Genomic DNA, 113,979 nt, shown 5'->3' with positions numbered 1-113,979 from the left:
CGCAACCCTGGGCGAGGCGCTATCGGCACCAGTCCGCTGAGGACTGCTCAGCGATAAATTTTCCAGGCGTCTCGGTTGCCGTGTAGTGGGCTCTTAAAAGGAATCGAACTATCGGCCCGATCTTGAACCGAAAAATCTCATGCACAATCGTGAGATTGGATTCTATTGCAGGAAATGCCGAAAGCGGCTCAGGGAGAAGGCGAAAAGAGTCCCGCCGATCAAGAACATTGCGACAAGCTGAGGCCAGACCATGTCCAGTCCCGCGCCGCGGAACAGAACGGCCTGCGCCAGGATCACGAAATGCGTGTTGGGCGCCGCCAACATGATGAACTGGATGGCATCGGGCATGCTTTCGCGCGGGGTGACGCCGCCCGACAGCAGTTGCAGCGGCATCAGCACCATCATCAGCAGGAGCCCGAACTGCGGCATCGAGCCGGCCACGGTGGCAAGGAAGATGCCAAGGCACGTCATTGCGAAGATATCGAGCGCCGCGCCGGCAAGGAACAGGGTAAGCGAGCCGTTGACGGGCACGGCGAGCAGGCCCTCCACGACGAAGACGAGACTGAAGGCGGCAGCGGCCAGCACGACGATGCCCATCGACCAGACCTTGCTCACCATGATCTCGAAGGCCGTCACCGGCATCACCAAAAGATGCTCGATCGTGCCATGCTCGCGCTCGCGGATGAGCGCGGCGCCGGTCAGCACGATCGACAGCATGGTGATCGACGTGATGACATCGCTGATCGCACCGAACCATCCCTTGTCCAGCTCCGGGTTGAAGCGGGCGCGCAGGTCGAGGGAGACTGGCAGCACGGTTTGCGCGCGGTGGCCGGCGAGGAATTCGTCCACCTCACCCGATACGATCGCCTGGACATAGCCGCCGCCGGTAAAAGCCTGCGACATGCGCGTCGCGTCGATGTTGAGCTGGAGGGTCGGGGCCCGGCCCGCGAGAAGGTCGCGCTGGAAGCCCGACGGGATGTCGAGCGCGAAGGTGTCGAGGCCGGCATCCATGCGGCTGTCCATCTCCTGCTGCGAGATGAGCGACGGCGCGAGGAAATAGGGCGGGTAGAAGGCGCTGGCGATGCGCGCCGACAGGGCCGAGCGGTCCTCGTCGACGATGGCGATCGGCGCCCGGTTGAGCGTTTCCGGCATCGCCTTCGAGGCGGTGTAGATCGCCAGCGTGAAGGCGTGGACGATCAGGAGGAGAAGCACCGGATCGCGGCCGAGGCCGCGCAGTTCCTTCATGCCGAGATGGAGGATGTTCGCTGCCCGCATCAACGTGCCCGCTTTCTGAGGAAGAGTACGCCAAGGCCGACCAGGACCGGTATGGCGATGAGCAGCGGCGTGAAGGCGCTAGCGAGGTCCGCAAGGCCGAGTGCCTTGGAGAAGGTGCCGCGCGCGATGGTGATGAAATGGGTCGTCGGATAGATCCGGCCGATGAAGGCGCCGAACCCCTGAAGCGACGTCACCGGATCGATGAGGCCGGAATATTGCGAGGCGGGCAGCATGGTGACGAGCGCGGTCGCGAAGATCGCCGCGATCTGGCTGTTCAGGAAGGTGGAAAGAACGAGCCCCATCGCCGTCGCCACGATGACATAGAGGAAGGCCGCTGCCGACAGGGTGGCGAAGCTGCCGGTGAAGGGCACGTCGAAGACGAAGACGGCGAAGGCCGTCATCAGGACGAAATTCATCATCGCCACGGCCACGTAGGGGATTTGCTTGCCGATCAGGAATTCCAGCCGCGTCACCGGAGTGACATAGAAATTGACAATCGAGCCCAGTTCCTTCTCGCGCACCACGCTCAACACCGCCAGCATGGACGGGATCATCAACAGCAGCATGGGAATGACCGCAGGCACCATGGCGTCAAGACTGCGCACATCGGGATTGTAGCGGTAGCGGACCTCAAGCTGGAAATCGCCCCCCGCGGCATCCTTGCCGTAGGTCTCGCGCGCCTTCTGCGCAAGCCAGGCCATGTGCATGCCTTCGACATAGCCGCGCACGGTCTCCGCCCGCATGGGCATCGCGCCGTCGATCCAGGCGCCGACGGCGACGGGGCGGCCGCGCGCCAGGTCACGTCCGAAGCCCGGCGGGATTTCCAGCGCAAGGCTGATCTCGCCGCTTTCCATGCGCCGGTCCATGTCGGCATGGCCAGCGAGCGGCCGCCTTTCCGTGAAGAAGCGCGAGCCCGAGAGCTGGAGGCCGTAATCCCGGCTGATGGCGGTGTCGTCCTGGTCGAGCACGGCAAAGGAAAGGTTCTCGACATCCATGTTGATGCCGTAGCCGATCACCACCATCAGGATCAGGCTGCCGATGATGGCCAGCGTCGCGCGGATCGGGTCGCGCAGCAATTCGAGCGTTTCGCGCCGCGTATAGGCGAACATCCGCCGGAGGTCGAAAAAGCGGCGCTGGGGACGCGGGCTTTCCTCCTGCGGCGGCGGTGCTTCCGGCACGGACGCGGTGGCCCCTTCGGCCGACGCGGCCTCTTCCAGATAGTCGACGAAGGCGGCTTCCAGCGTATCGGCGTTGCGGCCGGCGACGATGGCCGCCGGCGTGTCGCTGACGAGGACCTTGCCGGCATGCATCAGCGAAATGCGGTCGCAGCGCTCGGCCTCGTTCATGAAATGGGTCGACACGAAGATGGTGACGCCCCGGCGCCGCGACAGGTCGACGAGAATGCGCCAGAAGCCGTCGCGCGCCACCGGATCAACGCCGGAGGTCGGCTCGTCGAGGATCAGGATATCGGGCGCATGGATCGTCGCGACGGCCAGCGACAGCCGCTGGCGGATGCCGAGCGGCAGGGCGCCGGGCAGCGCGTCCATGTGGCCGGCCAGCGCGAACTGCCGGGCCTCCTCCTCGACCCGTGCCGCGATATCGGCGGCGGGCATGCCGAAGAGGCGCGCGTGCAGCTCCAGATTCTGGCGGACCGTGAGTTCCGAATAGAGGGAGAAACCCTGCGACATATAGCCGACACGCCGCCGCACCGCGATGTCGCGCGGATCGATCTTGCGGCCGAACAGGCTTGCCCTCCCGCCGCTCGCCTCCAGGAGGCCGGTCAGTATCTTCATCGTGGTCGTCTTGCCGCAGCCGTTCGAGCCGACGAAACCGAAGATCTCGCCGCGCGCGATACGGAAGCTCACGTCGTCCACGGCCGTGAAATCGCCGAAACGCCGGCTCAGATGTTCCGCCTCGATGGCGATCTCCCCGTCCATATCGGCGGGGCGCGGCGGAATGACGACCTGATGGTGCTCCGCGCGCTTTTCGGCGGGCAGCAGGGCGATGAAGGCGGCGTCGAGGTCGGAGGTATCCGTATGGCGCAGAAGCTCGTCCGGCGTGCCGGAGGCGAGGATCCGCCCGCCGTCCATCGCCACCAGCCAGTCGAAGCGTGCGGCCTCCTCCATATAGGCCGTGGCGACGATCACGCTCATGCCCTCGCGGCGGACGCGGATCCGTTCGATCAACTGCCAGAACTGTCGGCGGGCCAGCGGATCGACGCCGGTCGTCGGCTCGTCGAGGATCAGGAGGTCCGGATCATGGATCAGCGCGCAGCAAAGGCCGAGTTTCTGCTTCATGCCGCCCGAAAGCTTGGCTACGGGCCGATCGGCGAAAGGCGCAAGCCCGGTGCTATCGAGAAGCTCGGCGATACGCCGCTCCCGCTCCTGCCGCCCGTGGCCGAAAAGCCGGCCGAAGAAATCGATATTGTCGAAGACGGAGAGGGTCGGATAGAGGTTGCGCCCGAGGCCCTGCGGCATGTAGGCGATGCGCGGATAGACGGCGTGCCGGTGCGCGGACCGCGCCATGTCGCCGCCAAGCACCTCGATATGCCCCTCCTGCATTGTCCGCGCCCCGGCGATCAGCGACAGCAGGCTGGACTTGCCGACGCCGTCGGGGCCGATGAGCCCCACCATGCAGCCGGCCGGCATGTCGAGCGTGACGGCATCGAGCGCCTGCGTCCTGCCATAGGAAAGCCCGACATTTTTCAGCCGGGCCACCCGGCGCGGCGCGGTTGCCTGCGGGGTCATTGCAAGAGGGTTCCCTTGAGGGCGGCGGGCCATTCCGCCTTCGGGTCGAGCCGGATATAGGCGACGCCGGGAAGGCCCGTCTTCACCTGCTGGATATATTTGCGCAGGAGCTCCGGCGCGATCTTCGCCTTGATCCGGAACATCAGCTTCTGGCGCTCCTCCTCGGTCTCGACCGTCTTCGGGGTGAACTGCGCCACGTCGGCGACGAAGGTCGCCCGGGCGGGGATGACATATTGGGGCGCGGCGTCGAGAACGAGCCGGACCTCCGTGCCGATGGCGACACGGCCGGCATCGGCCGTGGGCAGGAAGAACGTCATGGAGACGTCGCCGAGATCGACGAGGTTGAGCACCCGGCCACCGCTGCCGAGCACCTCGCCCGGCTGGGCGACGCGATACTGCACGCGCCCGTCGCGCGGCGCCCGCAGCGTCCCGTCGTCGATTTCCGTGTCGATGGCCTCGATGGCGGCGCGCGCCGCGTCGACGGCGGCCTCCGCATCCACGACCATCGCCCGCGCCGCGTTGATCGCCGCCTCGCTCGCCGCAAGCTGCGCCCTTGCGGCGGCGACAGCGGCGGCGGCGCTGCGCTCGGCCGCGCGGCCATTGTCGAGGATTTGCTGCGAGATCGTGTTGCTGGCGGCAAGCTGTTCCGAGCGCGCCAGCGTGCGCTGCGCAACATCGTGCTCGGCCTCGCACTGCGTCACCACGGCGGCGGCCGCCGTCTTCTCGGCCTCCCGCTGGGCGATCAGCGTCCCGGCGGTGTCCACGCCGATGGAGGCGCGCTGCAACTGCGCCTCCGCCTGCCGGCGACGAGCCGAAAGTTCCGCCGTATCCATGCGGGCCAGCACATCGCCCGCCTTCACGAAGTCGCCTTCATCAACGAGGATATCCTTGATCCGCCCCGGCGATTTCGCCGAGACATCGATCTCGACGGCCTCGATGCGCCCGTTGCCGCTCGCCAGCCCGTCCGGCAGCGCGCCGTTTCCGGCCTGCCGCCAGGCATAGAACCCGCCGACCGCAAGGGCCGCGAGCAGGAGAAGGGCGAGCCAGAGCCGGTTGCCGGCCATCATGACGGCATTCCTTCCCTGGCAAGCGGGCCGATGCAGGCCCCCTGATGCTCGTTGCCTGTTTCCGGTGATACGATCACGGCCGTTGCTCCGTCTTGAAAGTCTTCAGAATGAAAATCAGAACCCGGCCGCGACGACCTTGATCCGCGTCAATGCGGCAAGACGGCGGCCGGCGTTTTCTGGGATGCCTGCCGGATCGAGCCGATCAGGCGAAGCAAGGCCCGGCGCGGCAGCGCGCCGACGAGCGACTTTTCGGCGGGAAACACCGCCGCCCCTCCGCCCCGCCGTTCTGGGCGCGCGAAAAAGACCGGGGTGACGGCAATGAGGACGATTATTCAACGCAAAGGAGATCAATCATGGCCGAAGCTGCCACCAAAATGCCCGTCACGAAGACGACCGCCCCTGCCAAGCGCGACGAGCGCCGTCCGCTGGAAAGCCTGCGGCGTGAGATCGACCAGCTTTTCGAGAGCTTCCATCCCTTCGACTGGCGCCTGCCGTCGAGCGTCTTCGGCTTCGAATTGCCGCGCATGTCCCGCGATGAATGGCAGGTGCTGCCCGCCATGGACCTCGTGGAGAAGACCGACGCCTACGAGATCACGGCCGAGCTTCCCGGCATCGACGAGAAGAACGTGGAGATCAAGCTCTCCAATCATACGCTGACGATCAAGGGCGAAAAGCAGGAGGCAAAAGAAGAAAAGCAGAAGGACTACTATCTCTCCGAGCGCCGCTACGGCTCGTTCCAGCGCAGTTTCCAGCTTCCCGACGGGGTGGACGCCGACAAGATCGACGCCGCCTTCGCCAAGGGCGTGCTGACCGTCAAGCTGCCCAAGACCGCCGAGGCGAAGCAGGCGGAAAAGACCATCGCAGTCAAGGCTGCATAATCATTGCGACCATCACCGGTGCGCCGGCCGGCGCACCGGGATTTTCCAGGGAGACCCGCATGAGCGGCACATCGATCACCAATTTCACCCAGGCCGCGCAACAGGCGCAGCAATGGGTCAACGAACTCGCCGAGGATCTCGGCTGGACGCAGCCGCGGGCCTATCACCTGCTGCGGTGCGTGCTGCACGCCCTGCGTGACTGGCTTTCGACGGAAGAGATGACGGACCTCTCCTCGCAACTGCCCGTTCTGGTGCGGGGCATCTATTTCGAGAACTGGAAACCCCTCGATACGCCCGTATGGGAGCGCAAGAAAGAGGATTTCATCGCCCGCGTCGAGGACGCCTTTTCCGGCGACATGCTCAACGACCCGGACGAGGCCGTGCGTGCCGTTTTCCGCCTGCTCGACAGGCACATTTCCCATGGCGAGATCGTGCAGGTCAGGAACTCGATGAAGAAACCGCTGCGCGATCTCTGGCCGGCGGCATGATCTTGCTTTCGGAAGCCCGCCGAAGCGGCGGAAAATCGTCGGGCGTGATCGTCTCGCGCTCGATAAGCAGGCGGGCGCCCGCCCGGAGATCTTCAATGCGGGCGTGCAGCAGATCCCGCGCCGCGGTGGCCGCCTCATCCAGCATGCCGCGCACGGCAAGATCGACTTCCCGCGCCGTCGCCTCGGCATAGTCCCTCGGCTGCAGCCGCGCGCCGTCGCCCAGCCATTGCTGCTTCTCTTCTTCCAATACCGCCGGGCCGAGCGTGGAACTCATGCCGAAACGGGTGACGCTCTGACGCGCGACATCGGTCGCCTTGGACAGATCGTCGGCCGCTCCCGTCGATATCTCCTCGTAGATGACCTCTTCCGCCGCGCGACCGGCCAGCAGCACGACCATCCGTTCCTTCAGTTCGCTGGCGGTGATGAGGAAGCGGTCGTCGGTGGGCCGTTGCAGCGTATAGCCGAGCGCACCGATCGAGCGGGGAATGATCGAGACCTTGTGGACGGGATCGGTCTTCGAAAGCGAGGCGGCGGCGAGCGCATGGCCCATCTCGTGATAGGCGACACGTTCGCGCTCCTCGGGCCGGAGCAGCCGGCCGCGCCGCTCGGCGCCGGCGACGATGCGCTCCACCGCCTCGGTGAAATCGGCCATGGTCACCTCGTCCGCGTCGCGGCGGGTGGCGAAGATCGCCGCCTCGTTGACGAGATTGGCAAGATCAGCGCCGGTAAAACCGGGAGTAATCCCCGCGATGTCTCCGACATTCAACCCCGGCGCGGTCCTGACCTGCTTCATGTGAACCTTAAGGATCGCCTCGCGCCCCTTGCGATCCGGCCGGTCGAGCACGACCTGACGGTCGAAGCGGCCAGCACGCGTCAATGCCGGATCGAGAATTTCCGGCCGGTTCGTCGCCGCCAGCAGGACGATGCCGACGCGCGGATCGAAGCCGTCGAGCTCGGAGAGCAACTGGTTGAGCGTCTGCTCCTTTTCGTCGCCGCCGCCATAACCGCTAAAAGGGGTGCGCGCCCGACCGAGCGCATCAAGTTCGTCGATAAAGATGATGCACGGGGCCGCCTTGCGCGCCTGTTCGAAGAGGTCGCGCACCCGCGCCGCCCCGACGCCGACGAACATCTCAACGAATTCCGAACCGGAGATCGAGAAGAACGGCACACCGGCTTCGCCCGCGACCGCGCGGGCCATCAGCGTCTTGCCGGTACCGGGCGGGCCGACGAGCAGGATGCCCTTGGGAATGCGCGCCCCGAGGCGGCCGTATTTGTCCTTGTCCTTCAGGAAGGACACGATCTCCATCAGCTCCAGCTTCGCCTCGTCGACCCCCGCGACGTCCTCGAAGCTCACGCCGGTCTCGCGCTCGACATAGACCTTCGCCTTGGACTTGCCGATATTGATGAGCCCGCCCATGCCCTGCCGCTCGGCGAAACCGCGAAAGAGGAACATCCACACGCCGAAGAAGAGCAGCACCGGCAGGACCCAGGACAGGATCGTGGTGAGCCAGTTGCTGTCGCTACCGCCCGTCACCTTGACGCCCGCCTTCTCGAAGGCCGCCGCCGCGTCCGGATCGACGCGGGTGGACAGGAAGAGGCTCTTGCCGTCCACCGGCGTCTTGAAGTGGCCCTGGACGCTGGTTTCCGTGATGGTGACCGACGCCACCTTGCCCTCGCCCACCATCTGCATCAGTTCGGTATGGGAAAGCTGGGCGACGTCTCGCCAGGCAAGCCATGTCTGGAATGCGCCGAGCAGAAATAGCGCCAGAAGGAAGTAACCGACATTGAGCGTGTGTTTCCGGTCCATATCGCGCCGCTCCTGTTCGAATATGCCTGTCTTACTTCCTTTCATGTCCGGGCGGCTGTATCCTTGACGCCGGTCAAATCTCTCCTCCCGATGGCGCCCGGGCTGGCGTCCCGTTAGGAAAACCATGCCGGCGCGCGATCTACCCGGATTGCAGGGACGCTTCCTGCAGGCAATCTTTTCTCGCCGCTTCGAGGGAGGCGTCGGGTATGGGTTGGCGCTGGTGTTGGTGGCATCGGTTTTCGCTTTTCGCTGGCTGCTTCAGGGCGTATTCGGGAATACCGCGACATTCATCCTTTTCATTCCGGTTATCCTCGTCGCTGCCATCGCCGGCGGCATGGGGCCTGGCCTTTTAGCACTGGCCCTTTCGCTCGCCAGCGCGACCTATGTCGCCGGCCCCAACGGAACAATCTGGCTTCAGGTCACAGTCTTCGCGCTCGTCGGGCTGGCGATCACGTGGATGGGCGAGATGCTGCACCACGCGCGCAGGGCCATAGACAGAACCGAAAGCGCGCTCAGGGCGCGGGAGGCGCATCTCCGCTCGATCCTCGACACCGTGCCCGACGCGACGGTCGTCATCGACGAACAGGCGCGCATCACCTCTTTCAGCGCCGCCGCCGTGCGGCAGTTCGGCTATACCGAGGCTGAGGTGCTCGGCCGAAACGTCGATATCCTCATGCCGGAACCCTATCATCGCGAGCACGACGGATATATCGAGCGCTACGTCAGAACGGGCGAGAAGCGCATCATCGGGGTGGACCGCGTGGTCGTGGGCCTTCGTCGGGACGGCTCGACCTTTCCAATGAAGCTCGCGGTCGGGGAGGTGCAATCTTCGAATGGCCGTTTCTTCACGGGCTTCATTCGCGACCTGACCGAACGCGAGGAGTCCGAGGCGCGGCTGCAGGAAATCCAGAACGAACTGGCGCGGCTCGCGCGGCTCAACGAACTGGGAGAAATGGCCTCCACGCTGGCGCATGAACTCAACCAGCCGCTGGCGGCCATCGCAAACTATTCCCAGGGCTGTGTCAGGCTGCTGGACGGCATGACGGAGGAACCCGTCGCCCAGATGCGGGAGGCGCTGGAAGAGACCGCAAAGCAATCATTGCGAGCCGGCGAAATCATCCGCCACCTTCGCGAGTTCGTCACGCGTGGCGAAACGGAAAAAGCGCCGCACGACATGCGCAAACTGATCGAGGAAGCCGGTGCGCTCGCCCTTGTCGGGTCAAGGGAACTCGGCATCCGATCGGTTTTCGCCTTTTCGCCTAATACCAAAGCGGTTCTTGTCGACCGCGTCCAGATTCAGCAGGTTCTCATCAATCTGATGCGCAACGCCATGGAAGCCATGCGCGATAGCGGGCGACGCGAACTGGTCGTGCGCACCCTGACGGACGGAGCCGATCAGGTCGTCGTGGAAGTCGCCGATACAGGGCCAGGCATTTCCGACGAGATCGCTTCCCGGCTGTTCCAGCCTTTCGTCACCAGCAAGGCGAGCGGCATGGGTATAGGGCTGTCCATATCCAAGCGTATCGTGGAGGCCCATCGGGGCGAGATATCGGCGCGGCGCAACGAGAGCGGCGGAACGACGTTCCGGTTCTCCTTGCCGGTTGCCGGACAGGGGGCGGACTATGAAACCTGATAGCTATGTCGTGCATATTGTCGACGACGAAGAGCCGGTGCGCAAATCGCTGGCCTTTCTTCTCACCATGTCGGGTTTCACAGTGCGCGTGCACGAATCCGCCACCCATTTCCTCGCCGTCGCGCCGACACTCGCCCATGCCTGTCTGGTGACCGACCTGCGGATGCCGGATATGAGCGGCGTCGAGCTGCTGGAGAAACTCGGCGCAATCAAAGCCCTCCCCCCGGCAATCGTGATCACCGGGCACGGCGACGTGCCGATGGCAGTGTCGGCCATGAAGGCCGGCGCGATCGATTTCATCGAAAAGCCGTTTGAGGACGGAACCCTGATCGACGCGATCACGCGGGCTGCCAGCCGATTGGAAGACACAGTCGAGGTTTCCGGCGATACCGGGGCGTTGCGGACACGCCTGAGCAGCCTTTCGGATCGAGAGCGCGAGGTCCTCTCCGCCGTCGTCTCCGGCCTGCCCAACAAGACGATCGCCTACGATCTCGACATCAGCCCGCGCACGGTAGAGGTCCACCGCGCCAACATCATGTCGAAGATGCAAGCAAAAAGCCTTGCCGAACTCGTCCGAATGGCTATCGCCCTCAAGGTCGCCAGCACCCGTCGTTGAGGCCGCCGCCAACGGCGCGGGCAGACTGCTAAGCATTTTCCCCTACGGACATGACCGAATTTCGTTTCGCAGGATTTGCGCGATGATCTCCCATCGACTTCAGGGAGAAAATCATGACCGTTCATGAAGATATTCTGACATCGTTTCATCGCAGGGCCGCCTTCGATCCGGGGATGGCCGGTCGTCGACCGGCAAGCGACGCGCCGACATTCTTTCCCGCCGGCGCGGAAATCTATGCGCAGGGCGAAAAGTGCGGCAGCCTCTATACCGTGGAGTTCGGCGCCGTGCGGGTCTATCGGCTGCTGGCGGATGGACGACGCCAGATTTCCGCCTTTCACCTCGCCGGGGAGATGTTCGGGTTCGAGACCGACGCCAACCACCATTTCTTTGCCGAAGCAACATGCGCAACGGGCATAAGAATGCAGCGCACCACGCCGCTCCATGGTGATCATGCCGGCGCACTGCTTCCCATGGCCCTGCAAAGCCTCGTTCGGGCGCAGGAGCATCTGCTCGTGCTCGGCCGGCAGAACGCGACGGAACGCGTCGCCGCCTTCCTTCTCGACATGTCGGAGCGCCAGGGCGGCCTGCGGCTGATCGAGCTGCAAATGGCTCGCGCCGATATCGGCGACTATCTCGGCCTCAGCATCGAAACCGTTTCCCGCGTGTTTTCAAGGCTCCGCCAGAAAGGCGTCATCCGGCTGCCGAACCTTCGCGGCGTGGAGATCGTCAAAAGGCAGGCACTGCACGATCTCGCTGCCTGATGCACAGTGACCTGAGGCAGGTCGTTGATTCCGCCGACCCGACAGTAGGGCGCGGCCCAACAGGGAGAACCACAATGATCCTACCCAATGGCGCGACAGTGGCGGTCGTCGACGGCCACAGATTGCTTCTCTTCAAGAACATGGCCCACGAGCCCGGCATCGAACTCCTCGCCCTGCCCACGCCCCGGCTGCCGGAAGGACATGGCGGCTCCGGCGCACACCACAGGAACAGCATCGCCAACCCGGACAAGATGCGCCTCCTCGAAGACGATTTCGCCGCCACGGCCTGCGCCGCGCTTAACCGGGCGGCTGTCGCCTGCGAGATCACCACGCTGCTCATCATCGCGGACGCGCGAACCCTCGGCGAAATGCGTCGGCACTTTCATCGGAGTCTGAAGGAACGGCTGCTTGGCGAAATCGTCAAGGACATGACCGGACGCTCCAAAACGGAGATCGAGGCTGCTATTCGAACGGCCTGAGCGCCTTCGCATCCGGCTCCTCGTAGACATCGCTCAATGTGGCAACCGGTTTCCACCGCTCCCTACAATCAGGATATCGAACTGGCAGTCGTCGACCGCGACGGAACGCACACGCTGATCTTTCCCTGCCGGCGCACGCTGGTCGGGTGGGTGAAATCGGGCACGCGTGAGCGTGTCGATGTGTCCCCCACCCATTGGCGGCCTTGGGGCGATGGCGAGAAGCCCGCCAGCGACAGCTAGGTGACGTTCGAAAAATGCCGATTTTGACGCCGGTCAACGCATGCAGGCCTTTCCCGTCGGAGAATGAACAGGCTCAGGGCGGGAATGGTGCCCGCCGGAAGAACGAGGTGAAAGTCATGAATGACAGCACATTGAGACAGGACATCCTGGACGAACTCGACTTCGAACCCAGCATCGACGCGGCCGATATCGGCGTGGCGGTGGAGAACGGCATCATCACGCTGACCGGGCATGTCCCGACCTACAGCCAGAAACTCAAGATCGAGGACGTCGTGGGACGGGTCAAGGGCGTCAAGGGCATCGCCCAGGAGATCGAAGTACGGCCATTCGGAACCAACCGCACGGCCGATGACGAAATCGCCAAGCGCGCCATCAATTCGATCGCCTGGAACACATCGGTCCCCGACAACGCCGTGCAGGTGAAGGTCCAGAAGGGCTGGATCACGCTGAGCGGCAAGGTCGACTGGCAATATCAGCGGATCGCGGCCGCCAATGCGGTGCGTGACCTCGCCGGCGTCATCGGCGTGACGAACCAGGTCGAGATCAAGCACCACGTCTCGGCGCTCGACGTGAAGAAGCGGATCGAAGATGCGCTGAAACGCAATGCGGAGGTCGAAGCGCAGGCAATCAAAGTCGCCGTTCTCGATGGCGGCAAGGTACGCCTGGACGGCCGGGTCCATGCGTGGTCCGAACGCCGTGCCGCCGAACAGGCTGCCTGGGCCGCCGCCGGCGTCCATGCGGTCGAAGACCACATTTCCGTCGGATGATGTGACACGACTGACGACGGCCGACGAGGCGGGAGCAATGCTTCCGCCTCACATTTTTCGCATCTTCTACTGGAGGTCAGCGATGAAGGCGATGATCCTGGAAAGACCGAGAACAAGGCTTGTCCTGGTTGAACATCCCGATCCGATCCCTGGACCGGGCGAAATAAGGCTGACGGTCGAGGCCTGCGCGGTGTGCCGCACGGATCTCCACGTCGTCGACGGCGAGCTGGAACATCCGAAGCTGCCGCTTGTGCCGGGGCATGAGATCGTCGGCATCGTCGAGGCCGTCGGGCCCGGTGTCGATGCCTCTCGGCTCGGCCGGCGCGTCGGCGTGCCCTGGCTCGGGCATACCTGCGGCACCTGCCCCTATTGCCGGTCCGATGCGGAAAACCTTTGCGATGCGCCGCTTTTCACCGGCTACACGCGTGATGGCGGTTTTGCCACCCATGCGGTGGCCGACGCCGGCTTCGCCTTCGATCTCGACCCCGACGCCGATCCGGTTGCGCTGGCCCCCCTCCTGTGCGCGGGGCTAATCGGGTGGCGGGCCTTGACGAAAGCGGGCGAGGGAAAGCGCATCGGGCTCTATGGCTTCGGCGCCGCGGCCCATATCATCGCGCAGGTCTGCGTCTGGCAGGGCCGCGAGGTCTATGCTTTCACCCGGCCTGGCGATACGGATGCGCAGCAATTTGCGCTCGGCCTCGGCGCCGTCTGGGCCGGCGGTTCACAGGAGGTGCCGTCAGTTCCGCTCGATGCTGCACTGATCTTCGCCCCTGTGGGTGAACTCGTGCCGGCGGCGCTACGCGCGGTTCGCAAGGCGGGCCGTGTCGTTTGCGGCGGCATTCACATGAGCGACATCCCGTCCATGCCCTATGCGGTGCTGTGGGAGGAGCGGGAGCTCGTCTCCGTGGCCAACCTGACGCGGCGCGACGCGGAGACATTCTTTCCGGTGGCGCATGCCGCCGGCGTGCGCACGCACACCACGACCTATCCCCTCGCCGCAGCCAACGAAGCTCTTGCCGATCTCAGGGCGGGCCGTCTCAACGGCGCGGCCGTGCTGGTGCCTTGAGACCTTGCCGGTCAGCCGGCGCGCGCACCGAGGGCCCGCATCTTCGTGAGCGATTTTGCGCGCGTCTCGGCGCTTGCGCCATCTACCATGCCGAACAGCGTTTCCCGGACGGGGCTGATGCCCACGAAGTTCAGGATGTTGCGGCGTATACCCGCGACGCCGTGGCCGAGATACCAGAGCCGGTAGAAGAAGGCGGGCATGCCCATGGTCACGATGATCCGCGCGGAACGCCCCTTGAGCAGCGTTCGCGCGAAACCGCCGCCGCCCGCTTCTGAATAGGCGAATGCGACGCCGGGGCGCATCACCTGCTCCAGAAAGGCTTTCAATAAGGCCGGCATCGTACCGAGCCATAGCGGGAAGACGAAGACGATGTGCTCGGCATGCCGGATTGCCTCAACCGCTGCCTCCAGCGTCACCGGCAGGGGGCGCTGCTCGAATTCCTCCATCGAACGCAACGGGGGGAAGTCAAGCGCCGCGACATCGATAAGCTGCACCTCATGTCCCGCGGAACGGGCTCCATCAGCATAGCTGGCGGTGAGCGCCCGGCAAAGCCGTTTCGGTTCCGGGTCGGGATGGCCGATGATGACGAGGATGCGGCGCGGCATGGCGATCTCCTGATGAACCACCATCAAATCCTTTTGCCGCGTCGGTGCCTTGACCCGGGTCAAACGCGGCGCCGTACTTGCCTGCGGTGGCGCTCGCGCGCGAAGAACCAGTGTTTTGCCGTTTCCGAAACCGCCAGATAGGCAAGCGTGATCGCGATCAGACCGCCGACGACCGGCAGCGGTAGAGCAACGAAGCCGAACCAGTCCGCGCCGGGCAGATAGGGGATCGCGATGGCAAACACGGCGACGGCCAGCGTCAGCGAGGAAAGTAAGGCGCTCGGGCGGCTGCGCCAGAAGGCTACATGCGTCCGCACAACGAGAACGATGGCAAGCTGAGTAACCAAGGATTCAACAAACCACCCGGTCTGGAATACCGAGGCCGTCGCCCCAGCGACGAGGAGGAGGAAGGCGAAGGTCACCAAATCGAAAAGCGAGCTGACCAGACCGAAGGTCACCATGAAGCGGCGCACGAAGGCAATGTCCCAGCGTCGCGGCGTGCGGACCTGATCGAGGTCGACATTGTCGGTGGCGATGGCGAGCGACGGCATGTCTGCCAGGAAATTGTTGAGCAGGATCTGCGGTGCGAGCAGCGGCAGGAACGGCAGGGCGAGCGAGGCGAAGGCCATCGAAACCATATTGCCGAAATTCGCGCTGGTGGTGATGGAAATGTATTTCATCGTGTTGGCGAAGGTTTTCCGTCCGTCGTCGATCCCGCGCAGCAGCACGCCGAGGTCGCGCTGGAGCAGGATCATGTCGGCCGCCTCGCGCGCCACGTCCACCGCGCCCTCGACGGAAATGCCGACATCGGCCTCGTGCAGGGCCGGTGCATCGTTGATGCCGTCGCCGAGATAGCCGACGACATGGCCGTGCTTGCGCAGCGCCGCGATAATGCGCTCCTTCTGGTTCGGATCGATCTCCGCGAAGATATCGTTCTGGGAGACGCGGCGCACCAGTGCCTCCTTCGTCAGTCGGCTCACCTCGGTTCCTGTGAGGACGCGGCGGTGCGGCAGCCCCACGGTTTCGGCAAGATGGGCAGCGACATAGCGATTGTCGCCCGTAATGATCTTCACCTTGATGCCACGGGATGCCAGCGCCTTCAGCGTTTCCGCCATGCCCGTCTTGGGTGGATCGAAGAACAGCAGGAAGCCGGCAAGGGCAAGATCGGCCTCGTCCTCCCGGCGATAGCTGTCCTGCCGCGCGAAGCGGCGCACGGCCAGTCCGAGAACGCGATATCCCTTTCCGCTCCAGGCCTGCACCCTCCCATCGATCGCCGCAGCCGCGGCTGCATCGAGCGGCACCGGCGCGCCGTCCTCGGCAAGCACGAAGGAGCAGGCCCCGACCACGGTCTGCACCGCGCCCTTGCAGATCATCAGGTCTTCCGGCTCCTCCGCCCGACGGACGACGACGGAGAGCCGCTTGCGGATGAAATCATAGGGGATCTCGTCTACCTTGGCATAGGCGGCAATGTCGTCCCGCGCGCCCTTTCCGGAGGCGATGGCCTCGTCCAGCGGGTTCGCCATTCCCGTCTGCAATGTGGCGTTCAGCAGCGCCCAAAGCCGCACCTGCGGTGCATCGGTCCCGGCAACGTCCAGGCAGGCGTCGAGATGAATGACACCTTCCGTCAGGGTACCGGTCTTGTCCGTGCACAGAAGGTCCATGCTGCCGAGGTTCTCGATGGCGTCGAGCCGACGCACGATGACGCCGTTCGCGGCCATGGTGCGGGCACCACGCGCCAGCGTCACGCTGATGATCGCCGGCAGCAGTTCGGGCGTCAGCCCCACGGCGAGCGCCAGGGAAAACAGCAGCGAATCCACCGCCGGGCGATGCAGCAGGAGATTGGCGAAGAAGACGAGGATGACGATGACCAGCATAATCTCCGTCATGAGATAGCCGAAGCGGCGAATGCCGCGCGCGAAATCCGTCTCCGGCGCGACATGGGCGATGGTCGCGGCGATGGAGGCGAACTCGGTCGCGCCGCCCGTCTTCACGACCACCATCTTCGCCGTGCCGCTGCGCACGGAGGTGCCGGTGAAGGCCGTGTTCGTCCGTTGGCCGAGGCGGGCTTCGGGCGGGCAGATGCCCGCCGTCTTGATCACCGGGAAGGTCTCGCCGGTCAGCGCCGCCTCACTGACATTGAAGTCGCGCGTCTCCAGGAGAATGCCGTCGGCCGGGATGAGGTTTCCCGCCGAAAGCCGCACGATATCACCCGGCACGATCTCCTCGACGGGAAGCAGGGTTTCCCGCCCGTCGCGCAGCACGAGGGCCTTGCGGGCGATGCGGGCGGTAAGCGCCTGCATGGCGCGGGAGGCGCCATATTCCTGCGAGAAGGAAAGAACGCAGCTCGCCAGCACGATGACGCCGATGATGACCGCCTCGCTGCCCTCACCGACGACACCCGATACGATGGCAGCAAAGATGAGGATAAGGACAAGCGGGCTGCGGAATTGCCGCGCAAAAGCCGCAAGCGCCGAACCACCTTGCCCCGCCCGGATCGTATTGGCCCCGATGCGGTTGAGGCGGTTCCTCGCGGCCTCGCTCGAAAGCCCGCTTGTGCGGGTATCCAGCCGCGCAAGGAGAGCCTCGGCGGAAATGGACCAATAGGCCGGCACCGAATCCACGGCCTGCGACGGCGACGTTTCCGGCTGCATTTTCGTGTCTCCGCCTGCGACCGCTCGTTCCAGATCCGTCAGTTGGACATGAAACGGCTGATCCGGATCTCGTCGAGCAGCGATCGGGTCATACCGCCGAACGCCCACTCCCTGAGGCGGCTGTGCCCATAGGCGCCGGATACGACGAGATCGGCGTCGTGCCGATCGACGAGTTCGATCAGGCTGTCGGTTTCCCGACCGCTTTCAATGGTTTCACTGCGTGCGGTCACCCCATGAGCTGCGAGAAAGGATACCACGTCGCCCAAGCTCTCGCGCGCCCACTGATCGATGGCCGGAGCCACCGTCGCAACCACGACGTCATCGGCAGCCTGCAACAACGGCATGGCGTCGGCGACCGCCCGCCGCGCCTCGCGCGTATCCTTCCACGCAACGACGATCTTCCGGCCGACGCGGTGGTCCGTGTCGTTCCCGACGACCAGGAGAGGCCGGCCCAGCTGCAGCACCGCGCTGCCCGGATCGACCCGGCGCGCCGTGTCTTTCGTCGCCGCGCCGTCGGCAGCCCCGGTGACGACGATGTCGGCGATCCTCGCCGCTTGGGTCAGCGCATAGGTCGGCCTTTCCTGCGCGACGCGCCAGTCGGTCGCGACAGCACCGGCAACCAGCGCCTCAAATTCCTTGCGCAGGTCCTTGAAACGGCGCTCGTCGTCGTCGCGCATCTGCCGCCACACCTGCGCCGCCAGTTCCGCACCTTCCGGCCCCGTGACCGGAAGGTAGGCATCGGCCGCGCAGAAGCCGGTCAGCTTGGCGTTCCACCGTTGAGCCAGCTCGTTTGCCGCCTTCACGATCGGAACGATCGGCCCTTCGATATCCAGATTAACAAGAATGGATTTGTAGCTCACTGGACTGTCCTCCGTCCTGCCTGCCTATTTGTTGAGAAGATAGCCGTTTGGGTGCACGACACCTTGACGCGGGTCAAACGCGGCCGTGCCGATGCCTCACGCATCCACCGGTTCGATCCATGTTCCTCGTAGGCCCGCGACGATCTCCACGGCATCCTCGAGCCGGCCGATCGCGGCCGGCTTACCGGCATCGGCGAACGCGATGCCTGCCTCGACCTTCGGCCGCATCGAGCCCGCGGGAAAATCGCCCGGCGCAAGATCCGATGCCTTCACGATGCCGAGAGGAACGGCGGCATCCGTGCCCCAGCCACGATAAACGGCGTCGACATCGGTCAACATGAGAAGAAAGTCCGCATGAAGCTGGCGCGCGAGGAGTGCGGAAGCAAAATCCTTGTCGATGACGGCCTCTATGCCGATAAGGCTGCCATCTTCCCGTTCCACGACGGGGATGCCCCCGCCGCCGGCGCAAATAACGATGACACCGCGTTCGACGAGCAGGCCGAGCACCTCCGCTTCGAGGATCGCCAAGGGTTTCGGCGAGGCGACGACACGGCGCCATTTGTCATTGTCGGGTGCGATCTGCCAGCCCCGCTCCGCCGCCAGCCGTCGCGCCGTCGTTTCGTCGTAGACGGGGCCAATGGGCTTTGTCGGTGCCCTGAAGGCGCAATCCCGAGGATCGACTCGAACCTGCGTCAGAAGCGTGGCGAACAGCCGATCCTGGACGACATTGCCGAGTTCCTGCTGAAGCACATAACCAATCATCCCGGCACTTTCGGCATCGAGCACGTCGAGGGGAAAAGGCGCATCGGGCGTCGTTGCCGCCTGGAGCGCAAGCAGCCCGACCTGCGGCCCGTTGCCATGGGTAATCACCAGCGCATGGCCCGCAGCGATCAGCTTGGCCAGCACCGCCGCCGCGCGGCGAATGTTGGCGCGCTGGTTCTCTGCCGTCATTGGCTCGCCGCGCCGCAGGAGGGCGTTGCCGCCGAGAGCGACGACGATCCGCATGTCAGCCTCCGATGGTGGCGACGAGGATCGCCTTGATCGTGTGCATGCGGTTCTCCGCCTGGTCAAAGACCACGGATGCGGCGGATTCGAAAACTTCGTCGGTAACTTCCATGCAATCGATGCCGAAGCTGCTGGCGATATCCCGCCCGACCTCCGTCTCGGTATTATGGAAGGCGGGCAGGCAATGCATGAACTTGGCATGCGGCCTTCTCGTGGCCGCCATGAGGTCGCGGGTCACACGATAGGGCGTCAGAAGTTCGATGCGCTCTCGCCAGGCATTTTCATTCTCGCCCATGGAAAGCCAGACGTCCGTATAGACGAAATCAGCCCCGAGCACGGCCGCGTTCACATCCTCGTCCAGCCTGAAGCTGCCGCCGCTCGTTTCGGCCAGGCCGCGAACGTGATCGCAGAACCCATCATCCGGCCAGAGAGAACGGGGCGAGGCGATCCTCATGTCCATGCCGACCTTCGCTGCACCGATCGCCAGCGACGTCGCCACGTTGTCACGCCCCTCACCGACGAAGACGAGTGTCATGTCGGAGAGGTGCTTGTGCGAGAATTCGCGCATGGTCATGAAATCGGCGAGCACCTGGGTCGGGTGCGCCTCGTCGGTCAGCCCGTTATAGACCGGAACCCCGGCATAGGCAGCCAGTTCGTCCGCCTGATGCTGACTGAAGCCTCGGAACTCGATGGCGTCATACATGCGCCCGAGCACGCGCGCCGTGTCCTTCATCGATTCCTTGTGGCCGATGTGGCTGCCGGAAGGGCCAATATAGGTGACATGCGCTCCCTGGTCGTAAGCTGCGACCTCGAAGCCGGAGCGCGTGCGGGTCGAGTCCTTCTCGAAGATCAGGGCGATGTTCTTGCGGACAAGCCGCTGCACCTCCGTTCCCGCCTGCTTCGCCGCCTTGAGTTCGGCGCCGAGACGCAGCAGGTAGCGGATCTCCGCGCCGGAAAAATCGTCCAGCGTCAGCACATTGCGACCATGCAGATTGACGGGCATGTCAGTTCCTCCTTCGTCAGATCGGGTCGCGCGCGATGGGGCAGGTCATGCAATGGCCACCGCCACGCCCTCGGCTGAGCTCGGCGCCCTCCACGGTGATGACCTCTATGCCGGACCGACGCAGCAGCGTGTTGGTGTAGACGTTGCGGTCGTAGCCGATGACCACGCCCGGCTCGACGGCGACGACATTGTTGCCGTCGTCCCATTGCTCGCGCTCCGATTCATAGGCGTCGCCGCCAGTTGAGACGATGCGCAGCGTCTTCAGTCCCATTGCCTCCTTCACCACCTCCACGAAGGGTTTCGTCTCCTCGATGACGTCGACGGCAGCCTCGCCCTCGCCCGGCCGCAGCGAAAAGGTACGCAGCCGCTCGACGACCGGCGGATACATGGTCGCGAGATCCCGATCGCAGAAGGTGAAAACGGTGTCGAGGTGCATGAACGAGCGGTCGCGCGGCATCAGCGCGGCGACGACATGGGTTGCCTCGCCCGCCGAAAACAGGCTGCGCGCCAGCCCGCCGACCGCCTGCGGCGTCGTGCGCTCGCCCATGCCGACCAGCACGACACCCCCGCCGACCGGCATGACGTCGCCGCCTTCCAGGCTCACTCCGGGACCGGGATTGTCCGGCGAGACGAAAGGCAGGCCCGCATCGCGAAAGCGCGGATGGAACCGATAGACCGCTTCGACATTCGCCGCCTCGGGTTTGCGCGCGGCCCAGTACATGGCGTTGACGGATACCGAGCGGTAGATCCAGCAGGAGCTGTCGCGCATGAAGAGCTGGTTCGGCAGCGGCGGCAGCACGAAATCCTGAGGCAACAGCGTCCGGCCGGTGAGACCCGCCGGCTGGAAGGGCAGTTCGGCGCGGGCGATGCCGCCCACCAGCAGCATTGCGAGCCTGTCGGCCGGCACCTCGTCCAGCCAGCCGCGCAGCTCGCCCACCATGTCGTAGCCGACCACCGAGGCATCGACGCGCCGGTCGAGCAGCCAGTCGCGGGCATCCGGCAGCACCATCGTCTCGGCCAGCAGATCGCCGAACAGGTGCACGGTGACGCCGCGCTCGCGAAGGGCGTCGACAAAAACATCATGCTCCTGCCGGGCGCGCTTGACCCATAGCACGTCGTCGAACAGCAGCGCCCTGCAATTGTCCGGGGTGAGGCGGCGAAGGCTGAGGTCGGGCCGGTGCACGATCACCTCGCGCAGCCGACCGACTTCGGAATGAGCGCCAAGAGTGGTCATGACGATTCCTTTCGACGGGTTCACAGGGCGCTGACTGCGCCGGTCCACATGGCGTAGGCGGCATAAATCCCCACCGCGACCAGCGCAGCGGCGAGCACGGCCTCGACCGGATGGAAGACCCGCTCCTCATTTTCCCGCCGTGCCCAGACGAAGAAGACGATGCCCGGCGCATAGAGGATGGCGCACATGAAGAGGTAGGAGAGGCCGGCCGCATAGACGAGCCAGAGACCATAGACCGTTGCGAGAAGGCCGATCAGCATGGGACCGTTCCGGCCCTCGCCCTCGCGATAGCTTTCGCCTGTGATCGCAAGCTTTGCCGCATAGGCACCGGAGAAGATGTAGGGAACGAGGATTGCGGCCGAGGCAATGAAGAACAGCGCCTGATAGGTGCTTTGTGCAAACAGCGTGATGACGAGGAAAACCTGCACGAGCAGGTTGGTAATAAGCAGCGAGGTCGAAGGCACGCCGCGTGCGTTCTCGTGGCCGAAGAACTTCGGCATGGTGCCGTCGCGCCCGGCGACATGCGGAATCTCGGCGGCAAGCAGCGTCCAGCTCAGGAAGGCGCCGATGACGGAGACGACGAGCGCGAGATTGATGATCACCGCACCCCACGGCCCGACAACGGCCTCCAGAACCCCCGCCATGGACGGGTTCTTCAAGGCGGCGAGTTCCGGCTGGTTCAGGATGCCGAGCGAGAGCAGCGAGACGAGCGCATAGAGCGCAAGGCAGGTGAAAAAGCCGAGAACGGTTGCCGTGGCGATATCCTTGCGCCGCTCGGCACGGGCCGAAAAGACGCTGGCGCCCTCGATGCCGATGAACACCCAGAGCGTCACAAGCATCGTGCTCTTCACCTGGTTCATGATCGAGCCGAGCCCGGCATTGCCGAGGCCGGTGAAATCGGCGTTGAAGACATCGACCTTGAAGGCGACCGCGACGAGGCCGGCAAAAAGCACGATGGGCGCGATCTTGGCGACGGTGACGACGAGGTTGACGATCGCCGCCTGCCGCACGCCGGCCATGATAAGGAAATGGATCACCCAGAGAAGGACGGAGGCGCCGAGCACCGCCTGCCAGGTGTTCCCGTCGCCGAAGGCCGGGAAGAAGTAGGAGAGCGCGCTGAAGACAATGACCGCGTAGGAGACGTTGCCGACCCAGGCGCTGATCCAGTAGCCCCAGGCGCTGTTGAAGCCGATGAAAGGCCCGAACCCCGCCTTGGCATAGGCATAGGGGCCGGCGTCGAGTTCAGGCTTTCGCGTCGCCAGCGACTGGTAGACGAAGACCAGCGCCAGCATTCCCACGGCGGTGATCGCCCAGCCGATCATGATGGCGAGCGGTCCGGCCCCGGCCGCCATGTTTTGCGGCAGGCTGAAGACGCCCGAACCCACCATGGAGCCGATGACGAGCGCCGTCAGCGCGCCCAGATGCAGCTTGGTTTGCTTTGCCGCCGGAGCGGAGGTGGTGGAAGCGGAATGAACATCTGCGGCAGTCATGGCTGGTCTCCCGGAGTTCTTAAACATTGAAAAAGACTGCGCGCCATTGCCGCTCTTCGCCTTGACCGGCGTCAAAGCCCATCACGAAAGCAAGGCTCATTCTCTCCTGCGTTCAAAACTTCGAACCCCGCATAGGAGATTGAGATGAAGGCTCTCGTTTACGAAGGTCCGGGACGGAAGTCCCTCATGGAACGGCCGCTGCCCACGATCACGGCGGCGACCGACGCCATCGTCAAGGTGACGCGCACAACGATCTGCGGAACCGACCTGCACATCCTCAAGGGTGACGTGCCGACCTGTACGCCCGGCCGTATCCTCGGTCACGAAGGCGTGGGCATCGTTGAAGGGACGGGCGCCGGCGTGACCCAGTTCGCCAAAGGCGACCGCGTCCTGATCTCGTGCATTTCGTCCTGCGGCAAGTGTGAATATTGCCGGCGCGGCATGTATTCTCATTGCACGACCGGTGGCTGGATTCTCGGCAATACGATCGACGGGACACAGGCCGAATATGTCCGCATCCCTCATGCCGACACCAGCCTCTATCCGATCCCCGACGGCGCGGACGAGGAAGCTCTAGTCATGCTCAGCGACATCCTTCCCACCGGCTTCGAATGCGGCGTGCTGAACGGGAAGGTGCAGCCCGGAAGCACGGTGGCCATCGTCGGCGCCGGCCCGATTGGGCTTGCGGCGCTGCTCACGGCACAGTTCTATTCTCCCGCCGAGATCATCATGATCGACCTCGACGAAAACCGACTTGCCGTAGCCAGCCGCTTCGGTGCGACGCAAACCGTCCGGGCGAGCGGCGGCGACGCGGCACGCCAGCTCCTGGCCTTGACCAGCGGCAAGGGCGTCGATGCCGCGATCGAGGCGGTCGGAATTCCGGTCACCTTCGAGCTCTGCCAGGAGATCGTCGCTCCCGGCGGCGTCATCGCCAATATCGGCGTGCATGGGGTCAAGGCCGACCTGCATCTGGAGAAACTGTGGTCGCAGAACATCGCCATCACCACGCGGCTGGTGGACACGGTCACGACGCCGATGCTGCTGAAAACCGTGCAGTCGGGCAAGATCGACCCGAAGAAGCTGATCACCCATCGGTTCAGCCTCGATCGGATCGGCGAAGCCTACGAGACCTTCTCCCGTGCGGCCGATACGCATGCCCTCAAGGTCATCATAGAAACCGGCAGCGCGCTGACGATCCCGGCCGAGGCGATAGCCAACGACTTACTGGACACCGCTCTCATGACCCATACGGGGCTCATGTTGCATGTGCGCGCGGTCAAGCCGGAGGACGAGTCGCTTCTGGCGGAATTCTTCCGACATGTAACGCCCGAGGACCTACGCTTCCGGTTTCTTGGCGGTGTCCGTGAAGTGAGCCATGACCGCCTGCTTTCCATGACGAAGGTAGACCATGTCACCACGGAGCACTTCCTCGCATTCTCCGGCGGCAGCGACGAGATTACCGCAGCGGCGCTCGTGGCCTGCGACCCGTCGATGACGAAGGCAGAAGTGGCGATCTCCGTGCGCGCCGACGACAAACACAAGGGCGTCGGCTGGGAAATGCTGCGCCATGTCGCCCGCTACGTGCAGGCCCGCGGCGTCAAGACGCTGGAATCGCTGGAAAGCCGGGAAAACCACGAGGCCATCGAACTCGAGCGGCAACAGGGTTTTATCGCTGTCCCCTACCCTGACGATCCGACGCTTATCCTCATCCGTAAGGATCTCCGGTCCACCTGAGCCCCGAGTGTCCCGCTTACAACGCGAATTCCTGGTCGAGGCGCGGTACCACGCTCTCCCAACCCAGCTCGCGCCCTATGCGCACGCGTAAGGCTTCCGATGCCTCGGCCTCCCCATGCACGATGAAGACCTTGCGCGGCGGACGCGGGCAACCCGAAAGCCAACGCATCAATTCATCGGCATCGGCATGGGCCGAGAGCATGTCGAGATGGGCCACCTCCGCATTGACCGGAATCCAGTCACCATGGATCTTCAGTTCTTTCGCGCCGTCCTGAAGCGAGCGGCCTCTCGTCCCGGCGGCCTGGAAGCCGGCGAGCAGGATCGTGTTGCGTGCATCCGGCGCGAAGGCTTTCAGATGATGCAACACACGGCCGCCCGTCGCCATGCCGGAGGCGGAAATGACGATCTTCGGAATAGGGCTCGCGCTGATCGCTTTCGAGGCCTCGACGTCGTCGGTGTAGCGCGCGATGCCGAACACCTTCTTGCAGCTTTCGGGGTCAAGCCGATGATCCCTCGGATGCCGGCCCATGAGCCCGGTCGCATCGATGGCCATGGGGCTGTCGAGGAACACGGGTACGTCCCCGAGAACCCCCGCCTGCTTCAGCTTCCAGAAATAGTAGAGCAATTCCTGCGCGCGCCCGACGGCGAAGGCCGGAACGACGAGCGTCCCGCCACGTTTGATCGTGCGCTCCACAACCGCCCGCAGGGCATCTTCTGGGTCGGTCTTGTCGTGAATGCGGTTGCCGTAGGTGGATTCGATCATGACATAGTCCGCCTCGACCGGTCGGGCCGGGTCCGGCATCAGCGGATCGCCGTAGCGGCCGATATCGCCGGAAAAGACGATCCTCTGCCCACCGCAGGCCATCTCAACCCATGCCGCGCCGAGAATATGGCCCGCACGGTGGAACCGGAACCATGCGCCATCGGAAAGCCGCACGGTCTGATCGAATTCAACGGTCGAGAAGTGCTCCACGGCATTCTGCGCGTCATGGACGGTGTAGAGGGGAAGAGCCGGCTGGTGACGCGACAGCTTGTGCCGGTTGAGGAATTCCGCGTCCTTTTCCTGTAGATGGCCGCTGTCCATGAGGATCAACTCGGCGACATCGCGGGTGGCCGGCGTCGCGTAGATCTTGCCACGGTAGCCCTCGCGCACCAGGCGCGGCAGATATCCGCAATGATCGAGATGCGCATGCGTCAGGATCACCGCGTCGATATTGCGCGGCGAGACTGGCAGGGGTGTCCAGTTGAGGTCTCGCAGGTTCTTCAAGCCCTGAAAGAGGCCGCAATCGATCAGGATGCGGTGTCCCCCGAGAGTGAGCAGATGCTTCGAGCCGGTAACGGTTCCGGCACCGCCGAGCGATTTCAGTGACAGCATGGTTTCCTCCCCTCACGGGCCGCTTTGCCCACGGATTGGCCTATTGCCGCGCATAGGGCCATTTCCAGTCGCGGATCTCGGGCATGTCCTCACCGTGCTCGCGCACATAGGCATGATGTGCGTCGAGCTTCGCCTTCAGCGTGGCGACGAGGTCCAGTTTCCGCTCGGCAAGAGCCTGCAGGCGTTCGATCGCCTCGATGGCGAGGTGATAGCGGTCTAGCCTGTTCATCACCGCCATATCGAAGGGCGTGGTCGTTGTGCCCTCCTCGACGAAGCCCTTGACGTGGAAATTCGGATGGTTGGTGCGTTTGTAGACCAGCCGATGGATAAGATACGGATAGCCGTGATGGGCGAACACGACCGGCCGGTCTCGGGTAAAAATCCGGTCAAAATCCTCGTCCGAAACACCGTGCGGATGATGCTGCGGCGACTGCAATGCCATCAGGTCCACGACGTTGACGACGCGGATGCGCAAGTGCGGCAGCGCCCGCCGCAGGAGATCGACGGCGGCGAGCGTCTCCATGGTCGGCACGTCGCCCGCGCAGGCCATCACGATATCGGGCCCAAGCCCCTCCTCCGTGCCCGCCCAGTCCCAGATGCCAAGTCCGGCCTCGCAATGGGAGGTCGCCTCGTCCATCGTCAGCCATTGCGGAGCCGGCTGCTTGCCGGCCACGATGACGTTGATGCGGTTCCATGTCCGCAGGCAATGGTCGCCGACCCAGAGCAGCGTGTTGGCGTCCGGCGGCAGGTAGACGCGCACGATATCGGCTCCCTTGTTGGCGACGAGGTCGATGAAGCCGGGGTCCTGGTGGGAAAAGCCGTTGTGGTCCTGCCGCCAGACATGGGAGGTGAGCAGGTAATTGAGCGAGGAGACGGGGCTGCGCCAGGGCAGCTCGCGCGCTACCTTCAGCCATTTCGCATGCTGGTTGAACATCGAATCGACGATGTGAATGAAGGCCTCGTAGCAGGAGAAGAAACCATGCCGTCCGGTTAGCAGGTAGCCCTCAAGCCAGCCCTGACATAAATGTTCGCTGAGCACTTCCATGACACGACCTTCCGGCGCGAGATGATCGTCCGTCGGCAGTCTCTCGGCCATCCACACGCGATCCGTCGCCTCGAAGACGCTGGCGAGCCGGTTCGAGGCCGTCTCGTCCGGCCCGAAGACGCGAAAATTGCGGCCGGCCGCGTTCAACCGGATCACGTCGCGCAGATAATCGCCAAGAACCTTCGTCGACTGCGCCTCCAGCGCACCGGGCCGATCCACCGCAACCGCATAGCCAGCGATTTCGGGCGTGAGCAGCTCCCTGTGAAGGACGCCGCCATTGGCGTGCGGACTGGCGCCCATGCGGCGCACGCCTGTCGGCGCCAACGCCCGCAGCTCCGGCTTCAGACGGCCATCCGCATCGAAAAGGTCTTCGGGATCGTAGCTTCGCATCCAGGTTTCGAGGATGTCACGATGCGCGGCGTTCGTACGGCATTCGGAAACGGGCACCTGATGCGAGCGCCAGTGGTTTTCAACGACCTTGCCGTCCACCTCTTTCGGCCCCGTCCAGCCCTTCGGGCTGCGCAGTACGATCATCGGCCATCGCGGCCTGCGGGCGGGATCCTTCTTCGCCGCGGCCCGGATGGCCGCGATGCGGTCGAAGGCGTTGTCGAGCGCGGCCGCCATATCCCGGTGCATGGCCTGCGGCTCATGGCCCTCCACAAAGATCGGATCGTAGCCGTAGCCGGTGAAGAGATGGGCCAGCTCCTCGTCCGGCAGGCGCGCCAGCACGGTCGGATTGGCGATCTTGTAGCCGTTGAGATGGAGGATCGGCAGCACCGTGCCGTCGCTGACGGGGCTGAGGAACTTGTTGGAATGCCAGGCGGCGGCGAGCGGGCCAGTCTCGGCCTCGCCATCCCCCACCACGCAGGCAACGACGAGGTCCGGATTGTCGAAGGCCGCGCCATAGGCATGCACCAGCGCATAGCCGAGTTCGCCGCCCTCATGGATGGAGCCGGGCGTTTCAGGGGCCGCGTGGCTCGGAATGCCGCCCGGGAAGGAGAACTGCCGGAACAGCGCCTTCAGCCCCGCCTCATCCTCGCCGATCTCGGGATAGACCTGCGAATAGGTGCCTTCCAGATAGGTATTGGCCACCATGCCCGGCCCGCCGTGGCCGGGGCCGCAGATATAGAGGACATCGGCGTCGCGCGCCCGGATGATGCGGTTGAGATGGGCATAGATGAAGTTGAGGCCCGGCGTCGTGCCCCAGTGGCCGAGAAGGCGCGGCTTCACATGCTCCGCCTTCAAAGGTTCGCGGAGCAACGGATTGTCCATTAGGTAGATCTGGCCCACCGAAAGATAGTTGGCCGCCCGCCAGTAGCGGTCGATCAGCGCGAGGTCTCCGGTGTCAGGCTCGTTTGCCATATCCTCTCTCCCTGCCGCCTGCTCCACGGCTTCAACGTCTGTAACGGCCTGTTTACTCAGAAAAGCGCAACGCTACTGCGGCAACGCCCCGTCGCGGGTAAGCTGCCGACAGGCTGTGTCGGCAATCGTGTCGACGCCTTGGCGCAGTTCGTGGAGGCTTGCCGCGAGGGATTTTTCGGCAAACTCGGTTTGGCAGACCAGCATGTTCAAGGGATCCTCGCAGTCGGCAAGGTTCTGGAGATGCGCGCACTGATCCTCAAGCAGGCGTGACGTCACGCCCAGCCAATGCCTGTACATCGCCATTCCGATGTTGAAGGGCGCCAAAAGAAGCGGATCGGCGACCCTAGGCGCGAAGCCAGCCGCGATTCGTTCCGCATCTGTCGCATTCTTCGCGGACATGACGAACTCCCGTTTCGATTAGATCGCATTCTAGGTGGTTTCGCGCAATGAAACTTGATCTGCGTCAACGGAGATAAAGACTGCCCTGTGTAGGGTAATATTCGATCCGCTATCCAATCATGAGGTTGTCTTCAGCGGAAACCCCCTTCTGCCGAAGGAGACACCCATGAATGCTCCGGCGAGCGAGATGTTGGCCTCCCGGCGGATGACGGATCTGCCGCCCGTCTCCCGGATGGAGGAACTGGGAAGCGAAGCCTTTCGCGCGATCGATCGCCTGCGGGAAGCGATCGCCGGCCAGTTCAGCGCCGGCATGTCGCCTGCTGCCTTCGCACTTGCCCTTTTCGACTGGTCGGTCCACCTCGCCTCGGCCCCCGGGAAGCGGATGGAACTTGTCGACAAGGCGAACCGCAAGGCGGTCCGCCTGCTCTGCCACCTTGCGGCCGTGGCGGCAACACCAGATGCGTCGCCGTGCATCGAGCCCCTACCCGGCGACTACCGTTTCTCCGACGAACGCTGGAGGAAGCCGCCCTTCAGCATTTGGGCTCAGGCTTTCCTTCTCCAGCAGCAATGGTGGCACAATGCGACGAAGGAGGTGCCGGGTGTCGCGCCGCACCACGAGGACGTGGTGTCCTTCGCCGTCCGCCAGATCCTCGACGTCTTTTCCCCCTCCAACATGCCTTTCGCCAATCCGGAGGTGATGGACAGGACGATCCGCTCCGGCGGCGTGAATTTCCTCGACGGCCTGCGCAACGGGATGGAGGATGCCGGCCGCCTCGCCACCGGGCAGAAGCCGGCCGGAACGGAGGATTTTGTCGTCGGCCGGGACGTCGCCGCGACACCAGGCAAGGTGATCTACCGCAACCATCTGATCGAGCTGATCCAGTACGCCCCGGCAACCGACACCGTGGCGGCCGAACCGGTCCTGATCGTGCCAGCCTGGATCATGAAATACTACATTCTCGACCTCTCGCCGCACAATTCGCTCGTGTGCCACCTGGTCGCTCAGGGCCATACCGTCTTCTGCATCTCCTGGCGCAATCCCACGGCGGCCGACCGCGACCTGACGATGGACGACTACCGCCGGCTTGGCGTGATGGCGGCGCTCGATGCGGTGAATGCCGTTGTTCCCGGCCGAAAGGTCCACGCCGCGGGCTATTGCCTCGGCGGCACGCTCCTGGCGATCGCGGCAGCCGACATGGCGCATCGCGGCGACGACCGGCTGGCAAGCCTGACCTTGCTTGCCGCGCAGACGGACTTCACCGAGCCCGGCGAGCTCGCCCTCTTCATCGACCACAGCCAGGTGCATGTGCTCGAAAGCATGATGTGGAACCGCGGCTATCTTTCGGCCGACCAGATGGCGGGAGCCTTCCAGCTCCTGCGCTCGAACGACCTCGTCTGGTCGCGCATCGTGCATGAGCACATGATCGGCGAGCGCACGCCGATGATCGACCTGATGGCCTGGAACGCCGACTCCACCCGCATGCCCTACCGGATGCACGCCGAATACCTGAAGCGGCTCTATCTCGGCAACGAGCTCGCCGCCGGCCGCTTCATGGTCGAGGGGCGCCCCGCTGCCATCCAGAACATCCGCGTGCCGATGTTCGTGGTCGGTACCGAGCGCGACCATGTCGCGCCGTGGCGGTCGGTCTACAAGATCCACTATCTCAGCAACACCGAACTCACCTTCGTCCTGACCAGCGGCGGCCACAATGCCGGCATCGTCAGCGAGCCCGGCCGCCCGCGCCGGCGCTACCGCATCGCCGTGCGCGCGGCGGACGGACTGTGCGTGGGCGCCGATGAATGGGCCGAGACGGCGGAGGCGCGGCCGGGCTCGTGGTGGGAGGCCTGGACGGGCTGGCTTGCCGCGCATTCGGCGCCGGAACGGGTCGACGCACCATCCATGGGCGCCCGCCGAAAGGGCTGCAGACCCGTCGCCGATGCTCCCGGTACCTATGTTTTCCAGAGGTGAATCGCCGATGGACGGCTTCCTCCGCAACAGGACCTTCGACGAACTCCGGCCCGGCGACACCGCCTTCGCAGGACCGGCCTCTTCGGCCATGTCGTCGCCCATGGCATGTGGACGGCAGCCCTCGTCTCCGCCGTGCTCGGCACGCGCCTGCCCGGCCCCGGCACGATCTATCTCGGCCAGGACCTCCGGTTCCTCGAGCCGGTCGTGCCCGGCGACACCATCACCGCCACCGTCACGGTGACGGAGAAGCGGCCCGAAAAGCGCATCGTCGTGCTCGACACGGTCTGCACCGACCGGAAGGGCGAGGCGGTGCTGAGGGGAACGGCGACGGTGATCGCGCCGGAGCACAGCATCGAATGGCCGCGCACGCCCCTGCCCGACGTGTCGCTGCGCCGTCATGACCGCTACGAGGCTTTCGTGACGCGGGCGCGCGGCCTCCCGCCGATCCGGGCCGCCATCGTGCATCCCTGCTCGGCCGCCGCCATCACCGGCGCGCTGGAGGCGCGCGAGGCCGGCCTGCTGGAGCCGGTGCTCATCGGCCCGGAAGGCAAGATCCGCGCCGCTGCGGACGATGCGCGGGTCCCGCTCGACGGGATCGAGATCGTTCCCGTCGCGCACAGTCATGCCGCGGCCGCCTGCGCCGTGGAGATGGCCGTGGCGGGAAAGGTCGCCGTGCTGGTCAAGGGAAGCCTGCACACGGACGAGCTTCTCTGCGCCGTCGTCGCGCCAGGCTCGGGCCTGCGCACCGAGCGGCGCATCAGCCATGTCTATGCCATGGATATCCCTGCCTACGACAAGCCGCTCATCGTCACCGACGCCGCGATCAATATCCAGCCGACGCTGGAGCACAAGCGCGACATCTGCCAGAACGCGGTGGACCTCCTGCGCCGGCTCGGCATGGAGGAGCCGAAGGTGGCGGTGCTTGCCGCCGTGGAGACCGTGAACCCCAAGATGCCCGCGACACTCGACGCGGCGGCGCTGACCGTCATGGCGGCGCGCGGGCAGATCACCGGGGCGAAGGTCGACGGGCCGCTCGCCTTCGACAACGCGATCAGCGTGGATGCCGCCCGTACCAAGGGCATCGTCTCGCCCGTCGCCGGGCAGGCCGACATCCTGCTCGTGCCGGACCTCGAGGCCGGCAACATGCTGGCAAAGCAGCTCATCTACTTCGCCGGCGCCACGGCGGCCGGCCTCGTGCTGGGCGCGCGGGTGCCCATCGTGCTGACCAGCCGCGCCGATCCGCTCTCGGCCCGCATCGCCTCGGCGGCGCTCGCAAGGATGGTGGCCGCGCCTTTGCCGGCGGAGGGGCTGCCCGCATGACGGAAAGAACGCTCCTCATCTTCAATGCCGGCTCGTCGACCGTGAAGATCGGCGTCTTCACGCTGCGCGCCGAAGGCCCGGTCCGCATCGCCCGCGGCGTGATCGACTTCCGCCACGATCCCCTGACCCTCGCCGTGAGCGCGGAGGATGCGCGGAGCGAGACCGTGCTGGAGGCCCGGCCGGGCGAGGACCTGAACAGCATCCTGTCGGAGGTCTTTGCCATCCTCGGCCGCCGCTTCGATCTCGGGGAGATCGCGGCCGTCGGGCATCGCGTCGTCCACGGCGGTGACCGCTTCGCCGGCCCCGTCCGCCTCGACGGAGAGGCGATCACGACCATCGAAGTACTGACGGTGCTCGCGCCGCTCCACCAGCCGCAGAGCCTGCGACTGATCCGCGCGGTCGGCGGCATGCGGCCGGACCTGCCGCAGGCCGCCTCCTTCGATACCGCCTTCCACCGCACGAACGAGACGCTCGTGCGCCGCTTCGCCATTCCGCGCGCCCTGCATGACCGGGGCATCAAGCGCTACGGCTTCCACGGCCTTTCCTACAAGTACATTGCCGGCGAGCTCGCCCGCCTTGCGCCGGAGACGGCGCGCGGCAAGGTGGCGGTCGCCCATCTCGGCAGCGGCGCTAGCCTTTGCGGCCTTGAAGCCGGCATCAGCCGCGACACCAGCATGGGCTTTTCCACTCTCGACGGCATTCCCATGGCGACGCGCTGCGGCGCGCTCGACCCCGGCGTGCTGCTGCATCTTCTCGGACAGGAGGAACGGCCCCTGCGGGAGGTGGAGGACCTTCTCTACAACAGGTCCGGCCTTCTCGGCGTCTCCGGCATCAGCGCCGACAGCCGCGACCTCATCGAAAGCGATGCGCCGGAAGCGAAGGACGCGATAGACCTCTTCACCTTTCGCATCGCCGGCGAGATCGCCCGGCTTGCCGCAACGCTCGGCGGCCTCGATGCGCTCGTCTTCACCGCCGGGGTCGGCGAGAACCAGCCGGCGGTGCGGGCCGCTGTCTGCAAGCGGCTCGGCTGGCTCGGCCTCGACCTCGATCTCGCCGTCAATGCCGCGAACGCGACCCGCATCAGCACTCCGGCAAGCCGCATCGCCGCCTTCGTCATCGCCACCGACGAGGAACAGGTGATCGCCGAGGAAACCGTCTCGATCCTGGGGGACACCGCCGGGTGAGCCCCGCCGCCATCAACCGCGCTGCCTCGCTGCGCCAACGCGACAAGGAAACGTGCCCATGGCCGAAACGCCCCCTCGCCACCTTCTTCTTGCAACGGACCTCAGCGCACGCTGCGACAGGGCGCAGGACCGCGCGCTCGACCTCGCGCGGGCATGGAAGGCGAAGCTGACGATCGTGCATGCGCTCGACGTCGTGAGCATGACCGCCGCCGCCTCCACCGTCCTCGCCGCCGCCAGGCGGCGCTCGTCCAACCATCTCGATCGCGAGTTCGCGGATGTCGGCGATATCGCCTGGGATGTCGATATCCGCGACGGAGAGCCGGCCGACGTCATCCTCGCCGTCGCGCGCAAAAGGAAGTGCGACATGATCGTCACCGGCATTGCCGGCAATGACGCGTTGGGGCACATGCTGGTCGGCGGCACGACGGCAAGCGTGGTGCGCCAGGCCGGCCTGCCGGTGCTGGTGGTGAAGAAGCGAGCGCGGCAGGCCTATCGCCGCATCGTGGTGGCCAGCGATCTCTCTGAAGCGTCCGTCGACGCGCTCCAAATGGGCGCCCTGCTCTTCCCGCCGTCGTACATCACGCTTTTCCACGCCTTCGACATGCCGTTCCGCAGTTTTCTCGACGACAAGGATGGTTCCGAGCAAGGCCGAGCGAACCTGGCGCGGAAGGGTGCAAAGACCTTCCTCGCAAGCCATCTGCCGGAAGGAGAAGAGGATGTCGGTATCCAGGTGGCCCATGGCGATCCCGCGACCCTTCTGGCGGAATTCGCGATGAGGGAAGACATCGATCTGCTCCTTTCCGGCACTTACGGGCGCACCGGTCTTCTCGGCGCGCTGATCGGCAGCGTCGCCGAGGCGCTTCTCGACGGGGTGGAGTGCGACGTGATGATCGTCCCCGGCAGAGGCGCGCGATCGGATGGATGACGGGCACAACGGAAAAGGAGGCATGATGGCGAAGGAGAAGGGCATGAGCGCAGTCGATATTCAACCCCGCCCGCAGGCCTGGCACGCCCGCACGAAGGAAGAGACCTGCGCGGCGCTGGCGACGGGCCTCGACGGCATCGACCATGACGAGGCCGGGCGCCGCCTCGGCATCCATGGCCCCAACCAGCTGCCGGCCGCCGCCCGCACGCATCCGGTCCTGCGCTTCCTTGCGCAGTTCAACAACGCACTCATCTATTTCCTCCTGTCAGCCGCGCTCGCCGCCATGCTGCTCGGCCATGTCATCGACGGCGTGGTCATCGTTATCGTCGTGGTGGTCAACGCGGTGGTCGGTTTCATCCAGGAGGGCAAGGCCGAGCGGGCGCTCGACGCAATCCGCGACATGATCGCCCCGCACACCGTCGTCGTGCGCGAAGGCGAACGGTACATCGTCGATGCCCGCGAGATCGTTCCCGGCGACATCGTCGTACTGGAGGCGGGCGACAAGGTGCCGGCCGACATCCGCCTCATCAGGGCGCGCGGGCTCACCGCGGACGAGGCGATCCTGACGGGCGAGTCCGTGCCCGCCGAAAAGCGGGAGGAAGCCGTGCCGCCGGAGACCGTGCTGGGCGACCGGCTGCCGATCCTCCATTCCGGCACGCTGGTCACCACCGGCCAGGGGCACGGCGTGGTGGTAGCGACGGGCAGCCGCACCGAGATCGGCCGCATCTCCGACCTCATCGGCAACGTGCAGACGCTGACGACGCCGCTGCTGCGCCAGATCAACGAATTCGGCCGGCTTTTCACCTGGTTCGCCATCGGCATGGCCGCCGTGGTTTTCCTCTTCGCCGTGCTGGCGAGAAGTTATGACTGGGTCGATGCGCTGATGGTGGTGGTGGCGCTCGCCGTCGGCGTGGTGCCGGAGGGGCTGCCCGCTGTTATCACCATCACGCTGGCGATCGGCGTGCGACGGATGGCGGCGCGCAATGCCGTGGTGCGCCGGCTGCCGGCCGTCGAGACGCTCGGCGCCATTTCCGTCATCTGCTCCGACAAGACGGGCACGCTGACGAAGAACGAGATGACCGTGCGCCATGTCGTCACCGCCGCGGGCATGACGGAACTTGCCGGCTCGGGCTATGCGCCGGAAGGCACGCTCGCCGCCGCGGACGGCGGCACCGCGCCGCCGGATCCCGTCCGCGACGAACTGATCCGCGCCGCGCTGCTGTGCAACGACGCCCGCCTCGTCGAACGCGGCGGGCAATGGACGGTTCTCGGCGATCCGATGGAAGGCGCGCTTGTCACGCTCGCCGCGAAGGCCGGACTGCATCCGGAGACCGAGCGCGAAATCTGGGGCCGGCTGGACGAGATTCCGTTTGACGCCCAGCACCGTTTCATGGCGACGCTGCACGACGACCCGGACGGCACGCGCCGCATCTTCGTCAAGGGCGCGCCCGAGCGGGTGCTTGCCATGTGCACCAACCAGGCGGGCGAAGGCGCGACGGGCGCCGTCGACCCCGCCTACTGGCGCCAGCGCATCGACGCCGCCGCCGCCGAGGGCGAGCGCGTGCTCGGTTTTGCGACGGGAAACGTCGGAAGGGATGTCGAGCGGCTGACCTTCGCCATGGTCGAGACCGGCCTCACCTTCCTCGGCGTCGCGGGCTTCATCGATCCGCCGCGCGAGGAGGCGATCGCGGCGGTGGCCGAGTGCCGCTCCGCCGGCATCGCGGTCAAGATGATCACCGGCGATCACAACGGCACGGCCGTCGCCATCGCCCGCAAGCTCGCCATCGCCGACGACCCGAAGGCGCTCGAAGGCAGCGCGCTCGGCGCCATGACGGACGAGGACCTGCGCCGGATCGTCGAGGAGGTCAGCGTCTTTTCCCGCGCCACGCCGGAGCACAAGCTGCGCATCGTGCGGGCGTTGCAGGCGAACGGCCACATCGTTGCCATGACCGGCGACGGCGTCAACGACGCGCCGGCCGTCAAGCAGGCCGATGTCGGCGTCGCCATGGGCCGCAAGGGCACCGAGGCGGCCAAGGAGGCCGCCCAGATGGTGCTGCTCGACGACAATTTCGCCTCCATCGTCGCCGCCGTGCACGAGGGCCGCACGGTCTACGACAATATCCGCAAGGTGATCGGCTGGACGCTGCCCACCAATGGCGGCGAGGTGCTGTGCGTGATCTTCGCGATCCTTCTTGGCCTGACGCTGCCGATGACGCCGGTGCAGATCCTCTGGATCAACATGATCCTCACCGTGACGCTCGGCCTGGTGCTCGCCTTCGAGCCCTCGGAGCCCGGCGTGATGCGCCGCCCGCCGCGCCGGCGCGACGCGCCGATCCTCTCGCGCTTCCTCGTCTGGCGCATCGCCTTCGTCTCCCTTATCTTCATGCTCGGCGTCTTCGGCATCTTCGAATACGCGCTCTACAGGGGCTATGCCGAGGACGGCGCCCGCACCATGGTGGTCAATACACTGGTGGTGATGGAGATCTTCTATCTGTTCAACGTGCGCTACCTGCACCGGACCTCGTTCAGCCTGGTCGGCGCGATGGGCACGCCGGCTGTCCTCACGGCGATCGCCGTCGTCGCCGCCGCGCAGCTTCTCTTCACCTTCGCTCCGTTCATGCACGCTCTCTTCGGCAGTGCTCCGCTTTCCCTTGCTGACGGCTTGCTTATCCTGATTGCCGGCGTGCTGACGATGACCATCCTGGAAATTGAGAAACTGGTCATGAGAAGGGTCACACCGGGGAAATTCGGGTGAGCCGCCCTTCGGTTCACCTCCCTTGCCGTGCGTCAATGAACCGCCGACGAAATAGGAAGAAACTTTCAGCCAAGCGGAAATGGATCGTCGGCCTCCACCCGTCGCCGGCGGCGTCACAAGGGAGGTTTCGTGATGATGATCCGGGAAATGACGCACAACCAATGCACGGCAATGATTGCCGAAAACCGCGTGGCGAGATTGGCCTGCGCGGAAAACGGCAACCCTTATGTCGTCCCGATTTCCTATGCGCATTCGGGGAACCGTCTCTATGCCTTCTCGATGCCTGGAAAGAAACTGGCCATCCTTCATGCCAATCCCCGGGCCTGCCTGCTTATCGAATCTTTCGAGAGCAAGCAGCACTGGAAAAGCGTGGTGATCGACGTCGCCTTTCGCGAGCTGCCGGATACCAATGAATTTCACGAGGAACGGCTGAAAGCCTGGTCGCTTCTTGCGGAGGATTTTGACTGGTGGGAGCCAGGGGCACTCAAGCCCCAGCCGCAATCAACGGTCACTGCATCGCCTCATGTCTTCTTCGAGTTCGAAATCGTCGAGATCAGTGGCCGTGAGGCATCGGCGGAAACAGGATGAGCGGCATCTAGCGGAGCGCCCTCAAGGCATTGAGGATCACCGCGACGTCGATCGCCTCCTGGAGGATCGCACCCTCCACGGGCTCAAGATATCCGCATGCCGCCGCAATCATCGCCGCGATCGACAGCGTAATGCCCGCAGCCACACTCTGAAGGGCGATCCGGCGGCTTCGACGCGCAATTGAGATCGCCTTGGCAAGTGGCGCAAGCTCGTCGACAAGGACCACGACGCCTGCGGCTTCAGAAGACGAGGCCGTGCCGCGGGCGCCCATGGCGACGCCGATATCGGCCGCCGCCAGCGCCGGCGCGTCGTTGACGCCGTCCCCTACCATCATCACCGGGCCGTTTCCGATCTCCTTTCTGACCGCATCGACCTTGGCTTCCGGTGTCAGGTCGCCGAAGACAGCATCCATGCCAAGCGCTTTGCCAACAACATGCGCGATCTCCGTGCGATCGCCAGACGCCAGCACGAGCCTGCGGATGCCTGCCGCCCGAAGATCCGCCAGAACCGACGACGCATCTGCGCGCACCTGGTCCTTGAGAACGATCATGCCCGCGAGCGCTCCATCGATGGCGACGGCCACAGTCATGGAAGCCCGCATCTCGGGCGTGATCAGGTCATGCGGATCCTCGCAGCCAGACGCGCGCTGCACAAAGCCACTCCCGCCGACAACAATCCGTCGTCCCTCGACATAGCCCTCTATGCCAGTGCCAGGCACTTCCCACACACTCTCCGGCTTCGACAGAGACAGGCCCTTTTCGGCCGCCGCACGGATCAGGGCAGCGGCAACGACATGGCCGGAAGCTTGATCCAGGCTAGCGGCTGCCCTTAGCACCGTTTCCGCCGTAAAGGGCGTTGCCGTCCTGATGTCGACCACCGCCGCCTGACCATGGGTGAGCGTGCCGGTCTTGTCGAGAACCGCGGTCTGCGCCCGCCCCAGCATTTCGAGCATGCCGCCGTTCTTTACGAGAACGCCGATGCCCGCCGCCTTCGACATACCGGAAATAATGGCGACCGGGACCGCGAGGATCAGGGGACAGGGTGTTGCGACGACAAGGATGGCGAGCGCACGGATGGGATCCTGCGAAAAATACCAGGCGCCACCCGCGATGATGAGGGTCAGAACCAGGAAGCCCATCGCAAAACGGTCGGCCATGCGGACCATCGGCGCCTTGCTCGCTTGCGCGGCCTCGACCAACCGGACGATCCCAGCATAGGTGCTTTCGGCGGCAGTCCGGCTGGCGACAAGATCGAAGGACGCCCCTACGCAGGTCGAACCGCTCAACGCTTCGGATCCAGGCGGCACCGGCTGCGGCAGCGGCTCTCCCGTCAAGGCCGCCATATCGAGCGCCGCACCTTCGCCGGAAACGATCCCATCTACCGGCAGCACTTCGCCTTGACGGATCAGCAACCGGTCGCCGGGCTGTATCCGGGGAATCGCGATCTCCTCAAGCCCGCCTGCGCCATGGCGCATGGCAAAATGCGAGATGCGCCCCATCAGGGCGGTCATCTCCCGCCGCGCGCGCCCTTCGGCGAAAGATTCGAGGAGCTGGCCGCCCGCATACATCAGGCCGACGACGTTTCCGGCAAGCGGCTCGCCGAACACAATCGCGGCCGACATGGAAAGCGCCGCAACGATATCGAGCCCGACATCTCCCCGGCGCAAGGCGCTGAGAACCTGCAGAAGGAGACTGGCAAGGACGGCCAACGTCGCTGCGCTCCATACAAAATGAGCGTAGCGGGCGACCTGCCACGACAAGGCCAGACCGATCACCAGCCCCCCGGCGGCGATCCCGACCAGGACGATGCTCGACCGTGGCTGCCAGATGCCTTTGTTCGCTTGCAGCACGTTGCCCTCCCTATCGACAGGATGCGAGATGAATAAGCCCGCAAACGGCCGCGCCCACCTTGCGCAAGATCAATTCCGGAAGCGGCGTTTCCTCTAGAATGTGGGTGAACACTGCCGCACCTCGCGCTGACCGGGTCTTTGCCGATGGCTCTTTCAATGGACACACTCATAGCCAGATTGGGTATCGCGCTATCGATCGGCCTTCTGGTCGGGCTTGAACGCGGCTGGCAGGAGCGCGATGCCCCCGAAGGCAGCAGAACCGCCGGTATACGAACCTTCGGGATATCGGGGCTTCTTGGCGGCGTGCTGGCGGCGGTTGCTCGTGCCCTTGGTTATCCGATGGTGTTTCCAATCACTTTTCTGGGCTTCGCCGCCACGCTAGCTGTGTTCAAGCTGCGCGAAGCGCGTTCGGATTCAGACTACAGCGTGACCACTGTTATGGCGGGTCTTGGCGTTTTCGCGCTCGGTGGCCTGGCTGTCGCCGGCGATGCGCAGGCCGCGGCGGCGGGAGGGGCAGCGCTCGCGGCCACGCTTGCAAGCCGCAACGTCCTGCATCGCTTCCTGAAGCGCTTGACCTGGATAGAACTGCGCTCCGCAATGATGCTGGCCGTCATGACGGCGGTGATCCTTCCGATCCTGCCGAACGAAACCATCGATCCCTGGGGAGGGCTCAATCCGTGGAAGGTTTGGTTCTTCACCGTCCTGACCGCAAGTCTTTCGTTCCTCGGCTACATCGCCGTCAGGATCTTCGGAGCGAGCAAGGGCTTCATGCTGAGCGCGATTGCCGGCTCCCTCGTCTCGTCCACCGCAGTCACCATGGTTCTGGCGCGAACCGCAAAACGCTCCGCCGATCCATTTCCGCTTGCCGGCGCTGCGGCGCTCGGTGCGGCGGTGTCTATCCTGCGCGTGATGGGGTTGATCCTGCTGATCGACCCGGCAGCGATCATTCCCGCCGGTCCGGCCGCCGCCGCGGCCGCCGTCGTCTTCGCCGGTTCCGGGTTCGCGCTGTTCTACTGGCCGCAAGACAGACCCTTCGCGGACGTGCCCACCAGCAATCCCTTCGAGATAGGCCCGCTGCTGGTCTTCGCGGCGATTTTCGCGGCGGCCACGATAGCCAGCGCGGTTCTCGTCTCCCATTTCGGCAGCGCCGGACTTTTGGCCACGACCGCGTTGACGGGCATCGTCGACGTGGATGTCGCCGTGCTGGCCGCCCTGCAAGCGGGCCGGGATGTCTTGCCACTCGACGTCATCGGAAAGGCACTCCTTGTCGCCATGGCAACGAATGCCCTGTGCCGCGCCGTCATTGCCATCCTGCTTGGGCCGCCCTCTTTCAGCATGCCGTTTGCCGTCCTCACGGTCGCCGCCGGCGTCACGGCCTTTGCTGTGCACAGCGTTCTTCCCACGCTATGACGAACGCTTTCACCGGCATTTCGGGGGCAGGATGGAGAACGATCAACCGACCGTCATCCGCCGAAGCACATTCGTCTTCCAATAGAATTGGTGCGCCAGCGCCCCGAGGACGTGAAGCCCGACAACCGCCCACAGAACGGCTTTGAGAACGTCGGCATGGAGGTCGCCTGCGACCTCGTATCCGAGATAATAGGCGGCGGCGCCGGTGAGCGGCATCACGAGCAGGAGGAGATAGAGCGTCCATTCGGAAATCTTGGCTACCGACCTGAATATCGCTGGCTCGGCCGCGGGCGCAGCCGGCACGCCCTGGACGTGCCGGAGCATAAGGCGAACGGCGACGAGAACAAGGATCGCGATGCCGGCATAGGCATGAATATTGGCACTTGTAACCTGTTCGGCGCTCGCCGCGCCGGTTTGCTTCATGCTCCTGTTCCAGGCATTCATGCCGTCCGGGAGCAACAGGTTGAAGAAGACGAGCCCCGCTGTGAGCCAGTGCAAGATGCGCTGCGGAAGGGAAAACGAGAGCGATGCGGTCGTAGCCATGGACGTGGTTCGCCTTCTTTCGTGTGATGGCATCCCGAAGGATGCGGTTACTTCGTCACCGTCAGCATGGCGTGCATTCCCGCCTCGTAGTGGCCCTTGATATTGCAGAGCAGGAGATAGGAACCAGGAGCAAGCTTCGCCTTCAGCTCGCCGTCTGTGCCCGGTTTCAGATCCGCCACTTCGCCGAGACTCTTCAATTTTTTCTCGTCCACCCGATGTTTGGAGGCGACGACATCGATCTTTTGATCGGCCGACTTCAGCTTGACCAGAACCATTTCGTGCTCTTCCGTAACCGCATCGTTGTGCACAACAAAGGTCGTCTCTCCTGCCTTTATCGTGGGATGATCGAGCGTGAGCGTCATCGGACCACCGCCTTCGCCACTTTCGATGACCTTGACGGTATTCGCTGCCCATGCAGGCGAGGTGATTGCAACGATAGCAAGTGCGGCGAAGATATTGCGACGGATGTTCATATCGGCTTCCTTTTACTGGAAATGCATCCAGCAATAAGGTGCCATCCTGACAAATGCCTGAATGGTACGGGATCAAGGATACGCCCCGATGCGATATGAGCATTGGGGCGCTCCAGGTCTCACCGCACCATGAAGACAGGCACGTCGCAGGCCTCGAGGATCGAAGCGGTGACGCCCCCGAAAACGCGCTCGCGCAGACGTGAATGGCCATAGGCCCCCATGACGATCAAGTCGCAGCCGAGTTCGAGCGCATGTTGGCGGATCACGTCCTCAGTCGATCTTTGGCCGCTCGCGATCTGCTCAACCACGACCTTTGCACCGTGACGCGACAGGAAGGCCGCCATGTCAGCGCCCGGCTCTCCACCATTCTCGAAGTAAGACGAATCCGGATCGATGACGACGAGGCGAACGGTATCGGCGCCTTTCAGCATCTCGATAGCTGCCTTTGCGGCGCTGGCTGCTTGGGGACGCGAATTCCACGCCAGAAGGACGTTTTTCGGCTTGAGGGTGGCGCGGCCTGTTTTCGGCACCAAGAGCAGAGGCGTACCGGCATTGAACGCCGTCGCCCCGATCGCAGCCTTGCGAAGCTCGGTGTCTGAGCGGACACCTTCACCGGCGACGACCACGTCCGCATACATTGCCCGCGTGCCGATGTTGCTCTCGATAATGAAGCGATCGTCGTAGATATGGTCGACATCGAAAGATACGCCACCTTTCCTGCAGCGTTCATCAGCAATGCGTCGAGCATCGACTACCTCGTCGATCTCCCTTTGGCGCTCGTTCAGCCATGCGGCCGCAGCCGGGTAGTCGGCCCCGAACGGCGTTATCGCCGTTCTCAGCGCAATGACGGAAAGATGCGCGTCGATTTCTGCTGCCAGTGCTACGGCCTTATCGATATCCGCCTCGGTGTTTGTCGTGCCGATGAGTGAAAGTATGGTCCTGAACGACATCTCTGAGCTCCTTCATCAGAATGGTCATGCGATGAAGGAAAGCTTGCTCCCGGCACCTGCATACCGCGATGATCTGCGTCAAAAGAGGAGCCTGAACTGGCCCCGTTTGACCGGTGTCAACGCGCATTGCGCACCCGGAATTAGTCTCATGGTATTCCAACCGTCCGCGGAGGTGAGAGCCGTGAGCTATCGTACCATTCTCCTGAACTTGGACATCGATCGACCAGTCAAGCCGATTGCACATGCTGCGGTCGAGCTGGCATCGCAAGTAGGCGCACGGGTGATTGGTCTGTGCGCTGCCCAGCCCCTCCTCTCTCCGTTCGCCATGCAAGCGACCAGCTTCGCAGCAACGAGCGCCATGCAGCAAATGTACAGGGACCTTGAAGATCGCATGGAGCAGGTTCATCAAGAGTTTCGTGCCGCGGCGGCCGGTAGGGTCGAACTCGAATGGCGTGCGGAGATTAGCGCGCCCACCGAGGCAATTGTTGAAGCTGCCCGCGCCGCCGACCTGATTTTCATGACTGCAGCAGAAGGTGCGCATTCAGGGGATTCATATAGTACCGCTGATCCAGCCGGCGTCACACTGCGCGCCGGCCGTCCTGTGCTGGTAGCGCGCCGCGCCGCAGAACCGATAGCGTCAGGCAAGATCGTGGTCTGCTGGAAGGACACACGCGAGGCGCGGCGTGCCGTGGCCGATGCCATTCCTTTGCTTTCCTTGGCCCAGGACGTGATCGTCGTTTCGGTCAGCTCCGAGCCCGACGCTTCGCTGCGAAAGAGCAATGCGGACGTCGTCTCGTACCTCGCCCGCCACAACGTGAGAGCCAGATCCCATATCTCTAAAAGCGCGGATGAGACGATCGGCCTGCTGCAATTTGTCGATCAGAGCGGTGCGGATCTCATAGTGTCGGGCGCATATGGACATAGTCGCCTCAGAGAGTTGGTATTTGGCGGGATCACCCGCTTTCTTCTCGATGAAAGCAGCCGAAGCCGGTTCATGTCGTGCTAGAAGGTATGGACGGAACCAGCCTGTTGCCGTACCGCTCCCGGCCACATGAAGAAGACCGCCGGGCTCCACGCCTCAACCCGCCGCCATGCGACCCGGTCTGGGTCAAATAGACTGGTCGCCCTCGACAACCCGACAGGCTATTCCGAAGTAACGATGCGGGCGAAATGAGCCGCATCTCCGAGCACATCCGGGGCCGGCGCGCCGTCTCGCCGTTCCGCGAGCCCGGCGGATGAGGGCGCCTCACTGCCGCAGAACAGCTCAAACAGCAATCCCATAACCGCCTCGGCACGGCCATCGGCGATGGAATAGTAGATCTGACGCGATTCCCGGCGTGTCTTGACAAGGCCGGCCTGCCGAAGCTCCGCCAATTGCTGGGACAGCGCCGGCTGCTTGATGCCGAGCGCCTCTTGAATGTCACTGACCGAGCTTTCCTCGCGTGCGATCTGACATAGCAGCATGAGACGATTGGCGTTGCTGAACTGGCGCATGAAATCTGCCGCTTCCGGCGCCTTGGCGATCATCGTTTCCAGCGAAACGCTCGCTGCCCCACTCATGCCCGCTTCTCCCGATAATACCAGGCCTCGCCCGCACGCAGAGCGCCATCGTCCTCGTTGGCAAGGGGTACCTGCTCGAGAAGAGTCTCGCCTGGTCGCCACCCTTCGGGCGTCGAGGCCTCCTCGCGCTCGGCCGTTTGCAGGGCCGCAACGAGGCGCAGAAGCTCATCGACCGAGCGCCCGACATTCATCGGATACCAGACGATCGCGCGCACGATGCCGTCCGGGTCGATGACATAGGTCGCCCTGACGGTCGCGCTGCTTTGTGCGGTCCCGTCGATCATGCCGTAGGCCTGCGCGATCACCATGGCGCTATCCTCGACGAGTGGGAACGTGACCTTCACGCCGAAGCGTCCCTCGATGTCGCGTAGCCAGGCGATGTGGGAATAAAGGCTATCCACGGAAAGGCCGAGCAGAGCGCAGTCGAGCTTCTCGAATTCCGGTGTCGCGCGCGCGAGTGCGATGAATTCGCTGGTGCAAACCGGCGTGAAATCCGCCGGGTGCGAGAAGAACACCAGCCAGCGCCCACGGAAGGCCGACAGCGTAACAGGACCTGCGGTGGACCGCGCGGCGAATCCGGGCGCAGCCTCGTCGATACGCGGTGGGCGGGCTGAGTGGGTGTTCGTTTCCGTCATGATCGCATTCCTGGGTGCAGGCCGGGCGTCCGTGATAACGGCTGTCGGTTTCGATTTCCACAAAATACATACTTGCATAATTACTGTAAATATATATCTATTAATCACCCTCTACGGAGAACCCGAGCCATGCCAAGCACCGTTTCAGATTTCCCCCTCGATCACGCCCGCGCCATGGCCGCAGCGGGCCTTGCAAATCCGACAAAACACCCTGTTGTAAAATCGTTCTTCGATAAGCAGACCTTCACGATCAGCCATGTCGTGCGCGACCCGCAGTCCAATGCCTGCGCCATCATCGACAGCGTGCTCGACTACGATCCGGCCTCGGGCCGCACCACGAGCGCTTCCGCCCAGGCGCTCATCGATTACATAAAATCCGAAAGTCTCGAAGTGCACTGGCTGCTCGAGACCCACGCCCATGCAGATCACCTTTCCGCCGCGCCGCTGCTGCAGGCCGAACTCGGCGGCCAACTTGCCATCGGGCGCGAAATCGTTCGCGTGCAGCAGGTCTTCGGAAAGATCTTCAACGCCGGCACCGAATTCCAGCGGGACGGCAGCCAGTTCGACCAGCTTTTCAACGACGGCGACCGCTTTTCGATCGGCAGTCTGGAGGCGACCGTGCTTCACGTCCCTGGCCACACCCCCGCCTGTCTGGCCTATGTCATCGGTGATGCCGTCTTCCCCGGCGACACGCTGTTCATGCCGGACTACGGTACAGCGCGCTGCGATTTCCCCGGCGGCGACGCACGCCAGCTCTACCGTTCGATCCGGCGCCTCATGAAGCTTCCAGATGAAGCACGCATGTTCCTGTGCCACGACTACAAGGCGCCCGGCCGCGATCACTACGCCTGGGAGACCACCGTCGGCGCAGAACGGACCGGCAATGTCCATGTCCACGAGGGCGTGAGCGAGGACGACTTCTACACGATGCGTACCGAGCGCGACGCGACGCTCGCCATGCCGAAGCTGATCCTACCGTCCGTGCAGGTCAATATGCGCGGCGGCCAGCTTCCGCCCGCCGAAGACAATGGCGTGCAGTATCTCAAGATCCCTCTCAACGTCCTGTGACCTCATGACCGACCTCAACATCCTCTGGCCGCTTTCCGGCGGCCTGCTGATCGGCCTTTCGGCCGGCCTCTATCTGCTGACGACCGGCCGCATCGCTGGGATTTCGGGCCTTGCGGCATCGGCCGCCGGCCTCACGGGCACCGGCATCAGCACACTGGGCCTTGGCTTCCTCGGCGGCATTCTGGCTGGCACGGCACTTGCCTCGACCTTCCTCCGGCAAGCCGAGATCGCCCTCCCCGCGTCGGCGCCGCTGCTCATTGTCGCCGGTCTTCTCGTCGGCTTCGGTACGCGCCTCGGCTCCGGCTGTACGAGCGGTCACGGCGTCTGCGGCCTCGCACGCCTGTCGAAGCGCTCGCTGGTCGCCACATCGGTCTTCATGACCGTCGCCGCCCTCACGGTTTTCGCCGTCCGCCATGTCTTGGGAGGCATCGTCTGATGTTCGCCAGAACCCTTGCTGCGATCCTGAGCGGCCTCCTCTTCGGCGCGGGGCTCGTCATGTCGGACATGATCAATCCCGCCCGCGTCCTCGCTTTCCTTGATGTCACCGGCGATTGGGACCCTTCGCTCGCCTTTGTCATGGGCGGCGCACTGATCCCTTCCTCCTTCGCCTACCTGATCCGGAAGCGGCGAAATGCGCCGGCATTCGACGATCGGTTCTACGTTCCAGAACATGGCCGCGTGGATCGGGCGCTGATCGGCGGCGCGGTGATGTTCGGACTTGGCTGGGGACTGGTCGGCCTTTGCCCCGGCCCCGCCATTGCGGCCCTGACGACGGGGCGCTGGGAGGCTGCCCTGTTCGTCGCAGCCATGCTTGCCGGCATGATCCTCTATCGCTTGACGCTCGGCCGCCCCGCAGCGGTGATCCGATAATCCGCAAAGAAGGTCATCGCCTTGCACACTTTTCGACCACACCGAACCAAGGCCGCCTGAACGCGCGGCGAAAGGTGCGGCATGCTTCTGGAACCCATTCAATACGGCCTCGGCGGGCTGTCTGGCGGACTTGTCGGCTTTACCCTCGGCCTGTTCGGCGGCGGCGGCTCCATTCTCGCCGTGCCCCTTATGGTCTATATGGTCGGCGTTCCCAACCCGCATCTCGCCATCGGCACCAGCGCCTTCGCAGTCGCGGTCAACGCGTTTGCCAACCTTCTCGGGCATGCCCGCTTCGGCAACGTCAAATGGCGCTGCGCGGGTCTCTACAGCCTCGCTGGGATCGCGGGCGCGCTTGTCGGCTCCTCCATCGGCAAGATGATCGATGGGCAGCACCTGCTGATCCTTTTCGCCCTACTGATGCTCGTCGTCGGTGCGCTGATGTTCAAAAGGCGCGGCGCGGAGGGTGACCCAAATGCGCAGTGCTCCCGCGAGAACGCCCCGAAGGTGATCGCTTTCGGCGGACTGACCGGCGCCTTTTCCGGCTTCTTCGGTATCGGCGGCGGCTTCCTCATCGTGCCTGGCCTTATCACCGCGACCGGCATGCCCATCCTCTCCGCCGTCGGCTCCTCGCTCCTCGCTGTCACCGCCTTCGGCCTGACGACTTCCCTCAACTATGCCTATTCAGGCCTGGTTGACTGGGGACTCGCCATCGTCTTTATCGGTGGCGGCGTTGTCGGCGGCTTGCTGGGCGCCTTCGCCGCGCGAAAACTCGCCGCTAGAAAGGGCGCACTCAACACCGTCTTCGCCCTGCTCATCTTCGTCGTCGCAGGATACATGCTCTCGAAAGCCTTCGAGCAACTGGCCATCTGACCGGCGCCGCTTTTCCGCACGTGCGACCAGAAGAGTTTTGACAGGCAATGGCGCAGGACAAAATCCGTCGACGACACGCACTTGAATCAAGGTCCGCGGGCTATGGTCGACAATGGACAGAGCACACGACACCCGGCCTGAAGACACTCAGGGGACCTGGGCCACATTGTCGTCCCTATCCGCTCACCCCATTTTAATATCGGAAAAGCTTCCAGCATTTACTGGAAGCGCAGGAACCACACTTGGTTGACAATTTTAACGAATCCGTTATTCTGGATGTATGGATAATATTGCAGCAATAGCGGCGCTCGGCGCCTTGGCACAGACCACACGACTGGAGACCTTCCGCCTCCTCGTTCGGCGCGAGCCTGATGGCATACCGGCCGGCGAGTTGGCCCGCCTCATCGACGTGCCGCAAAACACCATGTCGGCGCATCTCGCGACGCTTTCGCGGGCAGGCTTGGTTACGAGCGAGCGGCAGAGCCGGTCGATCATCTACCGGGCAGACCTCAATGGCTTGCGCGAGTTGACGCTGTTCCTGCTCAAAGACTGCTGCGGTGGATCGACGGAGCTTTGCGCTCCGCTCATCGCCGAGTTGACACCCTGCTGCACCACAGAGGCGAAGCTGTCATGAGCGCGATCACGTTGGAGCGAATTGAGGGCAACGACGCTGGCCTCAAGGCAGCCTTGACGGAAGCGCATCTGCCAACGGATGACATCGAGGATCAGGGGCGTACCTTCTACAGGGCGCAGTCATCGGATGGCCGGGCTATCGGTTTCCTCGGTGTCGAGCGCTGCGGTGATGACTTTTTCCTCCGTTCGGTTGTCGTGCTTCCCTATTATCGGGGGCAAGGACTGGGCAGCGTTTTGGTCGAGCGGGCGATGGCGGGTCTCGACCATGCCGGCGACGTCTTCCTTGCCACGACGAGTGCAGCACCGTTCTTCACGCGCATCGGATTTTCTGAAATCCAGCGGGACAGCGTTCCCGCAGCCGTGCTGGCGACCCGCCAGCTTTCCTCCATTTGCCCATCGTCAGCGACCATCATGAGGCTTACCCGGCCGCCGACCTAACCACGGACCACGACCATGACCGATAAGACCTACAACGTGCTGTTCCTCTGCACGGGCAATTCCGCTCGTTCTATTCTCGCCGAATCCATTCTCAACAAGGAGGGCGGCGGACGATTTAAAGCCTTCTCCGCCGGCAGCCAGCCGAAGGGCGAAGTCAATCCGCATGCCCTGAAGGAGCTGGAAGCGTTGGGCTATTTATCGACGGGTTTCTCGTCGAAGAGCTGGGACGTATTCGCAGAACCCGGCGCGCCGCAGATGGATTTCATCTTCACCGTCTGCGACAGCGCCGCCGGCGAAGCTTGCCCAGTCTGGATCGGCCATCCGATGACCGCCCATTGGGGCGTCGAGGACCCTGCTGCCGCTGTAGGCTCGGAAGTCGAGATCCAGCGTGCCTTCGCTCAGGCAGCCCGTTTCCTCAAGAATCGGATCGCGGCGTTCGTCAGTCTGCCGCTAACGTCCATCGATCACATGGCGCTCGAAACGAAGCTTCGCCAGATCGGTGCGATGGAAGGTTCGACATCGCCGCAGGGAAAGTCCGCCTGATGTCCACGTTCGAGCGCTATCTGACTATCTGGGTGTTCCTGTGCATTATCGCCGGTATTGCCCTCGGCCATGTCATGCCCGGTCTCTTTCAGATCATCGGCGCGGCCGAGGTCGCCAAGGTGAACATCCCCGTGGCGATCCTGATCTGGCTGATGATCATTCCGATGCTGCTCAAGATCGATTTCCGGTCTCTGGCGCAGGTCGGCACCTATTGGCGCGGCATCGGCGTGACCTTGTTCATCAACTGGGCTGTCAAGCCGTTCTCTATGGCCGTCCTCGGTTGGCTGTTCATCGGCTGGTTGTTCCGCCCCTACCTGCCTGCAGACCAGATCGACTCCTACATCGCCGGCCTGATCATTCTCGCCGCGGCTCCCTGCACGGCTATGGTGTTCGTCTGGAGCAACCTGACACGCGGGGAGCCATTGTTCACGCTGTCACAGGTCGCGTTGAATGATGCCATTATGGTCGTCGCCTTTGCTCCGATCATTGGCCTGCTGCTCGGCCTATCCGCCATCACCGTGCCATGGGATACGCTCGTTCTCTCCGTCGCTCTCTATATCGTCGTGCCCGTCATTATCGCACAGGTCATCCGCCGCCGGCTGACCGCTGAAGGAACGACGCGGGCACTGGATGGCGTGCTGGCAAGGTTGCAGCCTATTTCACTAGTGGCGCTGCTCGCGACGCTGGTTCTGCTCTTCGCTTTTCAGGGAGAACAGATCATCGCGCAGCCCGCCGTCATCGGTCTGCTCGCCGTGCCGATCCTGATCCAAGTCTATCTGAACTCCGGGCTCGCTTATCTGCTCAATCGGATGGCCGGCGAGCGGCACTGCGTTGCCGGCCCGTCAGCCCTGATCGGCGCTAGCAATTTCTTCGAACTTGCGGTCGCCGCCGCCATCAGCCTGTTCGGCTTCCAGTCCGGCGCGGCGCTCGCCACCGTGGTGGGGGTTCTCATCGAAGTGCCGGTCATGCTGTCGGTCGTCTGGATCGTGAACCGCTCGAAGAATTGGTACGAGGCCGCCCCTGCCGTTTCCCGAACTGCCGTCACCGAAAGGCACTGACCATGGACGTTACCATCTACCATAACCCCGCCTGCGGAACGTCCCGCAACACGCTGGGACTGATCCGTGCTGCCAGGATGGATCCCGTCGTCATCGAGTATCTACAGCATCCGCCGACCCGTGAGCAGCTTGAGACGATGATCGCAGATGCCGGCCTGACTGTCCGAGAAGCCATTCGCGAGAAAGGCACGCCCTATGCCGAGCTCGGCCTCGACAACCCGAACCTAACCGATAACCAGTTGCTCGACGCGATGGTCGCGACACCGATCCTGATCAATCGCCCCTTCGTCGTGACACCGCTCGGCACCCGGCTCGCGCGTCCGTCCGAGGTCGCCCTCGACATCCTGCCAGATACCTTCAAGGGGCCGTTCTTCAAGGAGGACGGTGAACCGGTTCTCGATCAGGAAGGAAAGCGCATTGCCTGATACATTCCCAGCATTGCAAGGCGATCACCTGCGCCCGACCGATCTCGGCGCCCTGCGTCCCACAGTCTCGATGCACAGGCCGCGCATCCTGATCCTCTATGGTTCACTGCGCGAGGTATCCTATAGTCGCCTGCTCGCATTCGAGGCCCACCGGCTGCTAGAAAGGCTCGGATGTGAGGTTCGCATGTTTGATCCAAGGGGTCTGCCGCTGCCTGACGAAGCGCCGGTGAGCCATCCGAAGGTGCAAGAATTGCGCGATCTTTCGCAATGGTCGGAGGGGCAGGTCTGGGTGAGCCCCGAACGCCACGGCGCGATGACCGGCATCATGAAATCTCAGATCGACTGGATTCCGCTTTCTGTCGGATCGGTCCGACCGACGCAGGGCAAAACGCTTGCCGTTATGGAGGTCTCGGGCGGCAGCCAGTCCTTCAATGCCGTGAACCAGATGCGCATTCTCGGCCGCTGGATGCGGATGATCACCATCCCGAACCAATCCTCGGTCGCCAAAGCCTATCAGGAGTTCGACGCCGATGGCAGGATGAAGCCCTCGTCCTATTACGACCGGGTGGTGGATGTGTGCGAGGAGCTGGTGAAGTTCACCCTTCTTACGCGCGATGCTTCCGCCTATCTCACTGACCGCTACAGCGAGCGGAAAGAGCAGGCGGCCGAGCTTGATAGGCGCGTATCGCTACATTCAATTTAAGGGGGTCGAGGCAGCGACGAGCGTCCGCTTGGTCGCCGTCGCGACCGCAACAAAGGCTACTATGCCGACAGAGCCGAGGGCTGCGCTCAGGATAAGCGATGCGACTATACCGAATTGCTCCATCGTCGCGGCGAAGGCGAAGGGGGCCGCAGCGCCGGCAGCCAGCCTTGCCGCCGCCATCTTGCCAGTGAGCGCGCCATATCCATCCGAGCCGAACAGGTAGAGCGGCAAGCTGCCCTGTGCGATGCTGTTGATGCCCGATCCGAGGCCGAGGCAGATCGAGAAGGCGACCGCGCCGGGAAGCCAGTTGCCGGACAGCGCCAGAATGACGACGCTCAGCACCATGAAGACCGCGGAGAGAACCGCAAGGCCCGGCAGGGAAAGCCGCGTGCCGAAGATCATGTTGACAAGGCGACTGAGAACCTGTGCCGGGCCGAACAGCGAGCCGATGACGACGGCGGCGCTTCCGAAGCCGAGCGTTCCGAGCATCGGCACCATATGCGCCAGCATCGCGCCAAGGGTGAAGCTGAGCAGCGCGAATGCAGCCGATACGACGATCACCGCACTGCGCCGACGCTCGCGCGGAACAGCCCCGACGACAGGCTCGCGCATCGGCCTTAGTCCGCCGGCCGCAGCCACCTTTCCCTTCCGCATGATCCAGACGTGGAACGGCATGCAAACAACAAGATTGAGCCCGGCATAGACGAGATAGATTTCCCGCCACGAGAGATAGCCGAGCAGCGCCGTGGCAATCGGCCAGAAGATCGTCGAGGCGAAACCGGCGATCAGAGTGAGATAGGTAATGCTCCGCGATGCGGACCGGGGATCGGCCTCGACCAGTGCCGCGAAAGCGGCTTGGTACTGGACCATGCCGGACGATATCTCCAACAGGACGATGGCCAGTGCAAAGATCGCCACCGATGGCGACCAAGCGCAGAGGATCAAGGTCAAGGCGGACAGCACCGAGCCAATCGCCATGACGGTCGATGCGCCGACACCATCCATCTGCCGACCTATGTAGGGTGCCGAGAGACCGCCGACGAAGAGTGACGCGGAGAAGATAGCAAACACCTGTGCGACGGTGATGCCGAGATCCGCCGCCATGCCGGGCGCCAGAATGCTGAAGCTATAGTAGAGGGTGCCGTAGCCGATGATCTGGGTCAGGCCGAGCGCGGCGACGATGCCAACGGGAACGTTTGCATTACGCAACGATGTCGCCCTCGCTCCGGGCAACATCCGTCTTGCAGCAACCATCGGGCCGCTGCACACCCTCGCGGATCATGGGATGGCCAGCGCAGCAGTCCTCCATCAGGAATTTCACGAGGTCGGCCAGCGCATCGTAGCTGGCACTATAGACGATCGAACGGGATTCCCGTCGCTGCGTGATAAGGCCCGATCGCTCAAGCTCTTTAAGATGGAAAGACACATTCGAGGGCGAGACGCCCATGCGCTCGGCAATGAAGCCGGCAGCCAGCCCATCCGGTCCGGCGACGACCAGCGTGCGAACGATGGCGAGACGTGTTTCCTGCGATAGAGCCGCAAACGACGTGAGGGCTTGACGCTCGTCCATATTTCAACAATCCTTGAATTATTGAACAATAGGAGTAGCGCACATGACCACAATCGACAAGGCCTTTTCCTCCGATATCACGCTGGGCCAGCTTCTCGATGGGCTGGCGGCCGTGCCGGAAGCGCCGCTGGTGTTTCTGTACGAAGGGCAGCCAGTGAAGGCAGGCTACCAAGTCACCGAGGTCAAGGCGGGCGCGTTCTCGGCACTCGACTGTGGCGCCAACCCGGAAGCTTGGTCGGAGATGTTCATCCAGCTCTAGGATATCGATGAGGACGGCCGGAGCCATATGCCGGCGGGCAAGTTCTCCGCCATCATCCGCAAGGTTTCTGATCACGTCCGGCTCGATCCGGCGGCCAAGCTCACCTTCGAGGTCAGCGATGGAAACCGGCCGATGGCGCAATATTGCGCATCGTTACCGCGGCTAGCCGACGGCACATTCGAGGTCACGCTGACGGCGCGGCCATCAAGCTGCAAGCCTCGCGATCGGTGGTTGGAAGAGAAAAGTGATGCCACCAGCTCTTGCTGTGGTCCGGCAACGAACAGCTTACGGTGTTGTGCCTGAAGACCAGGAAAGCTCTTGAGGAGATCCGAACCAGCGGCCACTTCGTTCAATGGCATATCCTCAATCACGCAAGAGCACTCTTTCCGCAGAACGTTTCCTCTCCGAGCCCGCTATCTTTACGACGGTCATTCCGGCTTGAATCACTCGCTGATGCCATCGCGCGAATATGATGCCTTCCATTTCTGTGACAACATCCTGCCAACATTGGCCCGGGTCAGGTTCGAACGGATCGTAGAGCCTTGCAACCACGTCGCCGACGTCGACTTTTGCTCCGAGTGGCTTCAGGGGAATGGCCACACCCGTGATCGCGCTTATTGCCGCCTCGACCGCATCCAACGTAGTGACGAAGGCGGTTGCATCCGCGGAAGCTTGGGTGGCGCCCATTGATGCGCCCGACTGAAGGAGGAAATCGCACAACGCCCGACTGTCCGTAGCCGCAAGTTCCGGTGTGACATCGGAAAGTCCGCGTAGCTCTAGCGTGCAGGCGGCCGTTCGGAATCCGGACCGGCCAGCGCCTTCGCCGAGATGTGCGTTGATGGTGTCCCACGCCTCACCATGCACTTCGTCGAACGGACGGTCCGCCGACTTGTTCGCGAGAATGACGACGGGAACATCTAATCTCTGCGCGAGTGGCCGGAATAGCGGCCAGGAAATCTCGGACGTATAGAGATGAAGCAGGGCTTCCATGTCGGCGTGGACATCGACAATCATGTCGGATCCCCAGGCCAATGTCATCAAGCCCGCTTGCAGGCGTTCGACGGGCGTGCCGACACGCGCGAGACTGCCCGCACTGCTTTGCCCCAAGAGGATTGCAATGCGGCACGACAATGATCTCGCCGCAAACCTCACCGGCAGCGTCTGCCGTCTCGAGCAGGCCGACCAGGTCGACGAGTGCCATTGTCGCCGAGACTTCACCGGCATGAAGGGCACCCTGCAGATAGACTTTCGGCCGGGCGCCGGGGGTGCCGAAACGATGAACGACGATCTCCTCTCCCGCCACGTGAAACCGTTCAGCGGTCATGCGACATCACGCCAAGCATGCTGATCGAGATCCGCGCGCCCGAAACCGCCAAACCTTCGACAGGCAGGCCGGTCGACGCCGGACCTGGTTTCGCGTAGTAGCCGTTGCGGACCGACATGTTGTCATGAAGTTCGTCGGCCGAGCTGCCGGCAACGTAATAGGTGGTCGCCTTCCGTACGTCCCGGAAACTCACCCCAGCCGCGGCAAACAACGCCTCGACCGCTTTCATGATGGTTGCTGTCTGCTCGACAAGGCCGCGATTGGGCGAGGCGTCGAGCGCCGTCAGATGGAAATGCCCACCCGCCGCACGCAACGACATCGACAAATGATCCGTGTCGGGGACATTCACCTGTGGCCAACCGCCTGCGACCGCAGCCTTGGCAAATGTTAGTTCCGCCACGATCTCTGCCTCGGCATCGGAGACCCGCACAGCATTTTGTGCCACGCGATCGTCATCCCCAGATAAGACCCTGTCGGGGAGTTCGCAGCCGACCGGAAGAAACCACTGCTCCGCAAGCAGGTTTTCACATGAAAGATCTGCGCGGACGAGTAGCCGTTTCAACCGGGAACCGATGTCCTTGAAAGCAGATCGCGGAGACGAAACAGTCGCCCAGACGAACGGACCTGCATCCGATACCTCCAGCGTCAACCCAGTTTCTCCATCGACAAAGGAGGTGCCTTCCGCCTTCTCATCCGAGGCAAACACGTCGACCTCGATCAGCATCCCATCGTAGTAGAAATGCGGGATGGCCACCGGCACGACCTGAACAGATTGGCCGAATTCACGGCGGAACAAGTCCTTCAGGCGCGCAGCATCGCCCGGCGCGGTCTTTACATAGTAGACGACGAGGCGGCCGATGCCGGAGGTTTGGCCATGCATCTCACCCAGGAAGCGGCGGATAAAGCCTGTCACAGCATCCGCCTGACGCAGGAGATCGCCGGGATGCAGGACGTTCCCCAGGCTGTCTAGCGGGCATTGACCGCATGACCAGAGAGTCGCTCCCTCCCTGACGAACAAGGAGTACGGGTGGTCAATCCGCATTTTCCAGACGGCGTCGAACGGCAGGTAAGCTGTAGCGGTTGAGTTCATGATGGCAACTTTTCAATGGCTGGAGCCGCGGGCGTTGAGGCGGCGCGCCATCACGCTGAGCGGGAAGATGAGAAGAAAGAAGAGGATCGCGACGCCCGTCAGCGGCTCGAGATAGCGGAACGACGCCGAGCCGCTGAGATAGGCGACATAGGCAACCTCCCCCACCCCGATGCCGGCGAGCAGCGTCGTCGCCTTGAGAAGATCGGTGAAGTAGTTGACCACGGCCGGCAGCATCTTGCGCATGGCCTGGGGCGCGATGACGCGGAACCAGATCACCGGTCGCGGGATGGCGAGCGACCGGGCGGCCTCCCATTGCCCCCGGTCGACGGCGAGGATGCCGCCGCGCACGATCTCCGCCATATAGCCGCCACCGATCAGGCCAAGCGCCAGCACCCCGCAGGTCAGACCGGAAAGGTTGGCGCCCAGCAGGATGGGCAGGCAGTAGTAGGCCCAGAAGATCGCGATCATCTCCGGCGTGGCCCGGGCGACGTGCAGAAACCCCAACGCGCCCTTCGACATTGAGCGCCGCGGGGACAGGGTCGCGGCTCCCAGCAGCGTACCCAGGCCCGTCGCAAGCAAAAAGGCAGCGATGGTGACGAGCACCGTCGTGACAAGGCCCTGGAGAAGGGCCGGGAAAGCCGAAACGACGATTTGATAGTCGAACATTACCGGTGCCTCCAACGATTGAGCCGCACTTCCAGCCTGTGGAGACCACCCGCTAACGCGAGCCCGGAGCCGATGTAGATCAGGGCGGCGAGGGAGTAGAAAAGAATAGGATCGGCCGTGTAGTCGCTGATGCGCGACGTTGTGCGCATCAATTCTGGCACGGCCAGGATCGAGAGGATCGCCGTCGCCTTGAGGAGGCTGACCAGCGTGTTGCCGATCGCCGGCATAGTCATGGCGAGCGCCTGCGGGATGATGACCAGCCGCCACCGCTGGCGTGGATTGAGGCCGAGCGCCAGCGCCGCCTCATGCTGCCCCCTCGCCACGGAATTGAAACCGGCGCGGTAGACTTCTGCCATATAGGCAGTCATCACGATCACCAGCGCAATTGCTCCGGTCTGCTGTGCCGTGGTGTTGAACCCCGTTAGTGCGGGCAGGGCAAAATGGAGCCAGAACAACTGCACCAGCAGCGGTGTATTGCGGAAGAACTCCACAAAGGCGACGCTCGGAAGGCGGATGATGGCGGAGGAACTGCCCAGGGCCAAGGCCACAGGCATCCCCAAAACCATCGATCCGATGGCTCCGAGTACAAAGTAGAACAACGTCAGGACAAATCCCTGCGTCAGCGCGGGAATGTACGGAGCGAGCAAATCGAACATCGCGTGCGAGACCACTTACTCGATGCCGTACCACTTCAGTTTCGTCTGTGAGATGAAACCGGTCGTGTTGGTGTATGCGATCCAGGTGTTGAGGAAAGCGTGGAAGTGATAGTCGCCCGGCCGTACCGCATAGGAATAGCCCGTCGCCTCGATGGGCGCATCCGCTCCCAGCACCTTGACCTTGGCGTTCGGGTTGGCCTTCATGAACAAGGCATTCTGCAAGAGGTCACTGAGATGGGCGCTGGCACGACCGGCGGCGACTTCAAGCTGCCCAGCGACAGCGTTGTCCGAGACGATCACCTTTTTTTGCGCTTCGGGCAGAAGACGATCGCTCTGCGCAACCGCGGCCATGCCTGCGATACTGACAGCTGAGTATTTCGGATCGTTCAACTGCTTCCAGTCGGTCACGTCCACATCGGCGCCGACCAGCCAGGTATTGCCGGTGGTCATGTAGCTGTCGGTGAAATCGACCGTGACGGCACGCGCCGGAGTCCGGAACATATCCACCATGGCGATGTCGAACTGCTTCTGGACCAGCGAGGGGATGATCGTCGACCAGGTCGTATCGACAATCTCGAGCTTCACCTCGAGAACCTCGGCGAGGTTTTTCGCCATATCGACGTTGAATCCTTCCCACTCACCGGTGACCGGGTTCTTCTGCTGTGCAGGCACGGAGTCCGCCATGCCGACCTTCAGCACACCTGCCTCCTTGATCTGCGCGACCGTATCGACCGCCTCCTGCGCCTTCGCAGCGGGCGCCAACAGCGTGGTGAGCGTCAGCAGCGTGGAAGCCACCATGATCTTCAGTCTGTTCATGTCCGTCCCCTTTTTTCTCGTGCGGCGTATTCAGCGCGCCGAACAAGAGCTTGCGGTCAAATGCCGATTGGGAGAACGACGAAAAATCTGATAGTCCTTATACGATGAGGTTATAAGAGGCAGCGTCGAAAGACACGAGATTTCCGCGCCATTTGGGATTTGCATGAGCGATCTGAGGAAGACCGTCGGGACACTTGATAACCTTGTGGCATTCGAAGCGGCTGCCCGGCACGGCAATTTCAGCCGCGCGGCGCGCGAATTGCTCGTCGCCCAGCCTGCGGTCAGCCGGCGCATCCAGCAACTCGAACAGGCGCTGGGAACCGACTTGTTCGAACGGCAGGGAACGCGAATCCGGCTCACCGCCGCCGGGCAGCAATTCCAGAACGCAGTCGCGACCGCGTTTCGCAGTATCGAACATGCGGCAAAGGCGCTGCCGCGGGAGGACGACGGCGTCGTCTCGCTCCGCGTCAACGTCGCGGCCGCCTCGCTTTGGCTGATGCCGGCGTTAGGCGCCTTCTATGCACGTTTTCCCGATATTCGCCTGCATCTCGTTTGCATTGATGAACTGCCAGAATTCAGCAACAACGATTTCGATCTCGAAATTCGCTTTGGAACCGGCTCGTGGCCGAATGTCGAGAGCTATCCACTTTTGGAAGAACGGGTTTATCCCGTCGCGTCGAGAGACTTCGTCGCCGCCCACGCTATTCAGGGACCCAATTGCCTCAGCCGTGTGCCCTTACTGCAGCTCGAAAACTATACCAGCCCCCTGATGGACTGGAATACGTGGCTGGAAGCGGGAGGGAGCCCGATCATCCGGAGGCTAACTACCTATGCCATGGTGCTGGAAGCCGCACGTTTCGGGCACGGCGTCGCACTGGGCTGGCACCCCTATGTCCACCAGGCTGTGGAGAAGGGCGACCTGGTAAAACTCCCGATCGACGAGAGGACGAGCAGCTACCGTGAGTTTCTCGTGGCAAAATCCGCCCCGCGGCGACGCTTCTCCGTTGAGCAGACGAAAGACTGGATCATCGAACTTGCTCGGTTGAGCGGGCAGGATACGCGGTAGACCTGCATGCGGGAGCACGATGCTCTCTCAGCATTCACCGAGGCGCCCAGATTTTCACGATTGAGTTCTTCAACCAATGCCCGATCGATACGCTGGCGACTGCCTTTGTAGGCGCCAGCGGATTTGGTTCGCTCGATTCCCTCCCTCTGCCCTCCTTTATGAAGCGGCGCTCCATTTGGGCGACCATGCCAAGGACCGTCAGAAGATGTGCCCCACCTCCCCTCGGGTGGACACATGAGGATCGAGCGCCGTCACGAATGCGCCTCGCTCCTGACACCCATGCACGATGTTCAGGACATTACGTGCGCACCACCTTCGCCTATGCCTTTCAGGGCATGCTGGGCCAGGACGCACTCTGGTGGAGCTTCCGCGCCGGGTCGAGTACGTCGCTGTTCCTGGCCATGGCTTATTATCGGTTGGGCTATCGCATTCCGGCGGATCGTATCTCCCCGGCGAGATTGGCGCGCTCTCGCTGCATGCCAAAGCCGGTGTCGGGCGCCAGGCTGGCGGCCGGCCTATCGGTCATGCGCAGGCTACGCCAGTGGACAGTCGCGAGTAGATTTTGGTGAGCGATTTCCCCGCGTTACCCAGATTGGCTTACACATTCTATAAGGGATTCAAATTTCGCATATTGCTCATGGAAGACGGCCCCGTCCTGCGTTGCTCTGGCACCCAGCCCAACGTCCGACACAGATTCTCGCCGGCCCCTATGGCGTCGCGCTGAGTCAAAAACAGGCCCTCCAGATAGGGCGACGCCCTCCCTGAATTCCACAAGAACGCTTTTCTTTAGAACATCGTAGATAATGTACATGGCGTTCTCATATTTCATCGCAGTCACCTCTTCCAACCGGCTACCCCCACCAAGTGGCGATCCGGTCGAAAGCGTCGTTAACCCGAACTGTAGAGGTTAGCGGCATGAAGCCGATCGGTTTTCCAATGGTTCCGGTCCCCGACGCGGGCTAGTCATTTGGGAATGTCTTCTAGCGATGACGTGTTCCAAGCTCACGAGCTATCGGCAGTGAGAAACATGCATGACGAGATCACCTCCGCCGTTGGTTCAGTCGCGATCCATCTGCACGGACGCATTCGCAAGATATATGCTGGAGACTCACATCGCCGGCGAGGTCGACAAGCACCGATCAGAGTTCGAGAGCTACGCGGAGCGATATTTCTCGCGAGATTCATGAAACCGGGCCGGCGGCCGATGCAACGCTCGATGGAGCCTCGGGTACCGCGTTTTTTGAAGCGCGAAACCCGCGCCCGAGCAAATTGGAGCGCAACATTGTCGAGACGAGCGGCATCACTCGAAGGGTCAGTGCTCCGGACGCCCTGAAGAACGGACGAGGCAGGGATGTAGGAGCCACTACCATGACTTTAATTTACCATGTGTTAACTTATCGGTTTACGTCAATCTGCACTGAAGGTACAATTTATACCTGTAAAAAGGGGAGCTTCATGTATGGCAGTCGTCTCCATAGCATTTGTCGATGATCACCCGGTGCTGCTAGGCGGCTTGGCACATATCTTTTCCGATATGCCGGGCTTCAAGGTGATTGGCACGGGGCGTTGTGCATCCGATGTCGTCGAAGTCTCGGCAACAATGCATCCCGATATACTGCTGCTCGACCTGAACATGCCGGGGGACGTCTTTGCGGCGATCCATCACAGCCGCGAAGTCGCGCCTCAAACCAAGGTCATCGTCTTCACCGCCTCCGCCGGCATCGATCATGCGGTGAAGGCCTTCGAGGCCGGGGCCATCGGCTATGTGCTGAAGGGCAGCACGGACGAAGAATTGATGCAGGCGATCGAAACAGTGCTCGCTGGCGAGACGTTCATCACGCCGAGCTTTGCCAGTAAGGTGATTTCGGCGCTTCGCGCGTCGGCGATGCCCCGGCCGCCGTCGCAGGCAGTCAGGTTGAGCGTGCGCGAAGATCAGATCGTCCGGCTCCTCCTGCTCGGCAGAACAAACAAGGAGATTGCCCACCGTCTCCAAATAAGCGAAAAAACGGTGAAACATTACATGACGCTCCTGATGCAGAAGTTGCATGCCCGCAACCGGGTAGAGGTCGTGCTCGCAGCGCAAGAACTTGGCGGTTTCGCCGCCGAAAAGGCGAGCAGTCAGAAGGGCAACGGTTTCCTCAATTGAAGGTATTCCGAGGCCGTTCACAGCACGGGAACGTTCCTAAAGCCAGCTTTGATCAGAGCCAGCTTGCTGATGGGCAATTCGACATCGACCACCGTACCGCCGGCGTCCGATCGAATGACGAGCGTGCCGCTGAAGGTTTCGACGCGGCTCTGGATGCCGCGGAGGCCAAGCCTGGACCCGTCGCCGGCAGGTGACCTGCACTCCGATGCAAGACCACCGCTATCCGATATCTGCAATCCGATATTTGCGCCTCTCAGTTCAGCGCGAACGCGCTGCCCGGCGCCGCCAGCATGCTTGAACGCGTTACTCAACGATTCCTGGACGATGCGATAGATGCAGATCTTCAAGGCGCCTGTGACATGCTCCGGGAGATCGCCGAACACGACGTCGACCCGGGTGCCAGTCAAATTCTCATGGCGCTCGGCGGCGAGCCTGATGGCCTCTCCTACCCCAAGATCACCGATCTCCGGCAACACCAGCCCCGCCGACAGAACGCGCAGTTCATGGATGACACCGGCCGTCAGTTCCTCGATGACTGCGGCATTGGCGGCATTTTCCCTTGCCGATCCGTCTTTGCGGAGCCTACCGAGCCGAAGCATCAACAGGCTCAGAATCTGTATCGGACCATCGTGGAGGTCGAGGCCTATGCGCCCGATCAGCTCTTCATTGGCCGCATTGGCGTCCAGTCTGGCACGCTCGGCCTGCAAGCGAAGATCCTCGTTCGTTGCCGCCAGCTGTTGCGAATCCCGGAAGCGTGCCTGGAGCTCTGCCCGCTGGGACGATATCAGCCGACTCCCACGGCGCACGATGAGATAGAGCACCGCGAGCATGACCAGGGTGGTGAAGCACACGACAATCCACGTCCGCATCACACTGAGCTCGAGCTGCGCGGCGAGAATCTCGGCATTCTCGTAGATCTCGCCGACGGCGATTACCTCTCCGGTCGTATTGCGATGCAAGGGTGCATAGACTTCGATCGTGGGCAGACCGAGCTGTCGCTCGTGAGCGCTTTCGCCACTCGTCATGTCATCGAACTCGGCGATGATTTCACCGCTTGCTGCCTTGGTGACGTCCGTCGAGGTGTATTTCTGACCGATTAGGTCCTTCGGCTTGTTGACGTAGATCACCGTACCGTCGAGCTGCCAGATTTTGACGGAAATGATGCTTCTTCGGATGGGCTGATCATCGAAAAGCAGGGCATCAAGCGCCTTGTGGCTCCCGGCCGGCAACCGGCCGTCCGGGCCGATATCCTGAATCAGTGGTTCGACAAAGGCATCGAGAAAGGCGGCCCCGGCCGAACCGGATACCGCGAGGATGCTTCGCGTGACCTGCCGGTTGATCCAGGTCCCGAGCACGGCCATCGACAGGCACAAAACCACGGCCGCCGCCGCCAGAAACTGGCCCGACAGGCTCAAGCCCGAAAACCAGCCGTTCCCTCTCTCGTGCTCCTCCATGACAGATGGCATCCGTTCCCGTTTCCCCTCGGCAGGATACACGCGAAGCGGCAAACGCCAATAGCCTTACCACCAGCGATCGGATGGGTCAGCGCTCCCGGAACGCCTTGCTGAACTGATCGACAATCGGCTTGACGAGATAGGACAGAGCGGTTCGTTCGCTGGTCGTGACATAGACTTCCACCGGCATGCCGGGAATGAGCCGGCTCTGGCCAATCTTGGCCAGTTCTCCTTCTTTGATCTCAACATCACCCTTGTAGTAGAGTTGTCCGCTGGCGGCATCGCGCGTGGTAGCGGGCGAGACGTGGGATACCAAGCCGAAAAGCTCTGGGGTCGTGCGCTGGTTCAGCGCAGTAAGGCGCAGCCGTGCCGAACTGCCGGGCTCGACCTGATCGATGGCCGTTGGTTGCAACATGACCTCGACCTTCAGCCGCGCATTCGTGGGAACGATGGTCACCAGAACTTCGGCGGGCGTGATGACGCCGCCGATCGTGTGGATGTTGAGCTCGTTGACCGTGCCGGAAAGCGGCGCGCGTATTTCGGTGCGCGAAAGGCGGTCGGAGATCGCCATTTGCCTGTCCTGGAGCTCGGACAGCTTGGTCTCGACAGCCGTCAGCTCGCGCTGCGCTTCCGTCCGGGCGGTCTCGTCGATGGCGATGATCTGCAGACGTATCTCGTTCACCTTGCTGCGCGCACGGGCAATGGCAGCGTCGATCTCACCCTGCTCGCCCTGGAGCCGAGCGAAATCCCGGTTCGCCGAATAAAGCGGCGCGCGCTCGATCAGTTGCTGGCGGGCAAGCTTTTCGAGCTTTGCTCGCTGCTCCTCCACCAGGGCGATCTCATCGGACTTGGAGCTGCGCTGGGCTTCCAGCCCGACGATCTCCTTCGCGACTTGGACAGTGCCCAACTCGAGCTGCTGCTTGCGGCTTTCCCGGTTGAGGCGATTGCCCTCGAACAGCCGCCTCTCGCCGGAGACAAGCAGGCGTCTTTCCGCATGGCCGAGATCGAGACCGCCGGGAAACTCGATTTCCGCCAGGAGATCGCGCTCTGCCAGAAGGCGGGTCCTGCGGACGGTCAGCTCGAGCAATTGCGCCCTGACGATGGACAGTTCGGCCCGGGTCTGTGCGTCATCGAGGCGAAGCAGGACCTGCCCCTCCTTCACGAGATCGCCCTCGCGCACGGCGATCTCGCTGACGATGCCGCCGTCGCGATGCTGGATGGCCTTGATCTGCTGGTCCACGGCGATCTGGCCCTGCGCGATGACCGCGCCGGACAGTTGCATCGTCGCAGCCCAGCCTCCCGCACCGGCAACCAGCAGGAAGCCGAGGGTGGTGCCGGCCAGAATCCGGGGACCGATGCGAAAGGGATTGCTGGTTTCCTTGCTCATTGAAGCCTCCCGTCAAACATGCTCGATGACGACGAGCATGCGAGCCCCGTCGATCGTCACGGTCGTTTCCCAAATGCCGTCCCGATTGAAGTCCGCCTCGATGATCGTCCGGCTCAGTTCGTCGATCCGGTCGTGGCGATAGCGGATGGCGACATCATCTTCTTCGAAGTCATTGCCGTAGATCGCCTCGAACTGGTCCTCATGCCTGTCGAGGACGCGTTCGAAGATGTCATATTTCGACATGTGGATCCTGTCACCGACGGAGAAATCGAGAATGATGTGATTTGTCGCGACAGGGGGTTCGCCGCCCGCCGCCGACGCGGCCGGAGGCAGGAAGCGGAAGACGTCGTCTCCCTCACCGCCCGCCAGGATATTCGCGTGCTGCGTGCTCGCGGTGATGTGGTCGTCCCCGCGTCCGCCGACGGCGGCCTCAAAGGAAGCGATCGTATCGTCCCCGATTTCGCCGCCGGATGCCCGGCCGCCGTCGAGATCGATGGTCACTCCGGAAACCGTGCGGGAATAGTCGATCGTATCGTGCCCTTCGCCGCCGTCATGGATATCGTCGTCCCCGTCGAGGGCCGCCACGATGCGATCGTCGCCGGCACCGCCGAAATTGCCGTCACGGCCGCGACCGTCGATCAGGAGATCGTCGCCATCGCCGCCGTCGAGACGATCGTCGCCGTCCCCGCCGTCCAGGATGTCGGCGCCGGCGCCGCCGAACAGCATGTCGTCTCCCCCATCCCCGAAGAGGGTGTCGTCACCTGCATCGCCGTAAAGCCGGTCGTCGCCGTCCCCGCCGGAAATGGTGTCGTTGCCGGCACCGCCGAAAACGATGTCGTTGCCATGCCCGGCGAAGACGATATCATCGCCGTCGCCCGCCACGATATGATCGTCGCCCGCCCCGCCGGCGATGACATCGTCGCCGCCCCGGGCATCGATATTGTCGTGCCCATCGCCGCCGGCGATGTCGTCGCCGCAGGAACTGCCGAGGATGATGTCATCACCCCCCGATCCTTCGATGCGGTTTCGCCCGACGTTGAAATAGGCGACCTGCTCGACGAAGAAATCGCCATCCGTGATTTCATAGGTGAGCGTCACGCGCCCTTCGAGTTTCGGCCCGGCCTGAAACAGCCAATGCCCGTTTGCCGCCACCAACGTCCCCTGCGACACTGTCAGGTTCCGTATGGAAAGCGGATCGCCATCCGGATCGTGGGCGTTGCGCAGCAAGTCGGAAAGGGCGATGGCCAGCAAGGCGCATCCCGTGACATCCAGCAGATAGACGGGCCCCGTGACACGCGGCGCCCGGTTGACCCGCTCCGTCTCCCCGTTCTCGCCGGGATCGTCAGTTCCGGGCTCTTCCTGGCCGGCTCCTTCCGGGTTCGGTTCGGGAATGCCCGGCTGGCCTCCTCCTCCCGCAGGCTCGCCCCCCGTGGCGGGCCCCTGGAAAAGCGAGCCGGGGAATGCGTTGTCATTGGCCGCAAGAGAACCGAAGCCAAATGTCTTTGCGCCGACCCATCCCCTAAATTCCATGTCGAACGTGACGCCCTCCGGCCGGGCGAGCCCCTGCAGGAAGCGCTCGTCGTTCGGCAGGTCGCTTTCCTGCGGATAGTGGTCCGGGGACGAAAGCTCGTGATCGACCGGCAGGACCAGATCCTGCAGTGTATCCGAAGACGGCGCTTCGCCTTCCTTTTCCGCCCGTTCGCGATCCTCTCTTCCCTCCTCTGCCGGCCGGGCGCTGCTCTCGAAGAAGGAGCGGAGATAGAGGACCAGGCCCGCCACTATCAGGCCGAGCGTGAAGGGTGTCCTGGATTTCCTATCCGCTCCCTTCAAGACATAGCGCTCGGAAGGATCGGGTTCGACGGAGGTCTGTTTCGTTGCCTTTACATCGATGATCATGTCGAAACCCGCGCAGCAAGGCCGGCGCGCTCCATTCTCGTGTGGCTGGCGGATGCGGCGGCCGGTGCGGGCGGGGTCGCCTGGATGACGGCGCCGAGCACGTCCTCCTTCGGCCCGAAGGCCGTCATCTTGCCGTTCTGCACCACCGCCACCATATCGACCGCGGCTAGCGCGCTCGGGCGATGCGCGATGACGACGACGATGCCGCCACGCCCCTTCACGCCTTCGATGGCGGCGGTCAGGGCCGCCTCGCCCTCGCTGTCGAGGTTGGAATTGGGCTCGTCGAGCACGACGAGGAACGGATCGCCGTAAAGGGCGCGCGCGAGGCCGATGCGCTGGCGCTGGCCGCCGGAGAGCGACACGCCGAGCGGACCCAGTTCCGTCTTGTAGCCTTCGGGCAGGCGCACGATCATGGGATGGACGCCCGCCGCCGCGGCCGCCTTGACGATGGCCCGGGCCTCCGCATCGCCGTCGAGGCGCGATATGTTCTCCTCGATGGTGGCGTCGAGCAGCGAGACCTCCTGCGGCAGGTAGCCGATATAGGAACCCAGCCGGGTGTCTTCCCATTGGGTCAGTTCCGCGTCGTCCAGCCGCACGCTGCCGCGCAGCGTGGGCCATATCCCGCTCAAGGCGCGCGCCAGGGTGGTCTTGCCGCCGCCGCTGGAGCCGATGACGCCGAGGGCCTGCCCGGCCCGGAGCTCGAAACTGACGTCGCTCAGCAGCACCCGGCCCGATCCGGGCGCGGCGACCGTGAGACCTTCGACTTTCAGCGAGCGCTCCGGCGCCGGCAGGTCCATCGGCTCGCTCGCGGACTGCAGCGCCACGACCGTTTCCCTCAGCCGCTGGAAAGCCGCCCTCGCGGCGACGACGCTCTTCCAGTTGCCGATCGCAAGATCGATCGGCGCCAGCGCCCTTGCCGAGGCGACGGAGGCGGCGATGATGGCTCCGGCGGACAGCTGGCCTTGGATGGTCAGGTAAGCGCCCAGCCCCAGCACCGCCGATTGCAGGATCATCCGCACGACGCGCGAAATGGCGCCGAACGTGCCGGTGATGTCATTGGCGCGCGTCTGAAGATGAAGATGATCTTCATTGGCCCGGTTGAACCGTTCGACGGCCCGGCGGGCAAAGCCCATCGCCTTCAGAATATCGGCGTTGCGGGCATTGGAATCGGCGATGGCGTTGCGTGTCACGACGGCAGTGTGGGTGGCGCTCGCCAGTCTCCGCGTCATCAGTTCCGTGACGATGGTCAGGAGCGTCAGCAGCACCGCCCCGCCGAGGGCAAGCGCGCCGAGAAGCGGGTGAAGGATATAGACGAAGGCCAGGAAAAGCGGCATCCACGGCAGATCGAACAGGGCGACCGGCCCCTGGCTTCCGAGAAAGCCGCGAACCGTATCGACGTCGCGCCCGCGCTCGAGCGATTCCGCCGTCGAGAAGCCGAAGCGCGGCATGTCGACGGCGACCCGATGCGCCAGCGGCGCGATCTTCCGGTCGAGACGGGCACCCATCCGCACGAGGATCTGCGAACGCAGGATGTCGAACAGGCCCTGAAAGAAATAGAGACCGACCGCCAGGATCGAGATGGCGAGCAGCGTCGGGATGCTCGCGCTCGTCAGCGCGCGGTCGTAGATCTGGAGCATGTAGAAGGCGCCCGTCAGCGCCAGGATGTTGATGACACCGGACATGGCGAAGAGGAAGAGGCCCACGGCGCGAAAGCCGCCGGTCAGTTTCTCGGCATTCTTCCGCCTGGTTGCGGACATCGGCTCTTTGGAACGCATGACTATCACCCGCTGAACTGGATTTCGCTTGCCGGAGGCGCCCCGGGCGCCTCCGGCCCCAAGCATGCTAGAGATCGAAATCGCCGGCCGTCAGGTTGTGCGAGCCCTTGACCGAGAACTTGAAGTCCGCCGCGTTGCCGCCGGACGTATTGCCCTCGATCACGGTGTAGTCGATGCCGTCCCGGTTCTCGTGGGTGACGAGCAGTTCGCCGCTCGCGCCGGAGAATGCGCCGGAGACCAGCGTGAAGGACTGGTTGCCGGATGCCGTCCAATTGGCGTCCATTGCGCTGAGGTCCAGCCTGTCGCCGGGCTGGAAGCCCATGATCGTGTCGCCATCCGCATCGGCCGCCGACAGGAAGCGGAAGATGTCGTTGCCAGCCCCGCCGTCGATCACGTTCACGGCAGCGCTTGCCGTTATGACATCGTTGCCCGATCCGGTGATGATGTTCTCGATGCCTCGGATCGTGTCGGAGCCGGACTGGGCGCTGACCACGCTGCCACGGCCATTGAAGCCGGTGCCGAGATCGGCCGTGATGTTCGCATTGATGGCGGACATGTCGAGCGTATCGTTGCCGTCGCCGCCATTCATATGGTCGCCGTAGTAGACGTCGTCGCCATCGCCGACCGACGCCACGAAGATATCGTTGCCGTCGCCGCCGAAGACCGTGTCGTTACCGAGGCCCCCGTCGAGCAGGTCGTCGCCGCTTTCGCCGAAGAGACGGTCGTTGCCGGCATCCCCGTAGATCATGTCGCTGCCGCCGCCACCGAGTACGTCGTCGGCGCCGTTGCCGGCAAAGATCATCTCCCGGCCGTTACCACCGACGATGGCCTCGCCGTTCGCCGTGCCGAACAGGACTGCAGACCCATTGTCCCCACCCCCCGTCTCGCCGGCCGGGTCGTCATCGCCGCCGCCGGAAACGGTGTCGTCGGCGCCATCGTCCTCGTCGTCATCATTTTCATTGCCGCCCACCGGCGGAACGACGTTGCCCGGCCCGACCTCTTCGCCGCCGGAGGTGAACTGCGGCAGGCCGCCGCCGCTGAAGAAGGTCAGCGAATATCCATCGCCCACGAGCGTGGTGGAGCCGTTGACGTTCCGGACCATGTCGTAATCGTCCAGGGTCGTGTCGTCGGGCAGTTGCACGACGTCCTGCGGCCGCAGCGTGCCGATGATCGTGTCGTTGCCGCCCTTGGTCTTGAAGACGACACGATGAGCCGACGCGAGCCGCGATATGTCGACCGTATCGTCACCGTCCGAGCCGACGATGGTGATCGTATTCAGCCGCAGGCTGGTCTCCTCGCCCTGCTCGGCGAAATCGCCGATCAGTTCGAAGCGGTCGCCGCCAGCGGTGCCCGAGCCGCCGGCCGGGTGGCCGTTGATGACGATCTCCTCGATCTCGGACAGTTCCGCGATGACCTGCGGGACGCCTTCGACGCCATTCACGACGACCGTGCGGGTCACCACGATCTCGGTGCCGCCGCCGCGCAGCACGAGACCCGGAATGACCGTCTCGGCGTCCTCGGCGGGATAGAAGCGGAAGATTTCGTAGGCGTCGTCGCCGGTGATGACGAAGGTATCACCGGCAATGCCTTCCGAACCGCCGTCGACCACGTCCCAGCCGCCATCCGGCGCCTGCCAGTGGATGATGTCGTCGCCGCTGTCGCCGAAGAGGAAGTCGTCCCCCGTCCCGCCATCGATGACATCGTCGCCCGCGCCGCCGTTGATCGTGTCGCCGCCACCGCCCCCGAGAATGATGTCGGCGCCTGCGGTGCCCTCAAGGGCATCGCCGCTGGCGGTTCCGGCAATGGTCGTTTCGCCGGCAAGGATGAAGTCCGCGCGGTTCACCATATTATTGCCGATTCCCGGAACGCCGTTGAGCGTGATCGAGCCGCCGCCGGCGATATCGATGCGGGTCCTGCTGCCGTCGGACGTGATGGAGACGCGCGCGTCGAAGTCCGCGTCGGTGATGCCGAGGCCGCTCAGGTCGACCTTGTCCTGGCCGCCGCCGGTGGGATTGGCATCGAAGCTCGTGACGACGTCGTCGCCGAAATCCAGCCCGTCGTAGACCAGCCTGCTGAAGCCGGCGCCGAGATTGATCGTATCGTTACCGGCACCGCCATTGACCGCATCGTTGCCGCTGCCGGCATTGATGACGTCGTCGCCGGCGCCGCCATGGAGGAAGTCGTCCCCGTCGCCGCCGAACAGCCGGTCGTTGCCGGCCTCGCCGTACAGGCTGTCATTGCCGGCGCCGCCGGTGATGACGTTGTCGAGTTTGTTGCCGGCCCCCGTGAAGGCACCGCCGCCCGTATAGGTCAGGTTCTCGACATTCGCGTCCAGCATGTAGCTTGCGACCGTCGTCTGGACGGTGTCCGTTCCGCCGTTCTCCAGCTCGACCACCGTATCACCGATGTCATCGACGATGTAGGTATCGCCCCCCGAGCCGCCGACCAGAAGATCAGCGCCGGCGCCGCCGTTGAGCGTATCGGCACCGTTGTTGCCGAACAGCATGTCGTCGCCGGTATTGCCCAGCAGCGTCGTCGACTGGGAACCGCCGAGATCGACCAGGATGGTATCGACATCCGGCGCGGCCTCCAGCGTGGTGCCCGTCCCGGTGTGCAGCGTGTAGCTGCCGCGCATGACCTCATCGCCCTCGTCATCGGCGACGTAAAGCTCATAGCCCTGATAGCTGCCGCCGTCGAAAGTGATCGTCTCGACGGCATTGCCGGGATCGTTGAACTGGCCCGCCACGCGGATCGTCTGGCCGTTGAGCACGATGACGAGATCGCCATTGGCAGCCCGGCTGAAGTTGAAAGCGGAAAGCGCCTCGCCATTCGTCGCCACGCTGATCCGGTCGTTGCCGGAAGTCTCCTCGATGCGGTCCGTGCCGTCGGCAAGGCCCATGACATAGATGTCGTCGCCGGCACCGCCGCGCAAGGTGTCGTTGCCGGCGCCGCCGATCAGCACGTCATTGCCGGAAAGGCCGTTGAGCGTATCGTTGCCCTCGAAACCCATGAGGACATCGTGGATCAGGCCCGTGCCCGCAACGTTACCGTTCAGCGTTTCGCCGGCGGCGGTGCCGGAAATCACGTTCATCGTCAGGTCGGTGAATTCAAGCCGCTCGATATTGCGCACCGTGTCACGGCCGTCGAGAACGGGCCGCTCGGTCACGCCCTCGATGTTTTCGGCAAGCGGATCGGTTTCGTCCGTGGCCGGCGGCGCGTGGTCGACATAGAGGCTGCCGTCCGTGTTCACGCCGAAGGCGTAATGCTCGCGAATGCCCGTATAGACGGCCGTGTCGATATCGCCTGCGGCATTGCCGTCGACGATCTCGCGCACGATCGACAATTGGCCCGGATTCAAGACGCCGGCCAGCATCAGCATGTCCAGAGAGCGCGCGCCGAACTGCGCGGTTGCGCCCGCCCGCAGCACCCCGTTCACCATGTCGGTCTGGAGATAGACCTTCTTCGTCATCCCGTCGGCCGTGTAGACCTGACCGTCCGCGACGATGCGGATGCGCACGTTGAGCCATTTGTCGCCGTCGATGACGTCGTCGCCGGCAAGACCCTTGATGCGGTCGCTACCGCCACCGCCGAGCAGGATATCGGAGGCATCTGCCGTTTCGAGGACGATCGTCTCCGCAACGCCGTCGTTTCCGATCTCGACATGGCGCTTGCGATGGGCGACCAGCATATCCAGCCCGTCGACAAGAGCGACGTTCCGCTCCAAAAGGGCATTCGAATAGGAGTAGAGGGGCGCATCCGGACCGGGAATCGCCGCCGTGCCGGTCGCCTCCACCCTTGTATTGACCGGCACCACGCGGCCCGTCAGCACGTCGTCGAATTTCCAGCCGGAAAGCCCCTCCACCAGATCGAAGCGGTCCCGCAGGATGAAGGCTTCCTGGTTCGCGAAGACGGGAATACCGAGATCGGAATTCGCCGCCATCGGATCGTCCTTGTGGATCGCCCAGTCGAAGCCCGACATGCCGTTGCTGCGCTGGATGCCGACGCCCTGGAACATGATGTCGTCGCCGGCCTCGGCGTCATAGTCCGTATCCCCGCTCTGGCCGTTCAGCACGTCGTTGCCGACGATGGTAGAGTTGAACATCAACTCGGAATTTTCACCGGCCAGCGTATCGAAGCGGCCGCCGCCCTCCAGCCAGTCGTCGCCGGCCTCGCCGAGCAGGAAATCCATTCCGTCGCCGCCGAGGATGAAGTCGTCGCCGACGCCGCCCATGACGGTCTTGCCGTCGGGGCCGGCGATCAGGAAGTCGTTGCCCTCGTTGCCGAAGATCAGCGAAAGCCCGCTACCACCATGGATGACGTCATTGCCTTCCTCGCCATGCAGGAAGTCCATCGCGCCGATGTCGGTTCCCGCATTGGTGATGATGTCGTCGCCCGAGCCGCCGTGGATATGATCCACGCCGTAGCCGCCTTCGAGACGGTCGTTGCCGGCCCCGCCCCAGATCGTGTCGTCACCCTCGCCGGTGATGATGTGATCGTCATTGTCGGTGCCCTGGACAACGACGTGCTCGCCGCCATTGTAACGCAGATATTCGGCAATGCCGTCGCCATCCGCATCACGACGCTCGACCAGAGGAGACAGGGCCTCCAGATAGGGATTGTCCTGGACGGGGTCGCCCTGGCCCGTCATGGCCAGTTGCCTTGCCGCGTCGAGATAGAGAACGCGGTCCGGGCGCGAGAAGAAGTCGCCGGGGATCGCGGTGCCCGTTTCGGCGAGATCGGTCGTGCGCAGGGCCATCTTGGAGAGCGAATTGCCTTCCAGTTCGGAGAGCAGGTTGAGGCCCTGGACGCGCGACAGGTAGTAGAAGCGGTCGCCGTCCTGCAGGTTCTCCATCTGCAGTTCGAAGATGAAGGAGAAGGTGGAGCCGAGCATGCCGCCGAAATCCATCTTCTTTTCGGCAAGCCCGCCCACCCACAGGTCGACATTGGCAAGACCGCCGAGCCCGTCGGCATAGCCGCCCGTACCGGAAAGAAAGGCCGCGCGGTCAGCCGGCGGCAGGATGGTCCGGTTCGCGCCGAGGCTTTCGTCCCAGAACGTCTCAGCCGTGCCGAACACGATCGCCATCGCCGCCGCGCGCTTGCCGTCCACCGTCGTCTCGCCCGCAATCGTCGCATGCGTGCCGTAGGCTGCGATGAAATTGACGATGGAGGCCGGGTTCTTGAGGTTGAGCGCGAAGTCAGTCCAGTTCGCATAGGGGGCCAGCTGGCTATCGCCCTGGGCCATGGCCTGGAACTGGGCCCGCGCCTCGTTAAGGGTCGGCATGCCGGTATCGCGGCCGCGCGCGATGTTGATCGTCGCCAGGTCGAGCGGGATGCCGAGCAACTGGTTGCGCAGGGTATTCGTGACGAACTCGTCGATCTCATTGCCGACCTGGGCGCTCATGCCGCGAATGACCGCACCGGCCGCCTGTGCATGGGTCAGGCTCCCGCCCTCGTCATAGGCGACGGGATTGAGGAACGCATCGAACAGCGACATGGGATTCGTCGACCCGTCGGCAGCAATACGATCGACAGTCTCGTTGAGCATCGAGTGGCCGAAGCGATAGACCACGTTGGCGAACTCGGAGAAGATCGCGGGATTGATGTCGGCATCCGGCTCGAACAGGAAGGCATCGACATCCGGCTGCATCTTGCGGGCGAATTCCTCGAAAACGAGGTGCTGGTATTCCATTTCGGTGACGAAGCGCGCCGCCTGGAAGAGGCGCTCGCCATCCCAGACGAGATCTTCGAGATTGGCGGGAACGGCGGCGACGTCCACCAGCAGCCATTCGTTGAGGAAGGCGATATCGCCATTCGCCGCGGCCTCGAGCGCGACCTGCTTTGTCTCCTCGACCATGCGGTTGTGTTCGCCGTGGAAGATATGGTGGATGGTCGTCAGGCCGATATTCTCGTTTCCGCGCCCGTCGCCGGTGATGAAATGCGCATCCAGAAGCTCGTCGTCATATTCGAGATTATGCCCCATGCTGCTCGCGACGGCATTGCCCGCCACGCCGTCGGCATCCTCGGCAAGCTCGCCGCCGGCCGTGAAGATCGGCACGGCGTTGTGGGCGATGTCGTCGAGGAACGCATGGCCGGTGCGGAAGGCGCCGAGGGCGGTCGGATCGACGGGATTGTCCGGATCGCCCTCGACAAGGACATCGTCACCCGTCCCGAAAATGCCGTCCGCGCCGAGCCCGACGACCAGTTGGGGATAGCCGTTGGCGCCGGGGATGAAGTTGCCGTATTCATCGGTCGCGATCAGGGGAATATTGCCGATATCCGCATCGGTAAGCCTGATACCGAGCATGTCCTCGGCATGCGCCTTCACATCCGCCCACGTCGCCAAGCCGTGCCCGTTTCCCTCGAGCAGGCGACCGGACGCAACGGGGGTACCGTCCGGCCCCTCCTCATATTCGCGCATGAAGACCTGCTTGGAGGCGTGAGAGCCATAGGTCTGGTTCTGATCCACCCATGGCGTCGTGGTGTTGCGCGCACCCTCGCCGGTGGTCGCACGGGTCAAGACCATGAAGTTGGTATGCGGAGTGGCAGGGTTGTAGAGCGGATCGTCCGGCGAGAGCGGAATGTAGACCACACCGTTGCCGCCCTTGGCCACGAGATCGAGGCCATGATCGAAAAACTGTCCGAACAGGGTGAAGAGGGCGCTGAAGGGCGCGGAATCGCCGATATCCGGCGACACATTGGGCAGGAAGACCGTCGGGCCGTCCATTTCGATGCCGTTCTGCGCGAGAAGCGCGTCGAGTTGGCCCTTGGCCAGCCCATAGGCCTGGGAATTTACCGGCAGTTCCTTCACGATGGCGTGGGCGGCGCGAATGGCCTGCAGAGCGTCGACCTGCGCCTGTCCCACGACGCCGGCATATTCGAGCGCGGCGACGATGGCCGCCGGGTTGTCGAGCGTCTGGTCGACGACGAGATTGGAGATCAGGCGGGGCGCCGCATCGACCACATCGCCGGGCTGGCCGTAGTTGTTGTTGGATGCGTAGGGGAACGTGCCCGTCCCCTGGCCGAACGCAGGATCGGTCAGGGACAGGAACTGCTGGTCCGCCGAGCCCCAGTGCTCCCGGCCGGGCAGGAGGTTATTGTAGCTGCCGTCGACGGTCCGCAAGCCATAGGGAAGCAGGTGAATCTGCGCGGCGGCGGGAGAATTGGGGTCCACGCCGCCGGCCTCCGCGACGAGCGTGTAGAGATCCTCGCCGGCGGCATGCCTTTCGGCGATCTTGATCTGTTTCAAGATGAACTGCAGGTCGTGCTTGACGATATTGACCATGACCATTCTCCCCTTGGTAGCGTCCCCTGACGCTTCTTGTCGGCCACGCGCGCCGCCTTCTGCGGGCGCGATGCGCATTTCGGGAGAATGATGCGCCTGATCTCGGCTCTCGCGCCATGACGGATGGTCTGACGAGTTGCTTCCCCGAAAGGGCAACCGGACCAGATCGCAAGGCGGGGACCTTACTCGACTTTGGTCCGAGCGGATGATTGGACCATCGGCGCTAGCCGACAAGGCGGATCCGTGATCGTTTGGCGAGAGGGCCACAGGAGCATTTTCAAAGCCGATGGTCGATGCAGCAGCCACATCGCCACGCTTTCATCGGGCACACGGCTTCCGGAGCCTGAGCCAGCCGATACAGTTTGCGCTGTCGGGTGGCCTCATCATGCTGGCGGCGATGTTCCTTGCCGGCGTCGTCATCTCCGGCATCGTCACCCGCGCGACGGTGGAAAGCACCGCGGCAAGCTCCGCTCTCTTCCTGGACAGCCTCCTCTCCCCCCTGGTCCAGCAACTGGCGCGTCGGGAAGTGCTCGGCCCGCAGGCCATCGCGCGCCTGGACGAGGCGCTGAAGGAAGGCGCCTTCGCCGACCGCTTCGCCCATGTCGACATCTGGAGGAGTGACGGGCTCGTCACCTATTCGACCACATCCGATCTGATTGGCGGGCGATTTCCGCCACCGGAAGGCGCCGCCATGGCATTCGACGGCGAGGTTTCGGCACGATACACCGATCTTGCCGCCGGCGAACATGTCGCGCGGGCGTGGACGACGAAATATCTGGAAATCTACGTTCCCCTGCGCGAGCACGGGTCCGGCCGCATCATTGCCGTCGTTGAAATCCATGAACTGACACAACCGCTCGAAGCCAAGCTGCTGAAGCTGCGGGTGCAGACATGGCTCGTCGTCAGCGGGGCGGCCCTGTCGATCGCACTCGCCTTGACCGGTGTCGTCTACAGCAACAGCAGATTGATTGGACGGCAGCAGGTCGCCCTGGAGAGCCGCCTTGCCGAGATCGAGCGCGTCTCCCACCAGAACAGCGAGTTGCGCATGAAGGTCCAGCGGGCCTCGGGCCGGCTGGTGGAGATGAACGAAAGCTACCTGCGCAACGTGGGCGCCGAGCTGCACGACGGCCCGGTTCAACTCATCGGTCTTTCCGCACTCAAGATCGAGCAGGTCCGGCGCGCGGCGGACAAAGACGGGCGGGCGGCGATACTGACGGCGATCGAGGGCCTTCTGGGCGATGCATTGCATGACATGCGCGCGATCGCGCGGGGATTGGTGTTGCCGGAGATCCAGGCGCTGTCCCTGCGTGAGATCGTCGAAAGCGTGGTGCGCGTGCATGAACGAAGAACCGGCACCGCCGTCTCCCTGATCTGCGACGGCACGCCGCCGTCCCGCTCCTCGCAGGCAATGCGCCTGTGCGCCTACCGCTTCGTGCAGGAGGGCCTCAACAACGCCTATCGCCATGCTGGCGGGCATGGGCAAACCGTCGAATGCCGGCACGAAGGCGACGTTTTCGTCTTGCGCGTCAGCGACGACGGCGCGGGGACGGCCGGACGCCCGGAAACGTCCGAGGGCAGCCTCGGATTGTTCGGGCTGCGGCAGCGCGTGGAGAGCCTCGGAGGCACGTTCTCCGTGCGCCATGGCCGACAAGGCACAGTCATCGAAATGGCCACAGTCCTGAACGGAGGAGATGAAGTATGAATGCGCCGATCAGAATTATCGTGGTTGACGATCATCCGTTGTTCAGAGCAGGCGTCACGCAATCGCTCGCGCTCGACCCCACAATCACAGTCATCGCGGAAGGAAATTCCGGCAGCCAGGCGCTCGAACTGGTCGAGCGCCATGAGCCGGATGTCATCCTGCTCGACATATCCATGCCGGGCAACGGCATCGATGCCGCCGCGGCGATCACCGCAACGCAAAGGCCGCCGCGTGTCCTGATGCTCACCGGCTCCGACGACGGCCATGACGTGATGCGGGCAATAGAGGCCGGTGCATCTGGCTACGTTCTGAAGGGTATTAGCGCAAACGATCTGATAGCCGCCGTGAAGAGCGTCGCGGCCGGCGAAACCTTCGTAACACCGAGCCTCAGCCTCGGTCTTCTCACCCGGTTGAGCGGCAAAGCGGAAACGGCGCCCCTCGCCCGCCTTACCTTGCGAGAGCTACGCGTCCTTGAGCTTTTGGCGCAAGGGCTCAGCAATCGAGGGATCGGCGGAAACCTTGGAGTCCATGAAAAAACCGTGAAATTCCACGTGACAAATATTCTAAGGAAGCTGAAGGTCCGCAACCGCGTTGAAGCGGCTCTGGCCCTGAAGGAAAGGTAATAGTCCGTGCTATTTCCTCTCGCTTGGCCTGCCCCGTGAAGGCCGAAACGGCCTACTGCCCCGGGCCGCATCTTCGCGGTGCGCCGAGCGTCTGGATCGAAGGCCTGACGCGCGAGCACGCGTATGCTTGTCCAACAGAACTCGCCTCACGAAAGGCGGCCACGGCTAAACCCGCTATTCGAGCGGCGTCGCCGGGTCGGCACTATTCTTGGTGCGTCCTGGCACCATGCACGAGAACAAACGTCTGTGACGGACCGATTGCGGAGCGCTTCATTGGACGAAACCGGAACAGAGAGGGATCAGCCAGCCTGCCCCGGTTTGTCAGGGTTTCCGCGAAGCATTCTCCGCTCGACACGGGGGATGCTTCGGAAGGGAGCCACGATTGATTGCGCGTGGCTTGGTGACCCTGTTTCCAGCAGGAATGTCCGCTTCATCCTCGGTATGGATGGTGGCCATGGCCGTTTTCAAGTCTTCCAGTGCCAGCTTGAATTGTTCGAGATCGGTCTTCTCAGACTTGAGCCCGAAGGCTGACGGACAAGCCATTTGCTCGTCCGTCAGCCAAAAAAACTACTCATCAGTCAGGCTCCTTCACGCCAGCCTGAATCATAGCCCTCACGACAAATCAATCGGCCCGGCGCTCGCCGCCGGCTGCACGGTTATCCTGAAACCGGCCTCCGAGACGCCGCTGACCGCCTATGCGATGGCCCGTCTCGGTGAGGAAGCGGGCGTGCCGCCAGGCGTCGTCAATGTCCTGACCACGACGAACCCGAGTGGCGTGACCAATGCCATGCTTGCCGACCCGCGCGTGCGCAAGCTCTCCTTCACCGGCTCGACCGGCGTCGGCCGCACCCTTCTCGCCGAGGCCGCCAAGTCGGTCGTCAGCTGCCCGATGGAACTCGGCGGCAATGCGCCCTTCCTCGTCTTCGACGACGCGGATCTCGAAGCCGCGCTCGACGGCGCCATGGTCGCCAAGATGCGCAATGCCGGCGAAGCCTGCACGGCCGCCAACCGCTTCTACGTCCAGTCAGGCATTCACGACGCCTTCGTCGCGGGGCTGACCGCGCGCATGGCCGCGATGAAGGTCGGCCCCGGCTACGATCCCGACACGCAATGCGGTCCGATGATCACGACGAATGCGGTGCGCAAGATCGACAGGCTCGTCTCGGAAGCGGTGGCCGCTGGCGCCCGCGTCACGACAGGGGGCAAGCCGCTTTCGGGGAACGGCTACTTCTATCCACCGACCGTCATCGAAAACGTGCCCACCGACGCCGCCATCGCAGGCGAGGAGATCTTCGGGCCCGTCGCCCCGGTCTACAGGTTCGAAACCGAACTGACGAGAACAATCGCTCCTGAATGGAAAGGAACCCGCCGGTCAGTTCGATAGCATAGCGTCGCTAGACCGGGAGGTGAGCTTGGCACACGAGCTCGCTCTTACGACGAGCCGTCTCCAGGCCCAATTCGATAAACCGGTTCGCGTGGCGGGCGAGCGCGACGTTGTCGTCCCAGAGGTTGCGCCAGATCGCCGTCTTGAGCGACAGGTCCCTGTCGACGATGGTCGTCGAGAACGATTCGAAAGTGACGTAGTCGTCCCAGCCGATCGCAACAAGCGCGTCGAAAATCGCTGCGAAGTCGATCGTGCCCGTTCCGAGATAGCCGCGATGGCTTTCGCCGATATGGACATAGCCGATCTTGTCAGCCGCGTGGCGAATGGCGAGGCCGACATCGGCCTCCTCGATGTTCATGTGGAACGTGTCGAGATGCAGGAGCACGTTGGACGCTCCGGTGTCGCGGATATAGGCCAGTCCTTGTGCCGCGGTGTTCAGCATGTTGCTCTCAAAGCGATTGACGATCTCGAGATTGAGCGTGACGCCGGCGGCCTTCGCCCGGTCCGCCACCTTCGACAGGGCGGAGACACTGGTGTCCCAGGCCTTGCGCGTCAGGCTGTGTTCCTGCTTGCCATGGGCGGAGCTAAGGATGCCGGCCAGTTTCGTGCCGCCCAGGTCGCGCACCAGGGCTACGGCGCGGTAGAGAATATCGACGCCGTTCGCCACGACCGATGCATCCTCGCTGGAAATGTCGCCCTCCGGCGGAAGGCCCATGCTTATCGCTACATCCAGGCCGAGTTCACCGAGGCGACCGGACAGCCATTTCACGTCGACCTGCTCGGGATCGAGATAGGAGAATTCGATGAGCTTGTAGCCGAGCCTGTGGGTGCTCTCGAGCGCCTTCTCAAGATCGCTCCTGGACGAGCCCGCGCTCCAGACGAAGGAATGGACACCGATTTTCGACATAGCCGGCCGCTTTCTGAAAGGAAAAATGGAAGATCGGCCGGGCACGCCGCTTGCGGGGCGCCCCGGCCGTCCGGGAGAAGGATTTAGCGGGCTGCGGTCCAGCCCTTGTAGTCCTTGACATTTTCAGCCGTGATCAGCTTCGGGTCGAGCAGCACGATGGGTTCGGCCGGCTTGTTGCCCTTCAGCACTTCGACGCCAAGCTGCAAGGCCTGGCCGGCCATGACATAGGGATCCTGCGAGGCCGAGGCCTTGATCATGGAATTGCCGCTGGCCAGCGACTTTTCAATGTCCGGCGCGCCGTCAACGGCCGTGAAGAAGAACTCGCTGCGGTTCAGCTGCTTGGCGGCAAGTTCCGCACCGATCGCGGTCGGGTCGTTGATGGCGAAGACCGCGTCGATCTTGTCGAAGCGGGTCAGCAGGCCCTGCATGACGGCAAGACCGCCATCACGCGAGCCCTGGCCGTTCTGGTCGTCAGACAGGATCTTAATGTCGGCATGTTTGCCGAGTGCGTCCTTGCACCCCTGGACGCGCTCGAGGATCGAGGAGGAGGCCGGGCCGTTGATGATGACGACGTCGCCCTTGTTGCCGAGCTTCTCGGCGATGTAGTTGCAGGCTTCTTCGCCAGCCTTGACGTTGTTCGTCATGACGGTGACATCGGCGCCGGGAGCCGAAACGTCGAATGCGGCAACCACGACGCCGGCGGCTTGCGCCTTCTTCACGGCGGGTGCGATGGCCTTGGCATCGACGGCGTTCAGCATGATGATGTCGACGCCGGCGGCGATGAAGCTGTCGACCTGCGAGACCTGCTTGTTCAGGTCGTAGTCTGCCGAGACGGAGATGACTTCGACGTTCGGATTGATTTCCTTGGCGCGGTCCTCGATACCCTTGATGGTTGCGACGAAGAACGGATTGCCGAGCAGGCCGACCGAGATGCCGATCTTGTTGAGGTCCTTGGCGGCGGCGGGCATGGCGATCGTGGCGGCGAGCGCGGTGCCAATGAAGAGCTTCGAGATGAGACGCATGTTTTCCTCCTTTAGTGGCGCGTTTTGCGCCGTTGTCTCCGGTAACGACCGGTTCGTTCAACCGGACTTTATGTCCGGCTAAGTCCTTTCAGCCTGTACCGATCGAGGCCAACGGCGACGATGATGACGAGGCCCTTGATGATGTATTGCCAGATGTCCGAGACCCCCACGAGAATGAGGCCGTTGGAGAGCACGGCGATGATGAGCGCGCCGATCAGCGTGCCCCAGATGGAGCCGACGCCGCCGACGAACGAGGTGCCGCCGAGAATGACGGCCGCGATGGCATCGAGCTCATAGGCCTGCCCAAGCTGCAGGCCATTTGCGGCATAGAGGCGGGCGGCCGACATGGCGCCGCCGAGACCGGAAAGCAGGCCCGATATCGAATATACGAAGAGCAGCACCAGCGGCACCTTGATGCCGGTGAGACGCGCGGCCTCGGAATTGCCTCCGACGGCATAAATCCAGGTGCCGAGCACCGTGCGCTTGAGGATGAACCAGGAGACGATGATCGTCGCGATCGCGATGATGGCGAGCCACGGTATGCCGAACAGCGTACCGTTGCCGATGAAATCGAACGGCAGATCCGCATTGAAGACGGTCGTGTCGTTGCCGAGCAGGCGGGCAACGCCGCGGATGGCAGTGAGCGAGCCGAGCGTGACGATGAAGGGCGGAAGTTTGAGCCAGGCGATGATCGCGCCGTTGAGAAAGCCGCAGGCAAGGCCGGCAAGGATGGCGGCAGGAACGCCGAGCATGCCGAGATCCGGCACCAGCGAGACGATGACGGCGATCATGGCCGAGGCGGCGAGAATTGAGCCGACCGACAGGTCGATGCCTCCCGTCAGGATGACAAAGGTCATGCCCGCAGCCAGCACCGTATTGATCGAGGCTTGCTGCATGACGATCGACAGGTTGTTGACCGACAGAAAGCGGCCGGAAAGCAGATGGAAGCCGATTGCGAGCAGCACGAGCACGGGCAGCATGCCGAGCGCAGTCAGCGTCGAGCGCAGCTTCAGCTTGTCCATTCGGGCCTGTTCGGTTTCGCTTGCAGCCATGGTTTCGTCCCGTTTCTCTGTTTCGTCACGCCGCCGCGCCGGCAGTGCCTGTTGCCAGCGCCATGATGGCTTCCTGTTCGATCGGCTGGCTCACCTCGCCGGCGATGCGCCCCTCGCGCATGACCAGAACGCGGTCGGCAATGCCGAGAATTTCCGGCAGATCGCTGGAGATCACGACGACGGCGATGCCGCTCTGGGCAAGGTCGTCGATGATGCGGTAGATTTCGGATTTCGCGCCGACATCGACACCGCGCGTCGGCTCGTCGAGAATGATCGCCTTCGGCCTGGTTTCCAGCAGGCGGGCCAGCAGCGCCTTCTGCTGGTTGCCACCCGAGAGCGCGCCGACATTGATCTGCGTGCCGGCCGTGCGGATCGATAGCGCCTTGACGGCGCCGATGGCCCGCTCTCTCGCTTTGGCGAAGTTCAGAGCGCCGCCCGCCTTGGCATCCTCAACGATGACGCCGATATTGATGTTGTCGCTGATCGACATGTCGAGGAAGAGGCCGAGTGCCTTGCGGTCCTCGGTCAAGTAGGCGATGCCGGCATCGAGCGCATCCCTCGGCGAGGCAATCGCCAGCGTCTCGCCGTTCAGCCTGATCTCACCCGAGGTGCGGCGGTCGGCACCGTAGACGAGACGGGCGAGTTCAGTGCGGCCCGAGCCGACAAGGCCGGCAATGCCCAGCACTTCGCCCGCCCGCACATCGAAAGTGCAATCATGCACGCGCTGGCCGTCACCGACATTGGTGACGGAGAGAACGGCGGTGCGCACGCCTTCCACCTGCCGGTGCTCCTTTTTGTAGAAGGACGAAAGGTCGCGGCCGACCATCATCGAGACCAGCTTGCCGGCCGAGAGGCCGTCGCGCTCCAGCGTGCCGATATAGGCACCGTCGCGCAGCACGCTGACACGGTCGGAGAGCTGGTAGATCTCCTCCATGCGGTGGCTGATATAGATGACGGCGATGCCGTCGGCCTTCAGGCGGGCGATGACGTCGAACAGCCGATCGGTCTCGCGCGTGGTGAGCGATGTCGTCGGCTCGTCCATGACGATGATGCGCGCATTGGTGGTTAATGCGCGCGCGATCTCCACCATCTGCCGCTCGCCGAGCGAGAGTTCGGCAACCCGGCGAGTAGCATCGAAGCCGATGCCAAGCTGCTTGAGGATCGGCTCGGCCCGTCGGCGCATCTCGGCGTGATCGGCAAGGCCGAAACGCGACGGCTTGTTGCCCAGGAACATGTTCTGCGCCACCGTGAGGTTCGGCGCGAGCGAAAGCTCCTGATAAATGACGGCAATGCCATGGGCCTTGGCCTTCAAGGGATCGCCGAGCGTGACCGGCTCGCCATCGATCAGCACGGAGCCGCCGGGATCGGCGGTGTAAGCGCCGGACAGGATCTTCATCAGCGTCGACTTGCCGGCGCCGTTCTCGCCCATCAGGGCATGGACTTCGCCGGAATGCACCGTGAGGCTGACATGCGACAATGCCCTGGATGCACCAAAGGTCTTGCTGATGTCGCGCATTTCAAGAAGGGGAGTCGTGGCCTGTCCGGTCATGCACGCTTCTCCCTGATCTCGCCCCGCGTCATCACCTCGACCTGCCGACGCCAGTCCTGCCTGTAAGCCTCGATACCGGCGATGGCAGCGGGCGCGGCCACCGCGCAGTCGTTGACGAAGGGATTGCTGCCCGAAGCGTCGAAGACGAGGGCAGCAGCGCCGAAGGCGCTTCCTTCCGGATTGGCGCTGGTATGAACCGTCTGGCCCGGCCTCAAGACGGCGAGGATGGCGGCATAAAGGCCGGTTTTTACCAGGCCGCCATCGATGACTATGGTATTTTGCGAACCGATGAGGTCGAGCGACAGATCGGTCATCAGCGCGACATAGAGCAGGGCGGCGGCGGCACGCTCCTCTCCGTCGACAACAGGGCCGCTGAAACGTCCGGCATGACCCTGCATGGGGCCGCCCGCGGCAAAGGAGGGCAGCGCGAAGGCGCCCTTGGCAATCACCGCGGCCACGGCCTCCACCGAAACCGGTCTGGCCCAGCCGCCGCTCGCGACATCATATTCCCGGCCTCCCATGAAGCGGATGGTGGCGACCGGCTGGTGATCGACCGTGACATTGGCCAGCATGTCGCGCGCGGGATCGAGCCGCTCGAGCGGGCTTGCAGGGTTGAAGACGATCACCCAGGTTCCGGTCGAGACCAGCGTGAAATCGGAAAAACCCAGCGAGCGATAGAAATAGAGTGCCGCATTGCTGTCGTGCACGCCATTATGGACGGCGATTTCCACGCTGCGCCCGTCGTCGAGCGATACGCGGTGCGTGCCGATCAGGCTTCCGGCCCGCGCAAACGCGGGCATCTTGCCGCGCCAGCCCATCCTATCGACAAGGCTGCTGAAATCATCGGCAAGCGGCGCCCACAGATGGGAATGGCAGCCGAGATAGGAAACCTCGGACACCGTGCAGCCTGAAAACTTCCAGCTCCAGAACTGCGGATAGGCCAGAATGGTATCGGCCTTCCCGAAGAGCGCGGGATCGCGCTCGTTCAGCCAGAGAAGGTGGCGGCCATAGTTGAAGCCGAGCGGCAAGGGCGGCGAAAAGGTTTCGCCGAAATCCGGCACGAGCGCATCGATGCGGCCGGCAATGTCCGACGGAGGTTCCTGCTCGTAATCGAGCACGGGATGAACAAGGGCGTCGCCGGCGACAAGCGCGAAGGTGCACCCATGGCCCGAGAAGGTGATCCGGTCGACGCCATGGTTGGATACCACGCGGGCGAGCTCACCCTCCATCCATGCGAAGAGCGCCGCGTCGTCGAGAACACTCAGATCGCCTAACCGCTTCCAGATGGGGCGGGTGCGCGATTCATCGATAACCTTGCCGTCAGCCGAGAGCACGAAGAGTTTCGAATTGGTCTTGCCGAGATCGAACACGGCGATGGGGGACGGGCTCAATTTTCCCCTCCCACGGTCGCGATCGTGATGGTGACGCCTGCCTCTTCCAGCATCTTGGCGGAGGCATCGGTCAGGCCGTCATCCGTGATGATGGTGCCGATACGCGAGAGCGGCAAGGCGATGTTGCGCGGCTGGATGGAGAATTTCCGGCTGTCGGCCAGAAGCACGATCTCGTCGGCGCAGGCCGCGAGCTCGCCGATGACCTTGACGAGCAGCGGATGGGATTCGAGCAGCCCCTTGCTGCTGATGCCTTGGGTGCCCAGAAAGAAGCGCGAAGCGAAGAAGCCCGGCGCGCCGGCCGCCGGATCGTGAATGATACCGGGCTCGCGGTAGAGTTCGCCGCCGGCGAGCGACAGCTGGCAGGTGCCGTGCTCGCTCAGATGGGCGGCAAGCGGCATGGAATTGGTCCACAGCCGCACATTGCGCCGTGCCAGCAGCGTGCCGAGTTGGTAGCAGGTCGAGCCGGCATGCACGATGATGGCGTCACCATCGCGCACCAGTTCGGCGGCTTTCGCTGCAATCGCCCGCTTGGCCTCGACGGCAATGTCGCGGTTCTCGTCGTAGGGGCGGGCCGAGAGCCTGGCGCTGCCACCGGCCTCTCCGGCGGAAATGCCACCGTAGACTTTCCGGGCGCGGCCGAGTTCATGCAACTTGTCGATGTCGCGGCGAATGGTGGCGGGGGAGGCGCCAAGGCGCTCCTGCAGATCGCGTACGGACGCAAAAGGCGTCTCGCGCAGCAGATCGATGATGGCCTTGTGGCGCTCGGTATCGTTCAAGACGGATCCTCCCGACGTCTCCCTCGTCGATGAGTAAAGATAGTCACAGAGATTGGAGAATAGCAAGATGTTTGACGTAGAATCTTCATAGTTGACGATTTTCGATCAAATAAATACGATTGAGAAAAAGTTTGCTCACATGGGGAAACCCGTGGGCAGGCGCGAGCTGGTGAGAGGAGGAGGCCGGCATGGCTTCAGGTATTCCGTCGGGCGACAACGCCGCCTTCGAGGCATTTCTTGCGCTTTCCAAGGCTGTCGGCAGCGACATCCTGAAAACGCAGGGAGCCGGTGGCAACACCTCCTTCAAGCGCGATGGCGTGATGTGGGTGAAGGCGTCAGGTATGTGGCTTGCGCATGCCGGCGAGCGTGACATCATGGTGCCGGTGGAGGTCGCTCCACTTGTGGAGGCGCTGAAGGCGGGCGATCCGCGCGCAGAAAAAGCCACCGACTTCGTCTTCGCAGATCTGAATGCCTCGGGGCTTCGTCCGTCGATCGAGACGAGTTTTCATGCCGCCCTGCCGCAGGCCGTCGTCGCGCACTATCATTGTGTGAACGCTATCGCCCTTTCCGTGCTGGAGAACCGTGAAGCGGTGATTGCAGAACGAATGGCGCGCCTGCCGGATCTGACCTGGGCGGCCATTCCCTACCGTCGTCCCGGCACGCCGCTTGCCCGCGAGATCGACCGTGTCGCCGCAAGCCGCCCGGATGTGCTGGTTCTGTTCAACCACGGCGTCATCGTCACGGGTGAGACGGTAGATGAGGTGCGCGAACGCATTGCCCGGGTGACGGCGGCGCTGACGGTGGAGGAGCGTCCGGCTACGGCGGCCGATCCGATGGAATTGCAGATGCTGGCGGGCGGGAGCGATTTCCACCCCGCGAAGGATGCCGGCAGCCACAAGACCGCGCTCAGCCCGATAAGCGTCGCCATCGCGACCCGCGGCTCGCTCTATCCCGACCATGTCATTTTTCTCGGCACGGAAATCGGCGTGCTGGCCGAAGGCCAGACGGCGGGAGCCTATACGGCGGACCGCCGGTCACGGAACCTCCAGGTTCCCAAGATGCTGCTGGCGCCGGGGAAGGGCGTACTCCTGGCCAATGAGCTCACCGAGGGCGGCCGCGTCATGGCGCGCTGCCTCGCCGAAGTGGTTTCCCGTGTTCCGGAGGGCGCTGCAGTCGCCTATCTCGATCCGGCGCAGGAGCACGAGCTGACCCATTGGGAGGCAGAGCAATATCGACAGGCGCTCGACCGCAAGGCGAGCCGCCAGGCATGAGCGTCGCGGCACGGAGCGCCATCGCCCTCGGCATCGATCTCGGCACATCGGGAGTGCGGGCCGCGGCGCTCGCCACGGATGGCTCGCCGCTCGGCATGGCCGCCTTTCCCTTTCCGGATGCGGCGGCCGCGCGCTCGCCGGCCGTCTGGCGGCGGGGGGTCGAGGCATGCCTTGCCGAATTGTCCTCACATCTTTCCTTCGACTCGGTCGAGGGCATCGCGGTCGACGGCACGTCCGGCACGGTGCTTGCAGTCGATGCGGCAGGTGCGCCGGTCGGCGATGTCCTGATGTACAACGACCCCTGTCCCGACAGCGCTGTCGTCGAGCGCATCGCGCAGCGCGCACCGCCGGACAATCCGGCACGCGGATCGACATCTGCGCTGGCGCGCGCCATCCATATCTCACGCCAGCCCGGCGTGAAGGCCGTCCTGCATCAGGCCGACTGGATCCTCATGCAGCTCGGCCTTGCGGAGCGGGCGAGTGATGAGAACAACGCATTGAAGACCGGTTACGACCTGACCGCGGAGACCTGGCCGGACTGGCTGGAGGCCTGCGGCATGGACATTGCCCTTCTGCCCGCTGTCCGGCGCGCCGGGGCACCGTTGTCGGTTACCGGCGCCGCAGGGCGGGCGCTCGGTCTGCCGTTCGGCTGCCGCTACCATGCCGGCACGACCGACGGCTGCGCTTCCTTCCTGGCGACGGGAGCCTCGGCCGTTGGCGACGGCGTCACGGCGCTCGGCTCGACACTCGTCGTCAAGGTTGCTTCGGCCCGGCCGATCGACGCGGCCGACTATGGCATCTATTCGCACCGCATCCTCGATTTCTGGCTTGCCGGCGGGGCCTCCAACTCGGGTGGTGCCGTTATCCGCCATTTCTTCGATGGCGCGCGTTTGAAGGCAATGACGCCGCTGCTTCGGCCGGATGAGCCGACAGGCCTTTTCTATTATCCGCTCCTCAAGCCCGGCGAGCGATTCCCGACAAACGACCCCGCATATTCGCCTCTGCTGGAACCGCGCCCAACGGACGATCTCGTGTTCTTCCAGGCGCTTCTCGAAGGCATGACGGCAATCGAAAAATCGGGCTATGACCGCCTTGCCGATCTGGGCGGCCCCCCGGTTCGATCCGTCCGCACGGTGGGTGGCGGCGCCGCCAACCCGGCCTGGACACGGATGCGTGAAAAAGCGCTCGGCGTTCCCTTCCTCCCGTCGCGCTCGGCAGAGGCCGCCGTCGGCACCGCCTCGCTGGTTCTTGCCGGAAAGGCCCGCTGGCCATGAGCATCGCGCCATACACGACCCTCGCTGCGCTGGTAGAGCGCTACGATGGTTTTCTCGTCGACCAGTTCGGCGTGCTCAGGGATGACGACCTTGCCTATCCCGGTGCTAACGAAGCGCTGCTCCATCTGAAGGCGCTGGGAAAGGCGATCGTCATCCTTTCAAATTCCGGCCGCAGCGGCGACTACAATGCGGAGCGACTGATCAAGCTCGGCTTCGATCGTGCCGGCTTCGACCGCTTCCTGACCTCCGGTGACGTGGCCCACGATATTCTCGCCGTGGAAACCGCCAACCGCTCCGGCCGCACGCGTTGCCTGACCATTTCCAGCGGCGGTGACCGCAATCTAGCCGACCGCCTGGGTTTCGAGAGCGTCGAGGATGCGGCGCTGGCCGATGTCGTGATCATTTCCGGCAGCGAAGCCGAGCGCATACTGCTTGCGGACTACCGCACGCTTCTCGAACCGGCCGCACGGCGCGGGGTGCCCTGCTATTGCACCAATCCTGATCGTCACAAGCTAGCGAAGAGCGGAGGTATTGCGCCAGGCGCAGGCAGCATCGCGCTTGCCTACGAGGAACTCGGCGGTCCCGTCCGCTGGTTCGGCAAGCCGTATCCGGCGGTCTACCGGCAAGCGAGGGCGCTGCTGAAGGCTGTTCCGGCGGAGCGCATCGTCTGCATCGGCGACAGTCTGGAGCACGACATTGCCGGCGCTGCCGGCGCCGGCCTGTCGTCCTGCCTTGTCCGAACTGGCATCCTTGCGGATACGGCGGACTCCGGCCTCGCTTCCATCGCCGACAGCTATGACGTGCGTCCCGATTTCCTGATGGAGCGCTTTGGTCTTTGACTCCGGAGGCCGGGAGCTGCGACATTCTTTCAGACTTTACCAGGCGCTTTTTCTCAGCGAGAGCGTCGAGGGACTGGACGAGGGCGCTTACCTCCTCGAGACCTTCACAGCGGAGGAGCGGGAAAGGCTGGCAATTTTGGGCTCTTGAAGGGATATGAACCGCAGACTGCTCATGCGCACCCAAGTGCACAGGATTGGGCGCTCATTGACCCGGCGGCCTTTTGTGCACGCGTCTACGAACATCGCTGGCACCGATAAATATCATCGATAAACACTCCTGTCCGCGTCAGGTTTTGTCTTACCTTCCTAAAGCAGCCTCCACCTCGTGACGTACAGGAGAACCCGCGCGACCACCATGGCGGGTGCATTTCAAAGCGGCGGCGGCGTTGGCAAAGCGAGCCGCTGCTGCAACCGAGGCATTCTCGGCGATAGCCAGCGCATACGCGCCGTGGAAGACATCGCCGGCGCCGAGCGTGTCCACTACGTCGACCTTCAAGCCCTGCACGGCTGTCAATGTATCGTTTTCCAAAAGCAGGCATCCTTCCCCGCCCACGGTGACGCCAATGACCTGGGCATTCGCGGCAAGCGATACCGCCTGCCGCAGGGCCAGCGGCATATCATCAGTTTTGGTCATCTGTCGCAGAGATGCCTGAGAAAACAGGACGTGATCGGCATTGGCGATCAATTCCCGCGTTTCGGGATCCGGACTGAAATCCGCATCCAGCACTACGGGAATGTTCAGGGATCGAGCGATCCGGATTGCCGCCATCGCTCCACGCCGCCATCCCATATCGATCAGCAGCGCGCCACATCCGCGAAGTAGCGTCTCGTTTATCCAGGCAGGCTCCACATTAAGGCCCTCTCCCGGAAAATTCAGGATCAGGCGTTCGCCCTGCGTATCCACCGACACGCTTGACCAGGCGGAACGGGCGCCCTCCAGCCGGACGAGACCCGAGACGTTGACGCCTTCGTGGACCAGTTCATCGATGACCAGTTGTCCGACGGTATCATTTCCCACGCGCCCGATGAGACGGGGAGAACCGCCGAGCCGCGCGATTGCGACACTCGCGGTCGCCGCAGGCCCACCGCCAGTCTCCACAAACCGACTTGCATAGAGTTTGATCGGCCCTTTAGGAAGAGCAGGAACACTGAAGATACGATCCCATACAGCCATCCCCAAACACGCTACCGACGCCATATGTCTCTCCAAATATGACAGATTGGCGCCCCGAAGGCTTCGGAGCGCCGGAATGATGTTAGAAGGAGGGCAATTCCGGCAAGGGCTGCTCCGCATAGTGCTCGAAGGAGGTTGCCAGCTCGCCATTCTGGCGCACATAATAGATGAATGTGTTGACCCATTGAAGCAGATCGATATTGCCGCGCTTCATGCCGATACCGAAATGCTGCTGGCCGAGGCTTAGCTTCTTCTCATAGTTATCGGCGCCTTGAGTCTTGTTGACCGCAGCCGGTGTCAGGAAGCCGACGGCCCCGGCGTCGACCTGGCCGCTAGTCACGGCCTGGATCGTGCTGGCATCGGAATCGTAGCGCATCATTTCAACTGTCGGTACCTTTGCGACGAGCAGAGGCTCCTGAATAGCACCACGAACGATTGACACCTTCTTGCCGGCGAGATCTTCAAAGCTTTCGATCTTTGCATCCTTGCGCGCCATGACGACGCTTTCCTGCATGGCATAGGGGACCGAGAACCAGATCTGCTGCGCGCGCTCCGGTGTGATCGTTAGCGAGGAAATCACCAGGTCGGCCTGCCCCGAAAGAACATAGGGAATGCGGTTCTGTGAGGTGACTGGCACGATTTCCAGCTCGACGCCCATGTGCTTGGCAAGCAGTTTTGCCACGGATACGTCATTGCCATCGGGCTGCATGGATGCATCCATCATGCCCCAAGGCGGGTTGTTGGTATCGATGGCAATCCGGACGGTGCCCCGTGTCTTGATGTCGTCCACCGACTGGGCAAACACACCGGCATTGCTCAGGCCCAGGAATATAAGTGCGGCCGAAGCGAGTTTGAAAATACGCATGCGATCCTCCTCTGGATTTATGGTCTGCCGATCGGCTGATTTCAGTCCATGCCGATCGTTTTGATGAACTGGCGAAGCTCAGGCGTCACCGGTCGACTGAAAATGACATCCGGCGGTCCCTCCTCATGGACCTTTCCGGCATGCATGAAGACGATGCGGGTTGCCGCGTCGCGGGCGAAACGCATTTCATGCGTGACGAGCAGCATCGTCATGCCCTTCACTGCGAGATCCCGCACGACATCGAGAACCTCCCCGACCATTTCCGGATCGAGAGCCGAGGTAATCTCATCGCAGAGCAATATTTTCGGGTTGAGCGCAAGTGCTCGAGCAATAGCCACGCGCTGTTGCTGCCCGCCCGACAACGCGGCGGGATAGGCGTTCACGCGATGGGTCAGCCCGACGCGCTCCAGCAGCTTGGCGGCAACCGCCCGCGCCTCCTCCTTGCTGCTGCGCTTTACGACGACTTGCGGCAGGGCGACATTCTCCAGCGCGGTCAGATGCGGGAAAAGATTGAAGCTTTGAAAGATCATGCCGACGTCCTGCCGCAGGGCGCGCAAGGCCGCGGGCGCCTGCGTCACCGTGTGTCCGGCCGCCTGAATGACACCGCCCTGGATAGGCTCCAGACCGTTGATACAGCGGAGCATCGTGCTCTTGCCGGACCCGCTTCGACCGATAATGGCGACAACCTCGCCATCGTCTACCTTGAGAGAGACGTCTTCAAGGACAGTGACGGCTCCGAAGCGTTTAGTGATGGATTGAATTTGGACTATGGACATCGAGACGACGCTCCAGATAGCGGCTGAGCAGGTACAGCGGAAAGCACATTGAGAAATAGATGGCGCCGGCAAAGGGATAGACCTTGAAAGGCGCGTAGGTGAGATTGTTTACGAACTGCGCCGCCTGGGTCAGCTCCGTGAAGCCGATAATGGAAGCCAGCGACGTGTTCTTGATGATCTGCACGAGAAAGCCGACGGTCGGCGGGATTGCAATCCGTACCGATTGGGGAAAGATCACATAGCGGAACTGTTCGAAGTAGCTGAAGCCGAGCGCGAGAGAACCTTCCCACTGACCACGCGGAACCGCTTGGATCGCACCGCGCCAAATCTCTCCGAGATAGGCGCCAGCATAGAGCGAGAGCGCAACCGACACGGCAAAATACTGATTGCGGCTGTAACCGGTCATGGCAAGGCCGAAAAAGATCAGGAACAGCAGCATGAGCAGCGGGATGCACTGGAATACCTGGATGTAGCCCGCGGTGATCACGCGAACCGCCCGCGAGGGCGAAACACGCGCCAAAGCGACGAAGAGCCCAAGGATACCGCCGCCGATAAACGCGATGAGCGACAGTGTGATCGTCCAGCGTGCTGCCGACAGAATGTAGATCATTTCAACGGTGCTGAATTCCCGCATCACAGACCACCTCGCCGGTTGAAGTAAAAATGTCCGATCCCCGCGAACATCGCTTTCATCGCGAAAGCGATGGCGACATAGAGGATCGTGACGACGATGTAGACTTCGAAGGGACGGAAAGTTTCCGTTTCTAGCAGATGGCCTACCGCGGTCAGTTCCTCCGTTGCGATGGTCGAGACGACGCTGGAGCCGAGCATCACGAGAACAAACTGACTTCCCAACGCCGGCAAGGCCACACGCATGGCTGGAAAAAGCACGATGTGACGGATAATGTCGCGGGTGCGGAACGCCAGCGCCCGGCCTGCTTCCAAATGACCTGGCGGTATGGAAACGATACCGGAGCGAATGATCTCGATGGCATAGGCCCCGCAATTGACCGTCATCCCGATCAGGGCGGCCCAGGTCGGAGACAGGACGATGCCGAGGGATGGCAGTCCGAAATAGATCAGGAAAAGCTGAATAAGGAATGGCGTGTTTCGAATGGTCTCGACATACACCGTCAAAGCCGCGCGGATCGGAGGCGGCCCGAACATTCGGCCTATGGCACCGAGAATACCGATGACGACACCGCCAAGCATCGTTGCAACAGTGAGCATCACGGTTAGTTTCGCACCCGCCAATAGGCGCGGCAGACTGTCCAGAATTGCCCCAAATTGGAATATGTAGTCCATGCCTGCGCCACGCCTTCAGAACCGATTGCGACTGCGACCCCTCCCACAGGATCCAGAACCGACATCATAATTTCAGAAAGAAAATTCTATTGCAACATTTTTGAAAATCTTTTTTCATATTCTCCGGAGGTGACGCACATGCCGAAAGAAATCCAGATGGAGGAGCTCCACAAGGAAATCCTTGACCGTTACGATCAGTTGAGCAATCGCCTGCAACTAGCGGCTCGATATACGCTTGAACACCCCAACGAGGTGGCGCTGGAAACCATCACGGAGCTCGCAAAACGGGCGAATGTCCAGCCATCAGTATTCGTACGCCTGTCGCAGGCCTTCGGCTTTTCTGGCTTCTCCGAATTCCAGAAGGTATTTCAGGGCGCACTTGCGCGACAGGCACCAAGCTACGGCGAACGCATCCGCCTTATGCGGAAAGTCGGCAGCGAGACGTCCCGCGCGCAGCAGGACATTCCAACCCAATTCATCGACATCAATCGCAGTTCGCTGGGGCATCTGGCCGAAAGCCTGGATTACGAAGCCTTCCGCAAAGCCGTGGATTTGATAAATGGAACGGAGCATCTTCATGTGATCGGCCAGCGCCGTTCCCATGCTCTTGCCATTTATCTCTCCTATGCCTTTACGCGAAGCGGCCGAAACGCCCGCCTGCTATCCGGCGCCGGCGGCACCTTGGCCGACGATGTGAAGATTATGAAACCGGCCGATGTGCTCATAGCCATCAGTATGCATCCCTACTCGCCTGAAACAGTGGAAACCGTCGATCACGCCATTGCCGTCGGCACGCCAGTCGTGGCGATCACGGACGGCCCCCTCAGCCCGATAGCCAGGGGGGCTTCCGCCGTTCTGGAAGTCAGAGACGTCGACTTTCTCGGCTTTCGCTCGATCGTCGCGCAGGTTTGCCTGTCGCAGGCGCTGATCATCGCCGTCGCGGAGGCTGCCGCGCGTGGACAAACGCCGAAGGCGCCATAACGGCGGGATCAAGCGTGCGCCTTGGCTTCCAGAATGGCGCATGTCAGATGATACAGGGAACTTGCCTGCATGGGCTGCGGAATGAAGTTTCCGTCTTCATCTCTTTGCTCCCGCCAGCAGCCGGGTGACATGCCGTCGATATAGGCCCGAAGCCCCTCGACGGCCGAGGATAGCGGTGCGCTGGCCGATCCAGGCCACGCGAGCCTCGCCTTCAGGCGCTCGGTTTGTGGCCAGAGTTTGGCTTTCCCACTGACGATCGTGCCATCGCTCATCACTTCATCGATGGCGGCATTTGCCGCGCTGGAAAGTCCGTTCCGGTCGGCAAGGCGAATGAGGCTGGTTGCGGCACTCTGTAGGCGCCTAGCGGCTTCCGCCGTCACCTTCCGCAATTTTCCGTACCGGGCCAGCAGCCAGGCCCATTCGTAATGATGCCCCGGTTCCGTGACGTAATGGCCTGCTCCGTCCGTCATTGGCGTCAGCCGGCTATCGAAATATTCACACAGACCTTTGTCTTCGTCGATAAAATGCGCGATCGCCAATCCGACAACCGCATCGGCCACTTCCAGGAAGACTGAATCGCCAAATGCTTCATAGGCTGCAAGTGCCGCCTCAAGAAGATGCATATGCGGGTTCTGCCGACGGGGAAGCCGCGGCGGATCGGCTTCCTGCCACCCTCCAGATGGATCTTTCAGAACGCGATCGATGAAGTCCATCAACTGCAGCGCGGCGGCATGACAGCGCTCAGGCCGGTTCGCATTGGCGAAGCCGAAAAGAACGAATGCCAGATCGTAGAGATCGCGGGCCGGGTTGGTCACCGCGTTATCGATGGCAAAGCGCCACGCGTAACCGCCATCGGCTTGGCGGGCGCGGTTCTCCAAAAAATCGAGGCCGAGCGTAACGGCCCTGGAAGCGCGTGCCACACCGGCCTTCTCCCCCTGCGCGAAGACGTAAATCTGCCGCGCCGTAACATAGAGTCGGCGAAAATCAACCCCGCAGACAAGGCTTTCAGGGTCGAGCGATTCGTGAAACGCCCGACGCTCCCAGTCAATACCGTGCGCCAGCCAGAGCGGCATGGCGGCTCCGTAGAGCCAGTCCGAAAGCGCACTGGCCTCGTGCACGAAATTGACGTCGTTCACTGGCGCATCTCCCCTATCCGGCGTTGTAACTCCTCAAGAAGAAGGGGTGGGCTGGAGAGGACAGGAATAGCCAGCCCCTCCGATAACGACGCCTGAAGATGTGCAAGCGAGGCCTGCGCAAGGACAAGGACGTCGGCACGCGCGGCCAACTCGCCTGCCGCCGCAGTCACCAGGCCATCATGCTCGTCACGGCGGCCAGCGCGAAGCGCGTCGAACGCGCCTTCGACCAGCCGAACCTCCACCTCGACCGGCTGGTCGAGCGAACGGGCGTGCGCCTCCACAAGTGCCCGACTTGGCGCGATTGTGCTTTGTGTCGTGCAGACAATTGCGATCCGCCCACCGATAGACGCGGCCTTCTGCGCCATTGGGTCGTCGACTTTGACAATAGGAACATCAACCATCGTGCGTGCGATATCGATCGCCGGTGATGTCGAAGAACAGGTGAAGACGACAAGACGCGCATCAGCTTCCGCCGCCAGCACCGCCTGCTGCACGATGCGGCGTGTATTGGCAGGAGACGGCCCCGATTTCAGGAGGTCATGGAGCAGGCTTTCGTTGACGACATGCAGAAACTCGATACCGGGAAATTCGTTCTCGGTGAGACTTTTGAATTTCTCGACCAACCCCGCAACCGTATGGACGAAGATGATACGCAGACGAGGCTCCGCAGCAGCCATAACACACCTCATATTTGAAAAATATTTTCTATAGCCTACACAAATAAAAAAAACTGTCTATAAGAGAAATTGGCTCTAACGGGTGCCGCGCAGCCGCGATGTTCGGCCGACCCAAAGTGATTGAGGACGAAGATGGAACTTTCCGCAGGAAAATTTTGGTGCATGCGTCGCCTCGCCGACAAGGATGGCTTCTTCAAGATGGTCGCCGTCGATCAGCGTCCGGGCGTGGAAGCGCTTGTTTCCGAAAGACTTGGCCTTTCGACGGCTCCCTACGAGAAAGTCGGGGAATTCAAAAAAGTCCTGATCGAGGAACTTTCCGGTGGCGCTTCAGCCATGCTGCTCGATCCCGGTTATGCGTATCCCTATGGGCATGGGGCGCTCGATCCCGGCAAGGGCCTGCTTATCACGCTCGAGCAATGGGCTTGCGAGGAAACATCCGGCGGCCGCAAGACATTTGCTTATCCCGACTGGTCGGTCGAGAAAATCAAGCGACTCGGTGCTGATGGCGTCAAGGTGATGCTGTGGTATCGCCCCGATGCCTCACCGGATGTGCTTCGTCACCAGCAGGATTTTGTCGAGATGGTCGGGCGCGAGTGCCGCAAGCACGACATCGCCTTCCTTCTGGAGCCACTTGTCTATCCGCTCGGCGCCGAAGGTAACACGGATTCCTATTCCGAAGATAAAAACAAGCGACCAGAGATGGTCATCGAAACCGTCGAGGAGTTCCGAAAGGAACGGTACGGCATTGATATCTTCAAGCTGGAATCGCCAATTCCGGCAAAGGTCATTGTCGCACCGGAAGATGACAGTGAGGAGATGCGTCAAACACAGGCTTGGTTCGACCAGATCGACAAACGGTTGGACCGGCCTTGGGTCATGCTATCTGCAGGAGCCGGGATGGAGCCCTTCCGGCGGATTCTGACCTACGCCTTCCGCGCCGGTGCTAGTGGCTACCTCGCGGGTCGCGCCATCTGGTGGAGTTCGACGGAAGCCTATCCGGACCTTGCCGGGTTTCGCGCAAAACTCCGCGAGGGAGGCTTGCCTTATGTTGATACCATTCAGGCAAGCCTGAAGAGCTACGGAAAGCCATGGTACGAAAAGCCGGCATTCGGCGGCAATCCGAAAATGGCATGCGCGCAGCCAGATTTCTACGCGGTCTATCCGGGCCTCGACGGCTGAACGCACCGCGCAACCAATATGCAGTGGAGAATGACATGCTCCTCGGAGCCATTGCCGACGACCTGACTGGTGCCACCGATCTTGCCCTCACTCTCTCACGGGAGGGGATGCGAACCGTTCAAGTAGTTGGCGTTCCGCAAGAGGGGTTCGATTTCGGCGATGCCGAGGCAGTGGTACTTGCTCTAAAGTCGCGCACCCTTCCGGCTGACGAGGCGGTGAGCCAGTCACTTGCCGCGCTTGCATGCCTTCGCACGTCCAATGTACGGCAAGTTATCTTCAAGTACTGCTCGACGTTCGATTCCACTCCAGAGGGAAACATCGGCCCCGTCACAGACGCACTGCTTGCGGCGCTGGGCGAACCGTTCACAGTTGTCTGCCCAGCTTTTCCTACGAATGGTCGCACGGTTTATCGCGGCAACCTCTTTGTCGGCAACGTGCTTCTTTCGGAAAGTTCGATGAAGGACCACCCTCTGACCCCGATGACGGATTCGAACTTAGTCCGGCTGATGCAGGCCCAGACGCACCTGCCGGTCGATCTCATCAACCGGGACGTCGTGATGCGTGGAAGCGCGGCGATCAGGGAAGCCTTTGCAAGAGCGGTGGTAGCCGGCACCCGCATTCTAGTGGTTGACGCCATTTGCGACGACGACTTGAGGACAATCGGCGAGGCTCTTGCCGACGTCGGACTAGTGACGGGTGGCTCCGGCATTGCACTCGGCCTGCCGGAGAATTTCCGCCGCGCAGGCGTGCTCGCGACGCGCAAGAAGACTGCATCGTTCGCCGCCCCTGCGGGCCGCGCCGTCATGTTGGCGGGCTCCTGCTCCCAGGCAACACGCGAGCAGATAGAAGCGACAATCGCAAATGGCACTCCCACCTTCCAAATCGTCCCCCTGGACATCGCCTCGGGCACCCTGACGCCGGAAAATGCAATTAATTGGGCAGTCGCCCAACACGCCGCCATTCCACTCATCTATTCCAGCGCTGACCCGGATGTCGTGCGGTTCACCCAGAACAGGCTTGGCCGTGAAAAGGCCGGCGCATTGATCGAACGCTTCCTCGGTGATGTGGCGATGGCCTTACGCTCGCGCGGGTTCAGCCAGTTCGTGGTGGCTGGCGGAGAAACCTCGGGGGCCGTTGTCAAAGCACTGGGCGTCTCCGCGCTGTTGATTGGGCCGGAGATCGATCCCGGTGTCCCCTGGACATTAAGCTTCGGCAACGCAAAGCCAGTGGCGCTTGCCCTCAAGTCCGGCAATTTCGGTACCATCGACTTCTTCTCCAAAGCTTGGAACCTTCTTTCATGACCGCACTCCTTTCCGAAGAAACCCGCCTGCGCGACGAAATTGTCCAAGTGGGGAAATCGCTGTTCGACCGGCTTTTCACCTTCGGCTCGACCGGCAACATCAGCGCCCGTCTGTCGACCGGCGAAACGCTAATGACGCCAACCAATGCATCGCTCGGCACACTCGATCCCGCGCGCCTGTCGAAGTTTTCCGCCAACGGCGTACATGTTGGCGGGGATAGACCCACCAAGGAAGCCTTCCTACATCAGTGCGTGTATTGCGCGCGCAAAGGGGCCGCGGCAGTGGTCCATCTTCATTCCACCCATGCCGTCGCCGCTAGTATTCTGGACGGGCTGGACCCTGAGGATCTGCTGCCGCCGCTCACGGCCTACTACGTGATGCGGGTCGGACGGTTGCCGCTCGTTCCCTACTACCCGCCGGGCGATCATGCACTGGCAGAAGCGGTCTCGCTCAAGGCAAGGGATAACCATGCCATCCTGCTCGCTAATCACGGCCCGGTCGTCGCCGGAAAGACGCTGCGTGAAGCACAATATGCAACCGAAGAACTGGAGGAAACGGCTAAACTGTTTCTTATGTTAGACGGCAAAAAAATCCGACCGCTAACCGAAGAGCAGCACACCCACTTGCTCGACTTTGCTCAAGGATAATCTGTGGATCGGCTCCAGAGAATTGTCTCGGCAGCGTCACTTTAGAGACTGCAGACCGGGCATAGGCAAGGGGATCGATGGCCTGATGGCGCTGGTGCAATCGTCGCTTCGCCAGAAGCCCGTGTCCGGTTCGATCTTCGCATTCCGGGGCCGCCGTGGTGATCGCATCAAGTTGCTGTTTTGGGATGGTCAGGGATTTTGCCTCTACTACAAGGTCCTGGAGAAGGGCCGCTTTCCCTGGCCTTCTGCGACAGATGGCACGGCCCGGCTGAGGAGTCGGCCACGGGCGGATCGCCTGCATCGACGGCACAGGCGCCGGGCGCCGCGTGAGGGCTATGTCGCGGCCATGCAGGCGCACGGCCTGACGCCGCTCATCGTGCGCGGCGACTATTCGATCGATGCCGGCTGGTCCGGCTGCGCGACGTTCTTTGCCCGGCGCAGCCGCCAACGACATGACGGCGATCGGCGTGCTCAATTACCTCTTCCGGAACGGGTACCGCGTGCCTGCCGACATCTCTCGTCGGCTATGACGACATGCCTTTCTCGGCGACGGCGACCATCGAGTTGACGACCGTGCGGCAGCCCGTGCACCAGCTCGCCTCGCAGGCGCTCTTCTCCCTGTCGGAGAGCATCGCCGGAAAGAAGACGTCCGCGACGCACAGCCTCGTCGTTCCGGAACTGATCGTCCGGAAATCGACCAGCGCGAACCCAGCTCCCGCCCCCTGACCGTCGCGGGAGGCGGATCAACCCGCCGTCGCCCAGTCAGCTCGCCGCGCGGCGACGGCATCCCAAACCTGCCCGGCCGCCTCCATCGAAACGAATTCACCGGAGGGGCGGAGGCCAAAGGCCTCCACCGCATCGCCGATCGCCCTCAGCGACAGATCGAGGATCGCCCTGCCCTCCCCGGCGCTCGCCTCCGCCACGTCGGGGTTCTGCGCGAACCGGCCGAGGGGGTCGGTGCGGACGCGACCGGCGCGGTCCATGGCGACGAGGTCCGGACGGATATGCAGCAGCTGCGAAAGCTCGTAACGGCCGGCATGGTCTCCCGTGAAGGCGCCCGTCACCAGCTCCGGATCCGTCCGCACGAAGTGGTCAATCGGGAAGGCGGCGGAGAAGGCCCCGGCCACCATACGCAGGTCTTCCTGGCTTCCGTGATGGCCGCTGACGACGACCACGCCCGAAAAGCCGGCATTGCGGAAGGCGCGGAACTGGTAGAACAGCGTCTCAAGAAGGAGATGGGCCGGCAGGGCCGCCAGCCGCGGATTGACCCCGCCCATCACCTCGCGCAGCCAGGGGGCATGATAGCCCACCTCGTGGACATGATAGGCCATCGTGGGTGCGACGATGCCGCCGAACTGCTCCGCCGCCATGTCGCAGAGCCAGTCCGCCTTGATCGTGTCGAGCCCGAACGGCGCCACATGGCCATGCGGCTCGCACAGGCCCATCGGCAGATAGACGACGGGCCTTGCATTCTGCCGGGCGAGGAATTCCTCCGGCCGCAGCATCTCCCAGCGCACATGTTCCCTGAAGATCACCCGCCCCTCCTAGTCGCCGACGGCAATATAGACGTCGCCGTCGATGACCTTTGCCGGATAGGTCTTGAGATTGATGCAGACCGGCGCGCCCTTCACCTCGCCCGTCTTGTAGTTGAAGCGGCCGTTGTGCTTGGGACATTCGATGATGTCGCCCATGACGAGCCCGTCGGCGAGGTGGACGCGCTCGTGCGTGCACAGGCCGTCGGTCGCGAAATAGTCGTCGTCCGCGCTGCGGTAGACGGCGTAGGTACGACCGCCCGCGTCGAAGCGCACGACGTCCTCTTCATCGATCTCGTCGGCGGCGCAGACCCTGATCCAATTTCCGGACATGGACGTCCTCCTTCCTTTCTCATTCGGCCGGCGCGACGCCGCTCGGGAACAATGTATTCTCCTCGCGGTGGGCTCGGCCCGGCACCGTGCGGACGACGAAGTAGCCAGGGTCGTGCGCCTGACGCCAGAGCGCCGGCAGAACCTCGCGCATGACCTCGAAGAGACTGCGATAAGTATGGGGTAGCTGCTCCTTCACCATGCCGTGCAGCACGGGCAGGTTATAGTAGGGGATCGAGGGATAGACGTGATGCTCGATGTGGAAATTGAGGTTGGCGTATAGGAACTCGGCAAACGGGTTCATCCGGAACGTGCGGGTGTTCTGGCGATGGTCGTAGGAATCTTCCGCAAGGCCGGCATGCTGCGTCAGGAAGCCGAAGAAATAGAACCCGTTGGCATAGAAACGCGGCCCCCAGATGAAGAGCAGCGGCACGATGGTCTGCGCCGCGACGCAATAGCCGACGGTGCCGAGCATGCAGGCGAGATAGAACCGGCTCGACCAGAACATCTTGCGCCATTCGCTGCGCGGCACATAGAACCTGGCGTCGCTGGTGACGATGCCGAGGGAATGCAGGACAATTCCCTTGAGCTCACCCTTGGCCTGCACCAGGAAGAAGAAGTCGGCCGCTACCTTAAGGAGATCGGCGGGCCGCGTCACCAGGATTTCGGGATCGAGGCCAACATGGATCGTGTCGGTGTGGTGGCGGGTATGCCGCCAGCGCCAGTCGACCGGCTCCTTCATCGTCATGAAGAGGCAGAGATTGCAGAAGATCGCGTTGAGCCGGCGGGACTTGAACGTCGCGCCGTGCCCCAGATCGTGGGAGCGCGGGTCGCTAGAGCTATAGATGGTGCCATAGAGCAGGAAGGCGCCGATCGACCACCAGGTGCCGAGCGTCTGGTAGGCCAGTACGCCTGAGGCGGCGAGGAGCGCCAACCATGTGAGATAGTTGATCAGGGGGCGGCGATCCTCGCGCTTCATCAGCAGCTTCAGGTCCTTCCGCTTGATGTCGAAGGTCCACCATTCCCCCTCCTGGGGATCGGCGACCTCAAGGTCGGAATTGGCGTCGAAGGCCTTCGAGAGCTCGTATTTTTCAGGCCGCTTTTTGAACAGCATGGCGTCACTCCTCCAATTGATGTCGGTCAATATTCGCAGCGCATTGCCAGGAGGGCAACCAGCGTGATACTTTTCGGCTCAGCACATGCCAAACAGCCGAACTATTTGTTTCAGAAAGTTTCAAGATGAAGCGTGTCACAATCGCCGATCTGGCCAGGGAAGCCGGCGTCAGCGTATCGACCGTCAACCGCGTGCTGTCCGGACGACAGGTCCGTGGCGACATGATGCAGCACGTCCTCGCCATCGCGGAAAATATCGGCTTCTACGGCACGGCGACCATCCGTAGCCACCTTAAGGGGGACCTCCCGGTCAAGCGTCTCGGAATGATCGTCCAGCAGGAGAGCATGCCTTTTCACAAGGAACTCGGCATGCGCTTCCGGGAGGCGAGCGGCGCCCGCGCGGACAGTCGCGTCGTCGCCCATGTCGAGCATATCGAGGATCTCGACCCTCTCATCATCGCCAATACCCTAAGAAAACTCGGCGAGACGTTCGACGCCATTGCCATCACCTCCGCCGATCACCCGCTCGTCAACCGCGCTGTCGATGAACTGGCGGACAGAGGCGTTGCCGTGTTCACCGCCGTCTCCGACATCAGCTCAAGCGGCCGGGCTGGATATGTCGGGCTGGATAACCGCAAATTCGGCAGGGCCGCGGCCTGGTTCGCCGACAACCTGCAGCGCAAGGGAAACGAGGTCGCGATCCTCATGGGAACACACCGGCACGTGTGCCAGGAGCAGCGGGAAATGGGATTCCGCTCTTATCTGCGCGAACACGCGCGGTCCCTGAAGGTCCTTGAGGCGGTTACCACCCACGAGACCGACCTTGGCGCTTATGATGCGACCTCGGACCTGCTGCGCCGGCATCCGAACCTGACCGCGATCTATGTGACGGGCGGGGGCATCAGGGGAGCCGTCAGGGCCATCCGGGAGGCTGACGGGAAGACACCTCACCTCATCAGTTGCGAGCTGAACGACGAAACGCGCCAGGCCCTCATGGAAGGTAGCCTTGCGGTCGCACTCAGCCACCCCCTGGCTGATCTCGCAGAAAGGCTCGTTGCCGCTATGCTGGAAGCGGCCGACACCGACCGAACCGATCGCGGACGCGCAGAAATCATCCTACCGTTCGTCACCTCGACTGCCGAAAGCATCTTCTGACACATCCTGATATAGTCCTACAGCAGAATGGATACGGACTGAGACGAAAAATATCAGACTGATTGCTTTTCCGATCGATCGCGCTTTAGCTGATCCTGTTTTGACAATTGGCAGGCGAGGAGACCTGCCGAAGGAGGAGAAATGCTAAATCTGCACAAGGTGGCCTTCGCCGCCGCGACCGCCGCGACACTGTTCTGTTCCACCCTTGCAGCACGCGCCGACGATATAGGCGTGTCGATGCCCTATTTCGACGACGTCTGGCTCACCAATCTGCGAAACAGCATCACGTCCAATGCCGAGAAGGCCGGCTTCGGCGTCCAGGCGGAAGACGCCCAGGGCGACGTCAGCAAGCAGGCCGACCAGGTGAACAACCTCATCGCTTCCGGCGTGAAGGCCCTCATCGTCTCGCCCGTCGACACGTCCGCAACGCAGCCGATGACGGCCGCGGCACAAGCCGCCGGCATCCCGCTGATCTATGTCGCCCGCAAGCCGGATCAGGACCTGCCGCAGAACGTCATCTATGTCGGCTCCGACGAGCGGACCTCCGGCGTCATGCAGGCCGAGGAGTTCGCCAAGCAGCTCAACGGCAAGGGCCGCGTCGTGATTTTCCAGGGCGAGCTCGCCGTGAACACCACAACTGTCCGGACGGGCGGAATCGATCAGGTGCTGGCGAAATACCCGGATATCGAAGTCATTCAGAAGCCGAGTGCAAACTATCAGCGCCAGCAGGCGAGCGACATCATGACCAACATCCTTTCCTCGGGCGAGCATGTGGACGGGGTCATCGCCAACAACGACGAAATGGCGATCGGGGCCATCCTCGCAACGATCGCCGCCGGCGCCAACCCGAAGCCCATCGTCTTCGCCGGCATCGACGGAACGGGCGAAGCGCTCCACCAGATGGCCGAAGGAAACCTCGATATCACCGTCTTCCACAATGCTAAGGGGCAAGGCGAAAAGGCCGTCGAAGCCGTCACCAAGATGGTGAAGGGCGAGGCCGTCGAGCCGGTCTACTGGGTACCGTTCGAGCTGGTGACGAAAGCCAACGAGGCGGAATACGCTTCGCGATAATTTCCGTCACGTACTCGACCAATTATCAACTGCCCGGTGTGCGCATCGGGCAGTTTTTTTAAGCGAATCAGGATGGAGATTTCCGCTCAGGTCTGGGAGGATACGAATCCGTAATTCTGCTACCGATTTTCAAAAGTGCGGCGATCTAATTGTGATCGTCCTCGCCAGCCGCGCCGTTCTCCTCGACGGAATGGTCGTCATGGTGCTGATCAGCAGCCAGCTGGTGCGCTTGCCGCCGTCGCGGTCGTGACGCATCCGAACCAGTACGAAACTGCCCTGCAGACGCTTACCGTGCAGCATGAATTTAAAGCGCCTCCTCCGGTGACTTATTGCCCTCCGGCTCCCAATAGCCTCGGTCCCGCAGCATCACCGTGTCGCCGCCATATTGGCCCTTCGAGATCGTGCCTTCGAAGCCGCCGTAGTCAAGCGGGTGATCTTCCACCTCGACCGCCAACCGCTTGTCGCTTGGATCGAGCGACGACCCCTTGGTCATCGCCCAGGATTTGAACAGGCCGTCGAGGTCGAGGTGGAGATCGTAATGAAGACGCGTGGCGTCGTGTTTCTGGATGAGAAGCGCGCCGGTTCGACGGGTTGAACTCCACCGATCCGCTCGGTTCCTTCGTCTGCTTGAAACTCCGCTTCTTTTCAGAGGTTGAGAGCTTGTCAGCCGCCATCGTCGATCTCGATCCATCTGGCATTGCCGGCGCAAGTGGCACCACCAGCTGCGTCGCGACGAAAACCACGGCAATAGTTTGTTGTTCCATCTACTCCACCCGAACATTCACACCTCGGATGCAGTTCGAGCGGCGAGCTTCGCTTTGAAGAGGCGCGTGCCACAACTCCACGGCAGCAACACAGCAGCGGCCGGCAAAGATCGAGATAGATTCCTTGCGCATTCGCCCTTCTCCCTTCAGAAACGCTATGCTGTATGCAGCATTCCACCAATTGTTATGTTTCCGGGACATTTTTCTCATTTTTTCCAAACTTTTGTCGTGTGCTCTTGCTCTCCTTAGGTTAGCTATGTACAGCTTTACAGAAAGGTGGAGGAATGAATGACACGCACTGGTACGATTGAAGATCATGTAGGGCGCGGCGGCATCCGCTTCGACGCCGGTCGGCACCACAAGGCAAAACTAGGTTTTGTCCTCCTCGCGATGGAACAAACGATCGAGGAAGACATGTTCAAGCTGGCGCCTGACGGTGTGGGCGTACATTTCCAGCGTGCTCCGATGGCGAACCGCATCGACGTCGACACGTTGGCGAGCATGGTTTCCGGTATTGGTGATGCCGCCGCACTCATCACCCCTGATGTACAGTTGGATACAATCTGCTACGCCTGCACCTCTGGAAGCGTGGTGATTGGAGAAGACCGCGTGTTTGCAGAACTCAACCGCGGCGCCCCTGGTGCTAAGCCCACATCCATCATTTCTGGAGTGATGCGCGGCCTGGAGGCCTTGAACACAAAAAAGATCGTAGTCGCCACGCCCTACGTTGACCCGGTGAACGAAATCGAACGCCGTTACATGGAGGAGCGGGGCTTCGACGTACTCCATATCGAAGGGCTATCCATCGAAAACGACGAAGACATGGTTCGCGTAACGCCAGACTACATCCTTGAATTCGCAAAACAGGTTGATCGGCCCGAAGCTGAAGCCATATTCATCAGTTGCGGCGCGCTTCGTTCCGTCGATATCATCGAAGCGCTGGAGCAGGAAACCAGCAAGCCTGTCGTCACAAGCAACCAGGCCATGATGTGGGACTGCATGCGGCTTGCCGGGGTGCGGGACAAGCACAACCGATACGGCCGGCTATTCAAGGACTTCTGATGTTCGAGCAAATTGGCGGAGCGAAACCGAAGGCTCCTCGCCCACCCATACGTGGGCAGGCAATGGAGATTCACCGCGTTCTTCGCGACCGAATCTGCCTGCTCACCTATCGGCCTGGTGAACTGCTCGTCGAGGCGGAACTAGCGGCCGAATTCAATGTCAGCCGCACGCCAGTTCGTCAGGCGCTCCAGCGCCTCGACTATGAAGGGCTCGTCGAGACGAAGAACGGCGTCGGTACAACCGTTACCGGCGTCGATTTTCGCGAGTTCAAGGATGTTTATGCGTTTCGCCTGCGGCTCAGCGAGATGATTGGTGACTTCGGCGCCGTAGACCGTTCCGACGAAGCCCTCCAGGCGATAGAGCCACTGGTACCACGCATCGAAGCCCTTCTTCGGAAAAGAGATACCGAGCAATTTTGGCAGGTAAACCACATCCTGCATTTGGCCGTAAACGCGCTGATCAACAACTCTGCCATGCGGGAGGTCCACGACCGCCTGTACCATCAGGCGTCTCGCGCCTGGTACATTTTCATCGATCGCATGTGGGATGAAGAAGTCCTCTTTCTGAAGAACGAGGTCGATGAACTGTGTTGCGCCCTCCGCGCTCGCGACCTTCGCGCCGTCGGGTTCGTGCAACGCAACCACATCTCGTATGGCTTGTCGCGGGTAGCTACTTACAGTGTCGCAGATGAGGGCGACGTCCGTTGAGAGGTCATTTTAGCCGCCGAACTATGCTACATCTACGATCCGACGCCGAAAATAGTTGATGTAGTTGCGCCTGATACTTCCGATTGCGGCACGATCGTTTTCGGTCAGAGCCGTCAAAAGTTCCGTGATTTCCGAACATAGCAATCGGATCGCGTCGGCAGAGATCAACCGCGACACGTCATACCACGCTCTCGCAGCTTGAAAATAGAGATTGTGCCAAACCTCAAGAAAAGCCGGATTGAGGACCAAGCTACTTATGGCGAAATGGAGTTCGTGATTAATCTTCCAATGTTCGTCAACATCGAACCGGTCTTTCAATTTTCGAGCGCGCTCAAGAAGGGCTTCGAGGATCTTAATGTCGTCATCCGTGGCGTCTCGCGTCTGCATTCGTCCGATGAGCGCTGCCATTTCGGAGCGGAATTGGAAAACCGACTCGATCTGCTCGGAATCGAACTGCGTGACAAACGTGCCTATCCCGTTGCGAATTTCTACCAGACCGGCAAGGGACAGTCTTTGAAAAGCCTCTCGGACAGGCGTTCGACTGACACTGAATTCTGCAGAAACATCATTCTCCCGAAGCATATGCCCGGGTCTATACTCCAACGAGCAAATCCGATCCCGCAGCAAATCGTGAATATACGAGGCTGAAGCCTTCTTTGGTTCAACATCGCTGGAAGAATTCATATCGTATTCCGGTTGTTCCGCCGTTCCGGCAAGCGTTTTCACCGGAATCCTTTTTCGCCATAAAATGCACTTCCATTTAAGCGCTCAATCTGGCGTAGACAATATCAAGCGCTTGCCGCCAGAGCAAAGCCGCCTCGCGGTCGAGCAGGTGATCAAGCCCCGCCTTCGTGAAGGTGCCCTCGGTCGCAATCCCGTCAGAAATCTTCGCCAGGCTCGCAGCCGGAAGCGCCATGGCATAGCCGGCCGCACCGGCGATATTGCCCGCGACTATGAGCCGTGCTTGCTCCTGTGACAGCCCCCGCTCCACGAACCAGTTCTCAAGCGTGCCGACAAAACGGTATACCCAACCGGAAAGGCAGGCACCGGCCAGCGAGAGCTCGAACTGTTCCTCCCTGTCGAATGTCACCACTGTCCCGCCCGTGCGCAGAACGGCCTCGACCTCGGTGGAGGACGGGTAGATCGGGATGACGCCGCCACTCACGGTATCGATATAGCTGGAGGGCATGATGCGCACCACCGGCGTATCCTCTCCAAGCTTCGCGCGCAGCCGCGCGATCGTTGTGCCGGCGACGGCCGAGATCACCACATGCCGGGGCAGCAGCGAAAGATTCGCCAGCGCGGCGTCCAACTGTTCGGGCCGCACCGCCAGCACGATCCAGTCAGACTCCGCAAGCATGCGCTCTTCGTCGGCAGCCACTTCGCAGGTATGCCGCTCGGCAAGTGCCTCGGCTTTCTTGTGGCTGTAGGGCGAAAGCAGGATACGCCCATCATGGCCGCCCTTTCGCAGGGCGCCGATCAGGTAGGTTGCAAAATCGCCCGTCCCGATAACGCCTATTGTCGGCTTCATAAACACTCCACTTCATCCGTCGTTCCAGAACGGTCGCTTTATGCCGGCGTCAGTCCTCGCAGACGTTCGCCGCGTCTGCGCAGCAATTCGACGACGGTCAGGAGCAGGATCGAAAGGCAGACGAGAATGCTCGCCACCGCGAGGATCGATGGGGAGATCTGCTCCCGGATACCCGCCCACATCTGGCGCGGTATGGTGCGCTGGTCGTAGTCGGCGAGGAAGATCACCGCCACCACCTCGTCGAACGACGTGCCGAACGCGAAGAGCGCACCCGAAATGACCCCCGGCATGATCAGCGGCATGATGATCTTGAAGAAGACGGTGTGCGGCCGCGCACCGAGCATCTGGCCCGCTCGGATAAGACTGCGGTCGAAACCCGCCATCGCGGCCGTCACCGTGATGACGACAAACGGTGTACCGAGCACGGTATGCGCTAATACGACGCCGATATAGGTGTTGGTCAGCCCAAGGCTGGCGAATAGGAAATAGATGCTCGCGGAGGTCACGATGATCGGCACGATGATCGGGGAAATGAGCAATGCCGTGATGAACCTGCTTGCCGGCATGGTAGCCTGCGAAAGGCCCAGTGCCGCCAGCGTTCCAAGCACCGTCGAGAGCGCCGTGGCGCCGAGCGCGATGAGGAAGCTGTTCTTGGCCGAATGAATCCACTGACTGTTCTGCCAGACGTCCGTCAGCCACGTCCAGCTCATCATCGGACTATCGGGGTTGACCATGCCGTTCTGGAAAACGTCGCGATACCACCGCAGCGAAAATGCCTGAGGATCGAGCCTCAGCATTCCTTCGGTGAAGGTGAAGTACGGGTCGGCGTTGAAGGACAGCGGAATGATCACCAGAACCGGGATCACCAGGAAAAGGAGGATGAGAATGCAGACCATTCTGAATGCGTAATACCAGAGACGTTCCCAAGGACGCGCATAAACCGGCAGGGACATGAATTCTTCTCCTCAGCCCAGCTTGAAACCATCGACCTTAGCCAGTCGATTGTATGCCCAATACAGCAGGAGAACGCTCACCAGCAGCAACGTGGACAAGGCTGCAGCTAGGCTCCAGTTGAGCGATTTCTGTATGTGATAGGCGATGATGTTGGAGATCAGCGTGCCGCTCTCGCCGCCGACCAGGGCCGGCGTGATGTAGTAGCCGAGCGACAGGATGAAGACGAGCAGGCAACCAGCAGCAACCCCAGGCTTCGTCTGCGGAAGGTAGATGCGCACAAATGCCGTGACCTGGTTTGCACCGAGTGACCGCGCTGCGCGCATGTAGGAGGGCGGAACAGTCTTCATGACCGAATAGAGCGGGAGGATCATGAACGGCAAAAGGATGTGGGTCATGGCGATGATCGTGCCGGTGCTGTTGAAGATTAGCGGCAAACGGTTGCCGTCATCGATCGCGCCCGTCCAGACCAGGAACGAGTTTATGACACCCTGGCTCTGGAGTAGCACGATCCACGCCGTGGTGCGGACGAGAAGCGACGTCCAGAACGGCAGCAGAACGAGGATCATCAGCAGGTTCGCATAGCGCATAGGCAAGACCGACAACCAGTAGGCGACAGGAAAGCCCAGCAGCAAGCAGCAGAGGGTGACGAGGGCGCCGATCGCGAAGGTGCGCAGGAACAGCGGCACATAGATGCGCTTGTCCTTGGGCTGTGCGACGATGGCGCCTTGTGGATCGGTCTGCAGATCGAGCGCAGCCAAGTAGAAGCGTCCGGTATATTGAGCCGAAAGGCTCTGAAGTGTCTGCCAGACGCCCGGTTTGGACCAGCCGTCATCCATTTGAACCAAAGACTCGCGATATGGCGCGTGCAGGTCGCCCACACCACGACCTACCTTCATAATGAGGCTGCGCGCGCCCGGCATTTCCGCGTTGACGATGTTTGCGATGCGGCCCGTCGTCTGCCGAGACTGGCTATCCTTAATATCGAGCACCAATGCCTCGAAGGCCGCTTCGTCTGGCAGCGCTGGCCCCGTCCATGAGGCGAGCACGTGCGCGGTCCGCGGCATTTCATTTCCGAATTCCGGACTGTAAGCGCTCCGTACCAGCATTCCCGCAATCGGATATATGAACGTGGCGAGCACGAAGATCAGAAGCGGCACCACCAGCAGGAATGCCCGCAGCTTCTGGCGGCGGAGGGCCGATGCCAGTTGCTTCTTCAGCAAAGCTCGCTCACCTGGGGAGAGAACAGCCTCATCCATGGCGTCCACCTTGCTGCTTGAAGGCGCGGCAGTTTTCCGCGAGCCAACCGATCCGAGTTGTGGCGCCCTTCCTCAACAGCGCACTCTGACCGTCATTCGGCACCTTGACGACCAAAGGACTCTGTCCTGTCACCGCCAGGCGGAGTCGGACGTGATCCCCATGGTAAATCAGGTCGTCTACGGTTGCCTCGAGGGCCGAAATCTTGTCACCCTCGGCCGCCGGGTCGAGACGAATACGCTCCGGTCGGATGGAGAGCGTAGCCGCGTCTCCCGTACGCAGTCCGCCGATTGCAACACCCTTCACGCCCTGCCCGTTCGGAAGCGTGATCGTGCAGGTTCCAGTCTCGTCCCGTAGATCCACCACGCCGGTGAGGCTGTTGTTCTCGCCGATGAAGTCAGCGACGAATGCCGTGCCGGGTTTCTCGTACAATTCGGACGGTGTCGAGAGCTGCTGGATTTCGCCATCATTGAAGACCGCGACCCGATCGGACATCGTCAGCGCCTCGCCCTGGTCATGCGTCACGTAGACGACCGTGACCCCGAGCCGATCATGCAGCGACTTGATCTCGTATTGCATCTGCTCGCGCAGACGCTTGTCGAGCGCGCCGAGCGGTTCATCCATCAAGACGAGTTCAGGCTCGAAGATGAGCGCACGCGCGACTGCCACACGCTGCTGCTGCCCGCCGGAGAGTTGTGCCGGCCGACGCGAACCGAAGCCGGCGAGTTCCACCATGTCAAGCGCCTTGTTGACCCGGTCCTCAATTTCCGCTTTCGAGATTGAACGCACCTGCAGCGGAAATGCGAGGTTCTCCGCGACGGACATATGTGGAAACAGGGCATAGTTCTGAAACACCATGCCAATCCCGCGTTTGTCCGGAGGCACACGGTTGATCGACTTGCCGTTCAACATGATCTCGCCATGCGTCGCCGGCTCGAAGCCCGCAAGCATCATAAGGGTCGTCGTCTTGCCAGATCCCGATGGCCCGAGAAGCGTCAGAAACTCACCGCGAGCGATATCCAGATTGAGGTCGCGGACAATAAGACGCTCGGCATCATATGTTTTCTGAACATTCACGAAGCGGACAATCGCATCGCCGGCCTGTGCTGACGGTCCCGCTGCGCTTTGGCGCGTCTCGGCATTGCTATCGGTGATCAAGACTTCCTCCAGTACATTGGAGCCAATACGCAGCGGCATTTGCATCCGCTCGCTTAACGCTCGTTCTCGACGAGCCGGCTCTGGCGCTTTCGCGAATATAGGCGACCGTGCAGGTCATCCGTTTGCGCCTCTTCGGGCGCATTCTTATCGTTCCCCGACGCGCCCCTGCGGGCGCGCCGATCAGCATATTTCTGCTACGCGGACAAGCGCAACTGAGTGATCCGTCTGCAATCCGTTAGGTAGGGAAGAACGGCGCGCGCTTCTTGCAAAGATCGCGCGTCCAAGTCAGCGATGATCAACTCTTCAGACGCACCTGCCCGTGCGAGATCGTTTCCATGCGGACCGACGATGCAGCTCGCCCCGAGATACGAAAGGTCGTGTTCCTCACCTGCGTGATTGGCGTAAGCGAGATAGACCCCGTTCTCAAATGCCCGCGTCGGTACCACCTGATGAGCCACGACGCCCCAATTCTTCGTCAGCGCCGTTGGCACTACAACGAGGTCAGCACCTTGCTGCGCAGTCTCGCGCAGAATTTCCGGAAACTCGACCTCGTAGCAAATGATGAGTGCGACCTTCCAGTCACCGACGAAAAACGTGGTGAAATGATCTCCTGGCGTAAACCACGTCCGTTCGTATGCATTCGGCAGAAGTGTCTTGCGATGGTTCGCGAGAAGCTTCCCATCGGCTCCGATGGCTGCGGCCGAATTGAACACCAGGCCATCCGCCAACTCGGGATAACCGTAGACAATGCAACAACGATGCCTTTCCGCAAGCACGATAACAGCATCTGAAAAAAGCCCACTGGCGGGCTGGGCGAGCACGCGATGCCGCTCCCCCGCCCGATAGCCGGAGAGAAAGAGCTCCGGACATACGACCAGATCCGCAGAGCGGGCACTATTGGCAAGCGCCCGCTCGAGATCCGCGAGCCGCGCCTCAGGCGAACAATTCGCCTGGGCGTCGCTCTGGTAGACGGCAACTTTGAGGTTCTGTTTCATCTCTATGCCGGATTACGAGTACAGAATCTTCCGCGGGTAGTCGGTCAGATAATCAAAGCCTGTTTCGGTGACGACGATCGAATCTCCGATGCGGCCGCCGAGACGCCCGTCGAGGCTGATGCCGCCATCGACGGCGAAAGTCATGCCGGGCTGCAACACCGTCGTATCGCCGGCCTTCAGTTCCGGAGCTTCGAGATAGGCGACGCCGATCGAGCGACCGGTGCGATAGCCTGTGGTATATCCTGCCGCCGCGTAGCAGTCATTGGCCGCCTGCGCGACACTCTCCGCCGTGACACCGGCCCGGATCGAGCGCAATGCGGCCTGCTGCGCATCAATAGCCGCTTGCTGGACCCTGATCGCCTCGTCGGTCGCCTCCTTCACGAAGAACATCCTGTCGAAGCCGAGCTTGTATTGCTTGAACTGCGCCATGTTGCAGAAGCAGAAGTAGACGGGATCGCCCTTCTCCAGCAGCTTCGTGCTCGACCGGCGATGGACCATCGACGTATCTGCGCCCGACTGCATAATCTGCAGATTGTGGATCAGCGGAGAGACGAATGCCTCCCACCCTTTCGCCGTCAGGAATCCCGCAGCTTTGCGGGTGCCGGCGGCGATGACCGCCAAAGCGGATTCGTATTCGGGCGCGCCGACTTCGAGCGACTGATGCGCGGCCGCCATCATGGCGCCGGCGATCTGTCCGGCCTGTTTCATGACCTCGATCTCAGCGGGAGACTTGATCATCCGCATTTCACCGAGAACCCGGGAAACGTTCCTGAGCGGCGTGCCCCTGTATTCCTCGTCGAGGAAGTTGCGGACGATCGCCGGAATAAAATTGGTCTCGACCCACAGCGCACTAGGGGCCTTGCCAATCGCGTCGCGAAGAACGTTTTCCCAGCGGTTGGCGCCAGAATCCTCCCAGCCACGGACGTCTTCGACCCAGGTCATCTTGGCCACCATCTCGTGCTCCATGAGCGGCGTGATGACAGTAGGCTCCTCATCCGGACGGACGAGGAGGAAGGTCGGGCGGCCGAATTCGACAGAAAGATAGCCCCAGAACCCGGCAAGATATGCAATCGAACTCTCGTCGGTAAAGATCGCAAGATCGACCCCCTCGCTACGCAGGCGATCCTGCAGGGCGCGCGTTCTCGCTCGTGCTTCTTCAAGCATCGTAAAAGTCTCCAGATGGTTATGAATTATGTGCGGATGCTTACTTGTTCAGCCAGACGAGGAAGCGCTCGTTGATCGCATCGCCGTGGTCCGCCCAGAACTCGACATCATTGTGGACGGCCGTCTTGAAGTTGGACGCTTCAGTCGGCATGTGCGCACGCGTTTCCTCGCTGACGAGCGCAGCCGCCGACTTGCGGACCGGCCCATACGAGATCATGCCGGCTTGTTCCGCCATGCGATCCGGACGGGAAGCGAACGAGATGAACTTTTTCGCGGAATCGATATTCTTCGAACCCTTCGGAATTGCCCAGAATTCCTGCACCCAGATTTGACGGTCCCAGATCATCGTGAAGGGCTTGTCAGCACCGACCGCGGTGGAGTCGATACGTCCGTTGGCGGCCATCGTCATCGCGACTTCCTTGTCTGCCAGGAGCTGCGGAGCCTGAGCGTGGGCATCCCACCAGACGATGTGATCACGGATCGTATCGAGCTTGGCGAGCGCGCGCTCAAGGCCTTCAGGGGTCGCGAGTACTTTGTAAACCTCGTTGGCGTCTACGCCGTCAGCGATCAACGCCCATTCGAGGAAGGCCTGGGGCTTCTTCATGAGGCCACGCTTGC

Annotated in this window: 101 protein-coding genes and 7 pseudogenes (1 of these 108 only partly in view); 49 read left to right on the top strand and 59 right to left on the bottom strand. The window is 62.7% G+C overall.

Features of this window, described 5'->3' with window-relative positions; translation table 11 throughout:
- Nucleotides 1–162: 162 nt before the first annotated feature.
- Genes DSD28_RS02160 through DSD28_RS02150 form a run of 3 tightly spaced genes read right to left on the bottom strand, consistent with a single transcriptional unit; the run spans nt 163 to nt 5,086 of the window.
- Nucleotides 163–1,275 (bottom strand): ABC transporter permease, encoded by a 1,113-nt coding sequence (locus DSD28_RS02160; protein WP_119254698.1) that lies wholly within the window; start codon nt 1,273–1,275, stop codon nt 163–165.
- Nucleotides 1,275–4,022, bottom strand: coding sequence for a ribosome-associated ATPase/putative transporter RbbA (gene rbbA, locus DSD28_RS02155; RefSeq protein ID WP_119254697.1), 2,748 nt, complete (start codon nt 4,020–4,022; stop codon nt 1,275–1,277). Before rbbA ends, DSD28_RS02160 begins: the two co-directional genes overlap by 1 nt.
- Nucleotides 4,019–5,086: an HlyD family secretion protein gene (locus DSD28_RS02150; RefSeq protein WP_119254963.1), complete on the bottom strand. Its 1,068-nt coding sequence runs from the start codon at nt 5,084–5,086 to the stop codon at nt 4,019–4,021. Before DSD28_RS02150 ends, rbbA begins: the two co-directional genes overlap by 4 nt.
- 356 nt (nt 5,087–5,442) lie before the next feature.
- On the opposite strand from DSD28_RS02150, the gene DSD28_RS02145 reads away from it, so the two are divergent.
- Nucleotides 5,443–5,967, top strand: coding sequence for an Hsp20/alpha crystallin family protein (locus tag DSD28_RS02145; RefSeq protein ID WP_119254696.1), 525 nt, complete (start codon nt 5,443–5,445; stop codon nt 5,965–5,967).
- Nucleotides 5,968–6,026: 59 nt separating this feature from the next.
- Nucleotides 6,027–6,455, top strand: a complete 429-nt coding sequence (locus DSD28_RS02140) for a DUF2267 domain-containing protein (protein WP_119254695.1) — start codon at nt 6,027–6,029, stop codon at nt 6,453–6,455.
- Here DSD28_RS02140 and ftsH read toward each other — a convergent pair.
- Nucleotides 6,406–8,262, bottom strand: a complete 1,857-nt coding sequence (ftsH, locus tag DSD28_RS02135) for an ATP-dependent zinc metalloprotease FtsH (protein WP_119254694.1) — start codon at nt 8,260–8,262, stop codon at nt 6,406–6,408. The two genes, DSD28_RS02140 and ftsH, sit on opposite strands and share 50 nt — an antisense overlap.
- A gap of 124 nt (nt 8,263–8,386) precedes the next feature.
- Between ftsH and DSD28_RS02130 the strand changes: the two genes are divergently transcribed.
- From DSD28_RS02130 to DSD28_RS02100, 7 genes are all read left to right on the top strand, one after another.
- Entirely contained in the window at nt 8,387–9,895 is a 1,509-nt protein-coding gene (locus tag DSD28_RS02130) for a PAS domain-containing sensor histidine kinase (RefSeq protein WP_119254693.1), read from the top strand.
- On the top strand, nt 9,885–10,511 hold the full coding sequence (gene fixJ, locus DSD28_RS02125) for a response regulator FixJ (RefSeq protein ID WP_119254692.1): 627 nt from the start codon (nt 9,885–9,887) through the stop codon (nt 10,509–10,511). The genes DSD28_RS02130 and fixJ overlap by 11 nt, the downstream gene beginning before the upstream one ends.
- Nucleotides 10,512–10,684: 173 nt before the next feature.
- Nucleotides 10,685–11,272 carry a helix-turn-helix domain-containing protein gene (locus DSD28_RS02120; RefSeq protein ID WP_245424729.1) on the top strand — a complete coding sequence of 196 codons (588 nt, stop codon included), beginning with the start codon at nt 10,685–10,687 and terminating at the stop codon, nt 11,270–11,272.
- 98 nt (nt 11,273–11,370) lie between these two features.
- On the top strand, nt 11,371–11,751 hold the full coding sequence (locus tag DSD28_RS02115; protein ID WP_245424704.1) for a host attachment protein: 381 nt from the start codon (nt 11,371–11,373) through the stop codon (nt 11,749–11,751).
- Between the two features lie 36 nt (nt 11,752–11,787).
- Entirely contained in the window at nt 11,788–11,991 is a 204-nt protein-coding gene (locus DSD28_RS02110; RefSeq protein WP_119254689.1) for a hypothetical protein, read from the top strand.
- Nucleotides 11,992–12,107: 116 nt separating this feature from the next.
- Entirely contained in the window at nt 12,108–12,758 is a 651-nt protein-coding gene (locus DSD28_RS02105) for a BON domain-containing protein (protein ID WP_119254688.1), read from the top strand.
- A gap of 82 nt (nt 12,759–12,840) precedes the next feature.
- On the top strand, nt 12,841–13,824 hold the full coding sequence (locus DSD28_RS02100; RefSeq protein WP_119254687.1) for a zinc-dependent alcohol dehydrogenase family protein: 984 nt from the start codon (nt 12,841–12,843) through the stop codon (nt 13,822–13,824).
- Nucleotides 13,825–13,835: 11 nt separating this feature from the next.
- On the opposite strand, the gene DSD28_RS02095 is transcribed toward DSD28_RS02100, so the two are convergent.
- From DSD28_RS02095 to arcD, 7 genes are all read right to left on the bottom strand, one after another.
- Nucleotides 13,836–14,429: an NAD(P)H-dependent oxidoreductase gene (locus DSD28_RS02095; protein WP_119254962.1), complete on the bottom strand. Its 594-nt coding sequence runs from the start codon at nt 14,427–14,429 to the stop codon at nt 13,836–13,838.
- Between the two features lie 59 nt (nt 14,430–14,488).
- Nucleotides 14,489–17,077 carry a magnesium-translocating P-type ATPase gene (gene mgtA / locus DSD28_RS02090; protein ID WP_119254686.1) on the bottom strand — a complete coding sequence of 863 codons (2,589 nt, stop codon included), beginning with the start codon at nt 17,075–17,077 and terminating at the stop codon, nt 14,489–14,491.
- Between the two features lie 38 nt (nt 17,078–17,115).
- Nucleotides 17,116–17,937 carry a universal stress protein gene (locus DSD28_RS02085; RefSeq protein WP_119254685.1) on the bottom strand — a complete coding sequence of 274 codons (822 nt, stop codon included), beginning with the start codon at nt 17,935–17,937 and terminating at the stop codon, nt 17,116–17,118.
- A 96-nt stretch (nt 17,938–18,033) separates the two neighbouring features.
- Nucleotides 18,034–18,942: a carbamate kinase gene (gene arcC, locus DSD28_RS02080; protein ID WP_119254684.1), complete on the bottom strand. Its 909-nt coding sequence runs from the start codon at nt 18,940–18,942 to the stop codon at nt 18,034–18,036.
- 1 nt (nt 18,943) lies between these two features.
- Nucleotides 18,944–19,945 (bottom strand): ornithine carbamoyltransferase, encoded by a 1,002-nt coding sequence (gene argF / locus DSD28_RS02075; protein ID WP_119254683.1) that lies wholly within the window; start codon nt 19,943–19,945, stop codon nt 18,944–18,946.
- 16 nt (nt 19,946–19,961) lie between these two features.
- Nucleotides 19,962–21,179: an arginine deiminase gene (locus tag DSD28_RS02070; protein WP_119254682.1), complete on the bottom strand. Its 1,218-nt coding sequence runs from the start codon at nt 21,177–21,179 to the stop codon at nt 19,962–19,964.
- 20 nt (nt 21,180–21,199) lie between these two features.
- Nucleotides 21,200–22,669, bottom strand: coding sequence for an arginine-ornithine antiporter (arcD, locus tag DSD28_RS02065; protein ID WP_119254681.1), 1,470 nt, complete (start codon nt 22,667–22,669; stop codon nt 21,200–21,202).
- Nucleotides 22,670–22,813: 144 nt separating this feature from the next.
- Between arcD and DSD28_RS02060 the strand changes: the two are divergent.
- A pseudogene (locus DSD28_RS02060) lies at nt 22,814–23,845 on the top strand (zinc-dependent alcohol dehydrogenase family protein); the annotation flags it as partial.
- A 574-nt stretch (nt 23,846–24,419) separates the two neighbouring features.
- Here the strand turns inward: DSD28_RS02060 and DSD28_RS02055 are convergent.
- The 3 genes from DSD28_RS02055 to DSD28_RS02045 form a co-directional block, all read right to left on the bottom strand.
- Complete coding sequence (locus DSD28_RS02055) at nt 24,420–25,778, bottom strand: MBL fold metallo-hydrolase RNA specificity domain-containing protein (RefSeq protein WP_119254680.1); 1,359 nt, start codon at nt 25,776–25,778, stop codon at nt 24,420–24,422.
- 40 nt (nt 25,779–25,818) lie between these two features.
- Complete coding sequence (locus DSD28_RS02050; protein ID WP_119254679.1) at nt 25,819–28,185, bottom strand: phosphoketolase family protein; 2,367 nt, start codon at nt 28,183–28,185, stop codon at nt 25,819–25,821.
- A gap of 72 nt (nt 28,186–28,257) precedes the next feature.
- On the bottom strand, nt 28,258–28,584 hold the full coding sequence (locus tag DSD28_RS02045; protein ID WP_119254678.1) for a hypothetical protein: 327 nt from the start codon (nt 28,582–28,584) through the stop codon (nt 28,258–28,260).
- Nucleotides 28,585–28,789: 205 nt separating this feature from the next.
- Between DSD28_RS02045 and DSD28_RS02040 the strand changes: the two genes are divergently transcribed.
- The 6 genes and pseudogenes from DSD28_RS02040 (at nt 28,790) to DSD28_RS02015 (ending at nt 37,325) form a co-directional block, all read left to right on the top strand.
- A complete protein-coding gene (locus DSD28_RS02040; protein WP_432430835.1) occupies nt 28,790–30,553 on the top strand; it encodes a PHA/PHB synthase family protein in 1,764 nt (587 codons plus the stop codon).
- Nucleotides 30,537–31,873 (top strand): annotated as a pseudogene (locus DSD28_RS02035) (bifunctional enoyl-CoA hydratase/phosphate acetyltransferase). Before DSD28_RS02040 ends, DSD28_RS02035 begins: the two are co-directional and overlap by 17 nt.
- Entirely contained in the window at nt 31,870–33,057 is a 1,188-nt protein-coding gene (locus tag DSD28_RS02030; protein WP_119254676.1) for an acetate/propionate family kinase, read from the top strand. The pseudogene DSD28_RS02035 and the gene DSD28_RS02030 overlap by 4 nt, the downstream one beginning before the upstream one ends.
- A 58-nt stretch (nt 33,058–33,115) precedes the next feature.
- Nucleotides 33,116–33,982 carry a universal stress protein gene (locus DSD28_RS02025; protein WP_119254675.1) on the top strand — a complete coding sequence of 289 codons (867 nt, stop codon included), beginning with the start codon at nt 33,116–33,118 and terminating at the stop codon, nt 33,980–33,982.
- A 43-nt stretch (nt 33,983–34,025) separates the two neighbouring features.
- Nucleotides 34,026–36,737: an HAD-IC family P-type ATPase gene (locus DSD28_RS02020; protein ID WP_119254961.1), complete on the top strand. Its 2,712-nt coding sequence runs from the start codon at nt 34,026–34,028 to the stop codon at nt 36,735–36,737.
- 132 nt (nt 36,738–36,869) lie between these two features.
- On the top strand, nt 36,870–37,325 hold the full coding sequence (locus tag DSD28_RS02015) for a pyridoxamine 5'-phosphate oxidase family protein (RefSeq protein ID WP_119254674.1): 456 nt from the start codon (nt 36,870–36,872) through the stop codon (nt 37,323–37,325).
- A gap of 7 nt (nt 37,326–37,332) precedes the next feature.
- Here the strand turns inward: DSD28_RS02015 and DSD28_RS02010 are convergent, their stop codons facing one another.
- The gene (locus tag DSD28_RS02010) at nt 37,333–39,174 is read right to left on the bottom strand and encodes a heavy metal translocating P-type ATPase (RefSeq protein ID WP_245424703.1); all 1,842 of its coding nucleotides are present in this window, start codon (nt 39,172–39,174) and stop codon (nt 37,333–37,335) included.
- Between the two features lie 156 nt (nt 39,175–39,330).
- On the opposite strand from DSD28_RS02010, the gene DSD28_RS02005 reads away from it, so the two are divergent.
- Nucleotides 39,331–40,584: an MgtC/SapB family protein gene (locus tag DSD28_RS02005; protein ID WP_119254673.1), complete on the top strand. Its 1,254-nt coding sequence runs from the start codon at nt 39,331–39,333 to the stop codon at nt 40,582–40,584.
- Nucleotides 40,585–40,626: 42 nt separating this feature from the next.
- On the opposite strand, the gene DSD28_RS02000 is transcribed toward DSD28_RS02005, so the two are convergent.
- From DSD28_RS02000 to DSD28_RS01990, 3 genes are all read right to left on the bottom strand, one after another.
- Nucleotides 40,627–41,127: a cytochrome b gene (locus DSD28_RS02000; protein WP_119254672.1), complete on the bottom strand. Its 501-nt coding sequence runs from the start codon at nt 41,125–41,127 to the stop codon at nt 40,627–40,629.
- Nucleotides 41,128–41,174: 47 nt separating this feature from the next.
- Nucleotides 41,175–41,600, bottom strand: a complete 426-nt coding sequence (locus tag DSD28_RS01995) for a plastocyanin/azurin family copper-binding protein (RefSeq protein ID WP_119254671.1) — start codon at nt 41,598–41,600, stop codon at nt 41,175–41,177.
- A gap of 119 nt (nt 41,601–41,719) precedes the next feature.
- The gene (locus DSD28_RS01990; RefSeq protein WP_119254670.1) at nt 41,720–42,550 is read right to left on the bottom strand and encodes a universal stress protein; all 831 of its coding nucleotides are present in this window, start codon (nt 42,548–42,550) and stop codon (nt 41,720–41,722) included.
- A gap of 181 nt (nt 42,551–42,731) precedes the next feature.
- Here DSD28_RS01990 and DSD28_RS01985 point away from each other — a divergent pair, with 181 nt between their 5' ends.
- Nucleotides 42,732–43,556: a universal stress protein gene (locus tag DSD28_RS01985; protein ID WP_119254959.1), complete on the top strand. Its 825-nt coding sequence runs from the start codon at nt 42,732–42,734 to the stop codon at nt 43,554–43,556.
- Between the two features lie 137 nt (nt 43,557–43,693).
- Here DSD28_RS01985 and DSD28_RS01980 read toward each other — a convergent pair whose 3' ends face one another.
- Both DSD28_RS01980 and DSD28_RS01975 read right to left on the bottom strand, forming a co-directional pair.
- Nucleotides 43,694–44,110, bottom strand: coding sequence for an ArsR/SmtB family transcription factor (locus DSD28_RS01980; RefSeq protein WP_119254669.1), 417 nt, complete (start codon nt 44,108–44,110; stop codon nt 43,694–43,696).
- Nucleotides 44,107–44,745 (bottom strand): peroxiredoxin, encoded by a 639-nt coding sequence (locus DSD28_RS01975; protein WP_119254668.1) that lies wholly within the window; start codon nt 44,743–44,745, stop codon nt 44,107–44,109. Before DSD28_RS01975 ends, DSD28_RS01980 begins: the two co-directional genes overlap by 4 nt.
- Before the next feature lie 129 nt (nt 44,746–44,874).
- Here DSD28_RS01975 and DSD28_RS01970 point away from each other — a divergent pair, with 129 nt between their 5' ends.
- The 10 genes from DSD28_RS01970 to arsH all read left to right on the top strand — a co-directional run bounded on the left by DSD28_RS01970 (nt 44,875) and on the right by arsH (nt 51,353).
- The gene (locus DSD28_RS01970) at nt 44,875–45,813 is read left to right on the top strand and encodes an MBL fold metallo-hydrolase (RefSeq protein WP_119254667.1); all 939 of its coding nucleotides are present in this window, start codon (nt 44,875–44,877) and stop codon (nt 45,811–45,813) included.
- A 4-nt stretch (nt 45,814–45,817) separates the two neighbouring features.
- Nucleotides 45,818–46,249, top strand: a complete 432-nt coding sequence (locus tag DSD28_RS01965; protein ID WP_119254666.1) for a YeeE/YedE family protein — start codon at nt 45,818–45,820, stop codon at nt 46,247–46,249.
- Entirely contained in the window at nt 46,249–46,683 is a 435-nt protein-coding gene (locus DSD28_RS01960; protein WP_119254665.1) for a DUF6691 family protein, read from the top strand. The genes DSD28_RS01965 and DSD28_RS01960 overlap by 1 nt, the downstream gene beginning before the upstream one ends.
- Before the next feature lie 81 nt (nt 46,684–46,764).
- The gene (locus DSD28_RS01955; protein ID WP_119254664.1) at nt 46,765–47,553 is read left to right on the top strand and encodes a sulfite exporter TauE/SafE family protein; all 789 of its coding nucleotides are present in this window, start codon (nt 46,765–46,767) and stop codon (nt 47,551–47,553) included.
- A 280-nt stretch (nt 47,554–47,833) separates the two neighbouring features.
- The gene (locus tag DSD28_RS01950) at nt 47,834–48,187 is read left to right on the top strand and encodes an ArsR/SmtB family transcription factor (RefSeq protein WP_119254663.1); all 354 of its coding nucleotides are present in this window, start codon (nt 47,834–47,836) and stop codon (nt 48,185–48,187) included.
- Nucleotides 48,184–48,624, top strand: coding sequence for an arsenic resistance N-acetyltransferase ArsN2 (gene arsN2 / locus DSD28_RS01945; RefSeq protein ID WP_119254662.1), 441 nt, complete (start codon nt 48,184–48,186; stop codon nt 48,622–48,624). The genes DSD28_RS01950 and arsN2 overlap by 4 nt, the downstream gene beginning before the upstream one ends.
- 15 nt (nt 48,625–48,639) lie before the next feature.
- Entirely contained in the window at nt 48,640–49,167 is a 528-nt protein-coding gene (locus tag DSD28_RS01940; RefSeq protein WP_119254661.1) for an arsenate reductase ArsC, read from the top strand.
- Nucleotides 49,167–50,225: an ACR3 family arsenite efflux transporter gene (gene arsB, locus DSD28_RS01935; RefSeq protein ID WP_119254660.1), complete on the top strand. Its 1,059-nt coding sequence runs from the start codon at nt 49,167–49,169 to the stop codon at nt 50,223–50,225. Before DSD28_RS01940 ends, arsB begins: the two co-directional genes overlap by 1 nt.
- A gap of 2 nt (nt 50,226–50,227) precedes the next feature.
- Nucleotides 50,228–50,650, top strand: a complete 423-nt coding sequence (gene arsC, locus DSD28_RS01930) for an arsenate reductase (glutaredoxin) (RefSeq protein WP_119254659.1) — start codon at nt 50,228–50,230, stop codon at nt 50,648–50,650.
- Complete coding sequence (gene arsH, locus DSD28_RS01925) at nt 50,625–51,353, top strand: arsenical resistance protein ArsH (protein ID WP_162911228.1); 729 nt, start codon at nt 50,625–50,627, stop codon at nt 51,351–51,353. Before arsC ends, arsH begins: the two co-directional genes overlap by 26 nt.
- Here arsH and arsK read toward each other — a convergent pair.
- Together arsK and DSD28_RS01915 are read right to left on the bottom strand one after the other, a co-directional pair.
- Nucleotides 51,345–52,607 carry an arsenite efflux MFS transporter ArsK gene (gene arsK / locus DSD28_RS01920; RefSeq protein ID WP_432430829.1) on the bottom strand — a complete coding sequence of 421 codons (1,263 nt, stop codon included), beginning with the start codon at nt 52,605–52,607 and terminating at the stop codon, nt 51,345–51,347. The two genes, arsH and arsK, sit on opposite strands and share 9 nt — an antisense overlap.
- A complete protein-coding gene (locus tag DSD28_RS01915) occupies nt 52,555–52,923 on the bottom strand; it encodes an ArsR/SmtB family transcription factor (RefSeq protein WP_119254656.1) in 369 nt (122 codons plus the stop codon). The genes arsK and DSD28_RS01915 overlap by 53 nt, the downstream gene beginning before the upstream one ends.
- Nucleotides 52,924–52,966: 43 nt before the next feature.
- Between DSD28_RS01915 and DSD28_RS01910 the strand changes: the two are divergent.
- Nucleotides 52,967–53,485: pseudogene (locus DSD28_RS01910) on the top strand (DUF6428 family protein).
- A 60-nt stretch (nt 53,486–53,545) separates the two neighbouring features.
- Here DSD28_RS01910 and DSD28_RS01905 read toward each other — a convergent pair.
- On the bottom strand, nt 53,546–54,196 hold the full coding sequence (locus DSD28_RS01905) for a succinylglutamate desuccinylase/aspartoacylase family protein (protein ID WP_281048085.1): 651 nt from the start codon (nt 54,194–54,196) through the stop codon (nt 53,546–53,548).
- Here DSD28_RS01905 and DSD28_RS26360 point away from each other — a divergent pair.
- Nucleotides 54,195–54,530: a hypothetical protein gene (locus DSD28_RS26360; protein WP_205536156.1), complete on the top strand. Its 336-nt coding sequence runs from the start codon at nt 54,195–54,197 to the stop codon at nt 54,528–54,530. The two genes, DSD28_RS01905 and DSD28_RS26360, sit on opposite strands and share 2 nt — an antisense overlap.
- Here the strand turns inward: DSD28_RS26360 and DSD28_RS01895 are convergent.
- Genes DSD28_RS01895 through DSD28_RS01880 form a run of 4 tightly spaced genes read right to left on the bottom strand, consistent with a single transcriptional unit; the run spans nt 54,496 to nt 57,734 of the window.
- A complete protein-coding gene (locus DSD28_RS01895; RefSeq protein ID WP_119254653.1) occupies nt 54,496–55,596 on the bottom strand; it encodes a hypothetical protein in 1,101 nt (366 codons plus the stop codon). The two genes, DSD28_RS26360 and DSD28_RS01895, sit on opposite strands and share 35 nt — an antisense overlap.
- 12 nt (nt 55,597–55,608) lie before the next feature.
- Nucleotides 55,609–56,262 carry an amino acid ABC transporter permease gene (locus DSD28_RS01890; protein WP_119254652.1) on the bottom strand — a complete coding sequence of 218 codons (654 nt, stop codon included), beginning with the start codon at nt 56,260–56,262 and terminating at the stop codon, nt 55,609–55,611.
- Nucleotides 56,262–56,918: an amino acid ABC transporter permease gene (locus DSD28_RS01885; RefSeq protein ID WP_162911186.1), complete on the bottom strand. Its 657-nt coding sequence runs from the start codon at nt 56,916–56,918 to the stop codon at nt 56,262–56,264. The genes DSD28_RS01890 and DSD28_RS01885 overlap by 1 nt, the downstream gene beginning before the upstream one ends.
- Nucleotides 56,919–56,933: 15 nt before the next feature.
- The gene (locus DSD28_RS01880) at nt 56,934–57,734 is read right to left on the bottom strand and encodes a substrate-binding periplasmic protein (RefSeq protein ID WP_119254650.1); all 801 of its coding nucleotides are present in this window, start codon (nt 57,732–57,734) and stop codon (nt 56,934–56,936) included.
- Between the two features lie 163 nt (nt 57,735–57,897).
- Here DSD28_RS01880 and DSD28_RS01875 point away from each other — a divergent pair, with 163 nt between their 5' ends.
- A complete protein-coding gene (locus tag DSD28_RS01875) occupies nt 57,898–58,800 on the top strand; it encodes a LysR substrate-binding domain-containing protein (RefSeq protein ID WP_119254649.1) in 903 nt (300 codons plus the stop codon).
- On the opposite strand, the pseudogene DSD28_RS26195 reads toward DSD28_RS01875, so the two are convergent.
- Nucleotides 58,689–59,103: pseudogene (locus DSD28_RS26195) on the bottom strand (recombinase family protein); the annotation flags it as partial. The gene DSD28_RS01875 and the pseudogene DSD28_RS26195 sit on opposite strands and share 112 nt — an antisense overlap.
- Here DSD28_RS26195 and DSD28_RS01870 point away from each other — a divergent pair.
- Together DSD28_RS01870 and DSD28_RS01865 are read left to right on the top strand one after the other, a co-directional pair.
- Entirely contained in the window at nt 59,103–59,369 is a 267-nt protein-coding gene (locus tag DSD28_RS01870; protein WP_119254648.1) for a hypothetical protein, read from the top strand. The pseudogene DSD28_RS26195 and the gene DSD28_RS01870 overlap by 1 nt on opposite strands.
- An 890-nt stretch (nt 59,370–60,259) precedes the next feature.
- Nucleotides 60,260–60,946: a response regulator gene (locus tag DSD28_RS01865; RefSeq protein ID WP_119254647.1), complete on the top strand. Its 687-nt coding sequence runs from the start codon at nt 60,260–60,262 to the stop codon at nt 60,944–60,946.
- Nucleotides 60,947–60,963: 17 nt separating this feature from the next.
- On the opposite strand, the gene DSD28_RS01860 is transcribed toward DSD28_RS01865, so the two are convergent.
- The 5 genes from DSD28_RS01860 to DSD28_RS01840 form a co-directional block, all read right to left on the bottom strand.
- Complete coding sequence (locus tag DSD28_RS01860; protein WP_162911185.1) at nt 60,964–62,400, bottom strand: sensor histidine kinase; 1,437 nt, start codon at nt 62,398–62,400, stop codon at nt 60,964–60,966.
- Between the two features lie 88 nt (nt 62,401–62,488).
- Entirely contained in the window at nt 62,489–63,787 is a 1,299-nt protein-coding gene (locus DSD28_RS01855) for an HlyD family type I secretion periplasmic adaptor subunit (RefSeq protein WP_119254645.1), read from the bottom strand.
- Between the two features lie 12 nt (nt 63,788–63,799).
- On the bottom strand, nt 63,800–65,683 hold the full coding sequence (locus tag DSD28_RS01850; protein WP_119254644.1) for a calcium-binding protein: 1,884 nt from the start codon (nt 65,681–65,683) through the stop codon (nt 63,800–63,802).
- Nucleotides 65,680–67,458: a type I secretion system permease/ATPase gene (locus DSD28_RS01845; protein WP_119254643.1), complete on the bottom strand. Its 1,779-nt coding sequence runs from the start codon at nt 67,456–67,458 to the stop codon at nt 65,680–65,682. The genes DSD28_RS01850 and DSD28_RS01845 overlap by 4 nt, the downstream gene beginning before the upstream one ends.
- 67 nt (nt 67,459–67,525) lie before the next feature.
- Nucleotides 67,526–74,740 (bottom strand): peroxidase family protein, encoded by a 7,215-nt coding sequence (locus DSD28_RS01840; protein WP_281048084.1) that lies wholly within the window; start codon nt 74,738–74,740, stop codon nt 67,526–67,528.
- Nucleotides 74,741–75,026: 286 nt separating this feature from the next.
- Here DSD28_RS01840 and DSD28_RS01835 point away from each other — a divergent pair, with 286 nt between their 5' ends.
- Nucleotides 75,027–76,442, top strand: coding sequence for a sensor histidine kinase (locus DSD28_RS01835; protein WP_119254641.1), 1,416 nt, complete (start codon nt 75,027–75,029; stop codon nt 76,440–76,442).
- Nucleotides 76,439–77,065: a response regulator gene (locus DSD28_RS25730; protein ID WP_162911184.1), complete on the top strand. Its 627-nt coding sequence runs from the start codon at nt 76,439–76,441 to the stop codon at nt 77,063–77,065. Before DSD28_RS01835 ends, DSD28_RS25730 begins: the two co-directional genes overlap by 4 nt.
- A gap of 354 nt (nt 77,066–77,419) precedes the next feature.
- Here DSD28_RS25730 and DSD28_RS01825 read toward each other — a convergent pair.
- Nucleotides 77,420–77,596: pseudogene (locus DSD28_RS01825) on the bottom strand (IS66 family transposase); the annotation flags it as partial.
- Nucleotides 77,597–77,684: 88 nt separating this feature from the next.
- Here DSD28_RS01825 and DSD28_RS01820 point away from each other — a divergent pair.
- Nucleotides 77,685–78,395, top strand: a pseudogene (locus DSD28_RS01820) (aldehyde dehydrogenase family protein); the annotation flags it as partial.
- Between the two features lie 64 nt (nt 78,396–78,459).
- On the opposite strand, the gene DSD28_RS01815 reads toward DSD28_RS01820, so the two are convergent.
- From DSD28_RS01815 to DSD28_RS01790, 6 genes are all read right to left on the bottom strand, one after another.
- A complete protein-coding gene (locus tag DSD28_RS01815; protein WP_119254640.1) occupies nt 78,460–79,356 on the bottom strand; it encodes a sugar phosphate isomerase/epimerase family protein in 897 nt (298 codons plus the stop codon).
- Between the two features lie 83 nt (nt 79,357–79,439).
- On the bottom strand, nt 79,440–80,378 hold the full coding sequence (locus DSD28_RS01810; RefSeq protein WP_119254639.1) for an ABC transporter substrate-binding protein: 939 nt from the start codon (nt 80,376–80,378) through the stop codon (nt 79,440–79,442).
- A 68-nt stretch (nt 80,379–80,446) separates the two neighbouring features.
- Nucleotides 80,447–81,430 carry an ABC transporter permease subunit gene (locus tag DSD28_RS01805; RefSeq protein ID WP_119254638.1) on the bottom strand — a complete coding sequence of 328 codons (984 nt, stop codon included), beginning with the start codon at nt 81,428–81,430 and terminating at the stop codon, nt 80,447–80,449.
- Nucleotides 81,431–81,455: 25 nt separating this feature from the next.
- Complete coding sequence (locus DSD28_RS01800; protein ID WP_119254637.1) at nt 81,456–82,979, bottom strand: sugar ABC transporter ATP-binding protein; 1,524 nt, start codon at nt 82,977–82,979, stop codon at nt 81,456–81,458.
- The gene (locus tag DSD28_RS01795; RefSeq protein WP_119254636.1) at nt 82,976–84,370 is read right to left on the bottom strand and encodes an FGGY-family carbohydrate kinase; all 1,395 of its coding nucleotides are present in this window, start codon (nt 84,368–84,370) and stop codon (nt 82,976–82,978) included. The genes DSD28_RS01800 and DSD28_RS01795 overlap by 4 nt, the downstream gene beginning before the upstream one ends.
- Nucleotides 84,367–85,146: a DeoR/GlpR family DNA-binding transcription regulator gene (locus DSD28_RS01790; protein ID WP_119254635.1), complete on the bottom strand. Its 780-nt coding sequence runs from the start codon at nt 85,144–85,146 to the stop codon at nt 84,367–84,369. The genes DSD28_RS01795 and DSD28_RS01790 overlap by 4 nt, the downstream gene beginning before the upstream one ends.
- 188 nt (nt 85,147–85,334) lie before the next feature.
- On the opposite strand from DSD28_RS01790, the gene DSD28_RS01785 reads away from it, so the two are divergent.
- Genes DSD28_RS01785 through DSD28_RS01775 form a run of 3 tightly spaced genes read left to right on the top strand, consistent with a single transcriptional unit; the run spans nt 85,335 to nt 88,530 of the window.
- Nucleotides 85,335–86,417 (top strand): class II aldolase/adducin family protein, encoded by a 1,083-nt coding sequence (locus DSD28_RS01785; protein WP_119254634.1) that lies wholly within the window; start codon nt 85,335–85,337, stop codon nt 86,415–86,417.
- Nucleotides 86,414–87,691 (top strand): FGGY-family carbohydrate kinase, encoded by a 1,278-nt coding sequence (locus DSD28_RS01780; protein ID WP_119254633.1) that lies wholly within the window; start codon nt 86,414–86,416, stop codon nt 87,689–87,691. The genes DSD28_RS01785 and DSD28_RS01780 overlap by 4 nt, the downstream gene beginning before the upstream one ends.
- Nucleotides 87,688–88,530: a TIGR01459 family HAD-type hydrolase gene (locus DSD28_RS01775; protein WP_119254632.1), complete on the top strand. Its 843-nt coding sequence runs from the start codon at nt 87,688–87,690 to the stop codon at nt 88,528–88,530. Before DSD28_RS01780 ends, DSD28_RS01775 begins: the two co-directional genes overlap by 4 nt.
- 298 nt (nt 88,531–88,828) lie before the next feature.
- On the opposite strand, the gene DSD28_RS01770 is transcribed toward DSD28_RS01775, so the two are convergent.
- The 5 genes from DSD28_RS01770 to DSD28_RS01750 are packed head-to-tail and all read right to left on the bottom strand — an operon-like array spanning nt 88,829 to nt 92,650.
- Nucleotides 88,829–89,728, bottom strand: coding sequence for a PfkB family carbohydrate kinase (locus tag DSD28_RS01770; RefSeq protein ID WP_162911183.1), 900 nt, complete (start codon nt 89,726–89,728; stop codon nt 88,829–88,831).
- 58 nt (nt 89,729–89,786) lie between these two features.
- Nucleotides 89,787–90,569 carry a transporter substrate-binding domain-containing protein gene (locus DSD28_RS01765; RefSeq protein WP_119254630.1) on the bottom strand — a complete coding sequence of 261 codons (783 nt, stop codon included), beginning with the start codon at nt 90,567–90,569 and terminating at the stop codon, nt 89,787–89,789.
- Nucleotides 90,570–90,610: 41 nt separating this feature from the next.
- On the bottom strand, nt 90,611–91,345 hold the full coding sequence (locus DSD28_RS01760; RefSeq protein ID WP_119254957.1) for an amino acid ABC transporter ATP-binding protein: 735 nt from the start codon (nt 91,343–91,345) through the stop codon (nt 90,611–90,613).
- Nucleotides 91,314–91,982, bottom strand: coding sequence for an amino acid ABC transporter permease (locus DSD28_RS01755; RefSeq protein ID WP_162911182.1), 669 nt, complete (start codon nt 91,980–91,982; stop codon nt 91,314–91,316). The genes DSD28_RS01760 and DSD28_RS01755 overlap by 32 nt, the downstream gene beginning before the upstream one ends.
- Nucleotides 91,979–92,650 carry an amino acid ABC transporter permease gene (locus tag DSD28_RS01750; RefSeq protein WP_119254628.1) on the bottom strand — a complete coding sequence of 224 codons (672 nt, stop codon included), beginning with the start codon at nt 92,648–92,650 and terminating at the stop codon, nt 91,979–91,981. Before DSD28_RS01750 ends, DSD28_RS01755 begins: the two co-directional genes overlap by 4 nt.
- A gap of 138 nt (nt 92,651–92,788) precedes the next feature.
- Here DSD28_RS01750 and DSD28_RS01745 point away from each other — a divergent pair, with 138 nt between their 5' ends.
- The gene (locus DSD28_RS01745) at nt 92,789–93,631 is read left to right on the top strand and encodes a MurR/RpiR family transcriptional regulator (RefSeq protein WP_119254627.1); all 843 of its coding nucleotides are present in this window, start codon (nt 92,789–92,791) and stop codon (nt 93,629–93,631) included.
- Nucleotides 93,632–93,639: 8 nt separating this feature from the next.
- Here the strand turns inward: DSD28_RS01745 and DSD28_RS01740 are convergent, their stop codons facing one another.
- Together DSD28_RS01740 and DSD28_RS01735 are read right to left on the bottom strand one after the other, a co-directional pair.
- The gene (locus DSD28_RS01740) at nt 93,640–94,767 is read right to left on the bottom strand and encodes an AGE family epimerase/isomerase (protein WP_119254626.1); all 1,128 of its coding nucleotides are present in this window, start codon (nt 94,765–94,767) and stop codon (nt 93,640–93,642) included.
- On the bottom strand, nt 94,764–95,444 hold the full coding sequence (locus DSD28_RS01735) for an aspartate/glutamate racemase family protein (protein ID WP_119254625.1): 681 nt from the start codon (nt 95,442–95,444) through the stop codon (nt 94,764–94,766). The genes DSD28_RS01740 and DSD28_RS01735 overlap by 4 nt, the downstream gene beginning before the upstream one ends.
- 132 nt (nt 95,445–95,576) lie before the next feature.
- Here DSD28_RS01735 and DSD28_RS01730 point away from each other — a divergent pair, with 132 nt between their 5' ends.
- Genes DSD28_RS01730 through DSD28_RS01710 form a run of 5 tightly spaced genes read left to right on the top strand, consistent with a single transcriptional unit; the run spans nt 95,577 to nt 99,297 of the window.
- Nucleotides 95,577–96,623 carry a tagatose 1,6-diphosphate aldolase gene (locus DSD28_RS01730; RefSeq protein ID WP_119254624.1) on the top strand — a complete coding sequence of 349 codons (1,047 nt, stop codon included), beginning with the start codon at nt 95,577–95,579 and terminating at the stop codon, nt 96,621–96,623.
- Between the two features lie 35 nt (nt 96,624–96,658).
- Nucleotides 96,659–97,924 (top strand): 3-oxo-tetronate kinase, encoded by a 1,266-nt coding sequence (gene otnK / locus DSD28_RS01725; RefSeq protein WP_119254623.1) that lies wholly within the window; start codon nt 96,659–96,661, stop codon nt 97,922–97,924.
- A complete protein-coding gene (gene otnC / locus DSD28_RS01720; protein WP_119254622.1) occupies nt 97,921–98,571 on the top strand; it encodes a 3-oxo-tetronate 4-phosphate decarboxylase in 651 nt (216 codons plus the stop codon). The genes otnK and otnC overlap by 4 nt, the downstream gene beginning before the upstream one ends.
- Nucleotides 98,558–99,139 (top strand): IS66 family insertion sequence element accessory protein TnpB, encoded by a 582-nt coding sequence (gene tnpB, locus DSD28_RS26130; protein WP_348627885.1) that lies wholly within the window; start codon nt 98,558–98,560, stop codon nt 99,137–99,139. The genes otnC and tnpB overlap by 14 nt, the downstream gene beginning before the upstream one ends.
- A complete protein-coding gene (locus DSD28_RS01710; RefSeq protein ID WP_348627889.1) occupies nt 99,046–99,297 on the top strand; it encodes a substrate-binding domain-containing protein in 252 nt (83 codons plus the stop codon). The genes tnpB and DSD28_RS01710 overlap by 94 nt, the downstream gene beginning before the upstream one ends.
- 17 nt (nt 99,298–99,314) lie before the next feature.
- Here the strand turns inward: DSD28_RS01710 and DSD28_RS01705 are convergent, their stop codons facing one another.
- From DSD28_RS01705 to DSD28_RS01695, 3 genes are read right to left on the bottom strand one after another with little or no spacing between them, the layout of a single operon-like run.
- Nucleotides 99,315–100,106, bottom strand: coding sequence for a creatininase family protein (locus DSD28_RS01705; RefSeq protein WP_205536136.1), 792 nt, complete (start codon nt 100,104–100,106; stop codon nt 99,315–99,317).
- A gap of 9 nt (nt 100,107–100,115) precedes the next feature.
- Nucleotides 100,116–100,436, bottom strand: coding sequence for a MocE family 2Fe-2S type ferredoxin (locus DSD28_RS01700; protein WP_119254620.1), 321 nt, complete (start codon nt 100,434–100,436; stop codon nt 100,116–100,118).
- A 19-nt stretch (nt 100,437–100,455) separates the two neighbouring features.
- A complete protein-coding gene (locus tag DSD28_RS01695) occupies nt 100,456–101,547 on the bottom strand; it encodes a fatty acid desaturase (RefSeq protein ID WP_119254619.1) in 1,092 nt (363 codons plus the stop codon).
- A 125-nt stretch (nt 101,548–101,672) separates the two neighbouring features.
- Here DSD28_RS01695 and DSD28_RS01690 point away from each other — a divergent pair, with 125 nt between their 5' ends.
- Together DSD28_RS01690 and DSD28_RS01685 are read left to right on the top strand one after the other, a co-directional pair.
- Nucleotides 101,673–102,701, top strand: a complete 1,029-nt coding sequence (locus DSD28_RS01690; RefSeq protein ID WP_119254618.1) for a LacI family DNA-binding transcriptional regulator — start codon at nt 101,673–101,675, stop codon at nt 102,699–102,701.
- Between the two features lie 141 nt (nt 102,702–102,842).
- Entirely contained in the window at nt 102,843–103,772 is a 930-nt protein-coding gene (locus tag DSD28_RS01685; protein ID WP_119254617.1) for a substrate-binding domain-containing protein, read from the top strand.
- Nucleotides 103,773–103,938: 166 nt separating this feature from the next.
- Here the strand turns inward: DSD28_RS01685 and DSD28_RS01680 are convergent.
- Nucleotides 103,939–104,446, bottom strand: a pseudogene (locus DSD28_RS01680) (DNA polymerase ligase N-terminal domain-containing protein); the annotation flags it as partial.
- A 378-nt stretch (nt 104,447–104,824) separates the two neighbouring features.
- Between DSD28_RS01680 and DSD28_RS01675 the strand changes: the two are divergent.
- Both DSD28_RS01675 and DSD28_RS01670 read left to right on the top strand, forming a co-directional pair.
- Nucleotides 104,825–105,598, top strand: a complete 774-nt coding sequence (locus DSD28_RS01675) for a maleate cis-trans isomerase family protein (RefSeq protein ID WP_119254616.1) — start codon at nt 104,825–104,827, stop codon at nt 105,596–105,598.
- A complete protein-coding gene (locus DSD28_RS01670; protein ID WP_205536135.1) occupies nt 105,598–106,305 on the top strand; it encodes a GntR family transcriptional regulator in 708 nt (235 codons plus the stop codon). Before DSD28_RS01675 ends, DSD28_RS01670 begins: the two co-directional genes overlap by 1 nt.
- A 21-nt stretch (nt 106,306–106,326) precedes the next feature.
- Here DSD28_RS01670 and DSD28_RS01665 read toward each other — a convergent pair whose 3' ends face one another.
- From DSD28_RS01665 to DSD28_RS01630, 8 genes are all read right to left on the bottom strand, one after another.
- Nucleotides 106,327–107,031 (bottom strand): GntR family transcriptional regulator, encoded by a 705-nt coding sequence (locus DSD28_RS01665; protein ID WP_162911180.1) that lies wholly within the window; start codon nt 107,029–107,031, stop codon nt 106,327–106,329.
- A gap of 34 nt (nt 107,032–107,065) precedes the next feature.
- A complete protein-coding gene (locus tag DSD28_RS01660) occupies nt 107,066–107,836 on the bottom strand; it encodes a pyrroline-5-carboxylate reductase family protein (RefSeq protein WP_119254613.1) in 771 nt (256 codons plus the stop codon).
- Between the two features lie 38 nt (nt 107,837–107,874).
- On the bottom strand, nt 107,875–108,789 hold the full coding sequence (locus DSD28_RS01655) for an ABC transporter permease (protein WP_119254612.1): 915 nt from the start codon (nt 108,787–108,789) through the stop codon (nt 107,875–107,877).
- A gap of 12 nt (nt 108,790–108,801) precedes the next feature.
- The gene (locus DSD28_RS01650; protein ID WP_119254955.1) at nt 108,802–110,046 is read right to left on the bottom strand and encodes an ABC transporter permease; all 1,245 of its coding nucleotides are present in this window, start codon (nt 110,044–110,046) and stop codon (nt 108,802–108,804) included.
- Complete coding sequence (locus DSD28_RS01645; RefSeq protein ID WP_119254954.1) at nt 110,039–111,241, bottom strand: ABC transporter ATP-binding protein; 1,203 nt, start codon at nt 111,239–111,241, stop codon at nt 110,039–110,041. Before DSD28_RS01645 ends, DSD28_RS01650 begins: the two co-directional genes overlap by 8 nt.
- 155 nt (nt 111,242–111,396) lie before the next feature.
- Nucleotides 111,397–112,197 (bottom strand): carbon-nitrogen hydrolase family protein, encoded by an 801-nt coding sequence (locus DSD28_RS01640; RefSeq protein WP_119254611.1) that lies wholly within the window; start codon nt 112,195–112,197, stop codon nt 111,397–111,399.
- 12 nt (nt 112,198–112,209) lie between these two features.
- Complete coding sequence (locus DSD28_RS01635) at nt 112,210–113,361, bottom strand: M24 family metallopeptidase (RefSeq protein WP_119254610.1); 1,152 nt, start codon at nt 113,359–113,361, stop codon at nt 112,210–112,212.
- 40 nt (nt 113,362–113,401) lie between these two features.
- Nucleotides 113,402–113,979: the 3' portion of an ABC transporter substrate-binding protein gene (locus DSD28_RS01630; protein WP_119254609.1), read on the bottom strand. 499 nt of this gene lie beyond the right edge of the window; the window shows 578 of its 1,077 coding nt (coding positions 500–1,077); its start codon lies beyond the right edge, outside the window; its stop codon occupies nt 113,402–113,404.

The organism is Shinella zoogloeoides (assembly GCF_003574625.1).
GTDB classification, from domain to species: domain Bacteria; phylum Pseudomonadota; class Alphaproteobacteria; order Rhizobiales; family Rhizobiaceae; genus Shinella; species Shinella zoogloeoides_A.
The sequence above is the reverse complement of the archived record's forward strand: the minus strand, read 5'-3'. Positions and strand labels throughout refer to the sequence as shown.

What these genes read in the sequence shown, in the direction of transcription:
- arcC (WP_119254684.1), bottom strand. Translation starts at nt 18,942, where the DNA reads ATGCGGATCGTCGTCGCTCTCGGCGGCAACGCCCTCCTGCGGCGCGGC.
- DSD28_RS01800 (WP_119254637.1), bottom strand. Translation starts at nt 82,979, where the DNA reads ATGACCGGACAGGCCACGACTCCCCTTCTTGAAATGCGCGACATCAGC.
- DSD28_RS01760 (WP_119254957.1), bottom strand. Translation starts at nt 91,345, where the DNA reads ATGTCCATAGTCCAAATTCAATCCATCACTAAACGCTTCGGAGCCGTC.
- DSD28_RS02025 (WP_119254675.1), top strand. Translation starts at nt 33,116, where the DNA reads ATGGCCGAAACGCCCCCTCGCCACCTTCTTCTTGCAACGGACCTCAGC.
- DSD28_RS01640 (WP_119254611.1), bottom strand. Translation starts at nt 112,197, where the DNA reads ATGAAACAGAACCTCAAAGTTGCCGTCTACCAGAGCGACGCCCAGGCG.
- DSD28_RS01670 (WP_205536135.1), top strand. Translation starts at nt 105,598, where the DNA reads ATGTTCGAGCAAATTGGCGGAGCGAAACCGAAGGCTCCTCGCCCACCC.
- otnK (WP_119254623.1), top strand. Translation starts at nt 96,659, where the DNA reads ATGCTCCTCGGAGCCATTGCCGACGACCTGACTGGTGCCACCGATCTT.
- DSD28_RS01880 (WP_119254650.1), bottom strand. Translation starts at nt 57,734, where the DNA reads ATGAACAGACTGAAGATCATGGTGGCTTCCACGCTGCTGACGCTCACC.
- DSD28_RS02030 (WP_119254676.1), top strand. Translation starts at nt 31,870, where the DNA reads ATGACGGAAAGAACGCTCCTCATCTTCAATGCCGGCTCGTCGACCGTG.
- DSD28_RS02160 (WP_119254698.1), bottom strand. Translation starts at nt 1,275, where the DNA reads ATGCGGGCAGCGAACATCCTCCATCTCGGCATGAAGGAACTGCGCGGC.
- rbbA (WP_119254697.1), bottom strand. Translation starts at nt 4,022, where the DNA reads ATGACCCCGCAGGCAACCGCGCCGCGCCGGGTGGCCCGGCTGAAAAAT.
- DSD28_RS02000 (WP_119254672.1), bottom strand. Translation starts at nt 41,127, where the DNA reads ATGGCTACGACCGCATCGCTCTCGTTTTCCCTTCCGCAGCGCATCTTG.
- arsC (WP_119254659.1), top strand. Translation starts at nt 50,228, where the DNA reads ATGGACGTTACCATCTACCATAACCCCGCCTGCGGAACGTCCCGCAAC.
- DSD28_RS01950 (WP_119254663.1), top strand. Translation starts at nt 47,834, where the DNA reads ATGGATAATATTGCAGCAATAGCGGCGCTCGGCGCCTTGGCACAGACC.
- DSD28_RS01960 (WP_119254665.1), top strand. Translation starts at nt 46,249, where the DNA reads ATGTTCGCCAGAACCCTTGCTGCGATCCTGAGCGGCCTCCTCTTCGGC.
- DSD28_RS01685 (WP_119254617.1), top strand. Translation starts at nt 102,843, where the DNA reads ATGCTAAATCTGCACAAGGTGGCCTTCGCCGCCGCGACCGCCGCGACA.
- DSD28_RS01745 (WP_119254627.1), top strand. Translation starts at nt 92,789, where the DNA reads ATGCCGAAAGAAATCCAGATGGAGGAGCTCCACAAGGAAATCCTTGAC.
- otnC (WP_119254622.1), top strand. Translation starts at nt 97,921, where the DNA reads ATGACCGCACTCCTTTCCGAAGAAACCCGCCTGCGCGACGAAATTGTC.
- DSD28_RS01690 (WP_119254618.1), top strand. Translation starts at nt 101,673, where the DNA reads ATGAAGCGTGTCACAATCGCCGATCTGGCCAGGGAAGCCGGCGTCAGC.
- DSD28_RS02130 (WP_119254693.1), top strand. Translation starts at nt 8,387, where the DNA reads ATGCCGGCGCGCGATCTACCCGGATTGCAGGGACGCTTCCTGCAGGCA.
- DSD28_RS01895 (WP_119254653.1), bottom strand. Translation starts at nt 55,596, where the DNA reads ATGAACTCAACCGCTACAGCTTACCTGCCGTTCGACGCCGTCTGGAAA.
- DSD28_RS02040 (WP_432430835.1), top strand. Translation starts at nt 28,790, where the DNA reads ATGACGGATCTGCCGCCCGTCTCCCGGATGGAGGAACTGGGAAGCGAA.
- DSD28_RS01775 (WP_119254632.1), top strand. Translation starts at nt 87,688, where the DNA reads ATGAGCATCGCGCCATACACGACCCTCGCTGCGCTGGTAGAGCGCTAC.
- DSD28_RS01975 (WP_119254668.1), bottom strand. Translation starts at nt 44,745, where the DNA reads ATGACGGAAACGAACACCCACTCAGCCCGCCCACCGCGTATCGACGAG.
- DSD28_RS01695 (WP_119254619.1), bottom strand. Translation starts at nt 101,547, where the DNA reads ATGCTGTTCAAAAAGCGGCCTGAAAAATACGAGCTCTCGAAGGCCTTC.
- argF (WP_119254683.1), bottom strand. Translation starts at nt 19,945, where the DNA reads ATGCCCGTCAATCTGCATGGTCGCAATGTGCTGACGCTGGACGATTTT.
- DSD28_RS01635 (WP_119254610.1), bottom strand. Translation starts at nt 113,361, where the DNA reads ATGCTTGAAGAAGCACGAGCGAGAACGCGCGCCCTGCAGGATCGCCTG.
- DSD28_RS02055 (WP_119254680.1), bottom strand. Translation starts at nt 25,778, where the DNA reads ATGCTGTCACTGAAATCGCTCGGCGGTGCCGGAACCGTTACCGGCTCG.
- DSD28_RS02015 (WP_119254674.1), top strand. Translation starts at nt 36,870, where the DNA reads ATGATGATCCGGGAAATGACGCACAACCAATGCACGGCAATGATTGCC.
- DSD28_RS01855 (WP_119254645.1), bottom strand. Translation starts at nt 63,787, where the DNA reads ATGAGCAAGGAAACCAGCAATCCCTTTCGCATCGGTCCCCGGATTCTG.
- DSD28_RS01835 (WP_119254641.1), top strand. Translation starts at nt 75,027, where the DNA reads ATGGTCGATGCAGCAGCCACATCGCCACGCTTTCATCGGGCACACGGC.
- DSD28_RS01890 (WP_119254652.1), bottom strand. Translation starts at nt 56,262, where the DNA reads ATGTTCGACTATCAAATCGTCGTTTCGGCTTTCCCGGCCCTTCTCCAG.
- fixJ (WP_119254692.1), top strand. Translation starts at nt 9,885, where the DNA reads ATGAAACCTGATAGCTATGTCGTGCATATTGTCGACGACGAAGAGCCG.
- DSD28_RS01805 (WP_119254638.1), bottom strand. Translation starts at nt 81,430, where the DNA reads ATGGCTGCAAGCGAAACCGAACAGGCCCGAATGGACAAGCTGAAGCTG.
- ftsH (WP_119254694.1), bottom strand. Translation starts at nt 8,262, where the DNA reads ATGGACCGGAAACACACGCTCAATGTCGGTTACTTCCTTCTGGCGCTA.
- arsK (WP_432430829.1), bottom strand. Translation starts at nt 52,607, where the DNA reads ATGGTTGCTGCAAGACGGATGTTGCCCGGAGCGAGGGCGACATCGTTG.
- DSD28_RS02110 (WP_119254689.1), top strand. Translation starts at nt 11,788, where the DNA reads ATGTGGCAACCGGTTTCCACCGCTCCCTACAATCAGGATATCGAACTG.
- DSD28_RS01810 (WP_119254639.1), bottom strand. Translation starts at nt 80,378, where the DNA reads ATGCGTCTCATCTCGAAGCTCTTCATTGGCACCGCGCTCGCCGCCACG.
- DSD28_RS01860 (WP_162911185.1), bottom strand. Translation starts at nt 62,400, where the DNA reads ATGGAGGAGCACGAGAGAGGGAACGGCTGGTTTTCGGGCTTGAGCCTG.
- DSD28_RS01785 (WP_119254634.1), top strand. Translation starts at nt 85,335, where the DNA reads ATGGCTTCAGGTATTCCGTCGGGCGACAACGCCGCCTTCGAGGCATTT.
- DSD28_RS01885 (WP_162911186.1), bottom strand. Translation starts at nt 56,918, where the DNA reads ATGTTCGATTTGCTCGCTCCGTACATTCCCGCGCTGACGCAGGGATTT.
- DSD28_RS01965 (WP_119254666.1), top strand. Translation starts at nt 45,818, where the DNA reads ATGACCGACCTCAACATCCTCTGGCCGCTTTCCGGCGGCCTGCTGATC.
- DSD28_RS26360 (WP_205536156.1), top strand. Translation starts at nt 54,195, where the DNA reads ATGTCGGATCCCCAGGCCAATGTCATCAAGCCCGCTTGCAGGCGTTCG.
- DSD28_RS01675 (WP_119254616.1), top strand. Translation starts at nt 104,825, where the DNA reads ATGACACGCACTGGTACGATTGAAGATCATGTAGGGCGCGGCGGCATC.
- DSD28_RS01955 (WP_119254664.1), top strand. Translation starts at nt 46,765, where the DNA reads ATGCTTCTGGAACCCATTCAATACGGCCTCGGCGGGCTGTCTGGCGGA.
- DSD28_RS01980 (WP_119254669.1), bottom strand. Translation starts at nt 44,110, where the DNA reads ATGAGTGGGGCAGCGAGCGTTTCGCTGGAAACGATGATCGCCAAGGCG.
- DSD28_RS02095 (WP_119254962.1), bottom strand. Translation starts at nt 14,429, where the DNA reads ATGCCGCGCCGCATCCTCGTCATCATCGGCCATCCCGACCCGGAACCG.
- mgtA (WP_119254686.1), bottom strand. Translation starts at nt 17,077, where the DNA reads ATGCAGCCGGAAACGTCGCCGTCGCAGGCCGTGGATTCGGTGCCGGCC.
- DSD28_RS25730 (WP_162911184.1), top strand. Translation starts at nt 76,439, where the DNA reads ATGAATGCGCCGATCAGAATTATCGTGGTTGACGATCATCCGTTGTTC.
- DSD28_RS02045 (WP_119254678.1), bottom strand. Translation starts at nt 28,584, where the DNA reads ATGTCCGCGAAGAATGCGACAGATGCGGAACGAATCGCGGCTGGCTTC.
- DSD28_RS01915 (WP_119254656.1), bottom strand. Translation starts at nt 52,923, where the DNA reads ATGGACGAGCGTCAAGCCCTCACGTCGTTTGCGGCTCTATCGCAGGAA.
- DSD28_RS02120 (WP_245424729.1), top strand. Translation starts at nt 10,685, where the DNA reads ATGGCCGGTCGTCGACCGGCAAGCGACGCGCCGACATTCTTTCCCGCC.
- DSD28_RS01645 (WP_119254954.1), bottom strand. Translation starts at nt 111,241, where the DNA reads ATGCCGCTGCGTATTGGCTCCAATGTACTGGAGGAAGTCTTGATCACC.
- DSD28_RS01655 (WP_119254612.1), bottom strand. Translation starts at nt 108,789, where the DNA reads ATGTCCCTGCCGGTTTATGCGCGTCCTTGGGAACGTCTCTGGTATTAC.
- DSD28_RS01990 (WP_119254670.1), bottom strand. Translation starts at nt 42,550, where the DNA reads ATGTCGTTCAGGACCATACTTTCACTCATCGGCACGACAAACACCGAG.
- DSD28_RS01750 (WP_119254628.1), bottom strand. Translation starts at nt 92,650, where the DNA reads ATGGACTACATATTCCAATTTGGGGCAATTCTGGACAGTCTGCCGCGC.
- DSD28_RS01905 (WP_281048085.1), bottom strand. Translation starts at nt 54,196, where the DNA reads ATGATTGTCGATGTCCACGCCGACATGGAAGCCCTGCTTCATCTCTAT.
- DSD28_RS01650 (WP_119254955.1), bottom strand. Translation starts at nt 110,046, where the DNA reads ATGGATGAGGCTGTTCTCTCCCCAGGTGAGCGAGCTTTGCTGAAGAAG.
- DSD28_RS02005 (WP_119254673.1), top strand. Translation starts at nt 39,331, where the DNA reads ATGGACACACTCATAGCCAGATTGGGTATCGCGCTATCGATCGGCCTT.
- DSD28_RS01840 (WP_281048084.1), bottom strand. Translation starts at nt 74,740, where the DNA reads ATGGTCAATATCGTCAAGCACGACCTGCAGTTCATCTTGAAACAGATC.
- DSD28_RS01970 (WP_119254667.1), top strand. Translation starts at nt 44,875, where the DNA reads ATGCCAAGCACCGTTTCAGATTTCCCCCTCGATCACGCCCGCGCCATG.
- DSD28_RS01940 (WP_119254661.1), top strand. Translation starts at nt 48,640, where the DNA reads ATGACCGATAAGACCTACAACGTGCTGTTCCTCTGCACGGGCAATTCC.
- DSD28_RS01815 (WP_119254640.1), bottom strand. Translation starts at nt 79,356, where the DNA reads ATGTCGAAAATCGGTGTCCATTCCTTCGTCTGGAGCGCGGGCTCGTCC.
- arsB (WP_119254660.1), top strand. Translation starts at nt 49,167, where the DNA reads ATGTCCACGTTCGAGCGCTATCTGACTATCTGGGTGTTCCTGTGCATT.
- DSD28_RS02020 (WP_119254961.1), top strand. Translation starts at nt 34,026, where the DNA reads ATGAGCGCAGTCGATATTCAACCCCGCCCGCAGGCCTGGCACGCCCGC.
- DSD28_RS01850 (WP_119254644.1), bottom strand. Translation starts at nt 65,683, where the DNA reads ATGATCATCGATGTAAAGGCAACGAAACAGACCTCCGTCGAACCCGAT.
- DSD28_RS01845 (WP_119254643.1), bottom strand. Translation starts at nt 67,458, where the DNA reads ATGCGTTCCAAAGAGCCGATGTCCGCAACCAGGCGGAAGAATGCCGAG.
- DSD28_RS02105 (WP_119254688.1), top strand. Translation starts at nt 12,108, where the DNA reads ATGAATGACAGCACATTGAGACAGGACATCCTGGACGAACTCGACTTC.
- DSD28_RS01700 (WP_119254620.1), bottom strand. Translation starts at nt 100,436, where the DNA reads ATGTCCGGAAATTGGATCAGGGTCTGCGCCGCCGACGAGATCGATGAA.
- arcD (WP_119254681.1), bottom strand. Translation starts at nt 22,669, where the DNA reads ATGACTGCCGCAGATGTTCATTCCGCTTCCACCACCTCCGCTCCGGCG.
- DSD28_RS01765 (WP_119254630.1), bottom strand. Translation starts at nt 90,569, where the DNA reads ATGCGTATTTTCAAACTCGCTTCGGCCGCACTTATATTCCTGGGCCTG.
- DSD28_RS02070 (WP_119254682.1), bottom strand. Translation starts at nt 21,179, where the DNA reads ATGACCACTCTTGGCGCTCATTCCGAAGTCGGTCGGCTGCGCGAGGTG.
- DSD28_RS01660 (WP_119254613.1), bottom strand. Translation starts at nt 107,836, where the DNA reads ATGAAGCCGACAATAGGCGTTATCGGGACGGGCGATTTTGCAACCTAC.
- DSD28_RS02150 (WP_119254963.1), bottom strand. Translation starts at nt 5,086, where the DNA reads ATGGCCGGCAACCGGCTCTGGCTCGCCCTTCTCCTGCTCGCGGCCCTT.
- DSD28_RS01995 (WP_119254671.1), bottom strand. Translation starts at nt 41,600, where the DNA reads ATGAACATCCGTCGCAATATCTTCGCCGCACTTGCTATCGTTGCAATC.
- DSD28_RS01735 (WP_119254625.1), bottom strand. Translation starts at nt 95,444, where the DNA reads ATGGCTGCTGCGGAGCCTCGTCTGCGTATCATCTTCGTCCATACGGTT.
- DSD28_RS02100 (WP_119254687.1), top strand. Translation starts at nt 12,841, where the DNA reads ATGAAGGCGATGATCCTGGAAAGACCGAGAACAAGGCTTGTCCTGGTT.
- DSD28_RS02140 (WP_119254695.1), top strand. Translation starts at nt 6,027, where the DNA reads ATGAGCGGCACATCGATCACCAATTTCACCCAGGCCGCGCAACAGGCG.
- DSD28_RS01770 (WP_162911183.1), bottom strand. Translation starts at nt 89,728, where the DNA reads ATGGCGTCGGTAGCGTGTTTGGGGATGGCTGTATGGGATCGTATCTTC.
- DSD28_RS01875 (WP_119254649.1), top strand. Translation starts at nt 57,898, where the DNA reads ATGAGCGATCTGAGGAAGACCGTCGGGACACTTGATAACCTTGTGGCA.
- arsN2 (WP_119254662.1), top strand. Translation starts at nt 48,184, where the DNA reads ATGAGCGCGATCACGTTGGAGCGAATTGAGGGCAACGACGCTGGCCTC.
- DSD28_RS02145 (WP_119254696.1), top strand. Translation starts at nt 5,443, where the DNA reads ATGGCCGAAGCTGCCACCAAAATGCCCGTCACGAAGACGACCGCCCCT.
- DSD28_RS02050 (WP_119254679.1), bottom strand. Translation starts at nt 28,185, where the DNA reads ATGGCAAACGAGCCTGACACCGGAGACCTCGCGCTGATCGACCGCTAC.
- DSD28_RS01730 (WP_119254624.1), top strand. Translation starts at nt 95,577, where the DNA reads ATGGAACTTTCCGCAGGAAAATTTTGGTGCATGCGTCGCCTCGCCGAC.
- DSD28_RS01780 (WP_119254633.1), top strand. Translation starts at nt 86,414, where the DNA reads ATGAGCGTCGCGGCACGGAGCGCCATCGCCCTCGGCATCGATCTCGGC.
- DSD28_RS01865 (WP_119254647.1), top strand. Translation starts at nt 60,260, where the DNA reads ATGGCAGTCGTCTCCATAGCATTTGTCGATGATCACCCGGTGCTGCTA.